Origin of the sequence: Pseudomonas sp. PDM30 (assembly GCF_019218985.1) — a bacterium.
Taxonomy (GTDB): domain Bacteria; phylum Pseudomonadota; class Gammaproteobacteria; order Pseudomonadales; family Pseudomonadaceae; genus Aquipseudomonas; species Aquipseudomonas jessenii.
The window spans coordinates 573986-666537 of record NZ_JAHUWM010000004.1 but is presented as its reverse complement, the minus strand read 5'-3'; the positions used below and the strand labels follow the sequence as shown (position 1 = coordinate 666537).

Annotated in this window: 70 protein-coding genes, 1 tRNA gene and 1 rRNA gene (1 of these 72 cut by a window edge); 51 read left to right on the top strand and 21 right to left on the bottom strand. The window is 60.9% G+C overall.

The window, feature by feature from the left end; all coding sequences use genetic code 11:
* Nucleotides 1-187 precede the first annotated feature (187 nt).
* Nucleotides 188-303, top strand: a 5S ribosomal RNA gene (rrf, locus tag KW840_RS13495).
* Nucleotides 304-408: 105 nt separating this feature from the next.
* On the opposite strand, the gene KW840_RS13490 is transcribed toward rrf, so the two are convergent.
* From KW840_RS13490 to KW840_RS13470, 5 genes are all read right to left on the bottom strand, one after another.
* Nucleotides 409-876, bottom strand: a complete 468-nt coding sequence (locus KW840_RS13490) for an SRPBCC family protein (RefSeq protein WP_218495522.1) — start codon at nt 874-876, stop codon at nt 409-411.
* Between the two features lie 22 nt (nt 877-898).
* Nucleotides 899-4309: a non-ribosomal peptide synthetase gene (locus KW840_RS13485; RefSeq protein ID WP_218495520.1), complete on the bottom strand. Its 3411-nt coding sequence runs from the start codon at nt 4307-4309 to the stop codon at nt 899-901.
* Nucleotides 4310-4322: 13 nt separating this feature from the next.
* Complete coding sequence (locus tag KW840_RS13480; RefSeq protein WP_090452364.1) at nt 4323-5252, bottom strand: diiron oxygenase; 930 nt, start codon at nt 5250-5252, stop codon at nt 4323-4325.
* A complete protein-coding gene (locus tag KW840_RS13475; protein WP_218495515.1) occupies nt 5249-6025 on the bottom strand; it encodes a DUF3050 domain-containing protein in 777 nt (258 codons plus the stop codon). The genes KW840_RS13480 and KW840_RS13475 overlap by 4 nt, the downstream gene beginning before the upstream one ends.
* Nucleotides 6026-6750: 725 nt before the next feature.
* Complete coding sequence (locus KW840_RS13470) at nt 6751-7461, bottom strand: GntR family transcriptional regulator (protein WP_057712561.1); 711 nt, start codon at nt 7459-7461, stop codon at nt 6751-6753.
* A 196-nt stretch (nt 7462-7657) separates the two neighbouring features.
* Here KW840_RS13470 and lapG point away from each other — a divergent pair, with 196 nt between their 5' ends.
* On the top strand, nt 7658-8350 hold the full coding sequence (gene lapG / locus KW840_RS13465) for a cysteine protease LapG (protein ID WP_057712560.1): 693 nt from the start codon (nt 7658-7660) through the stop codon (nt 8348-8350).
* A gap of 14 nt (nt 8351-8364) precedes the next feature.
* On the top strand, nt 8365-10311 hold the full coding sequence (gene lapD, locus KW840_RS13460; RefSeq protein WP_218495513.1) for a cyclic di-GMP receptor LapD: 1947 nt from the start codon (nt 8365-8367) through the stop codon (nt 10309-10311).
* 45 nt (nt 10312-10356) lie between these two features.
* Here lapD and KW840_RS13455 read toward each other — a convergent pair whose 3' ends face one another.
* Together KW840_RS13455 and KW840_RS13450 are read right to left on the bottom strand one after the other, a co-directional pair.
* On the bottom strand, nt 10357-10695 hold the full coding sequence (locus tag KW840_RS13455) for a tryptophan synthase subunit beta (protein ID WP_090452373.1): 339 nt from the start codon (nt 10693-10695) through the stop codon (nt 10357-10359).
* A gap of 96 nt (nt 10696-10791) precedes the next feature.
* Nucleotides 10792-20046: a retention module-containing protein gene (locus KW840_RS13450; protein WP_218495512.1), complete on the bottom strand. Its 9255-nt coding sequence runs from the start codon at nt 20044-20046 to the stop codon at nt 10792-10794.
* 361 nt (nt 20047-20407) lie between these two features.
* On the opposite strand from KW840_RS13450, the gene KW840_RS13445 reads away from it, so the two are divergent.
* The 15 genes from KW840_RS13445 (at nt 20408) to KW840_RS13375 (ending at nt 39605) form a co-directional block, all read left to right on the top strand.
* On the top strand, nt 20408-21760 hold the full coding sequence (locus tag KW840_RS13445) for a TolC family outer membrane protein (protein WP_057712553.1): 1353 nt from the start codon (nt 20408-20410) through the stop codon (nt 21758-21760).
* A gap of 42 nt (nt 21761-21802) precedes the next feature.
* Nucleotides 21803-23959: a type I secretion system permease/ATPase gene (locus tag KW840_RS13440; protein WP_218495504.1), complete on the top strand. Its 2157-nt coding sequence runs from the start codon at nt 21803-21805 to the stop codon at nt 23957-23959.
* Nucleotides 23949-25313 carry an HlyD family type I secretion periplasmic adaptor subunit gene (locus tag KW840_RS13435; RefSeq protein WP_090452377.1) on the top strand — a complete coding sequence of 455 codons (1365 nt, stop codon included), beginning with the start codon at nt 23949-23951 and terminating at the stop codon, nt 25311-25313. Before KW840_RS13440 ends, KW840_RS13435 begins: the two co-directional genes overlap by 11 nt.
* Nucleotides 25314-25683: 370 nt before the next feature.
* Nucleotides 25684-26571, top strand: a complete 888-nt coding sequence (locus KW840_RS13430) for a TauD/TfdA family dioxygenase (protein WP_218495503.1) — start codon at nt 25684-25686, stop codon at nt 26569-26571.
* Nucleotides 26572-26589: 18 nt separating this feature from the next.
* A complete protein-coding gene (locus KW840_RS13425) occupies nt 26590-27615 on the top strand; it encodes an ABC transporter substrate-binding protein (protein WP_218495502.1) in 1026 nt (341 codons plus the stop codon).
* A gap of 5 nt (nt 27616-27620) precedes the next feature.
* Complete coding sequence (locus KW840_RS13420; RefSeq protein ID WP_057712548.1) at nt 27621-28481, top strand: ABC transporter ATP-binding protein; 861 nt, start codon at nt 27621-27623, stop codon at nt 28479-28481.
* Between the two features lie 21 nt (nt 28482-28502).
* Nucleotides 28503-29369, top strand: coding sequence for an ABC transporter permease (locus tag KW840_RS13415; RefSeq protein WP_218495501.1), 867 nt, complete (start codon nt 28503-28505; stop codon nt 29367-29369).
* A 120-nt stretch (nt 29370-29489) separates the two neighbouring features.
* Nucleotides 29490-30419 (top strand): LysR family transcriptional regulator, encoded by a 930-nt coding sequence (locus tag KW840_RS13410; RefSeq protein ID WP_218495500.1) that lies wholly within the window; start codon nt 29490-29492, stop codon nt 30417-30419.
* A gap of 207 nt (nt 30420-30626) precedes the next feature.
* Nucleotides 30627-32159 (top strand): MFS transporter, encoded by a 1533-nt coding sequence (locus KW840_RS13405; RefSeq protein WP_218495497.1) that lies wholly within the window; start codon nt 30627-30629, stop codon nt 32157-32159.
* Between the two features lie 26 nt (nt 32160-32185).
* A complete protein-coding gene (locus KW840_RS13400; RefSeq protein WP_090452391.1) occupies nt 32186-33250 on the top strand; it encodes an HlyD family secretion protein in 1065 nt (354 codons plus the stop codon).
* The gene (locus KW840_RS13395; protein ID WP_218495496.1) at nt 33247-34824 is read left to right on the top strand and encodes an efflux transporter outer membrane subunit; all 1578 of its coding nucleotides are present in this window, start codon (nt 33247-33249) and stop codon (nt 34822-34824) included. Before KW840_RS13400 ends, KW840_RS13395 begins: the two co-directional genes overlap by 4 nt.
* 79 nt (nt 34825-34903) lie before the next feature.
* The gene (locus tag KW840_RS13390; RefSeq protein ID WP_057712541.1) at nt 34904-35683 is read left to right on the top strand and encodes an efflux RND transporter periplasmic adaptor subunit; all 780 of its coding nucleotides are present in this window, start codon (nt 34904-34906) and stop codon (nt 35681-35683) included.
* Nucleotides 35680-36999, top strand: a complete 1320-nt coding sequence (locus tag KW840_RS13385; RefSeq protein WP_218495493.1) for an HlyD family efflux transporter periplasmic adaptor subunit — start codon at nt 35680-35682, stop codon at nt 36997-36999. Before KW840_RS13390 ends, KW840_RS13385 begins: the two co-directional genes overlap by 4 nt.
* A complete protein-coding gene (locus KW840_RS13380; protein WP_218495491.1) occupies nt 37000-39096 on the top strand; it encodes an efflux RND transporter periplasmic adaptor subunit in 2097 nt (698 codons plus the stop codon).
* 11 nt (nt 39097-39107) lie between these two features.
* Complete coding sequence (locus KW840_RS13375) at nt 39108-39605, top strand: GNAT family N-acetyltransferase (protein ID WP_218495488.1); 498 nt, start codon at nt 39108-39110, stop codon at nt 39603-39605.
* A gap of 23 nt (nt 39606-39628) precedes the next feature.
* Here the strand turns inward: KW840_RS13375 and KW840_RS13370 are convergent, their stop codons facing one another.
* Together KW840_RS13370 and KW840_RS13365 are read right to left on the bottom strand one after the other, a co-directional pair.
* Entirely contained in the window at nt 39629-39940 is a 312-nt protein-coding gene (locus tag KW840_RS13370; RefSeq protein ID WP_218495487.1) for a hypothetical protein, read from the bottom strand.
* Between the two features lie 54 nt (nt 39941-39994).
* Nucleotides 39995-40582, bottom strand: a complete 588-nt coding sequence (locus KW840_RS13365; protein WP_218495486.1) for a phage tail protein — start codon at nt 40580-40582, stop codon at nt 39995-39997.
* Nucleotides 40583-40898: 316 nt separating this feature from the next.
* Here KW840_RS13365 and KW840_RS13360 point away from each other — a divergent pair, with 316 nt between their 5' ends.
* The 4 genes from KW840_RS13360 to cysC all read left to right on the top strand — a co-directional run bounded on the left by KW840_RS13360 (nt 40899) and on the right by cysC (nt 53071).
* Complete coding sequence (locus KW840_RS13360) at nt 40899-41735, top strand: sulfotransferase (RefSeq protein ID WP_371318458.1); 837 nt, start codon at nt 40899-40901, stop codon at nt 41733-41735.
* A gap of 137 nt (nt 41736-41872) precedes the next feature.
* On the top strand, nt 41873-50923 hold the full coding sequence (locus tag KW840_RS13355; protein ID WP_371318457.1) for an Ig-like domain-containing protein: 9051 nt from the start codon (nt 41873-41875) through the stop codon (nt 50921-50923).
* A gap of 44 nt (nt 50924-50967) precedes the next feature.
* On the top strand, nt 50968-52482 hold the full coding sequence (locus KW840_RS13350; protein ID WP_218495483.1) for a TolC family protein: 1515 nt from the start codon (nt 50968-50970) through the stop codon (nt 52480-52482).
* On the top strand, nt 52466-53071 hold the full coding sequence (gene cysC / locus KW840_RS13345; protein ID WP_057712532.1) for an adenylyl-sulfate kinase: 606 nt from the start codon (nt 52466-52468) through the stop codon (nt 53069-53071). The genes KW840_RS13350 and cysC overlap by 17 nt, the downstream gene beginning before the upstream one ends.
* Nucleotides 53072-53083: 12 nt before the next feature.
* On the opposite strand, the gene KW840_RS13340 is transcribed toward cysC, so the two are convergent.
* A complete protein-coding gene (locus tag KW840_RS13340) occupies nt 53084-53842 on the bottom strand; it encodes a slipin family protein (RefSeq protein WP_057399130.1) in 759 nt (252 codons plus the stop codon).
* 2 nt (nt 53843-53844) lie between these two features.
* A complete protein-coding gene (locus KW840_RS13335; RefSeq protein WP_218495481.1) occupies nt 53845-54378 on the bottom strand; it encodes an NfeD family protein in 534 nt (177 codons plus the stop codon).
* 199 nt (nt 54379-54577) lie between these two features.
* Between KW840_RS13335 and KW840_RS13330 the strand changes: the two genes are divergently transcribed.
* The 11 genes from KW840_RS13330 (at nt 54578) to KW840_RS13280 (ending at nt 63699) form a co-directional block, all read left to right on the top strand.
* Nucleotides 54578-55039 carry an aminoacyl-tRNA deacylase gene (locus tag KW840_RS13330; protein ID WP_007975646.1) on the top strand — a complete coding sequence of 154 codons (462 nt, stop codon included), beginning with the start codon at nt 54578-54580 and terminating at the stop codon, nt 55037-55039.
* A 130-nt stretch (nt 55040-55169) separates the two neighbouring features.
* Nucleotides 55170-55415, top strand: coding sequence for a DUF2789 domain-containing protein (locus KW840_RS13325; protein WP_015092958.1), 246 nt, complete (start codon nt 55170-55172; stop codon nt 55413-55415).
* Nucleotides 55416-55497: 82 nt separating this feature from the next.
* The gene (locus KW840_RS13320) at nt 55498-55743 is read left to right on the top strand and encodes a type II toxin-antitoxin system Phd/YefM family antitoxin (RefSeq protein WP_079246689.1); all 246 of its coding nucleotides are present in this window, start codon (nt 55498-55500) and stop codon (nt 55741-55743) included.
* Complete coding sequence (locus tag KW840_RS13315) at nt 55733-56014, top strand: type II toxin-antitoxin system RelE/ParE family toxin (RefSeq protein WP_057399135.1); 282 nt, start codon at nt 55733-55735, stop codon at nt 56012-56014. The genes KW840_RS13320 and KW840_RS13315 overlap by 11 nt, the downstream gene beginning before the upstream one ends.
* 132 nt (nt 56015-56146) lie before the next feature.
* Entirely contained in the window at nt 56147-56575 is a 429-nt protein-coding gene (locus tag KW840_RS13310) for a MarR family winged helix-turn-helix transcriptional regulator (RefSeq protein ID WP_046040691.1), read from the top strand.
* Complete coding sequence (locus tag KW840_RS13305) at nt 56572-58644, top strand: FUSC family protein (protein WP_218495478.1); 2073 nt, start codon at nt 56572-56574, stop codon at nt 58642-58644. The genes KW840_RS13310 and KW840_RS13305 overlap by 4 nt, the downstream gene beginning before the upstream one ends.
* Entirely contained in the window at nt 58641-58850 is a 210-nt protein-coding gene (locus tag KW840_RS13300; RefSeq protein WP_007987399.1) for a DUF1656 domain-containing protein, read from the top strand. Before KW840_RS13305 ends, KW840_RS13300 begins: the two co-directional genes overlap by 4 nt.
* On the top strand, nt 58847-59734 hold the full coding sequence (locus KW840_RS13295) for an HlyD family secretion protein (RefSeq protein ID WP_218495475.1): 888 nt from the start codon (nt 58847-58849) through the stop codon (nt 59732-59734). The genes KW840_RS13300 and KW840_RS13295 overlap by 4 nt, the downstream gene beginning before the upstream one ends.
* Nucleotides 59731-61179, top strand: coding sequence for an efflux transporter outer membrane subunit (locus KW840_RS13290; RefSeq protein WP_218495473.1), 1449 nt, complete (start codon nt 59731-59733; stop codon nt 61177-61179). Before KW840_RS13295 ends, KW840_RS13290 begins: the two co-directional genes overlap by 4 nt.
* A 94-nt stretch (nt 61180-61273) precedes the next feature.
* On the top strand, nt 61274-61909 hold the full coding sequence (locus KW840_RS13285) for a hypothetical protein (protein WP_057712526.1): 636 nt from the start codon (nt 61274-61276) through the stop codon (nt 61907-61909).
* Nucleotides 61910-62193: 284 nt separating this feature from the next.
* Complete coding sequence (locus tag KW840_RS13280; protein ID WP_218495471.1) at nt 62194-63699, top strand: YdgA family protein; 1506 nt, start codon at nt 62194-62196, stop codon at nt 63697-63699.
* 71 nt (nt 63700-63770) lie between these two features.
* On the opposite strand, the gene KW840_RS13275 is transcribed toward KW840_RS13280, so the two are convergent.
* Nucleotides 63771-65300: an FAD-dependent oxidoreductase gene (locus KW840_RS13275; protein ID WP_218495469.1), complete on the bottom strand. Its 1530-nt coding sequence runs from the start codon at nt 65298-65300 to the stop codon at nt 63771-63773.
* 139 nt (nt 65301-65439) lie between these two features.
* Between KW840_RS13275 and KW840_RS13270 the strand changes: the two genes are divergently transcribed.
* From KW840_RS13270 to KW840_RS13255, 4 genes are read left to right on the top strand one after another with little or no spacing between them, the layout of a single operon-like run.
* Complete coding sequence (locus KW840_RS13270) at nt 65440-66000, top strand: YbhB/YbcL family Raf kinase inhibitor-like protein (RefSeq protein ID WP_218495467.1); 561 nt, start codon at nt 65440-65442, stop codon at nt 65998-66000.
* A 36-nt stretch (nt 66001-66036) separates the two neighbouring features.
* Nucleotides 66037-66327 carry a hypothetical protein gene (locus tag KW840_RS13265; RefSeq protein WP_371318456.1) on the top strand — a complete coding sequence of 97 codons (291 nt, stop codon included), beginning with the start codon at nt 66037-66039 and terminating at the stop codon, nt 66325-66327.
* A complete protein-coding gene (locus tag KW840_RS13260) occupies nt 66293-66745 on the top strand; it encodes a type II toxin-antitoxin system Phd/YefM family antitoxin (RefSeq protein WP_256353276.1) in 453 nt (150 codons plus the stop codon). The genes KW840_RS13265 and KW840_RS13260 overlap by 35 nt, the downstream gene beginning before the upstream one ends.
* Nucleotides 66742-67050 carry a type II toxin-antitoxin system RelE/ParE family toxin gene (locus tag KW840_RS13255; protein ID WP_218495465.1) on the top strand — a complete coding sequence of 103 codons (309 nt, stop codon included), beginning with the start codon at nt 66742-66744 and terminating at the stop codon, nt 67048-67050. Before KW840_RS13260 ends, KW840_RS13255 begins: the two co-directional genes overlap by 4 nt.
* 72 nt (nt 67051-67122) lie before the next feature.
* Here the strand turns inward: KW840_RS13255 and KW840_RS13250 are convergent.
* Nucleotides 67123-67199, bottom strand: a tRNA-Arg gene (locus KW840_RS13250).
* 348 nt (nt 67200-67547) lie between these two features.
* On the opposite strand from KW840_RS13250, the gene gabD reads away from it, so the two are divergent.
* The 3 genes from gabD (at nt 67548) to KW840_RS13235 (ending at nt 71803) form a co-directional block, all read left to right on the top strand.
* Complete coding sequence (gene gabD / locus KW840_RS13245) at nt 67548-68990, top strand: NADP-dependent succinate-semialdehyde dehydrogenase (protein ID WP_090452425.1); 1443 nt, start codon at nt 67548-67550, stop codon at nt 68988-68990.
* A 184-nt stretch (nt 68991-69174) separates the two neighbouring features.
* Nucleotides 69175-70452 (top strand): 4-aminobutyrate--2-oxoglutarate transaminase, encoded by a 1278-nt coding sequence (gabT, locus tag KW840_RS13240; protein WP_150812076.1) that lies wholly within the window; start codon nt 69175-69177, stop codon nt 70450-70452.
* A gap of 136 nt (nt 70453-70588) precedes the next feature.
* Nucleotides 70589-71803: a response regulator gene (locus tag KW840_RS13235; protein WP_218495463.1), complete on the top strand. Its 1215-nt coding sequence runs from the start codon at nt 70589-70591 to the stop codon at nt 71801-71803.
* Nucleotides 71804-71928: 125 nt separating this feature from the next.
* Here KW840_RS13235 and KW840_RS13230 read toward each other — a convergent pair whose 3' ends face one another.
* Together KW840_RS13230 and desA are read right to left on the bottom strand one after the other, a co-directional pair.
* Nucleotides 71929-72918: a sensor domain-containing diguanylate cyclase gene (locus KW840_RS13230; protein ID WP_218495459.1), complete on the bottom strand. Its 990-nt coding sequence runs from the start codon at nt 72916-72918 to the stop codon at nt 71929-71931.
* Nucleotides 72919-73120: 202 nt separating this feature from the next.
* Nucleotides 73121-74305, bottom strand: a complete 1185-nt coding sequence (desA, locus tag KW840_RS13225; RefSeq protein WP_057712516.1) for a delta-9 fatty acid desaturase DesA — start codon at nt 74303-74305, stop codon at nt 73121-73123.
* A gap of 146 nt (nt 74306-74451) precedes the next feature.
* Between desA and dibA the strand changes: the two genes are divergently transcribed.
* From dibA to KW840_RS13195, 6 genes are all read left to right on the top strand, one after another.
* Nucleotides 74452-76371: a phosphodiesterase DibA gene (dibA, locus tag KW840_RS13220; protein ID WP_057712515.1), complete on the top strand. Its 1920-nt coding sequence runs from the start codon at nt 74452-74454 to the stop codon at nt 76369-76371.
* Nucleotides 76372-76659: 288 nt separating this feature from the next.
* On the top strand, nt 76660-76842 hold the full coding sequence (gene oscA, locus KW840_RS13215; protein ID WP_056726967.1) for a sulfur starvation response protein OscA: 183 nt from the start codon (nt 76660-76662) through the stop codon (nt 76840-76842).
* A gap of 68 nt (nt 76843-76910) precedes the next feature.
* Nucleotides 76911-77924, top strand: a complete 1014-nt coding sequence (locus KW840_RS13210) for a sulfate ABC transporter substrate-binding protein (RefSeq protein ID WP_102672718.1) — start codon at nt 76911-76913, stop codon at nt 77922-77924.
* A 69-nt stretch (nt 77925-77993) separates the two neighbouring features.
* Nucleotides 77994-78812: a sulfate ABC transporter permease subunit CysT gene (gene cysT, locus KW840_RS13205; protein WP_007972956.1), complete on the top strand. Its 819-nt coding sequence runs from the start codon at nt 77994-77996 to the stop codon at nt 78810-78812.
* A gap of 12 nt (nt 78813-78824) precedes the next feature.
* Nucleotides 78825-79694, top strand: coding sequence for a sulfate ABC transporter permease subunit CysW (gene cysW / locus KW840_RS13200; protein ID WP_007972954.1), 870 nt, complete (start codon nt 78825-78827; stop codon nt 79692-79694).
* Nucleotides 79695-79697: 3 nt separating this feature from the next.
* Nucleotides 79698-80687 carry a sulfate/molybdate ABC transporter ATP-binding protein gene (locus KW840_RS13195; protein WP_090452434.1) on the top strand — a complete coding sequence of 330 codons (990 nt, stop codon included), beginning with the start codon at nt 79698-79700 and terminating at the stop codon, nt 80685-80687.
* Between the two features lie 35 nt (nt 80688-80722).
* Here KW840_RS13195 and KW840_RS13190 read toward each other — a convergent pair whose 3' ends face one another.
* Nucleotides 80723-81247, bottom strand: a complete 525-nt coding sequence (locus tag KW840_RS13190; protein WP_218495456.1) for a DUF962 domain-containing protein — start codon at nt 81245-81247, stop codon at nt 80723-80725.
* Nucleotides 81248-81330: 83 nt separating this feature from the next.
* On the opposite strand from KW840_RS13190, the gene KW840_RS13185 reads away from it, so the two are divergent.
* On the top strand, nt 81331-82017 hold the full coding sequence (locus KW840_RS13185) for a Crp/Fnr family transcriptional regulator (RefSeq protein WP_218495454.1): 687 nt from the start codon (nt 81331-81333) through the stop codon (nt 82015-82017).
* A 123-nt stretch (nt 82018-82140) separates the two neighbouring features.
* Here the strand turns inward: KW840_RS13185 and KW840_RS13180 are convergent, their stop codons facing one another.
* Entirely contained in the window at nt 82141-83145 is a 1005-nt protein-coding gene (locus KW840_RS13180) for an AraC family transcriptional regulator (protein ID WP_057712509.1), read from the bottom strand.
* 100 nt (nt 83146-83245) lie between these two features.
* Between KW840_RS13180 and KW840_RS13175 the strand changes: the two genes are divergently transcribed.
* The gene (locus tag KW840_RS13175) at nt 83246-84319 is read left to right on the top strand and encodes a fatty acid desaturase (protein WP_218495445.1); all 1074 of its coding nucleotides are present in this window, start codon (nt 83246-83248) and stop codon (nt 84317-84319) included.
* Nucleotides 84320-84449: 130 nt separating this feature from the next.
* On the opposite strand, the gene KW840_RS13170 is transcribed toward KW840_RS13175, so the two are convergent.
* Genes KW840_RS13170 through KW840_RS13160 form a run of 3 tightly spaced genes read right to left on the bottom strand, consistent with a single transcriptional unit; the run spans nt 84450 to nt 88486 of the window.
* Entirely contained in the window at nt 84450-86060 is a 1611-nt protein-coding gene (locus KW840_RS13170; protein WP_218495442.1) for an arylsulfatase, read from the bottom strand.
* A gap of 15 nt (nt 86061-86075) precedes the next feature.
* Nucleotides 86076-86891 (bottom strand): ABC transporter ATP-binding protein, encoded by an 816-nt coding sequence (locus KW840_RS13165; RefSeq protein ID WP_218495438.1) that lies wholly within the window; start codon nt 86889-86891, stop codon nt 86076-86078.
* Nucleotides 86888-88486 carry an ABC transporter permease gene (locus KW840_RS13160; RefSeq protein WP_218495435.1) on the bottom strand — a complete coding sequence of 533 codons (1599 nt, stop codon included), beginning with the start codon at nt 88484-88486 and terminating at the stop codon, nt 86888-86890. Before KW840_RS13160 ends, KW840_RS13165 begins: the two co-directional genes overlap by 4 nt.
* Nucleotides 88487-88889: 403 nt before the next feature.
* On the opposite strand from KW840_RS13160, the gene KW840_RS13155 reads away from it, so the two are divergent.
* A complete protein-coding gene (locus tag KW840_RS13155) occupies nt 88890-89903 on the top strand; it encodes an ABC transporter substrate-binding protein (RefSeq protein ID WP_218495424.1) in 1014 nt (337 codons plus the stop codon).
* A gap of 105 nt (nt 89904-90008) precedes the next feature.
* On the opposite strand, the gene KW840_RS13150 is transcribed toward KW840_RS13155, so the two are convergent.
* Nucleotides 90009-90929: a LysR family transcriptional regulator gene (locus KW840_RS13150; protein ID WP_218495399.1), complete on the bottom strand. Its 921-nt coding sequence runs from the start codon at nt 90927-90929 to the stop codon at nt 90009-90011.
* Between the two features lie 183 nt (nt 90930-91112).
* Between KW840_RS13150 and KW840_RS13145 the strand changes: the two genes are divergently transcribed.
* Nucleotides 91113-92033: a TauD/TfdA family dioxygenase gene (locus tag KW840_RS13145; protein WP_218495397.1), complete on the top strand. Its 921-nt coding sequence runs from the start codon at nt 91113-91115 to the stop codon at nt 92031-92033.
* A gap of 134 nt (nt 92034-92167) precedes the next feature.
* Nucleotides 92168-92552, top strand: partial view of a TonB-dependent receptor gene (locus KW840_RS13140; RefSeq protein ID WP_218495395.1) — the 5' portion only. It continues 1976 nt past the right edge of the window; 385 of the gene's 2361 nt are visible here — the first part of the coding sequence; it begins with the start codon at nt 92168-92170; the stop codon falls past the right edge of the window.

The window sequence follows — 92552 nt, the reverse complement described above, 5'->3', positions numbered from 1 at the left end:
TCCCGAACTCAGCAGTGAAACGATGCATCGCCGATGGTAGTGTGGGGTTTCCCCATGTGAGAGTAGGTCATCGTCAAGATTAAATTCCGAAACCCCTATCTGCGTATGCAGGTAGGGGTTTTGTTTTAGTAGAAGTCACCAGTTTTCACTGGCACGTTAAAGTTCTAACGGGCTGGTTACAGAATTTCTTGACGACCATAGAGCGTTGGAACCACCTGATCCCATCCCGAACTCAGAAGTGAAACGATGCATCGCCGATGGTAGTGTGGGGTTTCCCCATGTGAGAGTAGGTCATCGTCAAGATTGAATTCCGAAACCCCTGTCTGCTAACGCAGACAGGGGTTTTGTCGTTTCAGGGGTACTGAAAAGCCCGTTGTGGAGCCTCTCCACAACGGGCTTTTTCACGTCTTACGCAAACAGCTTCAGCACATTGTTCATCGCATCATCGGCAAAACCCTGTACGAAGTCCTTGAAGCCCGGCAGTGCCTCGGCGGTGCCCTGCGCCGGTTCGGCGATGATGGTCCAGGTGGCTCTGGACTTGTCCGCATCCAGTGGTTCAACGCTCATCGCGGCCCACAGATTGGCCACACCCAGGGTGTTGTAGATAGTGGTCCAGGTCATGTGCCGTGCCTGGTCGTCCCGGGAGTTGAGCTGCTCGACCACCAGGTTGCCGTCCTTGAAAAACTTTTTGCGTAGCGATGACACGCCTTCGCCGGTCATCTCTATATGCGACAGTGCCGGGATGAAGCGATCGAAGCCGGCAAAGTTACCGACTACGGCCCATACCCGAGTGGCATCGGCGGGCACGTCCAGCGAGGACACCACGTGGCAGCCTTGAGGGTTTTTGATCAGGGTGTCGGGTTGCAGAATACTCATGGTTTTGCTCCGTTTGGTTGCGTCAGATGAAATTGATTTCTTTGAGGTAATCGCAGCCGCGACGCAGCAGCGCCGGGGACTTTTGCGGGTAGTGCGCGCCCATTAGCCGAACACCGGCCTGGGCGTTGTCGTGGCCGATCATCGAGATATCGCCGATGTCCTCCTCGAAACCGTTGAGGTAGAACCCCAGCACGCCGAACAACGCGTTGTCGCTGTCGACCCGACCCAGTTGCTGCTGCCAGTCGGCGACGCTGACCATCGTGAATTCGCGGCCTGCCTCGCGGAAGGACGCCACGTAGTTGTCCCAGCTCAAGGGCTCGGGGTTGTGCAGGTTGAATACCGCTTGTTCCGGTTGATAACGACTGGCGTGGAAGGCGATGAATCGGGCGAGAAAGTCCACCGGCATCAAGTCGAAATTCAAGGCGAACTCCGGTACTTGGCCAAGCTGGATCGAGCCCTTGAGCATCAGCATCAGGCGATTCTTGTGCGGCTGGCACACGCCCGTGAGGCTGTTGAAGCTGATGTTGCCGGGACGGTAGAGATTGACCCGCACACCAAGCTCCCGTGCCCGTTCGAGGATTCGCTCGCCGACCCATTTGGACAGGTTGTAGCCGTTCTTGATGTAGATCGGTGGTGTGAGTGCGGCCGGCAACTCAAGCACTCGGCCATCGGCGGATATCGTGCTGGAGGCCGAGAGCGTCGAGACGAAGTTGAAGATTTTTTTGCTGCGTCCTTCGCACAGGCGCAAACATTCGAAAATCGGCTCGACGTTGTCCCGGGCGAGCGACTCGTAATCGAGGACGTGATTGACGTTGGCCGCGTTGTGCACCAGAGCGCCAAACTCCTGATCCAGCCGCTGGTAAACCTCGGGCGCCAAACCGAGTTCCGGCCGTATGACGTCTGCCGTGTAAACCCGCACCCGGCTCATATCCAGATGCTCCAGACGGTTCTCCCGTAACGCTTGGGCAAATCGCTCGTTCGCCGATTGCCCGTTGCCGTCGCGAACCAGACAGGCGACTTCACTGGCGCCCCAGGCCAGCAATGCCTCAACGATGTGTACACCGACAAAACTGTTGGCACCGGTGACGATCACCTTGTGCACATCGCCCATGCGGCTGACGGGCATTGGCTGAATATCCAGTTCGCGGAAGGCATCGCGCATGGCCTGTTCGCTCAGCACTTCTTCGCTGCCGAAGCCGCGTACCAGTGTCGCCAGTTTCTCGAGGGTGGGCATTTCGATGAAGCGGTTGATCGAGATGCTGCGCCCGAACTCCTCGCGCAGTCGCAGGAGCATGCGCGACAGGAGGATCGAGTGCCCGCCCAGATTGAAGAAGCTTTCGTCGGTGGAAATGTCGCTCGCCGGCAGCTCCAGCAACTGCGCCCAGATTTCCAGCAGCAGGGCCTCATCGGCGTTGACGGGCAGGCGCCTTGAAGGGTTCTCGGTGACGCTCACCGGCAGATCCAGCAACGCCTTGCGGTCGACCTTGCCATTGCTGGCGTAAGGCATGCTTGCCAGCTCAGTCCATGCAACAGGGCGCATGTAGTCCGGCAGGTGCTGTGTCGCGTGGGCCCTCAACGCCTGGCGAGCGCTGCCGGGAAGGTCCTCTCGGGGCTGGGCAAGGAAAGCCAGAATCCGCCGCTGGCTATCGATGATCACGGCAACCTGGCGATACAACTGGCTGTCGCGCAGGCAGCGCTCAATCTCTTCCGGCTCGACCCGGAAGCCGCGAATCTTCACCTGATTATCACGCCGACCGCACAGCTCGATCCCTTCAGCCGTCCACTTCGCCATGTCCCCGGTGCGATAGGCGCGCAGGGTCCGGCCATCAGGCAAGTTCAGTTCCAGATAACGCTCAGCGGTTTGCTGCGGGTTGTTCAGGTATCCCAGGCACACGCCCGGGCCGGCAATGTACAACTCGCCGACGGTCTGTTCGGCCACCGGTTGAAAATCGTCATCGAGAATCAACACCTGGCTGTTGGCGATTGGAGCGCCCAGCGAGCGGTTGTGGTCGCCTGGCTGGAGTTTGCGTGCGGTAATCAGCACCGTGGCCTCGGTGGGCCCGTAGAGGTTGTAGAGCTTGCCCTGACGGCTCAGCTGCTCGATGACCCACGGTTCGCAGACATCGCCGCCGGTCATCACACGGTCCAGACATTGCAACTGCTCCAGCGGCAGGATGCTCAACAAGGCGGGCGGTAAAAAGGCGTGGCTCAGCTGCCGATGACGAATCAGCTCCACCAGTTGCAGCGGATCGCGACGTTGGTCCTCGTCGGGCACGATCAGCTCGGCGCCTTGCAGCAGGGTCGGGAAGATGTCGATCAGCGATGAGTCGAAGCTCAACGAAGAAAACTGTAGCACCCGGCTCTGGCTGGTCAGCTGAACATAGTCGGCGTACCAGTGGGTGAAGTGCGCGAAGTTGGCCTGGCTGAGCAGCACGCCCTTCGGATGGCCGGTGGTGCCCGAGGTGTAGAGGGCCATGCATGGCGTATCGAGGTCGGGGCGTTGGCGCATCAACGGTTGAGAGAGATCTGCTGCATGGGCGTCGATGCTGCTGATGTCCAGTCCTGGCATCTCGTTCGCCAGGGGATGCTCGCCGTCATGCAGCAACAACACCGCGCCGGCATTCGACAGGATGTACTGCTGACGTTGCAACGGATGGCTCGGCTCCAGCGGCAAGTACACCGCGCCGCTGCCCAGGATCGCCAGGATTCCCGCATACAACGCGCTGCATTTGGGCAGGCAGATCCCGACGACTATCGGGCCTTGATGCTGATCCAGCAGCGGTCGAAGGCGTTGCTGGATGGCGCGGCTGTGGGCGTGCAACTGGCGATAGTCGAGGGTGGTGCCATCGATGCTCAAGGCCGGACGGTCAGCATTCTGGATGCACTGTTGCTCCAGCCTTTCGATCATCGGCGTTTGCGCAAGCTGCTGCAGTCGTGGGTCGGCGGTGGCATTGAGGCGATGCACGAACGCGAGGCTGTCAAGGAACCGCAAACTCTCGATGCGCTCGAAGCGAACAGGTTCGGCGGGTTCGGCGAACCGAAAATAGTCGACATCGCGCGAGTAGCGGCTGACCAGCAGCGCCACGTGGTCAACCAGTGCTGTCATGGCCTGCCTACGCAACGCCTGGCCGTTACCCGACGGCTCATCGGCGATGGGTACACGGGTCAGCAGCGTTGAGCCATGACTGCACAACAGGTCCAGCGAAGGCAGGCCGGACGCCTGCGGCAAGCCGAGCCCCAATTGCAATGTCAGCCGTGGCGCCTGAGCAGTGAACTGAGGCGACGTGCCATCGTCGATCAGCAGATCCACCGGCCCCGGCATTTCGTCGCGTGCGGATACCCGCGTCAGTGAGTGACCGTGTTGTTCGAGTTCCAATGCCAGCTCGGTCAGTGCCTGGCTTTGTCCGATGAGCAAGATGTCGAGACGTCTCATGATGGGCTCCTCGTCAAACCAGGTAGTCGCTGAGGGCGGTTTGTACGCACGGCGAATCGAGCAACGAACTACTGTGGAAAAACCGCACAATGTTGGCCACCAGCGGGTGATGGCGACTTATCGGGAAGGCCAGTGCCGATACTTCGTTCCTGAGGGCGTGGCGCGCCGCGTCATTGATCTGCAGTGCGTCGATCAGGCAGAAGTCGAAGGATTTCTGGATGTCGTTGGTCAGGTAATGAGTAATGAACACCGGCAAGATCTGGGCGATGCACTGGCGGTCGTCTGCACTTGCGGCATGCCAGTAGATGCGTACCAGCCGCGCCCAAAAACCGGAGTGACGCCCCTCGTCCAGCAAGTGATCGGCCATCAGGCCCTTGATCGATTGCTTGACCGTGTCGTCCTTGGCAAATGCGGCGACATCACCGGTCACCGTGTTTTCGGCGATGGCCACGCAGATCAGTTCTACAGCACTACGCAGGTGCTCAGGTGCGAGCGCCACGGCCGCCGGTATTGCTCGGCTCAGTTCGATTTCATCCGGCAATTCAATGGGGGTGATGCCGGTCAACGCGATGGTCTGTTGCATGAAATCCATCGCCACCAGTGCGTGATAATCCTCGTCCACCACGACAGTCATGGCGTCGTAGCGGCAGGCGAACGGGAACTCGACCGCGAAGCGATTCTTGGCGATGCTGCGGGCGGTTTTGTCGACGATCTCGGTTTCGAAGATCACCACATCGTTGATGAACTTGTAGAGGGTCTGCACCAGGGCGAAGTCGCGTTGTTCCGGGCATTGGCGCACAAAGGTTTCGCTCAGCACCAGCGGTTGGCGGCTCAACGGGTAGATCAGTTTGTCGTCGTTTTCCAGCACACGACGCGGGCGGGTTCGGATGGTCGCGCGGCTCTCCCAAGCATCAGCGAAGGATTGGTAGTCTGCGGCGTTCATGCGCTCACCTCCGTGACGGATACGTTCATGCTCAGGCGCAACCCGTCCCACAGGGCGATACGACTTTCCACGGCTGCGATGGCGCTCGCGTACACGTCTTCCTGCCGTTGCGGGTCGCTATCGACGAGTCGCGACAGGAGCTTTTCCGCTGCCGGGCCGTGGTCCTCGGAATCGACCTCAATGTGCCGTTCGAGGTAGTAACGGAAGGTCGGCGCCTGCTCGATGCCGATGCCCCAATCGTCGAGGATGCGCTGGAACATCTGCGGGATAACGCTCTCGCGACCGTGCAGAAACGCCGCCGCCACACTGTGACCCGGTGCATGCAGTGCGGTGTGTAGCGTATGGCGAACGAAATCCGCGGCCGCCGGATCGACCTTGATGCTCTGCAAGGCCACGTCGTAGCTCACACCCTCTTGCTGCAGAGCCACGAAGCGTTCGATGGCAACGGTACAGGCGCCGACCTCGCGCATTGCATCCAGGTACAACTCGAAGTGGCTGTAATGACCCCGGGCCGGACGATCATCCGACTCCTCACCCAGTACGATCTCGTTGATCAACCGCGCGGCCTGGGGATCCTGCGGTGGCAGCCAGGGCAGTCGCACGCAGGTCAATTCCTGTTGCAGGCGCTTGGTCAGCGACATGAAGTCCCATACGGCAAACACGTGGGTTTCCATGAAGCGTCGCAGGACCGGCAGCGAATGTATTTCAGAGAAGATCGGGTGTTCGCTAAGTTCTGATTTTTTTTGAAGCAGACGTTCTTTAGTTGGTTTCATGGATGAGCCTGTAAATGATCCGGGGTGAGAAGTAATCAAGCACTGAAGTTCGCTGGAAGTTTTCTCCTGGCGAACGGGTACCCTCAAACGTATTGATCTTTTCAGTGCTATTGATGCCGAGTAGCTGAGGCGTTACTGCCGTTTGTGGCTGGCGGCGAAGAAAAGCTAATACACATATAAAGTGTTGATCAAGTTGTTTTGTTATTATTTAAATATTCAACTTTTTCGAAGATGACAAGTTCCAATAAAACTTTTTATATTGGTTTTATTTTGGCGTAGTTACTCCTTCCGGCTTATGTAAGTCAGAATTAAACAAAGAGTGAATGCCTCACTCGAAGTAACTTTTTACGGGCGTCGTTGTGGGTGTCTGAGGGGGGGAATTGGATCGCGAGTGATACCGATCCTTCCGGTCCCGTGATGAGGCTCCTTCCTTCGCTTCTGGGGGCAGAGACTGCTCCATTCGCACGGAGCGTCACCCGTTTTTTGTCCTGGTTATCCAGAGTGGGCGTAAATCGAGGTGGCCGCCATTACTGAGGCATCACGCAAACGTTGCAGTGGTCGGGTTTTAAGGCGGCGGGGCGTTGGGGCGCGGTATGGCGCCGCAAGGGCGGTGTGGTATGGGGGCGGGGGATTTGTAATCAAATCATTCGCGGAGCATTTTGGGGGGGAATGCGCGGCAAGCGAGGAAAACCCTTCGGTACATTCCCCGGGCTCGCCGCTGCAGGCTACTTCGACTTGTTCCTGGCCTGTACTTCAGGGCTGTTGAGGTAGCGCGTAATGACCTCGACCCCTCGGTTCAGGTGATGCTCGAGCAGCTGCACGGAGTGTTCGACGTCCCGGGCTTCGGCTGCCTGCAACAGTGCCTTGTGGTCATCCTGGGAGAGTTTGCCAAGGCCCATGGCTTCCAGGTTGAAACGCAGGAACCGTTCTTCTTCGATCAGGCCGTCTTCGACCAGTTTCAACAGCCGGCGATTCGGTGCCCGGGTGTAAAGCGCCATGTGGAACAGGCGATTGAGCCGACCGATTTCGGTGTAGTCGCTTTCCGTTTCCAGTGCATCGATGTAGCGGGCAGCCTGTTCGAGATCTTCGTCCTGGAGCAGTGGTACCGAGAGACGCAGGGCTTCGGATTCCAGCAGGATGCGCAGCGCATAGGTTTCCACGGCATCGCCCTGTACCAGTGGCGCGACCACGGCGCCCTTATGGGCAACCACATTGAGCAACGATTGTGCTTCGAGTTGGCGCAAGGCTTCGCGTACAGGCATGCGGCTGACGCCGAACAGGTCGGCGAGGTCTTGCTGGCGCAAGGCCGCACCGCAAGGAATGCGCCCGTCGAGTATGGCCGCGCGCAGGGTTTCTTCGATCACCGAGCGTGCCATGTGTGCAGGAATCGGCCCGTTGACCTTGATACTGCTGAGAGGGTTGGGCTTTTGTGTCACTAAACGCACCCTGATTGATGGAATATTTTTGGATCCAAATGACACTAGTGACTGGCTGACTGCTTGTCAAACAAGCTCTGGAGTGCCTTTCTTGCAGTTTAGCGCGCCGCCAGTGATCTCACCGTGCCATTGTCTTTTTCCGGGCTAACCTTCACCATTCGAACGACTCCCTCCTGCCTATCCAGGATGCCTCGCATTGGTGGCAAGTTTAACGATCCCCCGGGTTTTACGCTGGCTGTGCAGCGCATTGCTGCTGACTGGCGTGATGCTGGGCAGCTTGAGCGCCGATTGGGATTTTTCCCTGATCAGCCGGCGAGCGCAGGCATTGTACGGACCTTTGGGAGAAGGTCAGCAGCGCATTAATGATTGGCAATACTTGTTGACCAGCCAGAAACAGATCGGCGAGCTGGAACAACTCAATGTGGTCAATCGCTTCTTCAACAAACAGCTGCGATACGTCGAAGACATGGATCTGTGGCATGAAGTCGACTACTGGGAAACCCCGATCGAAGCCCTCTGGAAAGGCGCCGGCGACTGTGAAGACTACGCTATTGCCAAGTACTTCAGCCTGCGACACCTCGGTGTAGCCAGTGAAAAGCTGCGTATCACCTATGTCAAGGCACTGACCCAGAACCGTGCGCACATGGTGCTGACCTACTACTCGAGTCCGGAGGCCGAGCCCCTGGTGCTCGACAGCCTGATTGATGCAATCAAGCCGGCCAGCCAGCGAAAGGATTTGCTGCCGGTCTACTCTTTCAACGCGGAAGGGATGTGGTTACCGGGTGCCAAGGGCAATAAAAAGGTTGGCGATACCAAACGCCTTTCGCGTTGGCAGGATGTGTTGAAAAAAATGCAGGCCGAAGGATTCCCGGTCGAGACGACTAACTAGGAGCACGTGCTCAGATGTCTTTGTTCAAACAGCTGTTGATTGCTATCTGTCTGTTCCTGGTGGTCGCCTTCACCGGCAGTTTCATGGTCAGTCTGGAGAGCTCGCGTACTCAGTACGTCAACCAGTTGCGCTCCCATGCCCAGGACGCCGCGACGGCGCTGGCGCTGTCCCTGACACCGAACATCGACGACCCGGCGATGGTCGAGTTGCTCGTCAGCTCGATTTTCGACAGCGGTTACTACGCGAGCATCCGCGTGGTCGATGTGAAGACCAATCAGACCCTGGTCGAGCGCACGGGCATTCCGGCGGTCAACAATGTTCCGGACTGGTTCGTCAAACTGATCGGCCTGGAGCCCGCCGGTGGTGATGCGATCGTCAGCCGTGGCTGGGAGCAGGCTGCCCGGGTCGAGGTGGTCAGCCACCCGATGTTTGCGCTGGCCAAGCTATGGCAAAGCGCTTTGGGCAGCCTGGGCTGGTTGCTGCTATGTGGCGCGGTCAGTGCGGTACTGGGCGCATTGTTGCTGCGTCAGCAATTGAGACCGCTGGATTACATGGTCAAGCAATCCCACGCTATCGCCCGGCGGGAATTCCTCAGCCTGCCAGAACTGCCGCGCACCCCCGAACTTCGCCGGGTAGTGCAGGCCATGAACCAGATGGTCGAGAAGCTCAAGGCGCTGTTTCAGGAGCAGGCGGAGCGCAGTGAAAAATTGCGGGTCGAGTCCTATCAGGACTCGTTGACCGGGTTGGCCAACCGGCGTTATTTCGAGATGCAACTGAATGCGCGGGTGAGCAACCCGGAGCAGGCCAGTTCCGGTTACCTGCTGCTATTGCGGGTCAAGGATCTGGCCGGTCTCAACCAGCGTCTCGGTGGCCAGCGCACCGATGACGTGCTCAAGGCCGTCGGTGAACAACTGTCTCGCGAGTGCGCCAAATACCCGGAAACCCAGAACTTGGTCACGCGTATCCGCGGTGGCGAATTTGCCGTGCTGGCGCCGGGGCTGGTGCGCGAAGAAGCGCTGCAACTGGCACAAAACCTCGACAGCGCCTTGGCCAGTCTGCACGCTACCGGCGCCACCGATGTGGCTGCCGTGGCCTCTATCGGCCTGGCGCCCTTTGTTCACGGCGATTCGCCGCAAACCGTGCTCAGCCTCGGTGATCAGGCGCTGGCGCAGGCCGAAGGCCAGGGCGAGCAGAACTGGGCCTGTATCGAGCACAGCCTCTCGGCCAGTGTCGGCGACGATCACCACGCCTGGCATCGCATGCTCGACCAGGCGCTGACACAGCGGCGCTTCGAGCTGTATTTCCAGCCGGTGGTGGCTGCCCAGGACACGCAACTGGTACTGCATTACAAAGTGTTGTCGCGACTGCTCGACGAACACGGCCAGACCATCCCCGCCGGGCGTTTTCTGCCTTGGCTGGAGCGCTTCGGCTGGACGGCGCGTCTGGATCGGCTGATGCTCGAACGGGTGTTGGCGCAAATGAGCGAGCATGAGGAGTCGCTGGCGCTGAATCTGTCGTCGGCTACCTTGGGCGACCCGCAGGCGCAAAACAGGATCTTCGAAATACTGCGTGCGCATTCTAACCTCGGCCCGCGTCTAACCCTGGAGATTGGCGAAGAGCAATTGCCTGACCAGGCGGTGCTGGAGCAGTTGACCCGGCGCCTGCGCGAACTCGGTTTCTCCCTGAGCCTGCAACGTTTTGGCGGACGCTTCAGCATGATCGGCAACCTGGCCCGGTTGGGTCTGGCGTACCTGAAAATCGATGGCAGCTACATTCGGTCGATTGATCTGGAGAGTGACAAACGCCTGTTCATCGAGGCGATCCAGCGAGCGGCGCACAGCATTGACTTGCCCCTGATTGCCGAGCGGGTCGAGACAGAAGGGGAGTTGTCGGTGATTCGCGAGATGGGGTTATACGGTGTACAGGGTCAGTTGTTCGGCGAGCCAAAACCCTGGGCCTGATGTGATCGCTCCCACGCCGTGCGTGGGAATGATTGCAGGGGCGCGTCAGATCAGCCCGGTCTCCTCATCATCGATCAATTGGCTCAAGCCACCCAAGGCTTCACGGGCCTGGTTCCGGTCCATGAGCTTGGCCTGGGCCGCCGTCGGCAGGTCGGTGACGCGGATCACGCCTTTCTGGGTCAGCACCTGAATCAAGTCGTCGAGTACCCGGATCATTTCCAGGTCACTTTGCTTGAGCTGTTTGAGGCTGTTTTCCACAGCCGCGTTGGCAAACCAGGCCTGGATCTCATGATTGTCGGCCGCCAGCGTTTCCGTGGCCTCAGCGTAGGCGGCGGGTTCCACGCGTACCAACAGGCCCTGCGCATCGCGTTGCACGTAAAACATTGAGCATCCCTCAGAATTGAACCAGCGTCATGCTGTCAGCAGCATAGGTCAACTGCATACCAGTATGTGGCGCAGCGACGAAATCGTCATCATGCATCAGCTGTTGTTGTGATCGATCTTGATGGTCGGGTCACTACCGGCAATCAGGTTGTGCAGGTTGGCGCTCGACCAGTTGTTGCCTTCCAGCTTGATCGTCACGTCCGGTGTGGCGGCGGCCGCATTGCCCGAGTTGAACTGGCCGGTTGTGCTGACTTGCAGCGACGACACGCCATCGACCGTGGAGATCTTCAGGAAGTTGTCGATGGTGCTGCCGGTTTCACCCTGCAACAGATCGCGCAGGTCGATCCGGTCGCCTTCGCTGGCCTTGAAGTCCTTGATCACGTCGTTGCCGGTGTCGCCCGCTTTCCAGACGAAGGTATCACCACCGGAACCACCGATCAGGATGTCGTTGCCCTGTCCACCCATCAACGTGTCGTTGCCGGTACCTCCGAGCAGGATGTCATTGCCCTTGCCTCCGTCGAGGGTGTCGTTACCGCCCAAACCGAACAGGATGTCATTGCCCGCCCCACCCAGCAGGGTGTCGTTGCCGTCATGGGCACCGGACACATCGAACGCGTTGTAATGCTCGGTGATGTACTGGTGCACATTGCTGGTGGTGACGTTGCTGACGTCCACACCGGATTGCTGCGCCACGAAGGCTTGCATTGCCTGGTAACCCTCGCCGGCAATGCCGTTGAAGCTCACCAGATCGCCGAACAGAAGGTCGTTGCCGTCGCCACCGCTGACGGTATCGTGACCCGGCATCGTCGCTTCAGTGTGGCCGATGATCGAGTTGGCCAGGTCCTTCGGATCAATGTTGGTTTGTGGCGATTGATTCGAGTCGTACGGCTTCAGGTCGTTGAGGCTCACTCCGCTGTTGAGGCCAATCGCCTCGACATTCGACAGGTTGCTCAGCAACGTAAAGCTGCCGGTGGAGTTGCTGGTGGTGTCCCCGTCGGTGCTGTTGCCGTCGCCGTCACGCCCCGAGAACTCGTAGGTACCGTCACCCTGGGCATGCAGATAGCCGAAGTCCTTGGATGACCAGCTACTTCCGTTTCCGTTGCCATTGCCATTGCCATTGCCATTGCCGTTGCCGTTGTTGCCGTTGCTGCTCTTGGTCCAGACCGTCACATAGCCCGAGGCGGTAATGTCGATCTGGTGCGTGCTGTCGGGGAACAGGCTGATCGCTGTGCCCAGCTGATAGTTGCTGGTGGTGATCAGGCTATCGAGTGTTGTGCTGCCATACAGAGTCGGGTTGGTCGACTCGCCGCTCTGGTAGTAAGTCGGCTTGCCGTCAGTAATGAAATACGTGAGGTTCTTCGCCCCGGTGTTGGCCACGGCGTCCGCACTCTGGAACCAGTTGGCAGTGGTTTTGAACACGTCCTCGTAGTTGGTGCCGCCACCGGATGACATCGAGTCCAGAGTCGCCTTCAACTGAGTCAGCGCATTCGGGTCTTTGAGGTTCACCGATACCGACTTGTTGACCTGGGTGTCGAAGTCCACCAGGAAGATGTTCACCGTACCCGAGTTGCTGCCCAGGCTTTGCTTGAGGGTGTTGAACACCGACGTCAGCTGGTCCTTGGCCGAGTTGATCGACGAGGAACTCATACTGCCGGAGCTGTCGACCATGAACGCGATGTTGTAGTTGGTGCCCGGCACCACGGTCAGGCCGCCGATGTCGGCGACGATGATGTCATTGCCGTCGGTGCCGGTGATGGTGTCATCGGCCGCCGTGGCGGTGCTGGCGTTGTAGATCGCCGGGTACACAGTCACGGGGATCTGCGAAGTGCTGCTGGCCGAACCACCCAGGGCCTCGGTGGAGGTCGAGGTCACGGTCAGGTTGAACTGGCCGTTGTAGTACGGTGGTGGAGTGACAGTCAGAGAGCCGAGGCTCCAGCCCGTCACGTTGGCCTCGCCATTGGTCGCGGTGACCGTGAAGGTATGTCCCGCGCCGTCGGTGAGCATCGAGCCGACCGGCATGCCGCTGATCTTCAGGCTCAGGCTTTCCGAGCCGTCGGTGTCGGTCAGCGCGGTGGTGATGGCGGACAATTTCACACTGGTGCCTTCGGCGCCGGTGTTGAGTTTGTAACCGTCGTAGTAGCCTTCGCCATTGGAGCCGTGCAAGTCGGACACGGTCACGCCGGCATTCACCAGATCTGACACGCTAGTGTAAATCGGTACGCCGGCACTGCTCAGGTCGATCGGCGTGCTGCCATTGACCGACAGGTTGACGTCATAGCTGCCCGGGCCGCTCTGGTTGTGGTGGTAGATGTCCAGGGTGTAGTAGCCGCTGGTGGTCGGGGTGTACGAACCATTGAGGTTGCCGCCCGCGCCCCACGTGATCGCGGCCACGTTCTTGCCTCCGAGAGTCACCAGCAGGCTGTCATCGCCAACACCGCTGAAGGTATAGGTCTTGCCGGCTTCGAGGTAGATCAGGCCGGAGGTTTTCGACGCCGTACCGGCGGTCACGCTACCGTCGGACTGCACGTTGGTCACGGTGCCTTTGGAGTTCGGTGTGCCAGCGGCGTCGATCACGTTTTTCAGCGTGGTCGAGTCCGCGCCGTTACCGCTGGTTCCCAGGCCCGACAGACCGGTCCAGACTTCCTTGATCAGCCCGGTGGACCTCACGCTGTTGTCGGCAACGCTCAGGGTCGGGGCATCCGCCACTGGGGCGATGTCGATCTTGATCGTGCCGGTGTTGCCCAGCGCCTGGCCGTCGGTTGGCTGGAACTTGATCTGTGCGTAGTCGGCCTGGTTGTTGCCCAGGTTGGTACCACCGTATCCGTCCACGCCCGATTCGTTGGCATCCGGCATGAAGCGCAGTTTGCCAGCGTCGATGTCGGCTTTGCTGAAGGTCTGGTCGGCGGCGACATCTTTCCAGGTCGAGCCGTCCAGGTACTGCAGTTTACCCTCGCCCGGCAGCTGGGTGATTTTCACGCCCTGGCTGGTGGCCGGACTGTCGACGTCGCTGACGCCGAAGGTCGACCAGCCGAGGATCAGTGGCGTGTCTTCGGTGCCGGTGACGTTGACCGGTGCTGCGACCGGTGCGTCATTGACCGCCACCACGTTGACCGTGGTGGTCGCGGTGTTGGAGTAGTTGCTGCCATCGGTCACCGTCACGGTGATGATGCGCGGCACTGTGCTCGGATCTTCACTGTTGTTGGTGAAGGTGATGTTCTTGATCTGCTGCATGTAGTCGGCCAGCGTTGCGCTACCCGACAAGGTCAGCGTGACGGTGCCATTGGTGCTGTTGGCATTGATGGTGATGCCGTTGACGCTGTTGCCCAGGTTCAGCGCATCGCCGTCATGACGATTGGTCAGCACGATGGTCGCGCCGGTCAGCAAGGTGCTGTCCGGGTCGGCGATGCTCAGGTCGGTATCGCCGATCGACACGCCAGGGCCGGCAGTGTTTTCGGTGAACGTCACCTTGTAGTCGGCCCCGGTGGCGCCACTGGAGTTGTTGGCGTCGAGGTCCAGTAATGGTGGTGCATCGTTGTCGATGATCGAAGTGCTGACGCTGCCGTTGGACGCGCTGATCGCCAGGTTCTCGAAGTTGCCGCCGGTGGCCGAGTCGATCTTGACCACGAAGTTTTCGGTGCCTTCGGTGATCTTGTCATCGATGGTCGAAATGTCGAACGGCACGCTGCTGGCACCCGCCGGGATCTTCACGGTGTACACACCGGTGAAGTCAGAACCGTCGGCGGCGGTACCGCTGTAGACGATATTCAGCGTCACTTCGGTCTGGGCCGGGTGAGTCAGGCTGACGGTGTAACTGGCGGTCTGGCCTTCGGTTACCGAGGTGCTGCCGCTGATGCTGACAGTGGTGGTGTCCTGGAAGTCACTGACGCTGGTCGACGCGGGAGTCTTATCCGTGCCGATGGCTTCAAGGTTGCCGCCGCTGGCGGTCTTGATGGATTCGCTAACGGTTGGCGCGCCGATGTAGACGTCGTTGCCGACCGTCACCGGCAGGGTGCCGGAGCTCTGGCCTTCGGCGATGGTGATGACCTTGCCGCTGTCCAACGTCACGGTGACCGGACCGTTCTGCGCGGTGACCGGCTTGCCCTGGGCATCGGTCAGCGTGGCGGTGTAGGTGATGGTGCCGTTTTCGTCCACGCTCGGGGTCGCGGTCAGGGTCACCGTGGTAGTGTCGTTGACATCGGTAACCGTGGTGCTGACCGGAGCCTTGATCGGATCAATGGACTCGAGGTTGCCGCCCACCGCGTCCTTGATGGATTCGGTGATGGTGGTCGGACCCTTGTAGACGTCGTTGCCCACCGTCACCGGCAGGGTGCCGGAGCTCTGGCCTTCGGCGATGGTGATGACCTTGCCGCTGTCGAGGGTCACAGTCACCGGACCGTTCTGCGCGCTGACCGGTTTGCCCTGGGCATCGGTCAAGGTCACGGTGTAAGTGATGGTGCCGTTCTCATCCACGCTCGGGGTCGCGGTCAAGGTCACCGTAGTGGTGTCGTTGACATCGGTAACCGTGGTTTCCACGGGGGTCTTGATCGGATCGATGGACTCGAGGTTGCCGCCCACCGCGTTCTTGATGGATTCGGTGACGGTGGTCGGGCCCTTGTAGAGGTCGTTGCCGACCGTCACCGGCAGGGTGCCGGAGTTTTGGCCTTCGGCGATGGTGATGACCTTGCCGCTGTCGAGGGTCACGGTCACCGGACCGTTCTGCGCGGTGACCGGTTTGCCTTGGGCATCGGTCAAGGTCGCGGTGTAAGTGATGGTGCCGTTCTCATCCACGCTCGGGGTCGCGGTCAAGGTCACCGTAGTGGTGTCGTTGACATCGGTAACCGTGGTTTCCACGGGGGTCTTGATCGGATCGATGGACTCGAGGTTGCCGCCCACCGCGTCCTTGATGGATTCGGTGACGGTGGTCGGGCCCTTGTAGACGTCGTTGCCGACCGTCACCGGCAGGGTGCCGGAGTTTTGGCCTTCGGCGATGGTGATGACCTTGCCGCTGTCGAGGGTCACGGTGACCGGACCGTTCTGCGCGGTGACCGGTTTGCCCTGGGCATCGGTCAGCGTGGCGGTGTAAGTGATGGTGCCGTTTTCGTCCACGCTCGGGGTCGCGGTCAGGGTCACCGTGGTAGTGTCGTTGACATCGGTAACCGTGGTGCTGACCGGAGCCTTGATCGGATCAATGGACTCGAGGTTGCCGCCCACCGCGTCCTTGATGGATTCGGTGACGGTGGTCGGGCCCTTGTAGACGTCGTTGCCCACGATGACCGGCAGGGTGCCGGAGCTCTGGCCTTCGGCGATGGTGATGACCTTGCCGCTGTCCAACGTCACGGTGACCGGACCGTTCTGCGCGGTGACCGGTTTGCCCTGGGCATCGGTCAGCGTCGCGGTGTAGGTGATGGTGCCGTTCTCATCCACGCTTGGAGTGGCGGTCAAGGTCACGGTAGTGGTGTCGTTGACATCGGTAACCGTGGTTTCCACCGGGGTCTTGATCGGGTTGATCGCTTCGAGGTTGCCGCCCACCGCGTCCTTGATGGATTCGGTGACGGTGGTCGGGCCCTTGTAGAGGTCGTTACCCACCGTCACCGGCAAGCTGCCGGAGCTCTGGCCTTCGGCGATGGTGATCACCTTGCCGCTGTCGAGGGTCACAGTCACCGGACCGTTCTGCGCGGTAACCGGGGCACCGTTTTTGTCGGTCAGCGTCGCGGTGTAGGTGATGGTGCCGTTTTCGTCCACGCTCGGGGTCGCGGTCAAGGTCACGGTGGTGGTGTCGTTGACATCGGTAACCGTGGTTTCCACCGGGGTCTTGATCGGGTTGATCGCTTCGAGGTTGCCGCCCACCGCGTCCTTGATGGATTCGGTGATGGTGGTCGGACCCTTGTAGACGTCGTTGCCCACCGTCACCGGCAGGGTGCCGGAGCTCTGGCCTTCGGCGATGGTGATGACCTTGCCGCTGTCGAGGGTCACAGTCACCGGACCGTTCTGCGCGGTGACCGGTTTGCCCTGGGCATCGGTCAAGGTCGCGGTGTAAGTGATGGTGCCGTTTTCGTCCACGCTCGGGGTCGCGGTCAGGGTCACCGTGGTGGTGTCAATCGAGTCAGTGATGGTGGTCACAGCCGGCGTGGTGTTCGGCACCAAGTTCTCGAAGTTGCCGCCGGTGGTACTGGTGATGGTGGTGCTGACGGTGCTGCCGTTGTTATAGACGTCGTTGGCCGCAGTCGGGACGTTCACGCTGCCGCTGGTCTGGCCCGCCTCGATGGTAATGACCGAGCCATTGCTCAAGGTCACGGTCATCGGTGTGCCGGCCGGGTTGCTCAGGGTCGCGGTGTAGGTGATCTGGCCGCCTTCAGTGATGTTGCCGGTGGCGGTGAGGGTCAGCCCGGTGTTGTCCACGGAATCGGTGATGGTGGTCACGGCTGGCGTGGTGTTCGGCACCAAGTTCTCGAAGTTGCCGCCGGTGGTACTGGTGATGGTGGTGCTGACGGTGCTGCCGTTGTTATAGACGTCGTTGGCCGCAGTCGGGACGTTCACGCTGCCGCTGGTCTGGCCCGCCTCGATGGTAATGACCGAGCCATTGCTCAAGGTCACGGTCATCGGTGTGCCGGCCGGGTTGCTCAGGGTCGCGGTGTAGGTGATCTGGCCGCCTTCGGTGATGTTGCCGGTGGCGGTGAGGGTCAGCCCGGTGTTGTCCACGGAATCGGTGATGGTGGTCACGGCTGGCGTGGTGTTCGGCACCAGGTTCTCGAAGTTGCCGCCGGTGGTACTGGTGATGGTGGTGCTGACGGTGCTGCCGTTGTTATAGACGTCGTTGGCCGCAGTCGGCACGTTCACGCTGCCGCTGGTCTGGCCCGCGTCGATGGTAATGACCGAGCCGTTGCTCAAGGTCACGGTCATCGGCGTACCAGCCGGGTTGCTCAGGGTCGCCGTGTAGGTGATCTGGCCGCCTTCGGTGATGTTGCCGGTGGCCGTCAAGGTCAGCCCTGTGTTGTCCACGGAATCGGTGATGGTGGTCACGGCCGGCGTGGTGTTCGGCACCAGGTTTTCGAAGTTGCCGCCGGTGGTGCCGGTGATGGTGGTGCTGACGGTGCTGCCGTTGTTATAGACGTCGTTGGCCGCAGTCGGCACGTTCACGGTGCCGCTGGTCTGGCCCGCCTCGATGGTAATGACCGAGCCATTGCTCAAGGTCACGGTCATCGGCGTACCAGCCGGGTTGCTCAGGGTCGCGGTGTAGGTGATCTGACCGCCTTCGGTGATGTTGCCGGTGGCGGTGAGGGTCAGCCCGGTGTTGTCCACGGAATCGGTGATGGTGGTCACGGCTGGCGTGGTGTTCGGCACCAGGTTTTCGAAGTTGCCGCCGGTGGTGCCGGTGATCGTGGTGCTGACGGTGCTGCCGTTGACATAAACATCATTGGCCGCAGTCGGGACGTTCACGCTGCCGCTGGTCTGGCCCGCGTCGATGGTAATGACCGAGCCGTTGCTCAAGGTCACGGTCATCGGCGTACCGGCCGGGTTGCTCAGGGTCGCGGTGTAGGTGATCTGGCCGCCTTCGGTGATGTTGCCGGTGGCGGTGAGGGTCAGCCCGGTGTTGTCCACGGAATCGGTAATGGTGGTCACGGCTGGTGTGGTGTTCGGCACCAGGTTCTCGAAGTTGCCGCCGGTGGTGCCGGTGATCGTGGTGCTGACGGTGCTGCCGTTGTTATAGACGTCGTTGGCCGCAGTCGGGACGTTCACGCTGCCGCTGGTCTGGCCCGCCTCGATGGTAATGACCGAGCCATTGCTCAAGGTCACGGTCATCGGCGTACCAGCCGGGTTGCTCAGGGTCGCCGTGTAGGTGATCTGGCCGCCTTCGGTGATGTTGCCGGTGGCCGTCAAGGTCAGCCCGGTGTTGTCCACGGAATCGGTGATGGTGGTCACGGCTGGTGTGGTGTTCGGCACCAGGCTCTCGAAGTTGCCGCCGGTGGTGCCGGTGATCGTGGTGCTGACGGTGCTGCTGTTTACATAAACATCATTGGCCGTAGTCGGCACGTTCACGCTGCCGCTGGTCTGGCCCGCCTCGATGGTAATGACCGAGCCATTGCTCAAGGTCACGGTCATCGGCGTACCAGCCGGGTTGCTCAGGGTCGCGGTGTAGGTGATCTGACCGCCTTCGGTGATGTTGCCGGTGGCGGTGAGGGTCAGCCCGGTGTTGTCCACGGAATCGGTGATGGTGGTCACGGCTGGCGTGGTGTTCGGCACCAGGCTCTCGAAGTTGCCGCCGGTGGTGCCGGTGATGGTGGTGATGGTGGTGCTGACGGTGCTGCCGTTGACATAAACATCATTGGCCGCAGTCGGGACGTTCACGCTGCCGCTGGTCTGGCCGGCGGCGATGATGATGGTCGAGCCGTTGGACAGAGTGACGGTTACTGGCGTCTGTGCTGGATTGATCAGGGTCGCCGTGTAGGTGATCTGGCCGCCTTCGGTGACGGTGTTACCGGCCGTCAGGGTGACCGTGGTGGTGTCGAGGGTATCGGTGACCTGGGTCACGGCCGGGGTCGTCGGCGGCGTCACAGTGATGCCGCTGCCGCCGCTGGTGCCGGTGACAGTTACATCGATCTGGGTCGCGTCGTTATAGACAGTGTCGTTCGCAGCCAATGGCACGTTGACGGTGCCGGTGGTCGCGCCTGCGGGAATCACGATCACGGCGCCGTTGGACAGCGTGACAGTCAGGTCGGTCAGTGGTGCCTGGGTCAGGGTCGCGGTGTACACCAGCACGCCACCGGCCTCGGTGATGGTCGGCGTGGCACTGAGGCTGAGGGCTGACTCACTCGGGGTATTGGCGTTGGTATTAGCGTTGGTATTGGCGTTGATGTTGGCGTTGGTGGCCTGGCCACCCGGGATTTCCAGAGTCGTTTGCCCGGCAGTGTTGATACCCGCAGTCGGGAAGCCGATGGTCGGATCGACGCGGCCAGCGGTGGCGTCGAGCATCACGGAGCTGTGACCACCACCGACGGCACCACCAGAACTTGCGGCAACCGGGCCGGCAGCGGTGGCTTCAAGGTCTTTTGTCGGGTCGGCACCGGCAGCAATGGCCTGTTGCAGCTCTTCTACCGAAGGCGCGGCTTGCGCGGTGGCAGCTGCCAGGTCAGTGCTGGAGTCTGGAGCGTCAGCGCTCCACTGAGTGTCACGACCCAGATCCAGGGTGCGGCCATCGGCCAGTTCCAGGGACACGGCGCCGGAAAGGCCAGTGTCGATCTGGTCGCCGGCAAACAGTTTGTCGCCTTCAACGAGAACGCGGCGGATGCCCTCGGGGGACACCACGAAAACCTGACCAACAATGCTTTTGACGATGGCAACAACACTGCTCATTGAAGACTCTCCGGGGTGTCACGTTCAGTTGACTTCCATGGACCTGATGGCATCTGTCTGTGCCGACCAGTCTGGACGTACATTGCAAAATAGATGCACAAATTTGACGCATCAAATCGTCAATATATTGGCTATATTTTTTCGTTATTAACTTTATGCCAAACTATTGACCTTCTTCGAGCCATCCTAAACAATCGTCCCAGTAATGTCACATTGATATTTCAGCTGTGACTCGTCCTCGGTATGTGATCCAGTTCCGTTTTTTGAACTTTCCGACATACGGTCATTCCGCTTGCCATCTTTCGACGCAGCGCGTTCTTTTGCTGTGATTCAAGACAAGAAGTTCTGGGAAATTCCTACAATGCGTTCGCCTTTGTTCATGGCAATACCTTTCGTCCTCGCCGCGTCTTTTGTGCAGGCGCAGTCCTTACCAGAAGCCATGCAACAAGCGCTGGATGTCCATCCGGAAGTTCAGGCGGGTGTCAACAGTCGGTTGGCTGCGGATTATCAGTTGAAGGCTGCAAAAGGTGGATATTTGCCACGGGTCGACCTGCTGGGCGGTTATGGTCGTGAAGGCACCGATAGCGTGACGACGCGAACGGACGGCAGCAACAATCACTGGCAAACCCTGAATCGCAGTGAGTCAAATTTACGTCTGACCCAAATGGTTTTTGACGGTTTTGCGACGTCCAGCGAAGTGGGGCGTCAACAAGCCACTGTCAACTCCCGCGCCTACTCGCTGCTGAGTACTTCCGAGCGCACCGGGCTGACCGTGGCCCAGGTCTATCTCGACGTGCTGACTCGTCGCGAATTCGTACGTCTGGCCGAGGACAACCTCAAGAGCCACCAGCGCATTTACGACCAGATCCAACTGCGCACCCAGCGTGGCGTTGGCAGTGGCGCCGACCTTGATCAGGCGGAGGCGCGGATGGCCCAGGCGCGCAACAACCTGATCACCGAGCAGACCAACCTGGCAGACGCCGAAACCAACTACCTCTCCGCTGTTGGCCAGATGCCCGATCAACTGGAACGCCCGGCGAGTTTCATGGCGCTGATGCCGGCCAACCTGAATGAAGCCCGTGCACAGATGCTGGAAAACAGCCCGATCCTGCGTTCGGCCGAATCCGATATCGCCGCTGCCGAGAAGCAGTACGACACTGCCAAGTCGACGTTCTACCCGCGCTTCGATGCTGAGTTGGGTCGCTCCGCGGACAACGACATTGATGGTCAGAACGGCCACAACAACGAATGGCAGGCCATGCTGCGCATGCGCTTCAATCTGTATGCCGGCGGCAGCAACAAGGCCGATCTGGAATCCAAGTCCTACCTGTCGAACCAGGCGCTGGACATCCGCAACAACGCCCTGCGCCAATTGAATGAAGAGCTGGGCCTGGCCTGGAACGCCCTGAACAACGCCAACGCGCAAGTGCCGATCGCCCAGCAATACGTCGACCACAGCACCGCCGTGCGTACCGCTTACCAGCGTCAGTTCAGTCTCGGCGAGCGCACCCTGCTCGATTTGCTCGACAGTGAGAACGAACTGTTTTCCTCCTCCCGCCGTCTGGCGGAGATCAAGAACATTCAGTTATTTACTCAGTACCGAATCAAGGCGACCATGGGCGAATTGCTCAAGAGCCAGGGAGTGGTCGCACCATTGGCATCCGTTGTGCAGAACGACATGAAGCCCAAGGTCCAATTGCCCGGTATGAATTAAGCAGGACCTTCATTGTTCAATTGTTAGCCAAGAGTGCCGAGCGTGGAATCAGAAGTCAGTCGGGTTCAACTCATCCATGATCCGCGCGCGTTGCATGACGATCCGTTGCTGGATGGTCTGCTCGCTCTTTGCATGCTGCACCAGAAACCTGCCAGCGCGGCAATGCTGACCACCGGCCTGCCGCTGCCCGAGCAACGCTTGAGTGTCGAGTTGCTGCCTCGTGCGGCCGCTCGCGCGGGGCTGCAAGGTCGGGTGCTGCAACGCAAGCTGGAGGATATTCCGGCGATTGCGATGCCAGCATTGTTGTTGCTCAGGGACGGTCGAAGTGCCGTCCTGCTCGGCTGGCAAGGCGAAGATCAGGTACGGGTGCTGCTCAGCGAAAGCGACGGCGGTGAGTCCCTGGTCAGCCGTGACCTGCTGGCCGATGACTACATCGGCAAAGTCTTTTTCGCCCAGCCGCAGCACAAGTTCGACGTCAATCACGGCACGCTGATTCCGCGTGCGCGCTCGTGGTTCCGCGACACCCTCAAGCGTTCGCGCTGGTTGTACGCCGATGCCATCGCCGCCAGTTTTCTGATCAACATCATTGCCATGGCCGCGCCGTTGTTCGTGATGAACGTCTACGACCGTGTCGTGCCAAACCAGGCCGAAGCGACGCTCTGGGTGCTGGCACTCGGCATCACGGGCGCCTACCTGTTCGACCTGATCCTGAAAAGCCTGCGTAGCCTGTGCCTGGATCTGGCCGGCAAGAAAACCGACCTGATTATCTCGGCCACGCTGTTCGAGCGCATCGTTGGCATGGCCATGAAATACCGGCCGGCGCGGGTCGGCAGCTTTGCCCAGAACATCCATGAGTTCCAGAGCCTGCGGGACTTCCTCGCCTCGCTGACACTGACCAGCCTGATTGACCTGCCGTTCACAATTCTGATCTTTATCGTCATCGCGATCCTTGGCGGGCATCTGGTTTGGATACCGGTGCTGGCATTCCCGATCGCCCTGGCCATTGGCTATGCCTTGCAGAAACCCCTGGTGGCGACCATGGAACGGACCATGGCGCTGGGGGCCGAGCGTCAGTCGAGCCTGATCGAGACCCTGGCCGGCCTGGATGCGGTGAAGGTCAACAACGCCGAAAGCGAACGCCAGTATCAGTGGGAGCAGACCATCGGCACCCTCAGTCGCCTTGAGTTGCGGGTGAAAATGCTCTCCGGCCTGGCGATGAATATCACCTTGCTGATCCAGCAACTGGCCGGCGTGATCATGATCGTCTTCGGCGTGTACCAGATCATCGACGGTTACCTGAGTATGGGCGGCCTGATTGCCTGCTACATGCTCAGTGGTCGTGCGCTCAGCCCGCTGGCGTCACTGTCCGGGTTGCTGACTCGTTATCAGCAGGCGCGGGTGACCATGACCTCGGTCGACCAGATGATGGAGCTGCCCCAGGAGCGCAATTTCGAAGAGCGTCCGCTCAGCCGCAAGGTGCTGCAGGGTGGCATTGAGTGCCGCCAGCTCAACTTCACCTACCCGCAACAGCAGAATCTGGCGCTGAAGAACATCAACCTGTCGATCAGTCCCGGCGAGAAGGTCGGCATCATTGGCCGAAGCGGCTCGGGCAAGAGCTCGCTGGCGAAGTTGCTGGTGGGGCTGTACCAGCCGGATGACGGCGCGTTGTTGGTCGATGGTGTGGATATCCGCCAGATCGACGTCAGCGAGCTGCGCTACAACATCGGCTACGTGCCCCAGGACATTCAGTTGCTCGCCGGCACCTTGCGCGACAACCTGGTTTCCGGTGCGCGGTATGTCGAGGACGAACTGGTGCTGCAAGCCGCAGAACTGGCCGGCGTCCACGAGTATGCGCGCCTGCATCCGCAGGGTTATGAGCTGCAAGTCGGCGAGCGCGGGCAGAACCTCTCCGGCGGTCAACGGCAAAACGTCGCCCTGGCCCGTGCATTACTGCTCAACCCGCCGATCCTGCTACTCGACGAGCCGACCAGCGCCATGGACAACACTGGCGAAGAGCGCCTCAAGCAGCGCCTGGCAGCGGTGATCGAAAACAAGACCATGGTGCTGGTAACGCACCGGGCATCGCTGTTGTCGCTGGTGGATCGCCTGATCGTGGTCGACCGCGGGCAGATACTCGCCGACGGCCCGAAAGCCGCAGTGATGGAAGCGTTGAAGAAGGGGCAGATCAGTGTTGCTTAAGTCGGGTAAGGGTTCGATCCTTCGCTACTTCAAAGGCTCTGCTTCACTTCAGGGGCAGCCGCTGCCGGAGGTCAACAAGGCGCTGATCGAGGATGCGCCCCGCGTGGTGCGGCTGACGATCTGGGCGATCATCGCGTTCTTTGTGTTCCTGATGCTCTGGGCCAACTTCGCGGTGATCGACGAGGTGACCAAGGGCGACGGCAAGGCGATTCCATCGTCGAAGATCCAGAAGATCCAGAACCTTGAAGGCGGTATCGTTGCCGAGTTGTTCGTCAAGGAAGGTCAGATTGTCGAAGCCGGCGCACCGCTGATTCGCCTGGACGACACGCGATTTGCTTCGAACGTCGGTGAAACCGAGGCCGATCGGTTGTCGATGCTGCTGCGGGTCGAGCGCTTGAGCGCCGAGGTCGAAGATCGCCCGCTGAACTTCCCCGAGGATGTGCTCAAGGCCGTGCCGGGTCAGGCCAAGAGTGAAGAATCGCTCTATATCAGTCGTCGCCAACAGTTGCACGATGAGATTGGTGGCTTGCAGGAGCAGCTGATCCAGCGCCAGCAAGAGCTGCGCGAATTCACCTCCAAACAGGCGCAGTATCGCCAGCAATTGGGCTTCCAGCGTCAGGAAATCAGCATGTCCGAGCCGTTGGTGGCCCAAGGCGCGGTATCACCGGTGGAAGTCCTGCGCCTCAGGCGTGCCGAAGCGGAGACCCGTGGTCAGCTCGACGCCACCACGCTGGCAATTCCACGAGCCGAATCGGCAATCAAGGAAGTGCAGCGCAAGGTCGATGAAACCCGTGGCAAGTTCCGTAGCGAAGCCCTGACCCAACTCAATGAAGCACGCACCGACCTGAACAAGGCCCAGGCCACCGGCAAGGCCCTGGAAGACCGGGTCAGTCGGACGCTGGTCACTTCGCCAGTGCGTGGCATCGTCAACAAGTTGCTGGTCAATACCATCGGCGGGGTTATCCAGCCGGGCAGCGACCTGGTGGAAATCGTGCCGCTGGACGACACCTTGCTGGTCGAGGCGAAGATCCGCCCGCAGGACATCGCGTTCCTGCACCCGGGCCAGGAAGCGACGGTGAAATTTACCGCCTATGACTACACCATCTACGGCGGGATGAAGGCCAAGCTGGAGCAGATCGGTGCCGACACCATCACCGATGAAGACAAGAAGACCACCTACTACATCATCAAGCTGCGCACCGACCGCAGTCACTTGGGCACCGACGAAAAACCATTGCTGATCATTCCGGGGATGGTGGCTTCCGTGGACATCATCACCGGCAAGAAGACCGTGCTGAGCTACCTGCTCAAGCCGATCATCCGTGCGCGGGCCGAGGCGCTGCACGAGCGGTAATCCACCTTCGGGGCCACTGGCCCCATCGCGAGCAAGCTCGCTCCCACAATGGATCTGTGTTGAAACGCAATTTTTGTGTTTCCACTGACCCCTGTGGGAGCGAGCTTGCTTGCGATAGCGTCCGCCAAAACACCACAATCCTGTCAGAAAGTGACAAATAACGTCACACCACGATTCCTCCACTCCCTTAGCAATCGCCATATCGTTATTCGTTAACGGTATTTAAATTTCAATTCTTATATCTATAAAGTCAGTCTCCTGCGTACCTGTCGACCAATCGGCGCGCCGCACGACACGAACCAACACGGGACCTCCGTGAGTTTCTGATCGACGCGCGCGCCTTTGAGCGTGCCGTGCGTGGGAGTGATTTATGTATGCAGCTTCAGCTTCGCCAAGCATCGCGCCACAATTCTTTGAAGTCCGCCCGTTCAGCGGAGCGGTGGGCGTCGAGATCATCGGTCTCGACCTGTCCCGCCCGATCAATGATCAGGACTTCGCCCGTATTCACCGCGCGCACCTGGATCATCACGTAGTGGTGTTCCGCGACCAGCGCATAACCCCTGAGCATCAGATCGATTTCAGCCGTCGTTTTGGCGTGTTGCAGATCCATGTGCTCAAGCAGTTCCTGCTGGCAGGGCATCCGGAAATCCTGATCGTCTCCAACATCGTCGAAAACGGCCAGAACATCGGCCTGGGTGACGCCGGCAAGTTCTGGCATTCCGATCTCTCCTACAAAGAACTGCCGAGCCTGGGCTCGATGCTGCATGCCCAGGAGCTGCCGTCAGAAGGCGGTGACACATTGTTCGCCGACATGCACAAAGCCTGGGACAACCTGCCACTCGCGTTGCGCAATGCCGTTGAAGGTCGCTCGGCCGCGCACTCCTACACCGCGCGTTACAGCGAGACCAAATTCGAAGGCAACTGGCGCCCGACCCTGACCCCGGAGCAACTCGCCCAGGTCGCCGAAGTCGTCCACCCGGTCGTGCGTACCCACCCGGAAAACGGTCGCAAGGCGTTGTTCGTCAGCGAGGGGTTCACCACTCGCATCGTTGGCCTGCCGGAAGACGAGAGCCAGCAACTGCTGACCGAGCTCTACGCCCACAGCGTGCTGCCGCAAAACATCTACCGCCATCAATGGCAGCCCCATGACCTGGTGTTCTGGGACAACCGTTCGCTGATCCACCTCGCCGCCGGATGCCCCAGTCATCTGCGCCGCAAGCTGTTTCGCACCACCATCCAGGGCGACGCGCCTTTTTGATTTGTCGGAGATCTGATCATGTCCAAACGTCTTCTATTCGCACCTCTGGCCGCGGCCATCGGTCTGGGTTTCAGCCTGATCGCCGGCAGCCTGGTGGCACCGACCGTGGCCCACGCCGAAGGTGAAATCCGCATTGCCGAACAGTTCGGCATCGTTTACTTGCTGCTGAACGTGGTGCGCGATCAGAACCTGATCGAGAAGTACGGCAAGCAGGAAGGCATCGACATCAAGGTCGACTGGACCCAGCTCTCGGGCGGCGCAGCGGTCAACGATGCGTTGCTCGCAGGCTCGATCGACATTGCCGGCGCCGGCGTCGGTCCGCTGCTGACCATCTGGGACCGCACCCACGGCAAGCAGAACGTCAAGGCCGTGGCTTCCCTGGGCAACTTCCCGTACTACCTGGTGAGCAATAATCCCAAGGTCAAAACCATTGCCGACTTCACCGAGAAAGACCGAATCGCAGTGCCGGCGGTGGGCGTGTCGGTGCAGTCGCGCTTCCTGCAATACGCGGCGGCCAAACAGTGGGGCGACAAAGAGTTCAATCGCCTCGACAAGTACACCATTGCGGTTCCGCATCCCGATGCGACAGCGGCGCTGGTGGCTGGCGGCACCGAGCTGAGCGGGCACTTCTCCAACCCGCCGTTCCAGGATCAGGAACTGGCCAATCCCAACGTGCACGTGGTGCTGAACACCTATGACCTGCTCGGGCCGAATTCGCCGACGGTGCTGTTCGCTACCGAGAAATTCCGCAATGAGAACCCGAAAACCTACAAGGCATTCATTGACGCGCTGACCGAAGCGGCCACGTTTGCCCAGAACGACAAAGGCGCAGCGGCGGACACTTACATCCGCGTTACTAAGGCCAAAATCGATCGTGCGGCGTTACTGAAAATCATCGACAACCCGCAGTTCGAGTTCAGCGTCACGCCGAAAAATACCTACCCGTTGGCCGAGTTCCTGTACCGCGTTGGCGCGATCAAAAACAAACCGGATTCGTGGAAGGATTACTTCTTCCAGGACACCAAACCACTGCAAGGGAGCTGACCGAAATGAACGCTCCTTTGCAAGGCCACACGGTCAGCAAACCGATCGCGGCAGCCCAGGCGCTGCTGTCGGTCGATAACGTCAGCCTCGAATACCGCACACCGCAGCGCGTGGTGCGGGCGACCCATCAAGTCAGTTTCGAGATCGATCCGGCAGACCGCTTTGTCCTGCTCGGTCCGTCCGGATGCGGCAAGTCGACCTTGCTCAAAGCCGCCGCCGGCTTCATCCAGCCAGTGGAAGGCGAGATCCGTCTGCAAGGTCAGCGCGTCGATGCGCCGGGACCGGACCGGATCGTGGTGTTTCAGGAGTTCGATCAACTGCCGCCGTGGAAAACCGTCAAACAGAACGTGATGTTTCCGCTTCTGGCTTCGAAAACCCTCAAGCGCAGGGAGGCCGAAGAGCGAGCGCTGCACTATCTGGAAAAGGTCGGCCTGGCGGCGTTTGCCGATGCCTATCCGCACACCTTGTCAGGCGGGATGAAGGCACGGGTCGCCATCGCTCGGGCGCTGGCGATGCAGCCGAAAATCCTGTTGATGGACGAACCCTTTGCTGCGCTCGATGCCCTGACCCGGCGCAAGATGCAGGAAGAATTGCTGCTGCTCTGGGAGGAAGTGCGTTTCACGCTGCTGTTCGTCACGCACTCTATCGAAGAGGCACTGGTGGTGGGCAATCGCATTCTGTTGCTGTCACCCCATCCGGGGCGGGTGAGGGCGGAAGTCCACAGCCATCAATACGATTTGCACAGCCTCGGCGGTGTGGCGTTTCAGGAATCGGCGCGACGTATTCATCGACTGTTGTTCGACGAAGGTCAATCACCGCAAGCCGAGCATGAACTGGATTTCGCTGACATCCGCATCGCTTATTGAGCCAGTTGAAAGGAGGGCCCGATGAGCCATTTATCATCCCCGCGTGAAGAATTCGAAACCGTATTGCCGCCACTGACCAGCGTACCGCTGGAGCGCGAACTGCCCCTCGGCCAACGCCTGTGGCAACAGGGCTGGCTACGTAAAAGCCTGATCCTGATTTTGCTTGCCGTGCTATGGGAAGCGGTTGCCCGTTATCAGAACAACGATCTGCTGCTGCCGAGTTTCGTGCAGACGGCTCACGCGCTTTACGACGGCCTGCTCAGCGGCGAGATGCTGGGCAAGGTGTGGATTTCTTTGGTGGTGTTGCTCAAGGGCTACCTGATCGGCATCGTCCTGGCGTTTGCCCTGACCACGCTGGCGGTGTCGACGCAATTCGGTCGTGATCTGCTCAGTACCCTGACCTCGATGTTCAATCCCTTGCCGGCCATCGCCCTGCTGCCGTTGGCGCTGCTCTGGTTTGGATTAGGCCAGAACAGCCTGATTTTCGTGCTGGTGCATTCGGTGCTCTGGGCCTTGGCGCTGAACACCTACGCCGGGTTCCTCGGGGTCTCGGAAACCCTGCGCATGGCCGGGCGCAACTACGGCCTCAAGGGCATACGTTTCGTGCTGTTCATCCTGATTCCGGCAGCGCTGCCATCGATCCTTGCCGGCCTGAAGATCGGCTGGGCGTTTGCCTGGCGTACGCTGATTGCCGCCGAGTTGGTGTTTGGCGCAACCAGCGGCAAGGGCGGGTTGGGCTGGTACATCTTTCAGAATCGCAATGAGTTGTACACGGACAAAGTATTTGCCGGGTTGGTGGTGGTGATTCTGATTGGATTGCTGGTGGAGAATCTGGTGTTTGATTCGTTGGAGCGGGTGACGGTCAGGCGGTGGGGGATGGTGCGTTGACTGTCTGATTGTTTGAAGTCCGCGTTGGCCTCTTCGCGGGCAAGCCCACTCGCACAATGGCTCAGGGGAGTTTGATAGCATTGCGTCTGAATCAGCCCAGATCAAACACGAGTGCTCACAATGCAACTCCCAGACATGAACCTGTTGGTCGCCCTCGATGCCTTGCTCGACGAGGGCAGTGTGGTGGGCGCCGCGCGGCGGATGAACCTGAGCCCGGCGGCCATGAGCCGGACGTTGACGCGCATTCGCGAGGCCATTGGCGATCCGATCCTGGTGCGCGCCGGCCGTGGCCTGGTACCGACCCCCAAGGCACTGGAATTGCGCGAACAGGTTCGCAGCGTGGTGGAGCAGGCCGGTTTGCTGTTTCGTTCGGCCGATATGGTGGAGCTGAGTTCGCTGCGGCGGCGTTTCAGTATTCGGGCCAACGACTTCTTTGTCGGCGTCTACGGCGGCAAGCTGTTCGACACCCTTGACCGGCAGGCGCCGCACTGCGAATTGCGTTTCGTCCCGGAAGGCGATGGCGATGATGAGGCATTGCGCGAAGGGCGGATCGATCTGAGCGTCAGCAACACCCGGCCGTTGACCCCGGAAGTGAAGATTCAGAACCTGTTTTCCACCCACTTTGTCGGCCTGGTGCGCGAGGATCATCCGCTGTTCGACGAAGAGATCACGGCGGAGCGTTACGCGGGGTTCTCGCATATCAGCATGTCCCGGCGCGGCATTGCCCGAGGTCCGATCGATACCGCGCTCAATGCCCTGGGGCTGGAGCGGCGGGTGGCGGTGATCGCGCCAAGCTTTCATGCGGCGATGTTTGCCTTGCCCGATTCGGACCTGATTCTACCGGTGCCCAAGGAAGCCTTGCTGAGTGTGCGGCGGCTCGGACTGAAGTTGCGCTCGTTCGACCTGCCGATTCCGTTGCCGACCTTGATGCTGACACAGGCCTGGCATCCGCGATTCGACAAGGATCCGGCCCACCGCTGGCTGCGTGAAACGCTGAAATCCTGCTGCGATGAAACCTGGCTGGCCGCGCAACCTGAAAGTCACCGCTGAACCCCTGTGGGAGCGAGCTTGCTCGCGATGAGGCCGGCAGCCTCGACATCTTTATTGGCTGACCTGCCGCTATCGCGAGCAAGCTCGCTCCCACAGAGTTTTGTACTATTGCGTTTGGCGCACTTATAACCTGCCAATAAGTTGATTTTCGTCAGGCATTACGCTTCTTAGAATGCTTCGGTCTTTCCACGCCGGAGCTTGCAGTACATGACTTCCCTTACGGTCACGGCACCTGTTGCTGCGGCCAGCACGGCAGCCGCTCCACCTGTCTTCGGCCCGCGGATCATTATCGGCCTGGTTGGCGTATTGGTGGCGGTGCTGATGTCGGGCCTGAACGAGATGGTGACCAAAGTCGCCCTGGCCGACATCCGTGGTGCGTTGGCCATCGGCTACGACGAAGGCACCTGGCTGGTCGCCTGTTATACCGCGACTTCGGTGGCGGCCATGGCGTTCGCGCCGTGGTGTGCGGTGACGTTCTCGTTGCGGCGTTTCACTCTGTGCGCCATCAGCCTGTTCACCCTGCTGGGTGTGTTGTCCCCCTTCGCCCCGAATTACGAAAGTCTGTTGTTGCTACGCACCTTGCAAGGCCTGGCGGGCGGTGCATTGCCACCCATGCTGATGACCGTGGCCCTGCGCTTTCTGCCGGCCAATGTGAAGTTGTATGGCCTGGCCGGTTATGCCCTGACGGCGACGTTCGGCCCGGGTCTGGGCACGCCGCTGGCGGGGTTGTGGACCGAGTATGTCGGCTGGCAATGGACCTTCTGGCAAATCATCGCGCCTTGCCTGATTGCCATGGCCGCAGTGGCGTATGGCTTACCCCAGGACCCGCTGCGCCTGGAGCGCTTCAAGTCCTTCAACGGGCGCGGTGTGCTGCTGGGCTTTCCCGCCATCTGCATGCTGGTGATCGGCATCCTGCAGGGCAATCGCCTGGACTGGTTCGAGTCGAACCTGATCTGCGGATTGCTCGGCGGCGGGCTGTTGTTGCTGGTGCTGTTTTTGACCGGCGAGTGGTCGCAACCGATTCCGTTTTTCAAGATGCAGATGCTCGGCATCCGTAACCTGTCTTTCGCCCTGCTGACCCTGGCAGGCGTGCTGGTGGTGTTGCAGGCGGTGATCATTATTCCGTCCAGCTACCTGGCGCAGGTCCAGGGTTATCGCCCGGTGCAGACCGCGCCGATCATGCTGCTGGCGGCGCTGCCGCAATTGATTGCGCTGCCGTTGGTGGCGGCGCTGTGCAACTTTCGCTGGGTCGATTGCCGCTGGGTGTTGGGCATTGGCCTGAGCATGCTGGCGCTGTCGTGCGTCGGCGGCTCGCAATTGACGTCCGCGTGGATTCGCGACGATTTCTATGTGCTGCAATGGCTGCAGATTTTCGGTCAGCCCATGGCGGTGTTGCCGCTGCTGATGCTGTCCACCGGCAGCATCAACCCGATGGAAGGGCCGTTCGCATCGGCCTGGTTCAACACCGTCAAAGGCCTGTCGGCGGTCATCGCCACCGGGGTGATCGAGGCGTTGACCACGGCACGCCTGCATTTCCACTCGACCATGCTGGTCGACGGCCTCGGCAACTCGCCGCTGGCCGAGCGCGACAGCACAAGCCTCGCTCATCGGCTGCATGAGCAAGCGGTGGTGCTCACTTCCTCTGATCTTTACCTGTGCATGGCGGGTATCGCCGTGACCTTGATCCTGCTGATTTTCTGGCTACCGACGCGGATTTATCCACCGCGCGCACCGACCTGATTGCTCCACTGAAACAGAAGGTTTTTATGAACACTCAAGCAAAGCAGAAAGTCGCGGTTGCCGTGGCCGCCGCATTGGCCGTCGGCGTGTTGCTGTACCTGGCGATGCCCGGCCTGTTCGGCAAGCGTACCCAGCAGAACACCAATGATGCTTATGTCTCGGCGGATTTCACCCTGGTCGTGCCGCGGGTTGCCGGGTTTATCAAGCAAGTGCTGGTCGAGGACAACCAGCAGGTCAAGGCCGGGCAGTTGCTGGCACTGATCGATGACCGGGATCTACGCGCCGCCGCCGAGGCCGCCGATGCCGAAACGCTGGTGGCCAGGGCGCAACTGCAAAACGCCCGGGCGACCCTCGAGCGCCAGGCATCGGTGATTGCCCAGGCGCAATCCTCGGTGGTTTCGGCCAAGGCGGAAATGGCGTTTGCCGAGCATGAACTGAACCGCTACAACCACCTCGCCGGTGTGGGCGCTGGCACGGTGCAAAACGCGCAACAGGCGCAAACGCGCATCGACCAGGCCTCCGCGCGGCTGGCCAATGCCACGGCGGTACTGGCGGCGGAACGCAAGCAGGTGGAGATCCTCACGGCCCAGCGCGATGCAGCCGAAGGGGGGCTGAAACGGGCGCAAGCGAAGCTGGAAATGGCCAGCTACGAGTTGTCCTATACGAGGATCGTTGCGCCACAGGACGGCATGGTCGGCGAGCGCGCAGTGCGGGTCGGCGCCTACGTCACACCGGGCAGCAAAATCCTCGCTGTGGTGCCGCTGGCGCAGGCGTACGTGATGGCCAATTTCCAGGAAACCCAACTGACGGATGTGCAGCCGGGGCAGGCTGTGCAAGTGCGCGTCGATAGCCTGGGCGGTGCGGCACTGAACGGTCGTGTCGAAAGCATTGCACCGGCCACCGGGGTGACGTTTGCCGCGGTCAAACCGGACAACGCCACCGGCAACTTCACCAAGGTGGTACAGCGGATACCGGTGAAAATCGTGCTGGAGCCGGGACAGTCGCTGGCCGAGCGCTTGCGGGTGGGGATGTCGGTGGAGGCGAGCATCGATACCGGCAGTGGTGTCTCGCGTGAGGTGACTCAGCGATGAAAACCTGTGTTGACGGTGCGGACGCCATCGCGAGCAAGCTCGCTCCCACAAGGTTTATGCGCGATGTACAAGATTTTCGCATCACAGAAAGTCCATTGTGGGAGCGAGCTTGCTCGCGAAGAGGTCATCAGCCTCGCCTGACTTTTTCTGCCTTGCTTATGCTGAGCCTGTCCGCCTGCACCGTCGGCCCGGACTTTCACAAACCTCAGCCCACACAAATCACCGAGTGGTCGAAACCATCAAAGGCAGCCGCCAGCCAAGCCATCGCCGAAACGATGAACGAGCGCTGGTGGGAGGTGTTCAACGACCCGAAGCTCTCGGCCCTCACGCAACGCGCCCTGACCGACAACCTCGACCTGAAGCTGGCCAGCAGCCGTTTGCAGCAAAGCCGTGCCGTTCGCCAGGTGATCACCGCCAACCGCTATCCGAATACCGCCGCCACGGGAAGTTACGCCCGAAAACGTAATAGTGGTGAAGGCCTGAGCGACCCGTCAGGGCACAACGGCCAGTCCGCATTCAACCTGTGGGATGCCGGTTTTTCCGCGTCCTGGGAGCTGGATTTGTGGGGGCGTGTGCGTCGGGAAACCGAAGCCGCCGACGCCAACCTTGAAGTCGCCGAGAACGACCGACGCGGTGTGCTGTTGTCGGTGCTGGCCGAAACCGCCCAGGACTACATTCAACTGCGTGGCGTGCAGAGCACCCGGCTCGTCACCGAACAGAACCTCGCCGTCGCCCGCCATAGCCTGAAGCTTTCGCAACTGCGCCTGGCCGACGGCGTCGCGACGGATCTGGATGTCGCCGAAGCCGCTGCGCAGGTGGCGGCCATCGAATCACGCCTGCCCGCACTGGAGCAGCGCCAGTGGCAACTGATCAACGCCCTGAGTCTGTTGATGGGCGAAGCGCCCCAGGCATTGGCGGCGGAGTTATCCACAGACGCACCGGTGCCACAAACGCCGCGCCAGGTCGCCATTGGCTTGCCCTCGCAACTGGCTGAACGCAGGCCGGACATTCGCCAGGCCGAAGCACGGCTGCATGCCGCCACTGCCAGCATTGGCGTGGCCAAGGGCGATTTCTATCCGCGAATCACCCTGTCGGGGAACATCGGTTCCCAGGCCATGCAATTGAGCGATTTCGGCTCCTGGGGTTCGCGTTCGTTCGGGATCGGCCCGCAATTCAGCTTGCCGTTGTTCGACGGCGGCCGCTTGCGTGGCGTGCTCGAGTTACGCGAAGCACAACAACAGGAAACCGCTATCATCTATCAGCAAACCGTGTTGCGCGCCTGGCATGAAATCGATGACCAACTGACCACCTACAACGCCAGCCAGTTGCGCCGCGACAGTCTGGCCGAAGCCGTACGTCAGAACCGCATTGCGCTGGACACCGCGCAACAGCAGTACGTTGAGGGCGTGGTGGATTTCGTCACGGTGCTCACCGTGCAAGGAGCGTTGCTGGCGACGCAGGAGCAGTGGGTCGAGAGCTCGACCGGCGTGTCGCTGGCGGCCGTCGGGTTGTACAAGGCGTTGGGTGGGGGTTGGGAGTCGGTGTATCCGTTGGCCGTGACGGCGCAGCGTTAATACGCAGGCAATGATGGCCATCTGCTTGACGCTAGTCACCGCTGCCGTAGACTCGGTTGATCCGAAAGGGAGTGCGGTCATGCGGATTTTCTGTGTGTTGGGGTTGGGATCGGTCCTCGTCGCGAGCGCTGTCCAGGCGCAAACGCCTGGGGCAGACGACCCGCTTGCGCAAATGGATGCGGGCGCCAGTACTGCGACCAGCGCCGAGGCCCGCGGTGTACTGCGGGCCCGGGATCAGGCAGTACTGGCCAGTGAGGTGCCCGGGCGGATAGTCGAACTGCCGTTCAGTGAGGGAGAATCGTTCAAGAAGGGCGATACCCTGGCGCGGTTCGATTGCTCGGCCTATCAGGCGCAGCTCAATGCCGCTCAAGCGGCCAGCCGTGGCGCGGGTGAAGAACTGGCGCACAACCGGCGACTGGCCGCGCTGAATTCGGTCGGGCGTTTCGAAGTGGCACGTGCCGAGGCCAAGGTCAGCGAAACCCAGGCGCAGTCCCAGGTGTATCAAGTGCAGGTCAAGCGTTGCAGCGTGCAGGCGCCGTTCGATGGCCAGGTCGTCGAGCGCAAGGTACAGCGCTATGAAAGCGTACCTGCCGGCGCACCCTTGCTGGACGTGGTCGATAATCGCACCCTGGAAATCCATTTGCTGGTGCCCTCGCGCTGGATGGCCCGACTCAAGCCCGGCCAGACCTTCAGTTTTGTCCCCGATGAAACCGGCAAGCCGCTGGATGCGACAGTCAAACGCCTGGGCGCACGAATCGATGAAGGCAGCCAGACCCTGCTGCTGGTGGCCAGCGTGCCCGACGCCAGCGGGTTGCTGGCGGGCATGAGCGGCACTGCGCATTTCGCGGAGTTCAAGTGAACGCGCCTGTGAGCGGCGGTGCCGAACAGGTATTCGCACGTTTTCTTGATCTTGAGCGCCAGACCCGCGCAGCCCAAACGTCCGCCCAATTGGCTTACAGCCTGGTCAATGATGGACAGGCATTGTTTGGCTTTCGCCATGCGGCACTGTTGATCGCCGGGAAGGTGCAGGCCGTGACCGGTGTCAGCGCGGTGGAGCCGAACTCACCCTTTGTAGCGTTCGTCGAGCAGGCGGTGGCTCAGTTGTTCAAACGCGAACAATTGCAGCAGGCGCGGGTCGTTGCCGCCGATGTCCTCGGCGAGTCGCTGCGGGCTGAATGGCAAAGCCTGTCGGCGGCGCAGGTGTTCTGGCTGCCGCTGGTCGATCGTCAGGGCAAGGTGTTCGGCGGGTTGTGGCTGGCCCGGGACGTTGCGTGGAACCCTGCCGAACAGGTGCTGCTGGCGCAACTGGGTGATACCTACAGCCACGCCTGGCAGGCGTTGCAACCGCGCAAGCCCTGGCGTCTGCGTTGGACCCGCAAACGCCGGGGCTTGCTGGTTGCAGTGCTATTGCTCGGGCTGTTGATCCCGGTGCGCCAGTCCGTATTGGCACCGGCTGAAGTGGTGCCGCTGGGCGGTCGGGTGGTGGCGGCACCGCTGGACGGTGTCATTGCCGAGTTCCTGGTCAAGCCCAATCAGACGGTGAAGACCGGCGAATTGCTGCTGCGCTTCGAAAGCACCACGCTCAAGGCTCAGGCCGATGTCGCCGAACGCGCCCTCGGGGTTGCCGAGGCGGAACTCAAGGCCAACTCCCAGCGTTCGTTCGCCGATGCCGAGTCCAGCTCGAAACTGGATTTGCTGGCCGCCCGGGTTGAACAGAAACGCGCCGAGCGCGACTACGCCCGTGAACTGCTCAAGCGCAGCGAAGTGCGCGCCGAACGCGATGGCATTGCGGTGTTTGCCGATGCCGAACGCTGGATCGGCAAGCCGGTGCAGACCGGCGAGCGGCTGATGGAGATCGCCGATCCGACCCAGGCGCAATTGCGTATCGAGCTGGCTGTGGGGGACGCGATATCCCTGGAGCCCGGCGCTGAAGTCGCCTTGTTTCTCGACAGTGACCCGCTGCAACGGCATCTGGCCAGACTCGAACGTTCGGCTTATGAAGCGCAACCTACGGCGGGCGGGCAATTGGCTTATCGGCTGGATGCGAATTTCGACGCGCCACCTCCGCGCATCGGATTGCGCGGCACGGCGAAAATCTTCGGTGACCGGGCGCCGCTGGGGTTGTACCTGCTGCGTCGACCGTTGGCCGGTTTGCGTCAGAGCGTGGGCTTGTAAATGAGCCTGCCCGGCCTGCGTGCCGACCTGCAACTGTCCCCGGCAGCGCCGGCGCTGGACGGTGCGCGCAGCTGGACGCTGGCCGACCCGGTGCGAGGGCGTTACTTCAAGCTCGGTACGACGGCGATGCGTTTGTTACGTCACTGGTCGCTGGGTGAACCCGAGCAGGTCCTGCAAGCGGCCAATCGTGAGCCGGGACTGGCGCTGGACGGTACGGATCTGGAGCAATTGCTGGTTTTTTTGCGCAACCACGACCTGATTACCGCCCTCGACCCCCAGCAGCGTGCCAGCTACAGCGTTAAAGCGGATGCCCAGCGCCGGAGCCTGTGGCAAGTGTTGCTGCATCAGTACCTGTTTTTTCGAATTCCGTTGTGGCGCCCCGAGCGTTTTCTCAACCGTGTCTGGCCTTGGCTGGAGCGCTTCGGTCCGCGAGCGCTGCGCTACGGATTACCCGCCGTGCTGGGGGTGGGGGTGTTTCTGGTGTCGCGGGACTGGCAGCGATTTATCGCAACGTTTCCGCATCTGTTCAGCCTTGGCGGCGCAATGGCGTTTGGCGTGGCCCTGTTCTTCGCCAAGCTCTGCCACGAATTCGGTCACGCATTCATGGCCAAGCGCGCCGGGTGCCGGGTACAGAGCATGGGCGTGGCGTTCATGGTGCTGCTGCCGATGTTTTATACCGATGTCAGCGATGCCTGGCGGGTCAATGATCGCAAGGCCCGGTTGCTGATTGGCGCTGGCGGCGTGCTGGCGGAGTTGCTGTTGGCGTGCATTGCCTTGCTGGCCTGGTCGTTGTTGCCCGACGGTCCCGCCCGCACCGCCGCGTTCATGCTCGCCAGTGCTACGTGGATCACCACACTGGTGGTCAATCTCAACCCATTCATGCGTTTTGACGGTTATTTTTTGCTCAGCGATTTCTGGCAGGTCGATAACCTGCAAGGTCGGGCGTTTGCCCTGTGCCGCTGGCGCCTGCGCGAGTTTTTGTTCGGCTACGGCGCAGCGGCGCCGGAGCCTTGGTCGCCGACAATGCAACGGCGTTTGCTGATCTGGGGGTATGGCTCGTGGTTATGGCGCGCGGCATTGTTTTTCGGGATCGCTCTGGCGGTCTATCACCTGTTCTTCAAGGTGTTGGGGATTTTCCTGATGCTGGTGGAGCTGGTCTGGTTCATCTTTCTGCCCATCATGAGTGAGTGGCACCAGTGGTGGGGCCGCCGCGAGCAGGCGCATGGACCGCGGGTGCTGCTCAGCAGCCTGGCATTGCTCGGGCTGTTGCTGGTGCTCATCCTGCCGTGGCGCAGTGCCGTCGAGGTGCCGGCCATGCTGGAAGCGGGCCGGGTCAACACCTTGCATGCGCCGGTGGCGGCACGGATCAAAGCCGTGAAGGTGCATGACGGGCAGTCGGTGGTGCAGGGTGATGTCCTGATCGAACTGGAGTCCCCGGATCTCGATTCGCGCCAGACCATTGCGCGCCGGGAAATCGAGATTCAGCAATTGCAAATGCGCCGTCAGGCCAGCCGCAGCGAAACGGCCTCCGATGCCTCAATCGTCGAGCAGCGCCTGGCCGAAGCGGTCGCCGAGTACCGGGGGCTGGCGGCTCAGCGCGAGCGATTGCTATTGCGCGCTCCCCATGCCGGCACCGTGCGAGATCTGCTGCCGCAATGGGCGGTGGGGCGCTGGCTGTCGACCCGGGAGCCGCTGGCGCGGGTGGTCGAGGAGGGCGTGCGCTTGCGTGGCTATCTGGCCGAGGCAGAACTCTGGCGCGTGGCACCGGGCGCCACTGGACGGTTTATCGCCGATGATCCGATGCATCCGGCGATTGCGGTGCAACTGAGCGAAATCGACACCAACGGCGTGGCGTTTGTCGATCAGGAGGCACTGACCTCCGATCACCACGGACCGATTGCCGTGCGTCGCGATCAGTATCAACGAGCCGAGCCGGTACAGGCGCAGTATGGCGCGCGATTGAGTACCCTCGAACCGGCGCCGACGCCGGTGCAGCCGTTGCGCGGCGTGGTGGTGTTGCAGGGCAGCGGCGAGTCGTTATTGGGGGTCGCCTGGCGACGCATGGCGGCGCTGGGGGTCAGGGAAAGCGGTTTTTAAGGAGTGCGACGATGGCGAACAGCAGTGCTGTGGCAGCCGAAGGTTTGGTGGTGCGGCCTTCGCGAGCAAGCGATGGGCCTTTTTTGCAGCGCCTGTATCAATCGGCCCGACCGGACCTGCAATGGATCGACGACAGCGTGGAGGTGGTCGAGCAGATTGTGGCCCAGCAATTCCAGGTACAGGAGCAAGGACTGGGTGAAAACTTCCCCAATGCCATGCATTACGTGGTTGAGAAACTCGGCACTGCGATCGGCGCGTTGAGCACTGATTTCGGACCGAATGAGATTCGCGTGCTGTATCTGGCCTTCATCCCGGCGGCGCGGGGGCAGGGGTATGGGCGGGCGGTATTGCAGGGGGTGCAGAAGGCCGCCCAACAGATTCGTTGCCCGGTGGCGACGGTGGTCTGGGCCAGCAATCCCCATGCGCTTGAGCATTACCTGACGCTGGGCTTTGCAGTGCAGGAGTACAACGTCGCGGCACAAAGGCTGGTGTGGTATCCGCAAGGCTGAGGGCACTGCGAGCCAGAAAAGGGTCAGTTGAAGGCGATGTAGAAGTAGCCTCGCTGCGGATCACGTCCCATCGACGGCACCCGGGAAACGAAAATGTTTTCCACTTTGCCCAGTTCCGGCAATTGCAGCGTGCATAAACCGTCCACAAAATCGGTCGGGACCAGGCTGTTGAACTCTACACTGAACGGCATGCGCTCACTGTTGCACATGCGGGCGCGGGGTGACTCTTCGAGGTGTTCGAACTGCACCGGCAATTCGCCGCCGTCGGGCAGGCGAAGGACAACGGTCTGGCCCAGCAGGGTCTGGAAATGATGACTTTGAACCGCTTGCAACATGATCTGCCTCCGAAAAGTGAACAGTGCCGGGGGCGCGCGGCCCCCGGCGAACCTTCAGCCACGCGATGGAAAATACCCTTGCAGGGCGATGCTGAAGTTGATGACCAGGAACGGGTTCATCACGCTCATGGGCTGGGTCCCGCCAGTGGAGGCAATCTCTCCGGTGACGGTGGTGCTCACGCCCTGGAGCGCCACCGCCGTTGCCCCTTGTTGATCGGAGTAGATGTTCGCCGTCCCCGGTCCGCCGCTCGAAGCGCCGATGAAGGCGTTGGTTGCCGTTGGCACGTTTACGGGATTGCTCGGCGGGTTGGCCAGTTGCAGGGTGGTGGTGGCGGTCAGTCCGGACATCTGGTGGGTGTGGTTGGGCATGTTGCCGATGGTCGCGGTGACGTTTTCGGTACCGGAAATCTCGCCAATGGTGCGCGTGCTGAGATTGGTGCCGGTGCCCTGGGCCATCGGTAATCGACCTTGCAGGTTGGGTAGCATGAAGGTGGTCTGGCCGTTGCCGCCGTAGTTCACGCCAATCAGCGAGAACAATGCACTCCATTGCGAAATGCTTAACGTCTGGCCATTGCAAAGGGCCCAGTTCTGGGGGGCGAAATCAAAGGCGAAAGGCTGGATAGTGCCGATAAATACTTCCATTAATCCTCATCCTTCAGGTTGGTGGTTGGCGCGCCACGCGGCTGCCAGACACCTGGGGGTGTCGACTCCTTTTCTTTACGTGGCTCGGTCACGCCACGCCACAGCGTAGACGTAGATTGTGGGTGTCGTGGCGAGGTTGTGTTTGTCCGATGGACGCGCTTCCCACGCTGTCGTCGCTAATGTCCTTCGCTGTTTACGAAAAGCTCGGTATCAAGTCGATTTAGCTTCAAATTGATATCAAAAGACCACTAGTCGAAGTTTTATCGATCGACTACGCTTTGTCCTACAAAAGGACTATCAAATACGGTGAATGGACTTGCACCATTTTCATTTCATTTCCGGTTTGCCGCGCTCGGGGTCGACCCTGCTTTCTGCAATCCTGTTGCAGAATCCGCGTTTCCATGCCGGAATGACCAGCCCCGTCGGTTCCCTGTTTTCCGGTGTTCTGGAGCAGTGCAGCGCCGGCAGCGAGTTTGGTGCCGTTATCGACACCGATATGCGCCGTCGCCTGTTGCGCGGCCTGTTTGATTCCTTTTACGCCGACAAGGCCGACAAATCGGTGGTGTTCGACACCAATCGGTTGTGGAGTTCGCGCCTGCCGGCCATCAGCGATCTGTTTCCCAAGGCCAAGGTCATTGCCTGCGTGCGCAACGTCGCCTGGGTCATGGACAGCATCGAGCGTCTGTACCGCGCCAATCCCTATGAAAACACCAAACTCTTCGGCGATGCCGTCGAGCGCAACACCGTCTACAGCCGTTGCGAAACCCTGGCCCAGCGCAATCGCCTGGTGGGTTTTGCCTGGGCGGCGCTCAAGGAAGCCTATTACGGCGAGCATGCCGACTCCTTGCTGATCATCGACTATGACTTGCTGACCCAGGCTCCGGAGCGGGTGCTGCGGCTGGTCTACGACTTTATCGACGAACCCTGGTTCGAGCACGACTTCGAACACCTGGCGTACGACGCCCCGGAATTCGATCAAGCCCTCGGGGTGGCCGGCCTGCACAAGGTCAGACCCAAGGTCGCCGTGCAGGCACGACGCACCATCCTGCCGCCGGATCTGTTCAAGCAATACTCAGACTTGTCCTTTTGGCTCGATGGCTCTGCCAGCGCCGCCAATGTCATTCGTATGAAGTCCGACGCCGCGAACATTTGATCGCGGCGTTTTTCATTGATGCCTTACGTATATTCGTTCGAATCCGGGTGAGCAGCATGTGGTGGACCATTTTTGGCGGGGTAAAGGCAACGTCACGGGCAACCGAAGGTCAACGGACGCCAGCGGCGCCCATGATCATGTCCCTTGAACCACGCATGCTGTTCGACGGCGCCGTCGCCGCCACGGTGGCCGATACCGCGGCCCAGGCCGATAGCCATTCCACAGCCGATGCCGCCAAGACACCGACTGCCGATCACCCGACGATCAGCAAGGACACCCACGGCCAGACCGATGCCGCGCCGGCTGTCAGCCCGGTTGCGGTGCCAGGGCAGAGCGTGGTGTTCGTCGACTCTCGGGTGAAAGATGCCGACAGCCTGCTCCGGGGCGTCGCCCCCGGGACCCAGATCGTGAAGCTGGACACGGGCAAGGATGGACTGCAACAAATTGCCGACTACCTCGATCAGCATCAGGGCATCAGCTCGGTGCAGATCATCGCCCACGGCAACGCTGGCGACCTGTGGCTGGGCGACAGCTATCTGTCGGCTGACAACGTCGCCGCTCGCAGCGCGGTGCTGGCGGAAATCGGCAAGGACATCAACGCTGGCGGTGACATCCTGATCTACGGCTGCTACACCGCCGAAGGCGAGCGTGGCCTGAGCTTTGTCGACTCGCTGGCGCAAATGACCGGCCGCGATGTAGCGGCTTCGAGCAACCGTACCGGCGTGGGCGGCGACTGGGATCTGGAAATCGCCACCGGCAACATCGAAAGCGCCAACGTGCTCTCGACCACAGCCATGAGCGACTATCAGTGGGGTCTGGCCACCTGGACCGCCACCAACAACGCCAATACGGGCGTCGGCTCGTTGCGTGCCGCCCTCGCCTCGGCGCAGAACGGCGATATCGTCACCTTCAGCAGTGGCATGACGGTGCAGTTGACCTCCGAATTGCTGATCAACAAGAACGTCACCGTTGATGGCGACTTGAACAACGACGGTGCGGCGGATGTGATTCTCGATGGTCAGTACAGGACCCGAGTGATTGAAGTGAGCTCAGGCAGTATCGTCACGCTCGATGGCCTGGTGATCACCCGTGGCCTGGTGTCGGGCAATGGCGGCAACGGTGGCTACGGTGCCACGGGCGCGATGGCCGGAGGTATTTTCAACGCCGGGATTCTGACCCTGAACAACGTTACCGTGACCTCCAACGGGGCTTCCGGTGGCGGTGGCGGCGGCGGTGTCACGGGCGCTTTTTACGGCGGCGGCGGCGGTGGCGGCGGCGGTCTGGGCGGACAGGGCGGTGGGCATGGCGGTTCGGCAGGGCCAGGCACCGGCACGTTGGGCGGCCAGGCGGGCAGCGGTGGCGTCGGTGGTTACGGCGGCGGTTATGACGCCACCCACATGGGCGGTCGTGGCGGTACCTCCACTGGCGGTGCTGGCGGGCTGGGCGTTTCCTATTACAGCAACGGCGGTAACGGTGCGACGGCCACCAATGGCACGATATCCATTGGCGGCGGCGGCGGCGGGGCCGGTTGGGACAAGGTGGGTGGCGCCGGCGGCAACGCGGTGGGCGGGATCTACAACGCCAGCAGCGGCACCATCACCGTCATCGGCACGTCGACCATCAGCAACAACATCGGCGCCGGTGGCGGCGGTGGCGGTGGCGGTGGCCAAGGCAGCAATGCCAGCAATGGCGGCCTGGGCGGCCGGGGCGTCGGTGCGATCTGGAACAAAGGCACGCTGCTGATGACGGCCGCCAACTTCGCCGCCCTGGCCGGTAATGCCGCGGCCAGTGGTGCAGGCGGTACCGCGCAGGGCGGAGGTACAACCGGCACCTCGCCGACCTCCTTCGCGACCATCTACAACGATGGGGGTGTACTCAACACCGCGTATGCGCCACCACCGACCGCGACCATCGTGGTTGCTGACACCACACTGAGCATCGGCGAAACGTCCTTGGTGACGATCACTTTTTCCGAGGCCGTGACCGGTTTCACCAATGCGGACCTGACCATCGCCAACGGCACCTTGAGTGCGGTAAGCAGCAGCGATGGCGGCATCACCTGGACGGCTACGTTCACGCCGTCCGCCAGTATTTCCGATACGACCAACGTCATTACCCTGGACAACACCGGGGTGATAAACGGTCTGGGCACCGCCGGCGTCGGCACCACCAACTCCAATAACTACACGGTCGACACCGTACGCCCGACCGCGACCATCGTAGTGGCAGACAATGCGCTGAGAGTCGGCGAAACTTCGCTGGTGACCATCACCTTCGATCAGGCCGTGACCGGTTTTACCAACGCCGACCTGACCATCGCCAACGGTACGCTCACGGCGGTGAGCAGCAGCGATGGCGGCATCACCTGGACGGGGACCTTCACCCCAACCGCCAGCATCACCGACACGACCAACCTGATCACCCTGGACAACACCGGGGTCAGCGACCTGGCGGGCAATGCCGGGAGCGGCACCACCGACTCGAACAACTACGCGATCGACACTGTGCGCCCGACGGCCACCATCGTCGTTACGGACACGGCGCTGAAAATCGGTGAAACCTCGCTGGTGACCATTACCTTCAGCGAAGCGGTCAGCGGGTTCACCAACGCCGACCTGACGATTGCCAACGGTACGCTCACGGCGGTGAGCAGCAGCGATGGCGGCATCACCTGGACGGCGACCTTTACCCCGACCGCCAGCGTCAATGACACGACCAACCTGATCACCCTGAACAACACCGGGGTCAGCGATCTGGCGGGCAACGCCGGTAGCGGCACCACTGATTCGAACAACTATGCGATAGATACGCTTCGTCCGACCGCGACCATCGTGGTGGCGGACACGGCGCTGAGAATCGGCGAAACCTCGCTGGTGACCATCACCTTCAGCGAGGCGGTGAGCGGGTTCACCAACGCCGATCTGACCATCGCCAACGGTACGCTCACTGCGGTGAGCAGCAGTGATGGCGGTATCACCTGGACGGCGACCTTCACCCCGTCCGCCAGCATCACCGACACGACCAACCTGATCACTCTGGACAATACCGGGGTCAGCGATCTGTCGGGCAACGCCGGCAGCGGCACCACCGACTCCAACAACTACGCGATCGACACCGTGCGCCCGACGGCCAGCATCGTGGTCGCGGATACGGCGCTGAGAATCGGTGAAACCTCGCTGGTGACGATCACCTTCAGCGAGGCGGTGAGCGGGTTCACCAACGCCGACCTGACCATCGCCAACGGTACGCTCACTGCGGTGAGCAGCAGCGACGGCGGCATCACCTGGACGGCGACCTTCACGCCCTCCGCGAGCATCAACGACACGACCAACCTGATCACCCTGAACAACACCGGGGTCAGCGATCTGGCGGGCAACACCGGCAGTGGCACCACCGATTCGAACAACTACGCCATCGATACTGTTCGTCCGACTGCCACGATTGTGCTGGCCGATACAACGCTGACCGCGGGCGAAACCTCGCTGGTGACCATCACCTTCTCCGAGGCGGTGAGCGGTTTCACCAACGCCGACCTGACGATTGCCAACGGCACCTTGACATCCGTCAGCAGCAGCGACGGTGGCATCACCTGGACGGCGACCTTCACCCCTACCGTTGGCGTGAATGACTCGAGCAACGTGATCACCCTGAACAACACCGGAGTGAGTGATCTGGCGGGCAACACCGGCAGCGGCACCACCAACTCCGGCAACTACACCATCGATACGGTGCTGCCGACGGCGACCATCGTGGTCGCCGACAATGCGTTGAAAATCGGTGAAACGTCGCTGGTGACCATTACTTTCAGCGAAGCCGTCAGTGGGTTCTCCAACGCCGACCTGACCATCGCCAACGGTACACTCACAGCGGTGAGCAGCAGCGACGGCGGCATCACCTGGACCGCGACATTCACCCCGACTGCCAGCATCACCGACACGACCAACCTGATCACGCTGGACAACACCGGTGTGCAGGCTGTCGCCAGCGGTAACGTGGGCATCGGCACGACCGACTCCAACAACTACGCCATCGACACCGTGCGCCCGACCGCCACCATTGTGGTTGCGGACACGGCACTGAGAATCGGCGAAACCTCGCTGGTGACGATCACCTTCAGCGAAGCGGTGAGTGGTTTCACCAATGCCGACCTGACCATCGCCAACGGTACGCTCACAGCGGTGAGCAGCAGCGACGGCGGCATCACCTGGACGGCAACCTTCACGCCTTCGGCGAGTATCAACGACACGACCAACCTGATCACCCTGGACAACACCGGCGTGGCTGATCTGAGGGGGAACGCCGGCAGCGGCACCACCGATTCCAACAACTACGCTATCGACACGGTCCGACCCACTGCGACCATTGTCCTGGCCGACGCCACCCTGAGTGCCGGCGAAACCTCGCTGGTGACCATTACCTTCTCAGAGGCAGTGACGGGTTTCACCAACGCTGACCTGAGCATCGCCAACGGCACCTTGACCTCGGTGAATAGCAGCGACGGTGGCATCACCTGGACCGCGACCTTCACCCCAACCGTCGGCGTGAATGACTCGAGCAACGTGATCACCCTGAACAACACCGGAGTCAGCGATCTGGCGGGCAACACCGGCAGCGGCACTACCAACTCCGGTAACTACACCATCGATACGGTGCTGCCGACGGCCACTATCGTCGTGGCCGATGGTGCGTTGAGCGTCGGTGAAACCTCGCTGGTGACCATCACCTTCTCCGAGGCGGTGACGGGTTTCACCAACGCCGACCTGACCATCGCCAACGGCACCTTGAGCTCCGTGACCAGCGGTGATGGTGGCATCACCTGGACCGCAACCTTTACGCCGACCAATGCCATCTCCGACACCAGTAACGTCATCACCCTGGATAACAGCGGTGTGCAAAACGGCTCGGGCAACGCCGGTAGCGGCACCACCGATTCCAACAACTACGCGATCGACACCGTGCGCCCGACAGCCACCATTGTGGTCGCGGACTCGGCGCTGGCGGTGGGGCAGACATCGGTGGTGACCATCACGTTCTCCGAGGCGGTCACCGGCTTTACCACGGCCGATCTGACGGTGAGCAACGGTACTCTGAGCAATCTCAGCACCAGCGATAACATCATTTACACCGCGACATTTACTCCGACGGCTGACATCACCGACGCCACCAATCTGATCACCCTGGACAACAGCGGTGTGGTCGACGGGGCGGGCAACGCCGGCAGCGGCACCACCGATTCGAACAACTTTTCGATCGACAGCCAGCGCCCGACCGCAACCATTGTGCTGTCCGACCCGACGCTGAGCGCCGGTGAAACCTCGCTGGTAACCATCACCTTCTCCGAGGCTGTGAGCGGTTTCAGCAACGCTGACCTGTCCGTTCCCAACGGCACGTTGAGTGCGGTGAGCAGCAGCGACGGCGGCATCACCTGGACGGCGACGTTCACGCCGACCGTCGCGGTCAACGACACGAGCAACCTGATCACCCTGGACAACTCCGGCGTCGCGGACCTGGCAGGCAACGCCGGTGCGGGTATGACCAATTCCGCGAATTTCACCATCGACACCGTGTTGCCGACTGCCACCATCGTGGTCGCCGACACTGCCTTGAGCGTCGGCGAAACCTCGCTGGTGACCATCACCTTCAGCGAGGCCGTGAGCGGTTTCAGCAACGCCGACCTGAGCATTGCCAACGGTATCCTGAGCGCGGTGAGCAGCAGCGATGGCGGCGTCACCTGGACGGCAACCTTCACGCCGACCGCCAACATCGCTGACAGCTCCAACCTGATCACTCTGGACAACAGCGGCGTGCAGAACGCCTCCGGCAATGCGGGCAGCGGCACCACCGATTCCAACAACTATGCCATCGACACCGAGCGCCCGACGGCGACCATCGTCGTGGCCGACGACACGCTGGCCATCGGTGAAACCTCGTTGGTGACGATCACGTTCAATGAAGCGGTGACGGGGCTCACTACCGCCGACCTGACCGTGGAAAACGGCACTTTGAGCGGCTTGAGCAGCAGCGACGGTGGTATCACCTGGACAGCGACCTTCACGCCGAGCGCCAGCATCACTGACACGACGAATCTGGTGACCCTGGACAATACTGGGGTTGTTGACCTGGCGGGCAACGCCGGCAGCGGCACCACCGATTCGAACAACTTTTCGATCGATACCCAGCGCCCGACCGCAACCATTGTGCTATCCGACCCGACGCTGAGCGCCGGTGAAACCTCGCTGGTAACCATCACCTTCTCCGAGGCTGTGAGCGGTTTCAGCAACGCTGACCTGTCCGTTCCCAACGGCACGTTGAGTGCGGTGAGCAGCAGCGACGGCGGCATCACCTGGACGGCGACGTTCACGCCGACCGTCGCGGTCAACGACACGACCAACCTGATCACCCTGGACAACTCCGGCGTCGCGGACCTGGCAGGCAACGCCGGTGCGGGTACGACCAATTCCGCGAATTTCACCATCGACACCGTGTTGCCGACCGCCACCATCGTGGTCGCCGACACTGCCTTGAGCGTCGGCGAAACCTCGCTGGTGACCATCACCTTCAGCGAGGCCGTGAGCGGTTTCAGCAACGCCGACCTGAGCATTGCCAACGGTACCCTGAGCGCGGTGAGCAGCAGCGATGGCGGCGTCACCTGGACGGCAACCTTCACGCCGACCGCCAACATCGCTGACAGCTCCAACCTGATCACTCTGGACAACAGCGGCGTGCAGAACGCCTCCGGCAATGCGGGCAGCGGTACCACCGATTCCAACAACTACGCCATCGACACCGAGCGTCCGACCGCCACCATCGTGGTCGCCGACACGGCCCTGAGCGTCGGCGAAACCTCGCTGGTGACCATCACTTTCTCCGAGGTGGTGACGGGTTTCACCAACGCCGACCTGACCATCGATAATGGCACCTTGAGTGCGGTGAGCAGCAGCGACGGCGGGATCACCTGGACGGCCATTCTGACACCGTTGGCGGGTATCGCCGACACCGGCAACCTCATCCAACTCGATAACAGCGGTGTTCAGGATGCGGCAGGCAATGCCGGCATCGGGGCCACGGACTCGAACAACTACGCGATCGACAGCCAACGCCCGACCGCGACCATTGTCATGGCCGACACCGACTTGCGTCCCGGCGAAACGACTCTGGTGACCATCACCTTCAGCGAAGCGGTCAGTGGTCTGGACAGTTCCGATCTGAGCGTCGCCAACGGCACTCTGAACGGGTTGAGCAGCAGCGACGGCGGCGTCACCTGGACGGCGACTTTCACGCCGACCGCCAGCATCACCGACACCACCAACCTGATCACCCTGGACAACACCGGTGTCACCGATGCAGCTGGCAACGCCGGAAGCGGGGTGACCAACTCGGCGAATTACCTGGTGCAAACCAGTGTGCCGACCGCCAGCATCGTGATCGCCGACACGGCGCTCAAGGCTGGCGAAACGACCCTGGTGACCATCACGTTCAGCGAGGCGGTGACCGGTTTCAGCAACGCCGACCTGACCATCGCCAACGGTACATTGAGCAACGTCAGCAGCAGCGATGGCGGCATTACCTGGACAGCGGCCTTTACGCCAACCTCGAACGTTACCGACGCCGGCAACCTGATCACGCTCGACAATAGCGGCGTGGCCAATGCATCGGGCAACGCGGGGACGGGCACTACCGACTCGAACAATTTTGCCATCGACACCGCGCTGCCGACCGCGACCATCGTGGTTGCCGACACGCAACTCGGCATCGGCGAAACCACCACCGTGACCATCACCTTCAGCGAAGCGGTGAGCGGTTTCGATGTGTCGGACATCAGCGTTGCCAATGGTGTGTTGTCGAACCTGAGCAGCAGCGATGGCGGCGTGACCTGGACCGCGACCCTGACGCCGACCGCCAATGTCAACGACACAACCAACCTGATCGTGCTCGACACCGGTCGCGTGCAGGACGTTGCCGGCAACTTCGGCGCAAGTATCGCCATCTCCAACAATTACGCGCTTGATGCGACCCGGCCAACGGTGAACATCGTGGTTGCCAACCCGAACCTCGGTATCGGCCAGACCACTACGGTGACCTTCACCTTCAGCGAAGCCGTCAGCCACTTCGACCTGTCCGATCTGAGCGTGACCAACGGCGACCTGAGCAATCTCGCCAGCAGCGATGGCGGCAAGACCTGGACGGCGACGTTCACGCCGACGGCCAATGTCACCGACCCAAGCAACTTCATCGCCCTGGACACCCGCAACGTCACAGATCTGGTGGGTAACACTGGCAACACGGTAGCGGTGTCGAACAATTACACCCTCGACAGCGAACTGCCGAGCGCCACCGTCGTGGTCGCCAATCCGAACCTGGGCGTGGGTCAGACTTCGCAGGTGACCATCACCTTCAACGAAGCGGTCAGTGGTTTTGATTTGTCCGACATCAGTATTGCCAACGGCACCTTGTCCGACCTGAGCAGCAGCGATGGCGGCAAGACCTGGACCGCGACCCTGACACCGACCGCCAACGTCAATATCGCCAGCAACGTGATCAGCATCGACTATGCCGGTATCAGCGACATGGCCGGCAACAGTGGCAGCGGCGTGAGCTATTCCGACAATTTTGTCATCAACACGGTGCCAACTTCCTCGGTCGTTTTCGTGTCGGCAGACCCGGATTTGCGCAGCAACCCCCCGGTGACGCTGACCGATGTGCCCAACGTGCCGCTGCAACCGACCATTTTCACGCCTCCGACGGGCAACCTCAGCTCACCATTGACCTTCCAGCCGTTGTTCGAACAACGGGTGATCGGCAACGGTATCCGGCCGTTGGGCGATATTTTCATGAACCACGGTGCATTGGCCCCGAGTTTCATCGCACAGGTTTTCAGCAGCAATGACAGCGGAGGCGATGGCTCGGGGCATGGTTTCCTCGGTTTCGGCGGCGGCGATGGCGGTGTGTTCAGCACCAGCACGCTATCGAGCCTGTTCAATCAGGACAGCAGTAGCGAACGCGATTCGTTGAACGCCTTTGGCAGTCAGTCGATCAAGTCCGGCGATGTTTCCCAGGGCCTGCGCGGGGTGTTTGGCGCACCGACCCTGGGCCAGCAATTGCAACAGCTCAAAGACAACGAGCAGCAGCAGGTCGATAACCTGGCCGCCGCTTTGAAACTGGCCGGCATCAGCGAAATGCAGGCCTGATGAAAACCTCCACTTGTGATGCGGCACCCAGGGGCGATGCAAGGATGAAAAGAAGTCATAAGTTGTTTGGAGCCAGCCTGCTGGCACTGGCGATCAGCGGATGCGCCGTGACCAGTGAGCCGATCGAACGCAGTGTCAGTGAGCAGCGGGCCAAAAGTGACCTGCAAAGCATGTACAAGGGGCAGGAGCCTCTTGGCGGTCCATTGACCCTGCACCAGGCCATGGCCCGTGCGGTGAAGTACAACCTCGAAGGCCGGTTGAAAATCATGGAGGAGGCCCTGGCCAAGCGTCAGCTCGACCTCGCCAGTTTCGACATGCTGCCGCGCATGGCGCTGGACGCCGGATACGTGGGCCGCAACAACGTCAATGCCTCCAGTAGCCAGAGCGTGCGGACCGGCACGCAGTCCCTGGAGCCTTCGACCTCCCAGGACCGCGACCGTGATGTAGCGGACCTGACGATGGTCTGGAACGTGCTCGATTTTGGTGTCAGTTACATCAGTGCAAAGCAGCAGGGCGACCAGCGCCTGATCGTTCAGGAGCGCCGACGCAAGGTGATCAACACCATCGTCCAGGACGTACGCTCGGCGTATTGGCGGGCGATGGCCGCCGAACGCCTGCTCACGCAGATCGACAGCCTGATGGCACGGGTGGAAACCGCGCGCAACGACAGCCAGAGCATGAGCCAGCAACGCATTGGCGATCCGGTGCAAGCCCTCGGTTATCAACGCTCGCTGATCGAAGCGACCCGCCAACTGGAAGAGCAACGCCGTGCGTTGTCACTGGCGAAGACCGAACTGGCGACTCTGATCAACCTGCCGATGGGCACGGAGCTGACCCTGGCGACCGATAACGGTTATGAGATTCCCGAACTCAAGGTCGATCTGGCCAGTCTTGAACAGGAAGCCCTGACCAGCCGACCGGAACTGCGCGAACAGGATTATCAGACCCGCATCAGCGCTGCCGAGACCCGCAAAGCCATGTTGCGCCTGCTGCCGGGCCTGGAGTTCTCCGCTGGCGGACATTACGACAGCAACTCGTTCCTGGTGGAGCAGGGCTGGGCCGATTACGGCGTCAAGGTCACCTGGAACCTGTTCAATGTGATCTCGGCGCCTGCGGCGATCGACGTGGCCAAGGCCGGTGAGGAAGTCGCCACTGCGCGCCGTCAGGCGATGTCGATTGCGGTGCTGGCGCAGTTGTATGTGGCCAATGCCAACTACCGCGAAGCCTTGCGCCAGTTCAAGACCAACCAGCAATTGTCGGACATCGACGGGCAAATCGTCGGTCAGTTGCGCAACCGCCACCAGGCGGATGGCATCGGTGAACTGGATCTGATCCAGGGCGAACTCAATACCTTGCAGGCCGATCTGCGTCGCGACCTGTCCTACGCCGACCTGCGCAATGCCTACGGGCAAATTTTCGCCAGCGCCGGCCTCGATCCGTTGCCGGATCAGGTGCAATCGACACAGGTCCAGTCCATCGCCACGGCCCTGGCCAATCGTGAAGCAGCCTGGGCGGCAGGTGATATTACGGTGCCGGTGACCCATGCCCCAGCACGTTGATGTGAAGGCCCCGACCGCCAGCATCAGCCGAGCTCAGCGGGAGCGGCGCAACGGTCATCGCGGCGCGGCTATCCTGCTGACCGGCCTGCCGGCGGCGGGCAAGTCGACCCTTGCGCAAGCGCTGCACGCCGAGTTGTTTGCCCGCGGACTGCAGAGCGTGGTGCTCGATGGTGACGGGCTGCGGGTGGGGCTCAATCGAGATCTGGGCTTCAGCGACAGCGATCGTCAGGAGAACATCCGTCGCGCCAGCGAACTGGCATCGTTGCTGGTGGAGAACGGACAAATCGTGATCCTGGCGATGATCGCGCCCCTGGTGGAGTTGCGCGATGTGTTCGCCCGGCGGCTCGGTGACGATTATCGCGAAGTCTGGTGCAGTGCGACCCTGGCGGTGTGCGAGCAACGTGATCCAAAAGGTCACTATGCCCGCGCCCGACGCGGCGAATTGACAGGGTTTACCGGGGTGTCCGCACCGTATCAGGCACCGGTCGATGCGGCGCTGGTGCTCGACACCGGGATACAGTCTGTGGAGGCCTGTCTTGATCGACTGTTGACCTGGCTCGGTGAATCCGCGGTGCTGCCCCGGCCTTGAACCGGTCGGTGTTCAAGGTTTCGACGACAAGTCCGCCATGCCCTTGAGCAACTCGATCGGCAGTGGAAAGACGATGGTCGAGCTCTTGTCGCCGGCAATCGAACTCAGGGTCTGCATGTAACGCAGCTGCATGGCCCCCGGTTGGCGGCCCAGCATTTCGGCGGCTTGCATGAGTTTTTCCGAGGCCTGCAATTCGCCTTCGGCGTGGATCACCTTGGCTCGCCGTTCCCGTTCGGCTTCGGCCTGCTTGGCGATGGCGCGGATCATCGATTCGTTGAGGTCCACGTGCTTGATCTCGACGTTGGCGACTTTGATGCCCCAGGCGTCGGTCTGGGCGTCGAGCACTTGCTGGATGTCCAGGTTCAAGCGTTCGCGTTCGGCCAGCAGTTCGTCCAGTTCGTGTTTACCCAGCACCGCCCGCAGCGTGGTTTGCGCCAATTGGCTGGTGGCCATCAGAAAGTCTTCGACCTGGATGATCGCCTTTTGCGGATCGAGCACGCGGAAATACAGCACTGCGTTGACCTTGACCGACACGTTGTCGCGGGTAATCACGTCTTGCGGCGGCACGTCCAGCACCACGGTGCGCAAATCGACCCTTACCATTTGCTGAACCACCGGAATCAGCAGGATCAGGCCAGGGCCCTTGACCTGCCAGAAGCGCCCGAGCTGGAACACCACGCCGCGCTCGTATTCGCGCAGGATGCGGAACGTCGCCCCTGCCAGTGCGATGATCAACAATAGCAGCGCGACAAGACCCAATTGCAAACCCATGACTATTCTCCGCCCGGTGCCGCGTCAGCCGCGGCTACTTGCAGCAGCAAACCCTTGCGCCCCACCACCCGCACCCGCTGCCCGGGTTGCAGCGGCGTCGCGCTAAGCACTTGCCATCGTTCTCCTTGCAGATGAATCCAGCCGCCATAGGCGTTACCGGTCTGCAATGACGTCACCGCCGTCACGCTGCCGAGCAGCCCGGCATCACCGCTGACGATGTCGCGCGGTCGTGTCTTCATGGCGTGAATCACCAGGTAGATCAGCAACAGCGCGCTGACCAGTCCCAGGCCGATCATCAACGGCACGGGCACTTCGGTATTGGACAGGATCACCGCGCCGATCACGAACATCACGATGCCGCCCAGGCCGATCACACCGTAATTGGGCAGGGCCGCCTCGGCGATCAGGAACGCAATGCCGAAGGTGATTAACCAGATCCCGACGGGGTTGGGCATCAGCACCACAACCGTGTCGGCGGCGCAGACTGATCCGCTCAACGCCAACAGCAACGCAACTGCACAGCAACGGGTGTTCACTTGACCCTCCGGGAGAGTCGTGGAGTGGCTCTGAATACAGTTTAGTTGAGCCTCGGCCGGTATGAATTTTGCTCAATTACCGTCGGCAGCCGATGAGCGGATTTCCCACCGGAACGCGCTGACGGGCCTAGACTTTTACTACGCAAGCCAAGCTTTAATCATCGTCCGCAAGCGATCATGGCGGACACCGAGGTGCATCATGCGTATGGCAAGAACCGTGCAGCGAAGCCTGGAAAAGGCTCAATGCGAATATGACATCGTCAGCCACCCACACTCGGCCAGCAGCCTTGAAACGGCGCGGGTCGCAGGTATTCCTGCCGAACGGGTGGCCAAATCGGTGATCCTCGACGATCACCATGGGCATTACCTGATGGCCGTGTTGCCCGCCAGCCGCCACCTTGACCTGAGCAAAGTCCGCAGCAGCGGTGAGTGGCAGGTTTCCCGCGAAAGCAACCTCGCGCACCTGTTCGATGATTGCGAACGCGGTGCCGTACCGGCGCTGGGTGAGTCCTATGGGTTGGAGGTGGTCATCGATCCGCTGCTGACCCGGCAAAAAGACATCTATCTGGAGGCCGGAAACCACGTCAACCTGGTGCGCATGGACATGCCCGAGTTTCTGAAAATGGTGCCGCATGCCGAGGTGCGGGAATTGAGTCATTGAGTTTTGTTTCGTCAATGCTGACGTCATCGCGGGCAAGCCCGCTCCCACAGGAACTGCGATAAATCTGTGGGAGCGAGCTTGCTCGTGATGACCGCGCAGCGGTCCTTGAATTGGTCCCCAGGAGTTCGACATGGAAAGCCCGACCCACAACCTTCCATCCCTGTTCAAACAACTCGGCCTGCCGGACGACGCCGAAAGCATCGATAAATTCATCGCCACCCATTCACCGCTCAAACCGGAGCTGCACCTTGCGGATGCGTTTTTCTGGAGTCCGAGCCAGGCGGAACTTCTGCGGGAGGAGATTCTCGATGACGCGGATTGGGCCGAGGTGGTGGATCAACTGGATGTGATGTTGAGGAAGGGGCGGGGGGTGTAAATAACTGATAGGCGGCGGTCCGCCGAGGTTGCTCTGACCACAATAATTGACCAGAATTAAGACCTTATTTGAGGTCTTAATTATGCAAAGTGTTTTGGCTGATATGGCTGTCAGCGTGTCTGAACTAAAGAAAAACCCTTCTGCCGTTTTGAATGGCGCCCATGGAGGGCCCGTCGCAGTGCTCAATCACAATCGTGTCATGGGCTACATGGTCCCGGCAGATGTTTTCGAGGCCATGGTGGAGCGTCTCGACGATTTGGAGTTGGCGGAAATCGTGCGTTCTCGTCGTCATGAAACGCCAATTCCGGTAACGCTGGATGACCTATAAGCTCGAATTTCTGCCATCTGCACGCAAAGAGTGGGACAAGCTGGGGCATACGCTGCGTGAGCAATTCAAAAAGAAGTTGGCCGAACGGCTCGAAATGCCTCGAATCCCGTCTGACTCACTCCATGGCATGCCCGACTGCTACAAAATCAAATTGAAGTCATCTGGCTACCGACTCGTCTACGAGGTGATAGATGAGCGCGTTGTCGTTTCTGTCGTTGCAGTAGGAAAGCGGGAACGAAGTGAAGTGTACGAGCGTGCCAGGAAACGTTGATGGTTCTCGGCAGGTCGCTGTTACGCAATTGTTTCAAAACTTGACGGAAAATCCCCTCCAATGCGATATTGATAGTTAGCAAACTAACAGTGTGTATTTTCCCTCGTGCCGAATAACCTTGCCATTCTCCAGATGAACATCAGCAGCGCCATGGTGGTGGCCGCCAGGCATTGGCGCAAAATCTGCCAGACCACGCTGGCCAACTATGGAATCTCCGAAGCCTGCGCCGTTCCGTTGTTGATGATCGGGCGGCTGGGCGAGGGTGTGCGCCAGGTGACGGTGGCCCAGGCAGCAGGGATGGAGAGCCCGTCGCTGGTGCGCCTGCTCGATCAGTTGTGCCATGGCGGCTACGTCTGCCGCACCGAAGATGCACAGGACCGCCGCGCCAAATGCCTGAGCCTGACCGAAACCGGTCGGGAGCTGGTGCAGGCGGTCGAAGTGGAACTGGTGCGCTTGCGCCACGAAGTCCTTGAAGGCATTGACCAGAGTGATCTGGAAGCTACGCTGCGGGTACTGAGAGCATTTGAAGCGGCCACGCCGCCATCGGTGGCCAACTCTTGAGCGGATTTTTCTCTGGCATGCCCCCGGCGCGGGACTGGTTCTACGGAGTCCGCACCTTCGCCGCATCGATGATCGCGCTGTACATCGCCCTGCTCATGCAAATGCCGCGTCCGTATTGGGCGATGGCTACGGTGTACATCGTTTCCAGTCCGTTTCTCGGTCCTACCAGTTCCAAGGCGCTGTACCGGGCGGTCGGCACTTTTATCGGCGCTGCTGCTGCGGTTTTGTTCGTGCCGATGTTCGTGCAGAGCCCCTACGTGCTGGTGGTGGTGATTGCGCTGTGGACCGGGACGCTGCTGTTTCTGTCCCTGCATTTGCGCACGGCCAACAACTACGCCTTGATGCTCGCCGGTTACACCTTGCCGCTGATCGCCCTGCCGGTGGTGAACAACCCGCTGGGGGTGTGGGACGTGGCCGAAGCGCGGACCGAAGAAATCTTTCTGGGCATCGCCGTGGCGGCGGTAGTGGGCGCCATGTTCTGGCCCCGGCGCCTGGCGCCGGTGTTCAATGATTCGGTGAGCAAATGGTTTACCGATGCATCGACCTACAGCCTGCGCTTCCTCAGCCGCAACGTGCAGCCTGAAGAGGTCAGCGCGTTGCGGGCATCGATGGTCGCTACCTTCAACTCCCTGGAGTTGATGATCGGCCAGTTGCCCCACGAAGGCTCGCGTCCGCAGACGGTGCGCAACACCAAGGAATTGCGCGGACGGATGATTCACCTGCTGCCAGTGATCGATGCCCTCGACGATGCGCTTTACGCCCTGGAACGGCGCACCCCCGAGCTTGTGGACAAGTTCGCGCCATTGCTGACGGCCACCACCGAGTGGCTCGAGCACAAGGATGCCGACCTCGCCCGCTGGCAGGCACTGAAGGATAAACTCGAGGCCCTGCAACCGGCTCCCGAAGCGCTGGATGACCGCAAGCAACTGCTGTTCTCCAACGCGATTTACCGTCTCGGCGAGTGGATCGATTTGTGGCAGGACTGCCGCAGCCTGCAATACGCCATCCAGTGCGAAAGCCAGGACAACTGGCGCGCGGTGTATCGGCATTGGCGACTGGGGCGGCTGTCCCCGTTTCTGGATCGCGGCCTGATTTTTTATTCCGCTGCTTCCACCGTCACCGCGATTATCGTCGCTTCGGTGCTGTGGATTCTGCTCGGCTGGACCGATGGCGGCAGCGCAGTGATCCTGGCGGCGGTGGCGTGTAGTTTCTTTGCCTCGATGGACGACCCCGCGCCGCAGATTTACCGGTTCTTTTTCTGGACGGCGATGTCGGTGGTGTTCGCCAGCCTTTATCTGTTTCTGGTGCTGCCCAACCTGCATGACTTTCCGATGCTGGTACTGGCGTTTGCCGTGCCGTTCATTTGTGTCGGCACCCTGACGGTCAAGCCGCAGTTTTACCTGGGCATGCTGCTGACTCTGGTCAACACCTCGTCCTTCATCAGCATTCAGGGCGCTTACGACGCGGACTTCCTCAGTTTCGCCAACTCCAACCTGGCCGGCCCCATGGGGTTGCTGTTCGCGTTCATCTGGACCCTGATCGCCCGGCCGTTCGGTGCCGAACTGGCAGCCAAGCGCCTGACCCGTTTCAGCTGGCGTGACATTGTCGGCCTCTCCGAGCCGGCCACGTTGTCTGAGCATCGGCTTCTGGGCATACGGATGCTCGATCGGCTGATGCAGCATCTGCCGCGCCTGGCCATGACCGGCCAGGACTCCGGCGTGGCGCTGCGGGAAGTGCGGGTGGCGCTGAATCTGTTGGACCTGCTCGCTTATACGCCGCGGGTCCTTGGTGTGCCGCAGGTGCTGCTGCGCCAGGTGGTGGCCGAGGTTGGCGAGTACTTCAAGGCCTGTCTCAAGGCCGGTGAGCGCTTGCAGGCACCGAGCCCGTTGCTGATGACCCTCGACCGCACGCGTCGCGCCCTCAGCGGTGCCGGCGATGATGAAACCCGTCGGCATCTGCTGCACGCCCTGAGCGGCCTGCGTCTGGCACTGTTGCCCGGCGTCGAATTCGTCGGTTCCGCCGAGCCCGAAGAACCGCTTCCCCATGGCATTGATGGAGCGCCCTTATGATCGGTGACCTGGATCTGAGCGGGGTATTCCTGCCCACGCTGCTGGTGCTGATGGGCATTACGTATGTGTTGTACCTGTTGGTGCACGGGGTGCTGACGCGCCTGCACTTTTACCGTCTGGTCTGGCACCGGGCATTGTTCAACGTGGCCCTCTACGCCTTGCTGCTTGGCGCCGTGGACTCACTCAGTCGATACCTGATGACATGAAAAAACCGTTTCTAACCCTGGGTCGCGTGGTGTTGACCCTGCTGATCGTGAGCTTCGCCGTGGTCGTGGTCTGGCGCATGGTGATGTATTACATGTTCGCGCCCTGGACCCGCGATGGGCACATCCGCGCCGACATCGTGCAAATCGCGCCGGATGTCTCCGGGCTGATCCAGCAAGTGGAGGTGCGCGACAACCAGTTGGTCAAGCGCGGCCAGGTGCTGTTCAGCATCGATCCGGACCGCTTCAAGCTGGCCCTGCGCCAGGCGAAAGCGGCCGTCGCCGACCGTGAAGAAACCCTGGCCCAGGCCCAGCGCGAGGCGAAGCGGAACAAGGGTCTTGGCAACCTGGTGCCGGGTGAGCAACTGGAAGAAAGCCAGTCGAAAGTGGCTCGCGCCCAAGTGGCGTTGATGGAAGCCCAAGTGGCGGTGGACAGCGCGCAGCTCAACCTCGACCGCTCGGTGATCCGCAGCCCGGTGGACGGCTACGTCAACGACCGCGCGCCACGGCCCCAGGAGTTCGTCAGCGCCGGGCGGCCCGTGTTGTCGGTGGTCGACAGCAACTCGTTCCACATCGACGGCTATTTCGAAGAAACCAAACTGAACGGCATTCATATCGGCCAGAGCGTCGACATCCGGGTGATCGGCGACAATGCACGCCTGCGCGGGCATGTGGAGAGCATCGTCGCCGGTATCGAAGACCGCGACCGCACCAGCGGCAATAACCTGCTGCCCAACGTCAACCCGGCCTTCAGCTGGGTGCGGCTGGCCCAGCGAATTCCGGTGCGGATCGCCTTCGATGACGTGCCGGATGATTTCCGCATGATCGCCGGGCGCACCGCCACGGTATCGATCATCGACGATCAGCAACGGGAGCCGGCGCAATGAGCAAGGCCTCGGGTTTGGCGGTCGCCGGATTAGGTTTGCTGCTGTCGGCGTGTCAGGTGGTCGGGCCGGATTATCATCTGCCCGAAGAGGCGGCTGTCCATCGTCCAGACTTCCAGGGCGATCTGGCGGTCGACGGTAAAACGGTGGTGTCCGCGCCGGTGCCGGCCGATTGGTGGCGCCTGTACAAGGACCCGCGACTCGACCAGTTGGTGCAGCAGGCCATGGCCTCCAACACCGATTTGCGTGTGGCGGCGGCCAGCCTGTCGCGGTCTCGTGCACAGGTTGATGAGGCCGAAGCGGCGGGCGGCTGGAGCGGCGGCGTGCAGATGGGCGCCCAGCGCTTGCAGGAGTCTGGCCAGGCATTCCTGCTGCCGGAAAAAGTGCCGGTGGCCAACATCGGCGATATCGGCATCAGCGCGTCGTACCAGTTCGACCTGTTCGGCACCTTGCAACGCGGTATCGAAGCGGCCAAGGCCAATGCCGATGCGACACAGGCAGCTGCCGATACTGCACGCATCACCGTGGTGGCCGACGTGGTTCGCGCCTACACCCAGGTGTGTGCAGCCAATGAAGAGCGGGAAATCGCCCAGCATTCCCTCGACCTGCAAGCCCAGAGCACCACGCTGATCCAGCGCTTGCGCGATGCCGGGCGTGGCGACGAAACCCAGGTCACCCGCTCGCAGACCCAATTCAAATCCCTGCGCGCCGACATGCCGCGCTATGAAGCGTCGCGCCAGGCCGGGCTGTACCGCTTGTCGATGTTGCTGGCCAAGCCGGTGGACCAACTGCCGGCCGGCACCGCCACCTGCGACGAGCTGCCAAAAATCGCGCAACTGGTACCGGTGGGCGATGGCGCCGCGTTGCTCAAGCGTCGTCCCGATGTACGGCAGGCCGAGCGTCGGCTGGCGGCCGCGACGGCCGGTATCGGCGTCGCCACGGGCGAGCTGTACCCGAACATCAGCATCGGCGCGACCATCGGTACCGTCGGTATCCTAGACGATCTCGGCGACCCGTCTACCAATCGCTGGGGCTTCGGTCCGTCGCTGACCTGGAACGTGCCGACCAACGGCGCCCGGGCGCGCATCCGCGAAGCCGAAGCGGTGACCCAGGCGACACTGGCGCATTTCGACGGGGTGGTGCTCAATGCCATTCGCGAGACCCAGACCGGTCTTGCCCAGTACACGGCATTGCTGCAACGCCGCGATGCACTGGCCGATGCCGAGCAATCGGCAAAACTGGCGGCCGACCAGACCCACCGCTTCTTCCAGGCCGGCCGCGCCTCGTTCCTGGCCGACCTGCAAGCCACTCGCACCTACATCGACGTCACGGCGCAGCTGGCGGCCGCTAACACCCAGGTTGCCGCCAGCCAGATCGATTTGTTCCTCGCCTTGGGCGGCGGTTGGGAAAGCGGACGAACGCAAGCGTCGAACTCCGGCAAACCCTGAGGCCGTTGCTATGCTTTGAAGTGTTGGAGGGGCGCCCGGTGCAAAAGCGCTCTTTCTTCGCACAAGGCTCGCGCAGGTCAGGGGGAAACCAATAATGAAAAACCCTTATGCTCTCGGCTTCTGGTGCGCCATCGTGGCGTTGGTGCTGCTGTCGGCCACCTATTTCTACGGCATCATGCTGGCCCACCAGATCGACAAGGCCATGGCGTTCCTCGACAGTGCCGCCGCGCTGATTGCCGTGATGTCCATTGCGGTGGTGGCCTGGGCCTCGGTCCAGAATCAACGCATCAAGAAAAGACAACTCGAACAGGGCAAGACCCTGGTCCTGATCTGGGACACCAAGGTGGCGTTGCGTCGTGTCGAAACGGTGTTCGACCGCTATTTCTGGGGCAGTTACTGGCAACCGGGGCGCACCTTTCAGGAAGTCATGGGCGAATTGACCGGCACGCCGCTGGAAAAAAGCCTCGAGAGCCTGAAAAAACAGTGCCTGGCGCTGGACCGGCAGGTAGCTGACGACGGCCGGCACTGGCTCAGCAATGCCCGCGAACTGGCCGATGTCGCCACGGCCATGGCCCGCGAACGCTATCAACTGGACGTCTGCGACCCGCGCGCGGAAGTGACGGGCGGGGCGGTGATCAACCGTGACTTCGAAGTGCTGGTGTACACCTGGACTGCGCGGCTCAAAAGCTTTGATCATCAGCTGGATGAGATTGAAGTCCAGTATTCCTGAGATATCGATATTGGCTGTACCTACGCCTTCGCGAGCAAACCCGCTCCCACATTGGAATGCATTCTCATGTGGGAGCGGGCTTGCTCGCGAAGGCGATTGCATAGGCACAAATAATCCCCAACCCTGTGAACAACCCCAAGACACTCTTTCACCTTTAATCATTGGGCCGTTCGTCGCCCCTGGTGCTAATCTCCATTCCACTTTCAGCACAGTCGAGCCGCAACCCGTCATGGGTTCAGGGAAGACGACCTCACTTTCAACAACGGACACTGAACGGGTCATACATGAATAAATCAGCAGGCGTGCTACTGGGAATTGTTGTCGCAATCGGTGCCATCAGCGCAGGCGGGGCCTGGTTCACCAGCACCAGGATCGAAGGTGTGCTGAACACCTCGATTGCCGATGCCAACAAGGAACTGCAGGCGGCGATGGTTGGTTCCAACGGCACGGCGTCGCTGGAGCTGGTGTCGCTGGAGCGTCATGTATTCAGCAGCACCGCGCACTATCGCCTCAAGGGCGAAGGCGAAATGTTCGGCGAAGCGCCGGTCGAGTTGCTGTTTGTCGATCACATCGAACACGGCCCGTTGCCATTCTCGCGCCTGATGTCGCTCAAGTGGCTGCCGGTCCTGGCGACCAGTCACTACGAGCTGGAAAAGACCCCGTTCACCGAGAAGTGGTTTGCCGCCGCCAAGGACAAGTCCCCGCTGACCGGCGTGGTCAATATCGGCTATGACAACGCTACCAATGGCACCTTCGAGTTGCAGCCGCTGGAAATGGCACTGGATGACAAGTCGAGCATGAAGTTCTCCGGCTTGAAAATGGACGTCGACGCCAGCGCCAAGGCGCAGAAGGTCAAGGCCAACGGCTACATGGACAGCCTGAAGGTGACCACCGTGTCCGAAGACCAGACGCCGGTGCAGGTTGAATTCAATGGCCTGACCCTGGCCAGCAACCTGACAAAAAGTACCTACGGTTTCTACACCGGCGAAAACGTCGTTGAACTGGCCAGCGGCAAATCGACTTTTGGCGTCAAGCAGTCGGTGCTGGACTTCAAGAAATTCGAGATGAAAAACCTGACTGAAGAAAAGGGCAGCAACGCCTCAGGGCGTGCCGATTACAAGGTTGGCGAAGTGTCCCTGAACGGCAAGACCATTGGTTCCGGTTCGCTGGCCATGAGCCTGAAGAACCTCGACATTCCGGCGACCCTGTCGTTGATGCAGATTTACCAGAGCAAACTGCAGCCGTATGAAAGGGCTGTGGCCGAAGCAACGGCGGCCGGTCTGCCGGCACCGGAGCTGAAACTGACCGAAGCCGAAGAGGCGCTGCTCAAGTCCAGCCTGGAAAAACTGCTGGCGGCCGGACCACAAGTGGCCCTGGAAAACCTGTCGTTCAACACCGCCAACGGTGAGAGCCGCGCCAACATGGTGCTCGACCTGACCAAGCCACAAGCTATCGATCTGCCGACCGATCAGTTGGTCAAACAGCTGATCGCGCTGCTGGACTTCAAGCTGCAAGTGTCCAAACCCATGCTGGTCGATGTGCTCACCGTGCAATCGCAAATCGACGGTCAGACCGACGCCAAGCTGATTGCCGATCAGGCCACCGCCACCGCGGACATGTTCAGCAGCATGGCGGTCGGCAGCCAACTGGCAAAACTGGACGGCAATAACATCGTCACCAACCTGCGTTACGCCAACAATCAAGTGGACTTCAACGGCCAGAAAATGACCGTCGAAGAGTTTGCCGGTTTTGTGATGAGCAAGTTTGCGGATGCTGGCGCCACCGAATAACGGCGCCGTTTACCCTGCAACGCCCGGCCTCTGCATCGCGCAGGCGCCGGGCGTTTTGCTGTCTGGCATTTCTAGGGAACGTCACGGATCAGGCGCCATGCCTCTTCCCATGGCAGCGGTTGTTTCATCCGCTCGGCGAGCATCGCCATTGCCCGGTCCATCTCGCAGGCTACCGCCGCCGACACCACGCCGTTTTTTCCGAACAGGCCTATGAACGGCGGGTTGTAAGGGTCGCCCTTGAACTCGACTTCGTCCCAGGCCTCGGAGTGGCCGAGGTAGTCATAGGTTTTACCAAAATGCCAGGTCCAGAAAAACGGCACGTCGAGGTAATGCTCGTCACCGCCCAGCATATTGGCCGCGGCGATCCGCGCCTGCTGTTGGGCCAGTCGCCAGTGTTCAATGCGCAGGTATTGGTTGTTCAGCGGGAACGTTGCGATATCGCCAGCCGCCCAGAGACCGTCGGCCACGCGCATTGCGCCATCGACATGCAGCGAGTGATCCTGCTCCTTCGGTAACCCGGTAAAGGCCGCCGTGGCTGGCGTCACGCCGATGCCGACCAGCACCAGATCGGCCGCCAGGCGTTGGTCGTTGTCCAGGCGCACGGCTTCGACCTTGTCCGTCCCTTCGATCTGTACTGCATTGCCCTGGGTATGAAACACGACGCCATGGGCTTCATGTCTTGCGCGAATGGCCTTGCCGACCGTGTCGCCGAACTGTTTGGCAAGCGGCACCTCATGGCGGGCCAGTACGGTCACGTGCAGGCCAAGCTGGCGCAGGGACGAGGCGGATTCCATGGCAATGAAGCTGTCGCCGATGATCACCACCCGCTGGCCGGCGCTGGCGCTGTCCAGAATCTGCTGCGCATGGGCTTTGGAGCGCAGGACGAACACTTGCGGCAGGTCGGCGCCGGGCAGCGTCAGCGGGTTGGGCACGCCGCCGGTGGCCAGCAGCGCGGCGTCGTATGTCAGTGATTGGCCGTCAGTCAGCCGCAGCGTCCGGTTTGGCGCGTCCAGGCTTGCCACTTCGCCTCGCAGGCGTTCGATCCGCTGCTCGCGGTAAAAATCCTCGTCGCGCAGCGGCGGGACTTCGTTCAGCGGCATCTCCCCGGCGATCACGTATTTGCTTAGCGCCGTGCGGTCGTATCCGGCATCGGCTTCGCGGTCGATCAACAGTAACCGGCCGCCGAAACCTTTCTCGCGTAAACATGCTGCCGCCGCCGTGCCTGCCGCGCCGGCGCCGACAATGATGAAGGTTCGTGGATCGTCGGCCGGTGGCGCGTGGGCGTCCGGCATCGGCTGGTCGCCGACCCAGATGTCGCCGTCACGGACTTCAAGGGGATAGCGCTTGAGGCTGTCCAGGGCTGGGGGTTCGCACAGCCCGCCATCCTCGACCCGAAACTGCGCCTTGTGCCATGGACACGTCAGGCGCCCGTGGCATATCGCGCCGTCCGCCAGCGGGGCTCCGGCATGCGGGCATTCGGCCTGATACGCGCGCAGTTGTTCGCCGGCCCGCAACAGCAGAATCTTGCTGTCCTGGACCTGCACTTCCAGACCCCGGTCTTCGGGCACATTGGCGACACGCGCAACGCGATGCAGAGTCATGATTGCTCTCCAGACAGACGTTTCACTTATGAGTCTGGTACTTATCGCGAGGTTCAGCCAATTGCCCCTGCCACGGCGTGAACGGTCCGGCTATAGTTTGCACGCCGACGACGGCCCAACACGTACAAGGTGCTCCGGTATGCCCCGATTGACCTCAATGAACCCTTGGCTTGCGGCCTTGGCAGTCGCCCTGTGCGTGCAGTTCCCGGCGCAGGCCCAGGAACGTTTCACCCTGAACATTCCTGGAGTCTCCGATGACCGCCTGTTCACGTCGGCCGCCGCCAGCGACTCCGCGGGCTGTGGCGGGCATAACATTTCCCCGGCATTGAACTGGAACGCCGGCCCGGCAGCCACCCAAAGCTACGCCATCGTCATGCACGACCCTGACGGCCAGCAGGGCCAGGGCATCGATCAGTGGGTGCATTACGGCATCAAGGCCGGCACCCACCAGATCCCGGCCGGCGCCGGGAGCAAACCCGGCCTCGAGGGCGTCGCCGGTACCAACAGCAAGGCAACCACCGGCTATGTCGGCCCTTGCCCGCCCGTTGGCGACAGCGCGCACCACTACATCATCCAGATCTACGCTCTGGATCTGCCCCCGGACGCCTTGCCCGCCGGCCTGACCCGCGCGCAACTGCTGGACAAAATCAAAGGCCACGTCCTGAAAAACAGCAGCGTGGTGCGGCGCTATCACCGCTAAAGGCTGATTGCCCCAGCGGATTTGCAGAAAACTGAAGTGCGCGGCATTCCGGGGATTTGGCATCCACCCCCGAAAACGCGCACTATCAGTGCTATAGCCGATGCGTTGGAGGATGCCGTGGCAAAAAAAATCGACCGCATCGCCCAAATGCTCAACTGCCCGCAAAAGGGTGAAGAACTGCGGCGAGCGATTACCGAGAGTCGCAAGGATTTTCTGCTGAATCAGCCGGAAGAGGATGTTGTTGAAGACGACGACCTTGAAGAGGAGTTTTTCGAGGGCGACGAGGACGATGATGAGTACGACGAATTCGACTGGACTACAGAATGAAAAAAACCGCTTCGGCGGTTTTTTTGTGGGCCAGGACAGCACCGGTCGGAGACTCGTAGACCCCCATGCTGAAAATGGCACACTATCAGGTACTTTTTTACGTACCTTTGGAGCCGCCATGGAGCAGCTACTTGCAAGTCGTTCGGTCAGCATCACCGAGCTCAAGCGCAGCCCGAGTACTGTAATCGAGCAAGCCGGTTCCGAGCCTGTTGCCGTGCTCAACCACAACCGTCCAGCCGCCTATCTTTTACCGCACGCGGCCTATCAACAGCTGCTGGATCGGCTGCACGCTGCCGAACTTCGTGAAGCCATTGCGGCGAGCCGCAACGATCCGCGTCCGGCCGTCGCTGCCGATACAATGTTTGCCGAGCTTGATGCGCTGATTGATGAGGTAGAAGCAGAGCAACACCGTCCATGAGGCAAGTGCTTTTCTCTGCATCGGCACGGGACGATCTGCTGCAAGTCGCTCGTTTTATCGCCCGGGACAATCCTGAACGGGCCCGGACGTTTGTGGGCGAGCTACGCATGCAGTGCGCGCGATTAATCGAACAATCGAATCTGGGTGTTTCAAGAGACGATTGCGCCAAGGGATTGCGAATGCTTCCCCATGGCCGATATCTGATCTTCTACTGTTTGGCGGACGACGAAATCAAGGTCGAACGCGTGCTGCATAGCGCGAGAGACATTGGCCGGCTGTTTGAAAAAAACAGCATTGATCATTAGGCGCGAAGCTTGCAATCACCCACAAAAAAGCCCCAGACCCATAAGGCCCGAGGCTTTCTTGTAACAGCGGTATGGTGCACCAGGCGGGATTCGAACCCACGACCCCTGCCTTCGGAGGGCAGTACTCTATCCAGCTGAGCTACTGGTGCAGCGGGCGCCATGATACTCATATGCGTTGAAGGCGTCCATGCTGCTGAATCGCCTGTGTTTTTTGAAGCTGTAACGCGCGGTTGCTACGTTGATCAGAAAAAATAGGCAAAAGCGTCGTTTTCGTTCTTTTTTTCGAACAGGCTATTGTCCTTTACCCCCTTTGATCCTAGGATTCGTTTGAGATTTCAAACGCTCTTGTCTGGGTGCTGAACCGCACGAGTTCAATCAGTGCGCTATTTATGTGCTTCAGCCCGGTGAATGATTTCCCTGACGGCAGCCTATCGAGGCGCCTTTCTACAATCATAATTTGCTCCGCATTCATTGCGGTGCTGTTAAGGAAAGCCGACATGCAGCTTAAAGACACCCAGTTGTTCCGCCAGCAAGCCTTCATCGATGGCGCGTGGGTCGATGCGGACAATGGTCAGACGATCAAGGTCAACAACCCGGCAACGGGCGAAATTCTGGGCACCGTGCCGAAAATGGGCGCTGCCGAAACCCGCCGTGCGATCGAAGCTGCTGACAAAGCGCTGCCGGCCTGGCGTGCACTGACCGCCAAAGAGCGTGCGACCAAGCTGCGTCGCTGGTTCGAACTGATCATCGAGAACCAGGACGACCTGGCTCGCCTGATGACCCTGGAACAAGGCAAGCCATTGGCCGAAGCCAAGGGCGAAATCGTTTACGCCGCTTCCTTCATCGAATGGTTCGCCGAAGAAGCCAAGCGTATCTACGGTGACGTGATTCCGGGCCACCAGCCAGACAAGCGCCTGATCGTGATCAAGCAGCCAATCGGCGTGACCGCTGCAATCACCCCGTGGAACTTCCCGGCTGCGATGATCACCCGTAAAGCCGGCCCGGCCCTGGCCGCCGGTTGCACCATGGTGCTCAAGCCTGCTTCGCAAACCCCGTACTCCGCTTTCGCCCTGGCCGAACTGGCCCAGCGCGCCGGCATTCCGGCTGGCGTGTTCAGCGTTGTTTCCGGCAGCGCCGGCGACATCGGTACCGAGCTGACCAGCAACCCGATCGTGCGCAAGCTGTCCTTCACCGGTTCGACCGAAATCGGTCGTCAACTGATGGCCGAATGCGCCAAGGACATCAAGAAAGTGTCCCTGGAGCTGGGCGGCAACGCGCCGTTCATCGTGTTCGACGACGCGGACCTGGATAAGGCCGTCGAAGGCGCGATCATTTCCAAATACCGCAACAACGGCCAGACCTGCGTCTGCGCCAACCGCCTGTACATCCAGGACGGTGTTTACGACGCATTCGCCGAGAAGTTGAAAGTGGCTGTCGCCAAACTGAAGATCGGCAACGGTCTGGAAGCAGGCACTACCACTGGCCCGCTGATCGACGAAAAAGCCGTGGCCAAGGTGCAAGAACACATCGCCGATGCCTTGAGCAAAGGCGCGACCGTGCTGGCGGGTGGCAAGCCGATGGAAGGCAACTTCTTCGAGCCGACTATCCTGACCAACGTGCCGAACAACGCTGCCGTGGCCAAGGAAGAAACCTTCGGTCCATTGGCTCCGCTGTTCCGCTTCAAAGACGAAGCCGATGTGATCGCGATGTCCAACGACACAGAGTTCGGTCTGGCCTCGTACTTCTATGCTCGTGATCTGGGCCGTGTGTTCCGTGTGGCTGAAGCCCTGGAATACGGCATGGTCGGCGTCAACACCGGGTTGATCTCCAACGAAGTCGCGCCGTTCGGCGGCATCAAGGCCTCGGGCCTGGGCCGTGAAGGCTCCAAGTACGGCATCGAAGATTACCTGGAAATCAAATACCTCTGCCTGGGCATCTAACCCCGGAAGAGCATTGCTTCAAGCGCAAAGGGCACGAGAGCGCTGTCCCTTTGCGCCGCTTCAAACCGGAATTTTCTCGGTGGCCGGGAACGCAGTGGCAGTCGATCATCGCATGCTGCCGCCGTTGTTCCCCGCCGCTTAATCCTTGAACCACGCCGCCCGATGAGCGGTGAATGAGGAATGTATGAGCAAGACTAATGCTTCTTTGATGGCCCGCCGTACCGCTGCTGTTCCACGTGGTGTTGGCCAGATTCACCCGATCTTCGCCGATTCCGCGAAGAACGCGACCGTAACCGACGTTGAAGGTCGTGAATTCATCGACTTCGCCGGCGGTATCGCCGTACTGAACACCGGCCACGTGCACCCGAAAGTCATCGCCGCCGTGACCGAGCAACTGAACAAGCTGACCCACACCTGCTTCCAGGTACTGGCCTACGAGCCGTACGTAGAAGTGTGCGAAAAAATCAACGCCAAGGTGCCAGGTGATTTCGCCAAGAAAACCCTGCTGGTGACCACCGGTTCCGAAGCCGTTGAAAACTCCATCAAGATCGCCCGTGCCGCCACTGGCCGCGCCGGCGTGATCGCCTTCACCGGCGCTTACCACGGTCGCACCATGATGACCCTGGGCCTGACCGGTAAAGTCGTGCCTTACTCGGCCGGCATGGGCCTGATGCCAGGCGGCATCTTCCGCGCGCTGTACCCGAACGAACTGCACGGCGTGAGCATTGACGATTCGATCGCTTCCATCGAACGCATCTTCAAGAACGACGCCGAGCCGAAAGACATCGCTGCGATCATCATCGAGCCGGTTCAGGGCGAAGGTGGCTTCTACGTCGCGCCGAAAGAGTTCATGAAACGTCTGCGTGCCCTGTGCGACCAGCACGGCATCCTGCTGATCGCTGACGAAGTACAGACTGGCGCTGGCCGTACCGGCACATTCTTCGCCATGGAACAGATGGGCGTTGCTGCCGATCTGACCACTTTCGCCAAATCCATCGCTGGCGGCTTCCCGCTGGCCGGTGTGTGCGGCAAGGCCGAATACATGGACGCCATCGCTCCAGGCGGCCTGGGCGGCACCTACGCCGGTAGCCCGATCGCTTGCGCCGCGGCCCTGGCCGTGATGGAAGTGTTCGAAGAAGAACACCTGCTGGATCGTTGCAAGGCTGTTGGCGAGCGTCTGGTAACCGGCCTGAAGGCCATCCAGGCCAAGTACCCGGTGATCGGTGAAGTCCGTGCCCTGGGCGCGATGATCGCTGTCGAGCTGTTCGAAGGTGGCGACAGCCACAAGCCGAACCCGACCGCCGTGGCAGCCGTTGTGGCCAAGGCTCGCGACAAGGGTCTGATCCTGCTGTCCTGCGGCACCTACGGCAACGTTCTGCGCGTTCTGGTACCGCTGACCTCGCCGGACGAGCAACTGGACAAAGGCCTGGCGATCATCGAAGAGTGCTTCTCCGAGCTCTGATCACCCAGTGTGACCTGATCCACAAAAAACCCGCTTCGGCGGGTTTTTTCATGCCCCTTGAAACACATCCCGCCCATTAGCGCTGTATCGAATGGCCAGCATTGGCTAAGGTTTGCGCATTGCCAGGGAGAGCTGTATGACAACCGTCATTTTACCCGCCGTTCCAAGAGTCCTGATCGCCGAGGCCGACCCTTGGTCCCGGGATCTGCTCAAGGAAGTGTTGTTGAACGTACGCTGCGATGCACAGCTGGATTTGTGCGCCGATGGTCAGCAAGCGCTGGAACTGTTGGCCGCCAACCCCTATGACCTGGTGATCGCCGACTGGGAGTTGCCGGGCGTCGATGGCCTGAATGTCCTGCGCAACATTCGTCAGCGCAAACGCAACCCGCCGATGCCGTTCATTCTGATGAGCAGTCGCAACGACAGTGCCAGCGTGCGCGAGGCCTTGCCGCTGGCGCCGGCCGCGTACCTGACCAAGCCCCTGAATATGCAAAGCCTGACCCATCGGTTGCAGGGGCTGCTGCTGAACGCTGGCGAAGAAGTCTCGTGCGAAGTGCCGTCGCTGGCACCGGGCATGACGTTGTCGGTGTTTCTGGAGCGTCGACGGGAATTGGCTGACGGTGCGCCGCTGATGACCGACGTGCAAGTGGCGGTCAAGCGCAGCCTCAATCCCAATGGCCTCGATTTGACGGTGCTGGAAGACGAAGTCCGCACCGATCCGCAGGTTACCGCTGTGCTGATCGCCGCCGCCAACAGCGCGGCCCAGCACCACGGCACCGCTGTGCAAAACCTGTCCCAGGCGCTGCATCGTCTGGGCACCGGGCAGAGCATGAACCTGATTCTCGGGTTGGCGCTCAAGCGCAGTGCCCGGCTCAGCGATCCGCAATTGGCCGACTATGCCGAGCGTTACTGGGATCTGTCCCTGCACACCGCCGAATACGCGAGAACCCTGGCGCGCTTGCTCGATCTGGATCAGGAGCGCTGCTATTGCGCCGGCATGTTGCATCGTCTCGGCGATCTGGCGTTGCTGCGGTGTTTGCAGGAATGGAAACAGGCCGGTGGCGAACTGGACGGGCAGGAGGAAGTGGGCGAAGCGCTGGTTGAATTCGGCGCGGCCTATGGTTCGGCCTTGCGCACGCGCTGGCGTCTGCCACTGGAGTTGCGCGAACTGATTGCGGCGGCCTACCAGCTCGGTGGCGGGGTTTACTCGCGCGAAGCGCTGGTGATGAACATGGCGGCGCAGATGGCGCGCCTGAGCGAGCATGAGGGCATCGAGGCGCTGGCGAAGAGCCGGACGGCGAGGTTGCTCAAGATCGGCCTGCCGGAGTTGATGCGTTTGCGCAGAAAGTAAGTACACCCCCAACCCCTGTGGGAGCGAGCTTGCTCGCGATGAGGGGCTGACATACAACATCAATGTAGACTGATAGTCCGCCATCGCGAGCAAGCTCGCTCCCACAGGGTTCTGTGGTGATCCTGTCAGGCAGTGACAATCCGGTTCTTTCCCTCGCGCTTGGCCTGATACATCGCCGCATCGGCCCGGGAAAACAGGTTCTCCACGTTTTCGTCTGCGGCGGTCAGGCTGGTCAGGCCCTGGCTGACGGTGATGCCGAACGTCTGGCCCTCATGGTTGAAACTCAATTGCTGAATCTGCCGTTGCAGGCGTTCAGCCACTTGCAGGGCCATTTGCGGTGTACAGCCGGGAAACACCGCGGCGAACTCCTCACCGCCAATGCGCCCGAACAGGTCGCGACGACGCAACGCTGCGCGGCCGCTTTCGGCAATGCGTTGCAACACGTTGTCGCCTTCCTGGTGACCGTAGGTGTCGTTGATCGTCTTGAAGTTATCAATGTCCAGCATCAGAAACGACAGCGGCTCGCCCTGTTGCCGGGTGTGTGCGAACGCGCGGTGGGCGCATTCGAAGAAATGACGGCGGTTGCTGCTCTGGGTCAGCGCATCGATGGTAGCCAGACGATGCAGCTCGGTTTCCATCTGCTTCTTGTCGGTGATGTCTTCGGCGATGCCGACGATGATCACCGGTTGCCCCGGCTCGGGCTGGCGGTTGATGTAGCATTTGTCGCTTAGCCAGCGCACCTGGCCGTCTGCGGTGATGACTCGATACTCGCGGTCTTCGACGGCGCCTTTGTCCAGCACTTCGGCAAGGCTGCGTTCGGCATAGTCCAGGTCGTCAGGGTGAATGCTGTCGCACCATTGATTGCCGTCGGCCAGCAGTAGATCGGCCGAACGGCCAAAGATCCGTTCATAGGCGGGGCTGACGTAAAGCACCTTGCGGGTTTCCCAATCGAATGCCCACAGCACTGCATTGACGCTCATCAGCAAGGTGCTGAACAACTGTTCACGTTCGCTCAGGCGTGCGACTTCGCGTTGGGCATGCATCAGCGCTATCAGGGGCTGCGCGGCCTCGGGCCAATGCGACGGAGATGAGTCTTGCAGGTTTTTTGGGGCCATCGACACAAATCTCAAAGGGCATGCCGCGCGTTCGATAGCGGCCAACACCAAGCCTGCCGGGAATGGCGAAGTGTCTTTGAGATAGGGCTTTTTAGATGAAGTTCCCGCCTTGTGTGGCGAGGAAGCTGGCTCCCGCCGGGCGGTACTGATGGCACGCCACATAACCATGTGGGAGCGAGCAAGCCCGCTCCCACAGGTTTTTTCAGACGGCGGCAGGGCGCAGGGAGTAGGTCTTCAACTGATCGGCGAAGTCGCGCAGGGATTGAATCCCGCTGGCTTCGGCTTCGTGTACCCAGTCCTTGATGGCCGCCAGCATGTCGTGACCATTTGAGCTGGTCTTGACCCAGATCTGTTGCAGGGCCAGGCGTTTCTCGTAAATTACCTTCAGCGCCTGACTGTGCTCGAGCATGTTCTGGATGCGTACATGATGTTTGTCATCCAGCAGGCTGGTCTCCCGCGAAAGCAGGCGTTTGGCCCGGTGGAACTGGTGACGTACCGAGTGATCGACCTTTTCCAGCTCTTGCTTGACCAGCGGGCCGATCACCAATTTGCGGTACTGGGCCATGATCTGGAAGCGGTTGTTGAGGATCGCCATGGCGGTGTCCATGTCCAGGTTGCCCTTGCCTTCGACGCGATGGGCAATCGGCGCAACCCGTTGAACCTTGGCCAGGCGCAGGAAGCTGAAGACTTGAATCCACGCCCAGCCCAGGTCGAATTCCCACTTCTTCACCGACAGTTTTGCCGAGTTAGGGTAGGTGTGATGGTTGTTATGCAGTTCTTCGCCGCCAATCAGGATGCCCCAAGGCACCAGGTTGGTCGCCGCATCGCGGCATTCGAAGTTGCGGTAGCCAATGGCATGGCCCAGGCCATTGACCACGCCGGCGGCCCACACCGGGATCCACATCATCTGGATGGCCCAGATGGTGATGCCGATGGTGCCGAACAGCAGCAGGTCGATAACGCCCATGATCGCGATGCCCAGCAGCGGGAAGCGGCTGTAGAGGTTGCGCTCGATCCAGTCTTCGGGGCAGTTCTTGCCGTAGATGCGCAGCGTCTCGGGGTTTTCCGCTTCGGCGCGGTACAGCTCGGCGCCTTTGCGCAGCACCGTGGACAAACCCTTGATGACCGGGCTGTGCGGGTCATCGACGGTTTCGCATTTGGCGTGATGCTTACGGTGGATGGCAGTCCACTCGCGGGTGTTCTGCGCCGTGGTCAGCCACAGCCAGAAACGGAAGAAATGCTTAAGGCCGCCATTCAGCTCCAGGGAGCGATGAGCCGAGTAACGATGCAGATAGACCGTGACGGCGATGATCGTGACGTGGGTCATCAGCAGGGTGACTGCTACCAGCGACCAGGGCGACAAGCCAAGAAAACCTTCGTACCACATAGGCTGTAGGGCCCTCGATAAAGAAAAAACAGCCGTTGCATTATCACTAAGCCCACACAGAAAACCAGTCACCCTTTCAGATAAGAGTGGCTGGATGTGTCTTTAAACTATAATTCCAACCTTTTTGTAGGGACATGGATCGCCGGATGTCTGCCACCTATCGCGATGCCTTGCGTGCAGCGCTGCTCTATCTGCTGCTTTCTGTGGTTTGGCTGCAGATCAGTGGCTATTTATTAAACAGTTTCTTCGATAGCTCTGCCGAGCGATTGCGATGGCAACTGATCAACGGTTATGTCTGGGTGCTGTTCAGTGCCGGGTTGATCTTCATTGCCCGGGCGCGGCTGCTGCGGTGTCTGGGTATCGGCGCCAAACTGCGTGAGCGCGATGCCGACCGCATGCGCTTGCGCCAGGCGGCAGCCGTGTTCGACTGCACCCGCGAAGGCGTGCTGGTCACCAATCGGGAAGGTCTGATCGTCCATGTGAACCGGGCGTTCATGGAAATCACCGGTTACGGGTGTGAGGACGTGCTGGGGCAGCGGCCCAACCTGTTCAAGTCCGGGCGACACTCTCCGGAGTTCTATCAGGTGATGTTTGCCACGCTCGCCAGTGTCGGGGAGTGGAGTGGAGAAATCTGGAACCGGCGCAAAAGCGGCGAGATTTACCCGCAATGGCAAACGATCCGCCTGATCCACGACGACTACGGCCAGCCGAGCCAATATGTGGCGGTGTTTTCCGACATCAGTGCAATCAAGAATTCAGAACACGAACTGATGCACCTGGCGCACCACGATCCGCTGACCGACCTGCCGAACCGCCTGCTGTTCACCGACCGCGCCGAACAGGCCCTGGCCTCGGCACAGGTCCACAAGCGTGGCTGCGCGCTGCTGATGATCGATCTCGATCACTTCAAGATGATCAACGACAGCCTCGGGCATACCATTGGCGACCAGTTGCTCAAGGCTGTGGCCGAGCGCCTGGGGGCCATGTTCGGTCCGGGCGTCACCCTGGCGCGGTTGGGCGGGGATGAGTTCGCCATACTTGCCGAAAGCTGTCCGCAACTGGTTCAGGCCGCTGCGTTGGCCCAGCGGATCATCGAGGGCCTTAAAGAGCCGTTCCTTATTGATGGGCACCAGCTGTCCATAAATACCAGCATCGGCATCAGCCTGTTCCCCAGCGATGCGTTGAGCGTCGAGCAACTGCTGCGCAATGCCGACTCTGCACTGTTCAAGGCCAAGAGCGCGGGGCGCAATGATTATGCCTTGTACACCGAAGAGTTGACGGCCCACGCCCAGCAACGGGTCGAGATCGCCTTCGAATTGCGCCGCGCCCTGGACCGACAAGAGCTGCGGGTCTATTACCAGCCGGTTCACGACCTCAAGAGCCGTCGCCTGATCGGCGTCGAGGCGCTGGTGCGTTGGCAGCACCCGCAGCGGGGCCTGGTGTCGCCGGCGGAATTCATTCCGGTCGCCGAACGAACCGGTCTGATTGCAGAAATCGACGCCTGGGTCATGGCGCAGGCGTGCCGGCAGATGTGCCAGTGGCAGCAGGACGGGGTGGTGCTGTCGTTCGTCGCGGTCAACGTTTCTTCGCGTCTGTTCGCCCGTCGTGAGCTGTATCAGCAGGTGGCGCAGGTCCTGCGCGAAACCGGGCTGGAGCCGGCGTTTCTCGAGCTGGAAGTCACTGAAAGCGCGGTGATGGAAGACCCGGAAGTCGCGCTGGAGCAGATGCATCGCCTGCGCGAGCTGGGTGTGCGCCTGGCCATCGACGACTTCGGCACGGGTTACTCATCGCTGCTGCGGCTCAAGCGTCTGCCGGTGCAAAAGTTGAAAATCGACCAGGGCTTCGTCGCCGGATTGCCGTGGGATGAGGATGATGCGGCGATCTCGCGGGTGATCATTGCGCTGGCCCAGAGCATGGGCATGCAGGTGCATGCCGAGGGGATCGAACAGGCTGAGCAGGCGGAATTTCTGCTCGAGCACGATTGCGATCTGGGTCAGGGCTACTGGTTCGGGCGGCCGGTACCGGCGGAGCAGCTTGACTGGATGCATGAGCCGGTGATCGTGTAGGAGCAAAACCTGTGGGAGCGAGCTTGCTCGCGATAGCGGAATATCAGTCGACATTTCTGGTGAATGAAACTCCCTCATCGCGAGCAAGCTCGCTCCCACAGGGTTTTTTTGGTGTGCCTGAAAGAGGGTGATTCACCTCAAGCTCTTGTCTCCACAGTTAATCTCTTCTGGTTATATAAACATTCTTAAATAGTCTTTTTAAGAATATCTACACCTCTCTAGTATTGCTCTCAAGCCGCAAGCAGTGCCGACACTGCGAGGCAACCTCTCAGTTGAAGGAGCAGCAATATGAGCGCATCCCTGCGTAGCGTCGACGGTCAAGACGAAGCCACCATCCTGCGTGAAATCCAGAGTGCCCTGCGCGATCTGCGCTTTGGCGCCGTGGAAATCACTGTGCACAACGCCCAGGTGGTGCAGATCGAACGCAAGGAAAAATTCCGTTTGCAGCAGCCGGGCAACAAGTCGGGCTGAGGCGAATCAGGCAACGCGATATCCCATAAGAAAAAGCCAACAAACCAAGAATTCCAGGAGCTTTCACCATGTCGTCGATTCGTCATTTCGCTTTGGCCGCCCTGGCCAGCGCCCTTTTTGCCGGTTCCGCCGTTGCCAAGGACTATGAGCTGCTCAACGTGTCATACGACCCGACCCGCGAGCTGTATCAGGACTACAACGCCGAATTCATCAAGTTCTGGCAAAAGGACCACGCCGGTGACTCCGTGAAAATCCAGCAATCCCACGGCGGTTCGGGCAAGCAGGGTCGGGCGGTGATCGATGGCCTGCGTGCCGACGTCGTGACCCTGGCCCTGGCCGGCGATATCGACGAAATCGCCAAGCTTGGCAAGTCCCTGCCGGCGGACTGGCAAAAGCGCCTGCCGGACGCCAGCACGCCTTACACCTCGACCATCGTGTTCCTGGTGCGCAAGGGCAACCCTAAAGGCATCAAGGACTGGGGCGACCTGATCAAGAATGATGTCTCGGTGATCACACCGAATCCGAAAACCTCCGGCGGTGCGCGCTGGAACTTCCTCGCGGCCTGGGCCTATGGCCTGAAAGCCAATGGCGGCGACGAAGCCAAGGCCAAGGAATACGTGCAAACCCTGTTCAAGCACGTGCCAGTGCTGGATACCGGCGCCCGCGGCTCGACCATTACCTTCGTCAACAACGGCCAGGGCGACGTATTGCTGGCCTGGGAAAACGAAGCCTTCCTGGCCCTGAAAGAAGAGGGTGGCGCCGACAAGTTCGACATCGTCGTGCCTTCGCTGTCGATCCTCGCTGAGCCGCCGGTGGCGGTAGTCGACAAAAATGCCGAGAAAAAGGGCAACGAGCAGATCGCCGAAGCCTATCTCAAGCACCTGTACAGCCCAGCCGGCCAGGAAATCGCGGCGAAGAACTTCTATCGTCCACGTGATAAGGACGTGGCTGCCAAGTACGCCCAGCAGTTCCCGAAACTGGAGCTGGTGAGCATCGACAAGGACTTCGGCGGCTGGAAAACCGCACAGCCGAAATTCTTCAACGATGGAGGGGTATTCGACCAGATCTATCAGGCGCAGTAATCTTAAATAGCCATCAACGAGCCCTGGATTCACCTCCGGGGCTCAGTGCGTTCTCAACCAAGGACTTTTATGTCGCGTCGTATTTCCCCCGTCATACCCGGCTTCGGGCTGACGCTGGGCTACACCTTGGTGTACCTCAGCCTGATTGTGCTCATACCACTGGCGGCGATGTTCGTGCATGCCGCTCAACTCACCTGGGATCAGTTCTGGGCAATCATCTCGGCGCCACGGGTGCTGGCCGCGTTGAAGCTCAGCTTCGGCACCGCCCTGTGTGCCGCGATCATCAACGGCATCATTGGCACGCTGCTGGCCTGGGTATTAGTGCGCTATACCTTCCCTGGGCGAAAAGTGATCGATGCAATGATCGACTTGCCGTTCGCATTGCCCACGGCGGTGGCCGGTATTGCGCTGACGGCGTTGTACACCCCTACCGGTCTGGTCGGTCAGTTTGCGGCGGATCTGGGTTTCAAGATCGCCTACACCCCTCTGGGCATCACCCTTGCCCTCACTTTTGTGACACTTCCATTCGTAGTACGTACCGTACAGCCAGTATTGGCGGATATTCCTCGTGAAGTCGAGGAAGCGGCGGCGTGCCTGGGTGCAAAACCCTTGCAGGTTTTCCGCCATATCCTGCTGCCGGCACTGCTTCCGGCATGGCTTACCGGTTTCGCTTTGGCCTTTGCCCGCGGGGTCGGCGAGTACGGTTCGGTGATTTTCATCGCCGGCAACATGCCGATGAAAACCGAGATTCTGCCGCTGCTGATCATGGTCAAGCTCGACCAATACGATTACACCGGCGCTACCTCCATTGGTGTACTGATGCTGGTGGTTTCCTTCGTCCTGTTGCTGCTGATCAACTTGTTGCAGCGGCGCATCGAAACCCCATAAGGAGGCGCACCCATGTCCCAATCGTCTATTGCTGCCGCTTCCTCGAACGCTGCCCGCCGTGGCAGCGCGACCTCGCGGCGAATCCTGATCGGCCTTGGCTGGCTGATTTTTGCGCTGTTCCTGTTGCTGCCGCTGTTCATCGTGGTGTCCCAAGGCCTGAAGCTCGGCCTCGGGGCGTTCTTCACCGCGATCTTTGAGCCGGACGCGCTGTCGGCCCTGAAACTCACGGTCATCGCCGTGTTGATTTCGGTGCCGCTGAACCTGGTGTTTGGTGTCAGTGCCGCGTGGTGCGTGAGCAAGTACTCGTTCCGCGGCAAGAGCATGCTGGTGACACTGATCGACCTGCCGTTCTCGGTGTCGCCGGTGATCGCCGGTCTGGTCTATGTGCTGATGTTCGGCGCCCAAGGCCTGTTCGGCCCATGGTTGCAGGACCACGACATCCAGATCGTCTTCGCCCTGCCGGGCATCGTGCTGGCGACGATCTTCGTCACCGTGCCGTTCGTGGCCCGTGAACTGATCCCGCTGATGCAGGAGCAAGGTACCCAGGAAGAGGAGGCCGCGCGCCTGCTCGGGGCCAACGGCTGGCAGATGTTCTGGCACGTCACCGTGCCCAACATCAAATGGGGCCTGATCTACGGCGTGGTGTTGTGTACCGCGCGGGCCATGGGGGAGTTCGGTGCGGTGTCGGTGGTTTCCGGGCACATTCGCGGGGTGACCAACACCCTGCCGTTGCACGTTGAGATCCTCTACAACGAATACAACCACGTGGCCGCGTTCGCCGTGGCGAGCCTGTTGCTGATCCTGGCGCTCTTCATCCTGCTGCTCAAGCAGTGGAGCGAAAACCGTATTAACCGCCTGCGCGCCAGCGCCGCGGAGGAATAATTCATGTCGATCGAAGTGCGTAATGTCAGCAAGAACTTCCACGCGTTCAAGGCGCTGGACAACATCAGCCTGGACATCCAGAGCGGCGAACTCGTCGCGTTGCTCGGTCCGTCGGGCTGCGGCAAGACCACGCTGCTGCGAATCATCGCCGGCCTGGAGACTCCGGATCAGGGCAACATTGTGTTCCACGGTGAAGACGTTTCCGGGCATGACGTGCGTGATCGCAACGTCGGTTTCGTGTTCCAGCACTACGCCCTGTTCCGCCACATGACGGTGTTCGACAACGTCGCGTTCGGCCTGCGCATGAAGCCGAAGAACCAGCGCCCGAGCGAAAGCCAGATCGCAACCAAAGTCCACGAACTGCTGAATATGGTGCAGCTGGATTGGCTGTCGGATCGCTACCCGGAACAACTTTCCGGCGGCCAGCGTCAGCGCATTGCACTGGCCCGCGCCCTGGCGGTGGAGCCGAAAGTGCTGCTGCTCGACGAACCTTTCGGCGCCCTCGACGCCAAGGTTCGCAAGGAACTGCGCCGCTGGCTGGCGCGGTTGCACGAAGACATCAACCTGACCTCGGTGTTCGTCACCCACGACCAGGAAGAAGCGATGGAAGTCGCCGACCGTATCGTGGTGATGAACAAGGGTGTGATCGAGCAGATCGGCTCACCGGGCGACGTCTACGAAAACCCGGCCAGCGATTTCGTCTATCACTTCCTCGGTGATTCGAACCGACTGCACCTGGGCGAAGACAGGCACGTGCTGTTCCGCCCGCACGAAGTGTCGCTGTCACGCCATGAACTGGAAGACCACCACGCGGCGGAAGTGCGGGACATTCGTCCGCTGGGCGCGACAACACGGGTGACGCTGAAGGTTGAAGGGCAGAGCGATCTGATCGAGGCCGAAGTGGTCAAGGATCACGATAGCCTGATCGGATTGGCGAAGGGAGAGACGCTGTTCTTCAAGCCGAAGGTTTGGCAGAAGGTTGCAAACATCTAAGGCAAAAGCATCGCGAGCTTGCTCGCGATTGCTATCTAAACAGCGGCACGTTTCGGATTGACTCGTACCCCACCCGCCCGCGCCTCGATCTGCTCTTTCAGGTCATGCCGCATCCCCAGCATGAACGCCAGTTCGGCCACCACAAACAACGGCCCGACAATCAATCCCGTCACATCATCGACGAACGCTGGTTTGCGCCCTTCGTAGTGATGGCCGACAAACTGAATCGCCCAACCGATCACGAACATCGCCACGCCGCTGCCCAGCCAGACCAGCGTGCTTTGCTGCGCCAGCGCATGACCGGCCCACACGGACAGCCCGAGCAACACAGTCATCAACATGCCCAGGCGCAACTCCAGGCGCAGGTAAAACCACGCCGATGCCAGCGAGACGAGCACCGCCGGTGAGATCCACACGCCCCCCAGCGACCACTCCGGCCGGGACAGCAACACCGCGACGGCCACCACGATCAGCGGAATGCCGATAAAGTGCGAGGCGATGTTGCGCGGGTCACGGTGGTAGGCAGCGTATTGACTGAGGTGGTCGACCAGGCTTTTCATTGTTGTTCTCCTGTAGGGTGATTGATCATGCCCCGGGGCCATTTCCCACTCTGTCAGCCAGGCGACAATCTCTAGGAGTTTTCATGGATATGCAGGTCTGGCGTCCACGCCTGATGAGCGGTCAGTGGTTCAGCCATTTGCCTGTTTCCCTACAGGATAGCCTGCTGTCGGCGGCCAGGCTGCGGCGCTTGTCTGCGGGCCAGCGGCTGTTCAAGCGTGGCGATCCGCCCTGTGGCCTGTACGCGGTGCTTGAAGGCGCGGTGCGCGTCGGTGCCGTCAGCGAGCAAGGCAAGGAAGCGTTGCTGAGCCTGGTGGAGCCGCCGCACTGGTTCGGCGAAATCTGCCTGTTCGATGGCCAGCCACGCACCCACGATGCGTACGGCGTGGGCCAGTGCACGCTGCTGCACATTCCCCAGAACACCTTGCTGGCGCTGCTCGACGAGCATCCGCAGCACTGGCGGCAACTGGCATTGCTGATGAGCCAGAAGTTGCGCATGACCTTCATCAACCTCGAACAACTGAGCCTGTTGCCGGCCCCGGCACGGCTGGCGCACCGCTTGTTGATGATCGCCGAAGGCTATGGCGAGACCATTCCTGCGCGCCGCGTCCTGCAACTGCCCCAGGAGCAGCTTGCTTCAATGTTGTCGCTGTCGCGCCAGACCACCAACCAGATTCTCAAGGAGTTGCAGGGGCAGGGGATCATCGGGCTGAGTTACGGCGAAATTGAAATCCTCGATGCCGAGCGATTGCGGGAGCTGGCCTCGATTTAACTGTTTACGCAGGCCTATTGTGGGAGCGAGCTTGCTCGCGATGACGGTGTGTCAGTCTCCAGGTGTGTCGACTGACCGTCCGCTATCGCGAGCAAGCTCGCTCCCACAGGGGATCCGGATCATTCATCGCAACCCATCCCGAAACTGCCCCGGCGTCATCCCCGTCCAGCGCTTGAACGCGCGGCTGAAGCTGCTGGTGTCGGCAAATCCGAGCAGATAACTGATTTCGCTCAGCGACACCTGCGGGTCGCGCAGGTGCAGTAGGGCGAGGTTTTCGCGGCTTTCGTTGAGCAGCGTGTCGAACCGGCAGCCTTCATCGGCCAGGTGCCGTTGCAGGCTGCGCAGGCTCAGGTGCAGGGCCTTGGCGATGTGTTCGGCGCTGGGTTCGCCTTCGGGCAGTTGTTCTTCAATGGCATCGCGAACCTTGCGCTCCCAGGTCAGCGGCTTGAGTTGCGCCAGGGTGCGTTTGAGCACGGTTTCATTGTGTTCGGCCAGTTCCGGGTTGGCGTCATCCAGGTGGCTGTCGAAGTCGACGAGGGCGAACTCCAGCCGGTCTTCGTCGGCGCCGAAGTACATGGGCGAGCGGAAGACCTTATGCCATTGGTGCGCGTCCGTCGGCTCCGGGCGACGCAGGTAGGTCGCCAGTGGCGCGTAGTCGCGACCCAGGCGATTGCGGCAGGTGCGCACGTAAATCGCCATGAACGCATCGATGGCTTCGAAGGCCGGGGCGGGGTTACCGGCCGGGATTTTCAGGCTGAAACGGTAGCGATCCTCGGCACGGGTCAGTTCCAGTTCCAGGGCGTCACTGACCACCTGGTGATAACGCACGATGCGCTCGAACACTTCCCGCAGGCTGCCGCTGGCTACCAGCGCATAACCCAGCGCATGGAAGGTGGTCGGGCTGACGAAACGCGAAACCCGCAAACCGATCGCCGGGTCACCGCTGGTCTGCACCGCCAGATTCCACAGGTGCGTGGTGCCCGACAGCGGATAGCGCGCGTTCGGGTCGTCCATCAGTTGCGGGTCGAGCCCCGCTTGCTGGCACAGGGCGGTGCTGTCGATGCCCAGGGCATCGAGTTGCTTGCGCAGGGCGCGGGTCCAGCTGGCGAGGGAGGTCGGTTCAGTCATGCTGATTGGCGCTTCCGGTCAACAGGTTGGCGTTCTCGGCTACCGCCTTGCAGAGGTTTCCAAGGCAGGATGCAACCATCAATAACCAGAGGATGGAAGCATGAGCGGTACTTCTGCAAGCCCCCAACGACTGAATGCAGCCCAACGATCGGCCCATATCCGCGAAGTGGTGCTGGCCAGAGGCGTCGAGCTGCGCGAGCAATACCCGATTCTCAAGCATCAGGACGCCCTCGGCGCAGGCATTCTGGCCTTCGCCATCGCTGGTATGGTCGGCTCAGCGGCGCTCTACATGAGCGGGCACATGGCGTGGTGGGCGTGCCTGCTGCTCAACGCGTTTTTTGCCTCGTTGACCCATGAGCTGGAGCACGACCTGATCCACAGCATGTACTTCCGCAAGCAGAAGGTGCCGCACAACCTGATGATGGGGCTGGTGTGGCTGGCGCGGCCGAGCACTATCAATCCGTGGATTCGCCGCCATCTGCACCTCAATCACCACAAGGTGTCGGGCTCTGAAACCGATATGGAAGAACGCGCCATTACCAACGGCGAACCATGGGGCATCGCGCGATTCTTGATGATTGGCGACAACATGATGTCGTCGTTCATCCGCATGCTGCGGGCCAAGACCTGGGCGCAAAAGATCAGCATCGTCCAGCGCACCCTGAAGGTCTACGCACCGCTGGCGCTGATGCATTGGGGCGCCTGGTACGTGTTTCTCGGTTTCCACGCAGCGAACGGCGTTGCACATCTGATGGGTGCACCGATCGAGTGGTCGGCGACCACGTTGTCGGTGATGCAGGTGATCGACATCGCGGCAGTGGTGATCATCGGCCCGAACGTGTTGCGCACGTTCTGCCTGCACTTCATCAGCTCGAACATGCACTACTACGGTGACGTGGAGCCGGGCAACGTGATGCAGCAGACGCAAGTGCTGAACGCGTGGTGGCTGTGGCCGTTGCAGGCGTTCTGCTTCAACTTCGGCAGCAGCCACGGGATTCATCACTTTGTGGTGAAGGAACCGTTCTACATCCGGCAGCTCACCGTGCCGGTGGGGCACAAGGTGATGCGCGAGATGGGCGTGCGGTTCAATGATTTCGGTACGTTTGCACGGGCCAACCGGTTTGAGCGCAAGGACGAATTGGTCGGGGATAAGGTGCGTACGGCTCGGGCTTGATGGTTGTTTGTTAAGGCCTCATCGCGAGCAAGCTCGCTCCCACAGGGTGTGTCGGTGTGAATGCGATCTTTGCATCACATCGGCCAGTGTGGGAGCGAGCTTGCTCGCGAATGCGGTGCATCAGGCAATATCAATCCGGCTGAAACGGCGACTCACTCAAGATCACCCCTGTCTCATCCACATACCGCTGCCAATGTTCGATCAAGGCACTGAGCTTCTGCGGTTGGCTCGACGCCAGGTCATGAATCTCCCCCGGATCATTGCCCAGGTCATACAACTGCCAGGTCGCCGGCCCCACCGGTCCCGGGATGTAGACCGCCTTCCATTGCCCTTGCCGAATCGCCCGTCGTCCGAACAATTCCCAACCGGTGACGGTGTGCTCGTCATGCACTTGCGCCGTCTCGCCCGACAAGAACCCAAGCCACGACTTGCCTCGAACTTCCGCCACGGGTTTGCCGTGCCACTGCTTGCCTGGATGACGCACGCCGGCCAGATCAAGAATGGTCGGCGTGATGTCCATCACCGTGCCAAACCCATGGCTGATCTGGCCCTTGAGCGGCAATTGCGGGTAGTGCACCAGCGCCGGAACACGTATCCCGCCTTCGGTCGTGAAGGCTTTGAACAGCCGCGACGGCGCGGTCGCCACTTGCGCCCAGTTCGGCCCGTACCAGACGTAGGAGTTGGCGCGACCGATGTTGTCCAGTCTGTTGTCGTAATGCTGGTTGAGATAGGTCAGCAACTGCGGGCCGAATTTCGGAAAGGCCTCCAGCAACGCCCCTTCGGCACCGTTATCGGACATGAACAGGATGAAGGTGTTGTCCAGTTGCCCTTGCTGGCGCAAGTAATCGACGACCCGCCCGATGTTCCAGTCCATGCGCTCGACCATCGCCGCATAAACCTCCATGGCCCGCGCGGAGATCTGCCGTTGCTCGTCGTTCAGGGCATCCCATTGTGCAGTCAACTGGATCAATGGATGCGGCTCGACATCGGCCTCGATCAGCCCCAGCTTTTTGAGTTTTTCCAGACGCTCTAGTCGCAGTACTTCAGGGCCGGCGTCATAGCGCCCGCGGTATTTTTCCACCACCTCGGCCGGCGCCTGCAGCGGCCAGTGGGGCGCGGAAAACGGCAGGTAGGCGAAGAAAGGCCGGGTCTGGTCGCGCTCCTTGAGGTAATGCAGCAGCTTGTCGCCAAAGGCATCGGAGGAATAAAAATCCTTCGGCAGCTCATCGATGAAGTGGTCGTCTTCGATGTAAAGCGCCGGGGTGGATTTCAGCAGCCGTGGCGTCGTTTCATCGTAGGTCGGCTCGAAGCCGTAATGGTTGGCCGCGCCGGGCAACAGCGAAAACGAACGCTCGAAACCCCGGGCGTGAGGCGCCAGTTCTGCGGTCAGGCCCAGGTGCCATTTGCCGCTCATCAAGGTCTGGTAACCGGCCTCGCGCAGCAGCTCGGGCAGGGCGACCACGCGGTCGTTCAGGTGTCCTTCGTAACCCGGTTTGCCGATCAGGTCCGGGGTCAGTGCTTCGGCCATGGTGCCGATGCCGGCGATGTGGTGGTCGGTACCGGTGAGCAACATCGAACGGGTCGGCGAGCAGGTCGGCGCGGTGTGGAAGTCGGTCAGGCGCAGGCCATTGTTGGCCAATGCATCGAGGTTCGGCGTGTTGATTTCGCCACCGAAGGCGCCGATGTCGGAAAAGCCCAGGTCATCGGCCAGGATCACTAGAAAGTTGGGACGTTGCGGCATCAAGAATTTCCTTTTTCAGTAGGCAATGAAGGACAACGGCAAATCGCGGACCTGCACCGGCACGGGGGGCTGGTAGTGATCGTTTCTGGTGAGTTCGTGAAGCAGTTCCTCGCGTAACTGGTGGAAGTCGAAACTGCTGCGCTGGCGCGGATGGGGCAGGGCAATGTCGACCACTTGTTTGATCCGCCCCGGACGCGGCTCCATCACCACGACACGGTCGGCGAGGAAGATCGCTTCCTCGACATCGTGGGTGACCAGCACGGTGGTGATTTTTGCCCGGGCGCGGATCGCCAACAATTCGTCCTGCATCTGCTGGCGGGTCAGTGCATCGAGGGCGCCGAAGGGCTCATCCAGCAGCAGAATCCGTGGGCTGGCCACCAGGCCGCGAGCAATGGCCACGCGCTGGGCCATGCCGCCGGAGAGCTGGTGCGGATAGGCGCGGGCGAAGTCGCCCAGGCCCACCAGTTCGATGAAATCATGGATGCGCCTGTGCTTTTGCGCAGCGCTCAATGGCTCGTTGACCAGGCCCAGGCCGATGTTGTCGGCCACGCTCAGCCACGGGAACAAGCGGTGTTCCTGAAAGACGATGCCGCGCTCGCCGCCGATGCCGGTGACGGCTTTTCCGTCCACGCTGATTCGCCCGCGAAACTGCGTATCGAGGCCCACCAGCAGCCGCAGCAAAGTGGATTTGCCGCAACCGCTGGAGCCGACAATGGCGACGAACTCGCCCTCGGCGATGTCCAGGTTGAATTCGCGAATGGCCTCAAGTGTGAAGCCGTCGACGTCGAAGGTTTTGCCCACGTGATTGAAGCTGACAATCGGTGCGTTCATGCGTGTCTCCAGCGAGTGACGCGGATTTCCAGGCGTTGGCCAATGAGGTTGAGCAGGGCGCCGGTCAGGCCCACCAGCAGCATGCCGGCCATGATCAGGTCCATGCGCAGCAGTTGCTGGGCGCCGATCATCTGGCTGCCGATGCCGCCGTTGGACGGCATGAAGTATTCAGCGCCAATGGTGCCGAGCCAGGCGTAGATAAGGCTCAGCCGAAGCCCTGCAAAAATCCCTGGCGCCGCGCCCGGTAGTACCAGTCGAACCAGGCGCTGACGCAGACTCAGGCGCAACACCTGCGCGGCCTCGTTCAGTTGCGGCGAGAGGTGGGCGACGCTGCGTTGGGTGGCGATAAACAGCGGGAAAAAGGCGGCGAGGGCAACGAACACCCACTTGGCCAATTCCCCCAGGCCGAACCACGCGGTGAGCAGCGGCACCCAGGCGAATATGGCGATCTGACGGATGGCGGCGAGGGTTGGGCCGAGCACGCGTTCACTGGTGCGCGACAACCCCAGCAGCAACCCCAAGGCAAACCCGAGCCCGCCACCGAGCAGCAACCCGCCAAGGGTTCGGCCCAGGCTCAGGGCCATGCCACCAAGCAATGTGCCGTCGAGCAAACCATCCCGAGTGGTCTGCAGGACGGCCAGCGGGCTGACCAGAATGTTTGCGTCGATCCATTGCTGATCCGAGGTCAGTTGCCACAACGCCAGAAGCGCCAGTGGCAGCAGCCACGGTTGCAGGCGTTGCCAGCCTTGATAACGCGGCCCGCGACGGATTTCGGCCGTGGCCGGGTGCGGCCAGTGCACCAGTTTCCTGTCCAGCAAACCGATGCCGCGATCCATCGCCACACCGATCAAACCGATCACCACAATGCACACGAATACGATGTCGAGCATGAACAACTGTCGTGCCCAGACCATCAGGTAACCGATGCCTTCGCTGGACGCGAGCAGTTCGACAGCGAGCAGCGAAGTCCAGCCGGCAGCCAGCGCGAGGCGCACACCGGCCATGAATGCCGGCAGTGCGGCAGGCAGCACCAGGCGTCGGATCAACAGGTGCCTGGGCAGGCGCAACACGGCGGCGGCTTCGCGCAGTTTTGGTTGTGCATCGCGCACACCGACCAGTGTGTGCAGGGTCACCGGCACCACGATGGCCTTGATCAGCACCACCAGTTTCAGCACTTCGCCAATGCCGAAAAACACCATGAACAATGGAATCCAGGCCAGGGTCGGAACTTGCGCCAACCCGGCGAAGGTTGGAAATACAAGACGCTCCAGTCGACGACTGAAGCCCAGTGCGGCACCCAAAACCGCACCTGCGCTGATCCCTGCCAGCAGCCCCCAGAACAAGCGTTGCAGGCTGATCCACAAATGGCTCCACAACTCGCCTTGGGACAGTTCCAGTGCGCTGCTCCAGACCAGGCTCGGCGCCGGCAGGATCTGCTCGCTCATCCAGTGATTGCGGCTGGCGAGCCACCAGAGCGTGAAAAGGGCAGTGGGCAACAACCAGGGCAAAAAACGATGGCCCAGGCTTGGCCAGCGTTGCCTGTTTTTAAGTGACGGCGCGGCCAGCGGTAGGCTCAGAAGGGAAACACGGGCCATGGGTGACCTCCGTTGTCGGGTTGCAATACAGGCCTGCTTTTTTGTGGGAGCGAGCTTGCTCGCGATGAGGGCATGTCAGGCGACTCATGTGCTGGATGACACACCGCTATCGCGAGCAAGCCCGCTCCCACAGGGTCCAAGGCGTATGCAAAATTGATCTATAAAAATTAAAATCAATGCTATTGAGAGATAAGCGAAACCATTTAAGGCCTCCATAAGCCACTGCATCCAATGCATTCGAAGAATATTTTTGATGCTGCCAAGGCATACGCCACGGAGAGGTCCGCAGGCGTTGATATAGATCCAAATAGTCTAAAAATGTGAATTTATAGTATTTAAATGTTGGTTCTACTTGGGCCTACTTTCGACTCCTCAACGCCCGTTGCCTCAAGGAGCCGCACCCATGAACCTTCCCTTCAAGCGTGTCATCAGTCTGTTCGCCGCACCGGCCTTGGCGGGTCTGCTGGCTTTCACGGCCACCGCTGGTGAACTCAAGGAAATCCGCATCGCCGTGCCGGACCTCAGTGCCGGTACCCAGCACAGTGGTGGCGGGGTCGTGGATGTGCTGCGTGATCAACAGATCTTCGAAAAGGCTTTCGCCGATCAAGGCATCAAGATTCAGTGGAGCTTCTTCAAGGGCGCAGGCCCGGTGATCAACGAGGCGTTCGCCAACGGTCAAGTGGACCTGGCCTACCTCGGCGATCTGGCGGCCATCATCGGCAAGTCCAATGGTCTGGATACGCGACTGCTCAGCGCCTCGGCGCGCGGGGTGAAGCATTACCTCGGCGTGGTGCCGGGTTCAGGGATCAAGACCCTGCAGGACCTCAAGGGCAAACGCGTGGCCATCTTCCGTGGCACCGCCAGCCAGCTGTCCTTTGACGCGGCGCTGGCTAGCCAGGGGTTGAGCGAGAAGGATGTGAAAGTCATCAACCTCGACTTCAACGCGGCGGTCGCGGCGCTGGCGGCGAAGCAGATCGATGCCTCGTGGGGCGGTTCCGGGCTGACGGCGTTGCAAGCCAAGGGGCTGGCCGAGTTACCGCTAAATACCAAGGACCTGGGCGGTGCGGGCAGCGTGCAGGCGGTGCTGATAGGGACTGGAAAGTTTGTCGATGCGCATCCGGAGGCGGTGGCGAAATTGCTCAAGGCCCAACAGCAGGCCGTGGAGTGGCTGACCCAGGACAGCAACAAGGACGCCTACATTCAGTTGGTGTCGGGGTTGGCGAGTTATCCGGCGGTGATCCTCACGCAGGACCTGAAGGATCAGAAACTGAGCGAGGTGTTCCCCTCGACGCTTGACCCGGTGTTCCTCGGCAAATTGCAGGATGCCGTGGATCTGGCTTCGCAGCAGAAGCTGATTCGCAAGTCGTTCAAGGTCAGTGATTGGGTGGCGCCGGAGTTGGCTGCGGCGAAGCTCTGAATCTTTAGTGAATTCATTGGCCTCATCGCGAGCAAGCTCGCTCCCACACTGACCGTGTGAACACTGGAGATCCCCTGTGGGAGCGAGCTTGCTCGCGATGAGGCCCTAAACCGCAACAGGCATCTGCTGCCTGTCCACCGCCACCAACGTTTCGATCATCGCCCGCGCCGCCGGTGACAACCGGAACCCGGTGCGGCTGACGATCCCGCACCGTGCGTTCATGCTCTCTATGTTCTGCGGCAGGTTGCGCCAGTGCAGCAGCACCAGCGAGCCCTGGGCAATGTCTTCAACAAACGCTTCTTCAGTCCCCACGCCGATGGCATTGGATTGCAGCACCACTTTCACCAGCGCCGGAAAATGTTCGGTCTCGATGGTCGGTGAAAAATCCACCCGGCCACTGAGGTTCGCCAGCAGTTTGCGAATGCCCGGCGGGATCTTCGTAGTCGCCAGCGGGTAATCGAACATGTCGTTGGTCGACAGGCTCTCCTTGGCCAGCAGTGGATGCCCTGGCCGGCAGAAAAACACGCCGCGCTTGGGCGTCAGAGCCTGGGTCTGGAAGTTCGGATCGGACTCGAAATGGCGGATGTCGGCGATGAAGAATTCGATCTCTTCACGGCTCAGGGCGCGGCTGAGTTTCTCCCAGTTATCCACCTCGAAACAGGTGCGCACTTTCGGGTGCGCGTTGATGAACTGCGCCACCGCATCCGGTACCAGTTTCACCGCCGGTGCCGGGCCGCAACCGAAGCGCAGTTCACCGGCATCGAGCTTGGTCATCTGCGTCACTTCGCAGCTGAGCAGCGCAGCACCCTGCACCAGGCTGCGGGCATGTTGCAGCACCACCAGGCCTTCGGGGGTGGGGCGCAGATCCTTGTTGCCACGGTCCACCAGGACGCAGCCGAACTCCTGCTCCAGCCCCTGAATGCTGCGGCTGAAGGCCGGCTGGGTAATGCCCATGGCCTCGGCCGCGCGCACGAAACTGCGGTGTTCGTCGAGGGCGATGAAGTAACGCAACTGGCGAAGATCCATATGCTTTTCCGGCATCCTAAAAATAGCTCGAAGGCATTTGCGACGAGGGTTGACTGAGGTTTTAAATGCAACCTCTTATTCCGTCAACGAAGCATGGTGATATCTATTAGATCTAAATAGAATATAGATAGAGCAGTGTTTCGCGGCCGGTTCAACCGCAAGCAGTCTGATGAGGGTCTACCCATGAGCAATGCCGCTTTCGCAGTACAACCCGCTGTTCACGCGCTTGAAATCCATCCGGTGGCCGGTCGCATCGGTGCCGAAATCCGTGGCGTACAGCTTTCGGGCGAGCTGGATGCCGCCACTGTTGAAGCCATTCAACAGGCACTGCTGCAATACAAAGTGATCTTCTTCCGCGAGCAGACCCAGCTCGACGACCAACGCCAGGAGGCGTTCGCCCATCTGCTTGGCGAACCGGTGGCGCACCCGACCGTACCGGTGCGCGAAGGCACGCGCTTTCTGCTGGAGCTGGACGGTGCCGAGGGCCAGCGTGCCAGCTCCTGGCACACCGACGTGACCTTCGTCGAAGCCTACCCAAAAGCCTCGATCCTGCGCTCGGTGGTGGCCCCGGCTTTCGGCGGCGACACCCTGTGGGCCAACACCGCCACTGCCTATGACGGGTTGTCGGTGGAGCTGCGTGAGCTGGCCGACAAGCTGGTCGCCGTGCACAGCAACGAATACGACTACGCCGGCACCAGGCCTGACGTCTCGGCCGAGAAGCTGGAGCGCTATCGCAAGATTTTCACTTCGACCGTGTACGAGACCGAACACCCGGTGGTTCGCGTGCACCCGATCAGCGGCGAGAAAAGCCTGCTGCTGGGGCATTTCGTCAAACGCATCAAGGGTTATTCCCAGGCCGATTCGGCGCACCTGTTCGGTCTGTTGCAGAGCCATGTGATCCGCCAGGAAAACATCGTGCGCTGGCGCTGGAGGGCCGGTGATGTGGCGATCTGGGACAACCGCTCCACCCAGCATTACGCGGTGGATGACTACGGGACCCAGGATCGCATCGTGCGCCGGGTGACGCTCAAGGGGGAAGTGCCGGTGGGTGTGAATGGGCAGGTCAGCCAGACCGTGAAAGGGCCGGATATCGACGGCGTCTGAACTGACGCTATCGCGAGCAAGCTCGCTCCCACAGGGGATCTTCGGAGTTCACAGGATCAGTGTGGGAGCGAGCTTGCTCGCGATGGCGGCCTGGCAAGCAACAAAGCATTTACTTTGATCGGGAACCCCGTCTTATGAGTCCGTTGCACCTCGCTTCAACCTCTTCACCCCAACGGCTCAAACGCCTGCCACTGGCCTTGTTGCTGGCAGGCAGCGCCGGTTGGACCCAAGGCTATGCAGCCGACAGCGCCACCCCGGAATCCATTCCGGCCAAGGCCGCCACGGCCGACAGCGCGCAATTGGAAACCGTGACGGTCACCACTCGCCGCCGCGAAGAAAGTTCTCAGGATGTGCCGACGCCGATGAGCGTGGTCAGCGGCCAGACTCTGGAAACCCAGCGGGTCTATCGCATCCAGGATCTGCAGCAACTGGTGCCGAGCGTCAACGTCGCCTACATGCATGCGCGCCAATCCAGCGTGTCGATCCGTGGCCTGGGCAACAACCCGGCCAGCGATGGCC

Excerpts from the sequence above, each read along its gene's own strand:
- KW840_RS13395 (WP_218495496.1), top strand. The coding sequence starts at position 33,247 with ATGAAAACCTGTGTTGACGGTGCGGACGCCATCGCGAGCAAGCTCGCT.
- KW840_RS13365 (WP_218495486.1), bottom strand. The coding sequence starts at position 40,582 with ATGGAAGTATTTATCGGCACTATCCAGCCTTTCGCCTTTGATTTCGCC.
- KW840_RS13170 (WP_218495442.1), bottom strand. The coding sequence starts at position 86,060 with ATGCCGCAACGTCCCAACTTTCTAGTGATCCTGGCCGATGACCTGGGC.
- cysC (WP_057712532.1), top strand. The coding sequence starts at position 52,466 with ATGCCCCAGCACGTTGATGTGAAGGCCCCGACCGCCAGCATCAGCCGA.
- KW840_RS13480 (WP_090452364.1), bottom strand. The coding sequence starts at position 5,252 with ATGAACGCCGCAGACTACCAATCCTTCGCTGATGCTTGGGAGAGCCGC.
- KW840_RS13290 (WP_218495473.1), top strand. The coding sequence starts at position 59,731 with ATGAGCAAGGCCTCGGGTTTGGCGGTCGCCGGATTAGGTTTGCTGCTG.
- KW840_RS13370 (WP_218495487.1), bottom strand. The coding sequence starts at position 39,940 with ATGTTGCAAGCGGTTCAAAGTCATCATTTCCAGACCCTGCTGGGCCAG.
- KW840_RS13415 (WP_218495501.1), top strand. The coding sequence starts at position 28,503 with ATGAGCCATTTATCATCCCCGCGTGAAGAATTCGAAACCGTATTGCCG.
- KW840_RS13255 (WP_218495465.1), top strand. The coding sequence starts at position 66,742 with ATGAGGCAAGTGCTTTTCTCTGCATCGGCACGGGACGATCTGCTGCAA.
- KW840_RS13145 (WP_218495397.1), top strand. The coding sequence starts at position 91,113 with ATGAGCAATGCCGCTTTCGCAGTACAACCCGCTGTTCACGCGCTTGAA.
- KW840_RS13175 (WP_218495445.1), top strand. The coding sequence starts at position 83,246 with ATGAGCGGTACTTCTGCAAGCCCCCAACGACTGAATGCAGCCCAACGA.
- KW840_RS13315 (WP_057399135.1), top strand. The coding sequence starts at position 55,733 with ATGACCTATAAGCTCGAATTTCTGCCATCTGCACGCAAAGAGTGGGAC.
- KW840_RS13310 (WP_046040691.1), top strand. The coding sequence starts at position 56,147 with ATGAACATCAGCAGCGCCATGGTGGTGGCCGCCAGGCATTGGCGCAAA.
- gabD (WP_090452425.1), top strand. The coding sequence starts at position 67,548 with ATGCAGCTTAAAGACACCCAGTTGTTCCGCCAGCAAGCCTTCATCGAT.
- lapD (WP_218495513.1), top strand. The coding sequence starts at position 8,365 with ATGTCTTTGTTCAAACAGCTGTTGATTGCTATCTGTCTGTTCCTGGTG.
- cysW (WP_007972954.1), top strand. The coding sequence starts at position 78,825 with ATGTCCCAATCGTCTATTGCTGCCGCTTCCTCGAACGCTGCCCGCCGT.
- KW840_RS13485 (WP_218495520.1), bottom strand. The coding sequence starts at position 4,309 with ATGAGACGTCTCGACATCTTGCTCATCGGACAAAGCCAGGCACTGACC.
- KW840_RS13380 (WP_218495491.1), top strand. The coding sequence starts at position 37,000 with ATGAGCCTGCCCGGCCTGCGTGCCGACCTGCAACTGTCCCCGGCAGCG.
- desA (WP_057712516.1), bottom strand. The coding sequence starts at position 74,305 with ATGTGGTACGAAGGTTTTCTTGGCTTGTCGCCCTGGTCGCTGGTAGCA.
- KW840_RS13405 (WP_218495497.1), top strand. The coding sequence starts at position 30,627 with ATGACTTCCCTTACGGTCACGGCACCTGTTGCTGCGGCCAGCACGGCA.
- KW840_RS13155 (WP_218495424.1), top strand. The coding sequence starts at position 88,890 with ATGAACCTTCCCTTCAAGCGTGTCATCAGTCTGTTCGCCGCACCGGCC.
- KW840_RS13410 (WP_218495500.1), top strand. The coding sequence starts at position 29,490 with ATGCAACTCCCAGACATGAACCTGTTGGTCGCCCTCGATGCCTTGCTC.
- KW840_RS13475 (WP_218495515.1), bottom strand. The coding sequence starts at position 6,025 with ATGAAACCAACTAAAGAACGTCTGCTTCAAAAAAAATCAGAACTTAGC.
- KW840_RS13455 (WP_090452373.1), bottom strand. The coding sequence starts at position 10,695 with ATGTTTTACGTGCAACGCGATGCGCAGGGCCTGTTGGTACGCGTGGAA.
- KW840_RS13350 (WP_218495483.1), top strand. The coding sequence starts at position 50,968 with ATGAAAAGAAGTCATAAGTTGTTTGGAGCCAGCCTGCTGGCACTGGCG.
- KW840_RS13260 (WP_256353276.1), top strand. The coding sequence starts at position 66,293 with ATGAGTACGACGAATTCGACTGGACTACAGAATGAAAAAAACCGCTTC.
- KW840_RS13375 (WP_218495488.1), top strand. The coding sequence starts at position 39,108 with ATGGCGAACAGCAGTGCTGTGGCAGCCGAAGGTTTGGTGGTGCGGCCT.
- KW840_RS13195 (WP_090452434.1), top strand. The coding sequence starts at position 79,698 with ATGTCGATCGAAGTGCGTAATGTCAGCAAGAACTTCCACGCGTTCAAG.
- KW840_RS13270 (WP_218495467.1), top strand. The coding sequence starts at position 65,440 with ATGCCCCGATTGACCTCAATGAACCCTTGGCTTGCGGCCTTGGCAGTC.
- KW840_RS13210 (WP_102672718.1), top strand. The coding sequence starts at position 76,911 with ATGTCGTCGATTCGTCATTTCGCTTTGGCCGCCCTGGCCAGCGCCCTT.
- KW840_RS13445 (WP_057712553.1), top strand. The coding sequence starts at position 20,408 with ATGCGTTCGCCTTTGTTCATGGCAATACCTTTCGTCCTCGCCGCGTCT.
- KW840_RS13150 (WP_218495399.1), bottom strand. The coding sequence starts at position 90,929 with ATGGATCTTCGCCAGTTGCGTTACTTCATCGCCCTCGACGAACACCGC.
- KW840_RS13330 (WP_007975646.1), top strand. The coding sequence starts at position 54,578 with ATGCGTATGGCAAGAACCGTGCAGCGAAGCCTGGAAAAGGCTCAATGC.
- KW840_RS13425 (WP_218495502.1), top strand. The coding sequence starts at position 26,590 with ATGTCCAAACGTCTTCTATTCGCACCTCTGGCCGCGGCCATCGGTCTG.
- KW840_RS13295 (WP_218495475.1), top strand. The coding sequence starts at position 58,847 with ATGAAAAAACCGTTTCTAACCCTGGGTCGCGTGGTGTTGACCCTGCTG.
- KW840_RS13320 (WP_079246689.1), top strand. The coding sequence starts at position 55,498 with ATGCAAAGTGTTTTGGCTGATATGGCTGTCAGCGTGTCTGAACTAAAG.
- KW840_RS13165 (WP_218495438.1), bottom strand. The coding sequence starts at position 86,891 with ATGAACGCACCGATTGTCAGCTTCAATCACGTGGGCAAAACCTTCGAC.
- oscA (WP_056726967.1), top strand. The coding sequence starts at position 76,660 with ATGAGCGCATCCCTGCGTAGCGTCGACGGTCAAGACGAAGCCACCATC.
- KW840_RS13340 (WP_057399130.1), bottom strand. The coding sequence starts at position 53,842 with ATGGGTTTGCAATTGGGTCTTGTCGCGCTGCTATTGTTGATCATCGCA.
- KW840_RS13285 (WP_057712526.1), top strand. The coding sequence starts at position 61,274 with ATGAAAAACCCTTATGCTCTCGGCTTCTGGTGCGCCATCGTGGCGTTG.
- KW840_RS13400 (WP_090452391.1), top strand. The coding sequence starts at position 32,186 with ATGAACACTCAAGCAAAGCAGAAAGTCGCGGTTGCCGTGGCCGCCGCA.
- KW840_RS13390 (WP_057712541.1), top strand. The coding sequence starts at position 34,904 with ATGCGGATTTTCTGTGTGTTGGGGTTGGGATCGGTCCTCGTCGCGAGC.
- KW840_RS13235 (WP_218495463.1), top strand. The coding sequence starts at position 70,589 with ATGACAACCGTCATTTTACCCGCCGTTCCAAGAGTCCTGATCGCCGAG.
- KW840_RS13190 (WP_218495456.1), bottom strand. The coding sequence starts at position 81,247 with ATGAAAAGCCTGGTCGACCACCTCAGTCAATACGCTGCCTACCACCGT.
- KW840_RS13275 (WP_218495469.1), bottom strand. The coding sequence starts at position 65,300 with ATGACTCTGCATCGCGTTGCGCGTGTCGCCAATGTGCCCGAAGACCGG.
- KW840_RS13420 (WP_057712548.1), top strand. The coding sequence starts at position 27,621 with ATGAACGCTCCTTTGCAAGGCCACACGGTCAGCAAACCGATCGCGGCA.
- KW840_RS13490 (WP_218495522.1), bottom strand. The coding sequence starts at position 876 with ATGAGTATTCTGCAACCCGACACCCTGATCAAAAACCCTCAAGGCTGC.
- KW840_RS13430 (WP_218495503.1), top strand. The coding sequence starts at position 25,684 with ATGTATGCAGCTTCAGCTTCGCCAAGCATCGCGCCACAATTCTTTGAA.
- dibA (WP_057712515.1), top strand. The coding sequence starts at position 74,452 with ATGTCTGCCACCTATCGCGATGCCTTGCGTGCAGCGCTGCTCTATCTG.
- KW840_RS13185 (WP_218495454.1), top strand. The coding sequence starts at position 81,331 with ATGGATATGCAGGTCTGGCGTCCACGCCTGATGAGCGGTCAGTGGTTC.
- KW840_RS13180 (WP_057712509.1), bottom strand. The coding sequence starts at position 83,145 with ATGACTGAACCGACCTCCCTCGCCAGCTGGACCCGCGCCCTGCGCAAG.
- KW840_RS13325 (WP_015092958.1), top strand. The coding sequence starts at position 55,170 with ATGGAAAGCCCGACCCACAACCTTCCATCCCTGTTCAAACAACTCGGC.
- KW840_RS13300 (WP_007987399.1), top strand. The coding sequence starts at position 58,641 with ATGATCGGTGACCTGGATCTGAGCGGGGTATTCCTGCCCACGCTGCTG.
- cysT (WP_007972956.1), top strand. The coding sequence starts at position 77,994 with ATGTCGCGTCGTATTTCCCCCGTCATACCCGGCTTCGGGCTGACGCTG.
- KW840_RS13355 (WP_371318457.1), top strand. The coding sequence starts at position 41,873 with ATGTCCCTTGAACCACGCATGCTGTTCGACGGCGCCGTCGCCGCCACG.
- KW840_RS13280 (WP_218495471.1), top strand. The coding sequence starts at position 62,194 with ATGAATAAATCAGCAGGCGTGCTACTGGGAATTGTTGTCGCAATCGGT.
- KW840_RS13160 (WP_218495435.1), bottom strand. The coding sequence starts at position 88,486 with ATGGCCCGTGTTTCCCTTCTGAGCCTACCGCTGGCCGCGCCGTCACTT.
- KW840_RS13450 (WP_218495512.1), bottom strand. The coding sequence starts at position 20,046 with ATGAGCAGTGTTGTTGCCATCGTCAAAAGCATTGTTGGTCAGGTTTTC.
- gabT (WP_150812076.1), top strand. The coding sequence starts at position 69,175 with ATGAGCAAGACTAATGCTTCTTTGATGGCCCGCCGTACCGCTGCTGTT.
- KW840_RS13230 (WP_218495459.1), bottom strand. The coding sequence starts at position 72,918 with ATGGCCCCAAAAAACCTGCAAGACTCATCTCCGTCGCATTGGCCCGAG.